The 115343-nt window shown below is 58.2% G+C and carries 107 protein-coding genes, 1 tRNA gene and 6 pseudogenes (1 of these 114 running past the window's edge); 55 read left to right on the forward strand and 59 right to left on the reverse strand.

Annotated elements, in window-relative coordinates:
• The first annotated feature begins 193 nt into the window (after positions 1-193).
• From CLU90_RS27850 to CLU90_RS27920, 14 genes and pseudogenes are all read left to right on the forward strand, one after another.
• On the forward strand, positions 194-1180 hold the full coding sequence (locus CLU90_RS27850; protein ID WP_100429588.1) for an FAD-binding oxidoreductase: 987 nt from the start codon (positions 194-196) through the stop codon (positions 1178-1180).
• A gap of 20 nt (positions 1181-1200) precedes the next feature.
• Positions 1201-2271 (forward strand): gentisate 1,2-dioxygenase, encoded by a 1071-nt coding sequence (gene gtdA, locus CLU90_RS27855; RefSeq protein ID WP_100429712.1) that lies wholly within the window; start codon positions 1201-1203, stop codon positions 2269-2271.
• Between the two features lie 18 nt (positions 2272-2289).
• On the forward strand, positions 2290-2988 hold the full coding sequence (locus CLU90_RS27860; RefSeq protein ID WP_100429589.1) for a fumarylacetoacetate hydrolase family protein: 699 nt from the start codon (positions 2290-2292) through the stop codon (positions 2986-2988).
• 28 nt (positions 2989-3016) lie between these two features.
• Positions 3017-4282, forward strand: coding sequence for an aromatic ring-hydroxylating dioxygenase subunit alpha (locus CLU90_RS27865; RefSeq protein ID WP_100429590.1), 1266 nt, complete (start codon positions 3017-3019; stop codon positions 4280-4282).
• A gap of 3 nt (positions 4283-4285) precedes the next feature.
• The gene (locus tag CLU90_RS27870; RefSeq protein ID WP_100429591.1) at positions 4286-4768 is read left to right on the forward strand and encodes an aromatic-ring-hydroxylating dioxygenase subunit beta; all 483 of its coding nucleotides are present in this window, start codon (positions 4286-4288) and stop codon (positions 4766-4768) included.
• A gap of 8 nt (positions 4769-4776) precedes the next feature.
• Positions 4777-5091: a non-heme iron oxygenase ferredoxin subunit gene (locus tag CLU90_RS27875; RefSeq protein WP_100429592.1), complete on the forward strand. Its 315-nt coding sequence runs from the start codon at positions 4777-4779 to the stop codon at positions 5089-5091.
• A 119-nt stretch (positions 5092-5210) separates the two neighbouring features.
• Positions 5211-6587 carry an MFS transporter gene (locus CLU90_RS27880; RefSeq protein ID WP_100429593.1) on the forward strand — a complete coding sequence of 459 codons (1377 nt, stop codon included), beginning with the start codon at positions 5211-5213 and terminating at the stop codon, positions 6585-6587.
• Positions 6588-6593: 6 nt separating this feature from the next.
• Complete coding sequence (gene maiA / locus CLU90_RS27885) at positions 6594-7232, forward strand: maleylacetoacetate isomerase (protein WP_100429594.1); 639 nt, start codon at positions 6594-6596, stop codon at positions 7230-7232.
• A 122-nt stretch (positions 7233-7354) separates the two neighbouring features.
• Positions 7355-8359 carry an AraC family transcriptional regulator gene (locus CLU90_RS27890; RefSeq protein WP_100429595.1) on the forward strand — a complete coding sequence of 335 codons (1005 nt, stop codon included), beginning with the start codon at positions 7355-7357 and terminating at the stop codon, positions 8357-8359.
• Between the two features lie 147 nt (positions 8360-8506).
• A pseudogene (locus tag CLU90_RS30170) lies at positions 8507-9318 on the forward strand (transposase); the annotation flags it as partial.
• Positions 9319-9431: 113 nt separating this feature from the next.
• The gene (gene tnpA / locus CLU90_RS30235; protein ID WP_442906730.1) at positions 9432-9797 is read left to right on the forward strand and encodes an IS66-like element accessory protein TnpA; all 366 of its coding nucleotides are present in this window, start codon (positions 9432-9434) and stop codon (positions 9795-9797) included.
• A complete protein-coding gene (tnpB, locus tag CLU90_RS27910; RefSeq protein WP_100427164.1) occupies positions 9794-10141 on the forward strand; it encodes an IS66 family insertion sequence element accessory protein TnpB in 348 nt (115 codons plus the stop codon). The genes tnpA (CLU90_RS30235) and tnpB (CLU90_RS27910) overlap by 4 nt, the downstream gene beginning before the upstream one ends.
• Before the next feature lie 29 nt (positions 10142-10170).
• Complete coding sequence (tnpC, locus tag CLU90_RS27915; protein ID WP_100427165.1) at positions 10171-11733, forward strand: IS66 family transposase; 1563 nt, start codon at positions 10171-10173, stop codon at positions 11731-11733.
• A 76-nt stretch (positions 11734-11809) separates the two neighbouring features.
• Positions 11810-12565, forward strand: a pseudogene (locus CLU90_RS27920) (IS3 family transposase); the annotation flags it as partial.
• Positions 12566-12734: 169 nt separating this feature from the next.
• Here CLU90_RS27920 and CLU90_RS27925 read toward each other — a convergent pair.
• The 34 genes from CLU90_RS27925 to CLU90_RS28090 all read right to left on the reverse strand — a co-directional run bounded on the left by CLU90_RS27925 (position 12735) and on the right by CLU90_RS28090 (position 48778).
• Entirely contained in the window at positions 12735-13118 is a 384-nt protein-coding gene (locus tag CLU90_RS27925) for an NAD(P)H-binding protein (RefSeq protein WP_100429599.1), read from the reverse strand.
• 146 nt (positions 13119-13264) lie between these two features.
• Positions 13265-13903, reverse strand: coding sequence for a 3-isopropylmalate dehydratase small subunit (gene leuD, locus CLU90_RS27930; protein WP_100429600.1), 639 nt, complete (start codon positions 13901-13903; stop codon positions 13265-13267).
• 10 nt (positions 13904-13913) lie between these two features.
• Entirely contained in the window at positions 13914-15317 is a 1404-nt protein-coding gene (gene leuC, locus CLU90_RS27935; protein WP_100429601.1) for a 3-isopropylmalate dehydratase large subunit, read from the reverse strand.
• The gene (locus CLU90_RS27940) at positions 15314-16330 is read right to left on the reverse strand and encodes a hydroxymethylglutaryl-CoA lyase (RefSeq protein ID WP_100429602.1); all 1017 of its coding nucleotides are present in this window, start codon (positions 16328-16330) and stop codon (positions 15314-15316) included. The genes leuC and CLU90_RS27940 overlap by 4 nt, the downstream gene beginning before the upstream one ends.
• A 10-nt stretch (positions 16331-16340) precedes the next feature.
• The gene (locus tag CLU90_RS27945; RefSeq protein WP_100429603.1) at positions 16341-17552 is read right to left on the reverse strand and encodes a CaiB/BaiF CoA transferase family protein; all 1212 of its coding nucleotides are present in this window, start codon (positions 17550-17552) and stop codon (positions 16341-16343) included.
• A gap of 334 nt (positions 17553-17886) precedes the next feature.
• Entirely contained in the window at positions 17887-20409 is a 2523-nt protein-coding gene (locus tag CLU90_RS27950; RefSeq protein ID WP_100429604.1) for an efflux RND transporter permease subunit, read from the reverse strand.
• Positions 20410-20412: 3 nt separating this feature from the next.
• The gene (locus CLU90_RS27955; protein WP_100429605.1) at positions 20413-21387 is read right to left on the reverse strand and encodes a WD40/YVTN/BNR-like repeat-containing protein; all 975 of its coding nucleotides are present in this window, start codon (positions 21385-21387) and stop codon (positions 20413-20415) included.
• Positions 21388-21548: 161 nt separating this feature from the next.
• Complete coding sequence (locus CLU90_RS27960) at positions 21549-22841, reverse strand: DUF1329 domain-containing protein (protein ID WP_100429606.1); 1293 nt, start codon at positions 22839-22841, stop codon at positions 21549-21551.
• Positions 22842-22857: 16 nt separating this feature from the next.
• Positions 22858-24750 carry a DUF1302 family protein gene (locus tag CLU90_RS27965; RefSeq protein WP_100429607.1) on the reverse strand — a complete coding sequence of 631 codons (1893 nt, stop codon included), beginning with the start codon at positions 24748-24750 and terminating at the stop codon, positions 22858-22860.
• A 546-nt stretch (positions 24751-25296) separates the two neighbouring features.
• Positions 25297-26334: a gentisate 1,2-dioxygenase gene (gtdA, locus tag CLU90_RS27970; RefSeq protein ID WP_100429713.1), complete on the reverse strand. Its 1038-nt coding sequence runs from the start codon at positions 26332-26334 to the stop codon at positions 25297-25299.
• Positions 26335-26371: 37 nt separating this feature from the next.
• Positions 26372-27229, reverse strand: a complete 858-nt coding sequence (locus tag CLU90_RS27975; protein WP_100429608.1) for a fumarylacetoacetate hydrolase family protein — start codon at positions 27227-27229, stop codon at positions 26372-26374.
• Positions 27230-27269: 40 nt separating this feature from the next.
• A complete protein-coding gene (locus CLU90_RS27980) occupies positions 27270-27590 on the reverse strand; it encodes a 2Fe-2S iron-sulfur cluster-binding protein (protein ID WP_100429609.1) in 321 nt (106 codons plus the stop codon).
• 11 nt (positions 27591-27601) lie between these two features.
• The gene (locus tag CLU90_RS27985; protein ID WP_100429610.1) at positions 27602-28840 is read right to left on the reverse strand and encodes an NAD(P)/FAD-dependent oxidoreductase; all 1239 of its coding nucleotides are present in this window, start codon (positions 28838-28840) and stop codon (positions 27602-27604) included.
• 12 nt (positions 28841-28852) lie between these two features.
• A complete protein-coding gene (locus CLU90_RS27990) occupies positions 28853-30082 on the reverse strand; it encodes a cytochrome P450 (protein ID WP_100429611.1) in 1230 nt (409 codons plus the stop codon).
• A gap of 90 nt (positions 30083-30172) precedes the next feature.
• A complete protein-coding gene (gene gstA / locus CLU90_RS27995; protein ID WP_100429612.1) occupies positions 30173-30781 on the reverse strand; it encodes a glutathione transferase GstA in 609 nt (202 codons plus the stop codon).
• A gap of 42 nt (positions 30782-30823) precedes the next feature.
• Complete coding sequence (locus CLU90_RS28000; protein WP_100429613.1) at positions 30824-31165, reverse strand: non-heme iron oxygenase ferredoxin subunit; 342 nt, start codon at positions 31163-31165, stop codon at positions 30824-30826.
• A 79-nt stretch (positions 31166-31244) separates the two neighbouring features.
• On the reverse strand, positions 31245-32069 hold the full coding sequence (hcaB, locus tag CLU90_RS28005; protein ID WP_100429614.1) for a 3-(cis-5,6-dihydroxycyclohexa-1,3-dien-1-yl)propanoate dehydrogenase: 825 nt from the start codon (positions 32067-32069) through the stop codon (positions 31245-31247).
• A 69-nt stretch (positions 32070-32138) separates the two neighbouring features.
• A complete protein-coding gene (locus CLU90_RS28010; RefSeq protein ID WP_100429615.1) occupies positions 32139-32483 on the reverse strand; it encodes a non-heme iron oxygenase ferredoxin subunit in 345 nt (114 codons plus the stop codon).
• A 9-nt stretch (positions 32484-32492) separates the two neighbouring features.
• Positions 32493-32969, reverse strand: coding sequence for an aromatic-ring-hydroxylating dioxygenase subunit beta (locus tag CLU90_RS28015; RefSeq protein WP_100429616.1), 477 nt, complete (start codon positions 32967-32969; stop codon positions 32493-32495).
• Positions 32969-34231 (reverse strand): aromatic ring-hydroxylating dioxygenase subunit alpha, encoded by a 1263-nt coding sequence (locus CLU90_RS28020; RefSeq protein ID WP_100429617.1) that lies wholly within the window; start codon positions 34229-34231, stop codon positions 32969-32971. The genes CLU90_RS28015 and CLU90_RS28020 overlap by 1 nt, the downstream gene beginning before the upstream one ends.
• Positions 34232-34270: 39 nt before the next feature.
• Entirely contained in the window at positions 34271-34969 is a 699-nt protein-coding gene (locus CLU90_RS28025; RefSeq protein ID WP_100429618.1) for a fumarylacetoacetate hydrolase family protein, read from the reverse strand.
• Positions 34970-35076: 107 nt separating this feature from the next.
• Entirely contained in the window at positions 35077-36063 is a 987-nt protein-coding gene (locus CLU90_RS28030) for a 2Fe-2S iron-sulfur cluster-binding protein (RefSeq protein ID WP_100429619.1), read from the reverse strand.
• Between the two features lie 90 nt (positions 36064-36153).
• On the reverse strand, positions 36154-37140 hold the full coding sequence (locus CLU90_RS28035) for a LysR family transcriptional regulator (protein ID WP_100429620.1): 987 nt from the start codon (positions 37138-37140) through the stop codon (positions 36154-36156).
• A gap of 15 nt (positions 37141-37155) precedes the next feature.
• Positions 37156-37833 (reverse strand): maleylacetoacetate isomerase, encoded by a 678-nt coding sequence (gene maiA, locus CLU90_RS28040; protein ID WP_100429621.1) that lies wholly within the window; start codon positions 37831-37833, stop codon positions 37156-37158.
• 127 nt (positions 37834-37960) lie between these two features.
• Positions 37961-38482 (reverse strand): aromatic-ring-hydroxylating dioxygenase subunit beta, encoded by a 522-nt coding sequence (locus CLU90_RS28045; RefSeq protein WP_100429622.1) that lies wholly within the window; start codon positions 38480-38482, stop codon positions 37961-37963.
• A complete protein-coding gene (locus CLU90_RS28050; RefSeq protein ID WP_100429623.1) occupies positions 38479-39828 on the reverse strand; it encodes an aromatic ring-hydroxylating oxygenase subunit alpha in 1350 nt (449 codons plus the stop codon). The genes CLU90_RS28045 and CLU90_RS28050 overlap by 4 nt, the downstream gene beginning before the upstream one ends.
• Position 39829: 1 nt before the next feature.
• Positions 39830-40447, reverse strand: a complete 618-nt coding sequence (locus tag CLU90_RS28055) for a 2-hydroxychromene-2-carboxylate isomerase (RefSeq protein WP_232731418.1) — start codon at positions 40445-40447, stop codon at positions 39830-39832.
• Between the two features lie 11 nt (positions 40448-40458).
• Entirely contained in the window at positions 40459-41289 is an 831-nt protein-coding gene (locus CLU90_RS28060; RefSeq protein ID WP_100429625.1) for a protocatechuate 3,4-dioxygenase, read from the reverse strand.
• Between the two features lie 76 nt (positions 41290-41365).
• A complete protein-coding gene (locus tag CLU90_RS28065; RefSeq protein WP_100429626.1) occupies positions 41366-41632 on the reverse strand; it encodes a hypothetical protein in 267 nt (88 codons plus the stop codon).
• Between the two features lie 65 nt (positions 41633-41697).
• Positions 41698-42699, reverse strand: a complete 1002-nt coding sequence (locus CLU90_RS28070) for a dihydrodipicolinate synthase family protein (RefSeq protein ID WP_198511363.1) — start codon at positions 42697-42699, stop codon at positions 41698-41700.
• Positions 42700-42790: 91 nt separating this feature from the next.
• A complete protein-coding gene (locus CLU90_RS28075) occupies positions 42791-44251 on the reverse strand; it encodes an aldehyde dehydrogenase (RefSeq protein WP_100429628.1) in 1461 nt (486 codons plus the stop codon).
• A 504-nt stretch (positions 44252-44755) separates the two neighbouring features.
• A complete protein-coding gene (locus CLU90_RS28080; protein WP_157808914.1) occupies positions 44756-45121 on the reverse strand; it encodes a response regulator transcription factor in 366 nt (121 codons plus the stop codon).
• Between the two features lie 88 nt (positions 45122-45209).
• Positions 45210-45851 carry a response regulator transcription factor gene (locus CLU90_RS28085; RefSeq protein WP_100429630.1) on the reverse strand — a complete coding sequence of 214 codons (642 nt, stop codon included), beginning with the start codon at positions 45849-45851 and terminating at the stop codon, positions 45210-45212.
• Complete coding sequence (locus CLU90_RS28090) at positions 45848-48778, reverse strand: ATP-binding protein (protein WP_100429631.1); 2931 nt, start codon at positions 48776-48778, stop codon at positions 45848-45850. Before CLU90_RS28090 ends, CLU90_RS28085 begins: the two co-directional genes overlap by 4 nt.
• 1476 nt (positions 48779-50254) lie before the next feature.
• On the opposite strand from CLU90_RS28090, the gene CLU90_RS28100 reads away from it, so the two are divergent.
• Positions 50255-51423 (forward strand): IS3 family transposase gene (locus CLU90_RS28100; RefSeq protein ID WP_100429255.1). Its coding sequence is split into 2 segments (ribosomal slippage): positions 50255-50519 and positions 50519-51423, totalling 1170 coding nucleotides; the frame shifts between segments, so codons are not numbered across the junction.
• Between the two features lie 153 nt (positions 51424-51576).
• Here the strand turns inward: CLU90_RS28100 and CLU90_RS29540 are convergent.
• Positions 51577-51674: transfer RNA gene (locus CLU90_RS29540), tRNA-Ser, on the reverse strand.
• Between the two features lie 473 nt (positions 51675-52147).
• Between CLU90_RS29540 and istA the strand changes: the two genes are divergently transcribed.
• From istA to CLU90_RS28115, 3 genes are all read left to right on the forward strand, one after another.
• Positions 52148-53665, forward strand: a complete 1518-nt coding sequence (istA, locus tag CLU90_RS28105) for an IS21 family transposase (RefSeq protein ID WP_100429632.1) — start codon at positions 52148-52150, stop codon at positions 53663-53665.
• Positions 53658-54473 (forward strand): IS21-like element helper ATPase IstB, encoded by an 816-nt coding sequence (gene istB, locus CLU90_RS28110; protein WP_100429633.1) that lies wholly within the window; start codon positions 53658-53660, stop codon positions 54471-54473. Before istA ends, istB begins: the two co-directional genes overlap by 8 nt.
• Positions 54474-54795: 322 nt before the next feature.
• Complete coding sequence (locus CLU90_RS28115; protein WP_232731419.1) at positions 54796-55464, forward strand: low temperature requirement protein A; 669 nt, start codon at positions 54796-54798, stop codon at positions 55462-55464.
• Positions 55465-55593: 129 nt separating this feature from the next.
• Here the strand turns inward: CLU90_RS28115 and tnpC (CLU90_RS28120) are convergent, their stop codons facing one another.
• Genes tnpC (CLU90_RS28120) through tnpA (CLU90_RS28130) form a run of 3 tightly spaced genes read right to left on the reverse strand, consistent with a single transcriptional unit; the run spans position 55594 to position 57940 of the window.
• A complete protein-coding gene (gene tnpC / locus CLU90_RS28120) occupies positions 55594-57180 on the reverse strand; it encodes an IS66 family transposase (RefSeq protein ID WP_100427868.1) in 1587 nt (528 codons plus the stop codon).
• Positions 57181-57209: 29 nt separating this feature from the next.
• Entirely contained in the window at positions 57210-57557 is a 348-nt protein-coding gene (gene tnpB / locus CLU90_RS28125) for an IS66 family insertion sequence element accessory protein TnpB (RefSeq protein WP_100427869.1), read from the reverse strand.
• Positions 57554-57940, reverse strand: coding sequence for an IS66-like element accessory protein TnpA (gene tnpA, locus CLU90_RS28130; protein ID WP_100427870.1), 387 nt, complete (start codon positions 57938-57940; stop codon positions 57554-57556). The genes tnpB (CLU90_RS28125) and tnpA (CLU90_RS28130) overlap by 4 nt, the downstream gene beginning before the upstream one ends.
• 45 nt (positions 57941-57985) lie before the next feature.
• Between tnpA (CLU90_RS28130) and CLU90_RS28135 the strand changes: the two genes are divergently transcribed.
• Positions 57986-58720 carry an IS6 family transposase gene (locus CLU90_RS28135; RefSeq protein ID WP_100429634.1) on the forward strand — a complete coding sequence of 245 codons (735 nt, stop codon included), beginning with the start codon at positions 57986-57988 and terminating at the stop codon, positions 58718-58720.
• A 305-nt stretch (positions 58721-59025) separates the two neighbouring features.
• Here CLU90_RS28135 and CLU90_RS28140 read toward each other — a convergent pair whose 3' ends face one another.
• Positions 59026-60300 (reverse strand): integrase domain-containing protein, encoded by a 1275-nt coding sequence (locus CLU90_RS28140; protein ID WP_083287467.1) that lies wholly within the window; start codon positions 60298-60300, stop codon positions 59026-59028.
• A gap of 1100 nt (positions 60301-61400) precedes the next feature.
• Here CLU90_RS28140 and CLU90_RS28145 point away from each other — a divergent pair.
• Positions 61401-62231, forward strand: a pseudogene (locus tag CLU90_RS28145) (IS4 family transposase); the annotation flags it as partial.
• A 75-nt stretch (positions 62232-62306) separates the two neighbouring features.
• Here the strand turns inward: CLU90_RS28145 and CLU90_RS28150 are convergent.
• The gene (locus CLU90_RS28150) at positions 62307-62594 is read right to left on the reverse strand and encodes a hypothetical protein (protein WP_070224723.1); all 288 of its coding nucleotides are present in this window, start codon (positions 62592-62594) and stop codon (positions 62307-62309) included.
• Between CLU90_RS28150 and CLU90_RS29775 the strand changes: the two are divergent.
• Positions 62506-62694: pseudogene (locus CLU90_RS29775) on the forward strand (IS6 family transposase); the annotation flags it as partial. The gene CLU90_RS28150 and the pseudogene CLU90_RS29775 overlap by 89 nt on opposite strands.
• A gap of 449 nt (positions 62695-63143) precedes the next feature.
• Here CLU90_RS29775 and CLU90_RS28155 read toward each other — a convergent pair.
• Entirely contained in the window at positions 63144-63716 is a 573-nt protein-coding gene (locus CLU90_RS28155; RefSeq protein ID WP_131690080.1) for a S49 family peptidase, read from the reverse strand.
• A 700-nt stretch (positions 63717-64416) separates the two neighbouring features.
• Here CLU90_RS28155 and CLU90_RS28160 point away from each other — a divergent pair.
• On the forward strand, positions 64417-64848 hold the full coding sequence (locus tag CLU90_RS28160) for a hypothetical protein (protein WP_070300259.1): 432 nt from the start codon (positions 64417-64419) through the stop codon (positions 64846-64848).
• A 734-nt stretch (positions 64849-65582) separates the two neighbouring features.
• Positions 65583-66578, forward strand: a complete 996-nt coding sequence (locus CLU90_RS28165) for a tyrosine-type recombinase/integrase (protein WP_100429635.1) — start codon at positions 65583-65585, stop codon at positions 66576-66578.
• A gap of 170 nt (positions 66579-66748) precedes the next feature.
• On the opposite strand, the gene CLU90_RS28170 is transcribed toward CLU90_RS28165, so the two are convergent.
• Positions 66749-68065, reverse strand: coding sequence for a replication initiation protein (locus tag CLU90_RS28170; protein ID WP_100429636.1), 1317 nt, complete (start codon positions 68063-68065; stop codon positions 66749-66751).
• 290 nt (positions 68066-68355) lie between these two features.
• On the opposite strand from CLU90_RS28170, the gene CLU90_RS29545 reads away from it, so the two are divergent.
• From CLU90_RS29545 to CLU90_RS28180, 3 genes are all read left to right on the forward strand, one after another.
• Positions 68356-68607, forward strand: coding sequence for a hypothetical protein (locus CLU90_RS29545; RefSeq protein WP_131689677.1), 252 nt, complete (start codon positions 68356-68358; stop codon positions 68605-68607).
• 784 nt (positions 68608-69391) lie between these two features.
• On the forward strand, positions 69392-70471 hold the full coding sequence (locus CLU90_RS28175; RefSeq protein WP_070289355.1) for a ParA family protein: 1080 nt from the start codon (positions 69392-69394) through the stop codon (positions 70469-70471).
• The gene (locus CLU90_RS28180; RefSeq protein WP_131689676.1) at positions 70468-71532 is read left to right on the forward strand and encodes a ParB/RepB/Spo0J family partition protein; all 1065 of its coding nucleotides are present in this window, start codon (positions 70468-70470) and stop codon (positions 71530-71532) included. The genes CLU90_RS28175 and CLU90_RS28180 overlap by 4 nt, the downstream gene beginning before the upstream one ends.
• A 601-nt stretch (positions 71533-72133) precedes the next feature.
• Here CLU90_RS28180 and CLU90_RS28185 read toward each other — a convergent pair.
• Positions 72134-72385 carry a helix-turn-helix domain-containing protein gene (locus tag CLU90_RS28185; RefSeq protein WP_332870878.1) on the reverse strand — a complete coding sequence of 84 codons (252 nt, stop codon included), beginning with the start codon at positions 72383-72385 and terminating at the stop codon, positions 72134-72136.
• Positions 72386-73262: 877 nt separating this feature from the next.
• On the opposite strand from CLU90_RS28185, the pseudogene CLU90_RS28195 reads away from it, so the two are divergent.
• The 6 genes and pseudogenes from CLU90_RS28195 (at position 73263) to CLU90_RS28220 (ending at position 76607) form a co-directional block, all read left to right on the forward strand.
• Positions 73263-73953: pseudogene (locus tag CLU90_RS28195) on the forward strand (IS6 family transposase).
• Between the two features lie 50 nt (positions 73954-74003).
• Positions 74004-74309, forward strand: a pseudogene (locus CLU90_RS28200) (error-prone DNA polymerase); the annotation flags it as partial.
• Positions 74310-74364: 55 nt separating this feature from the next.
• Positions 74365-74715 carry a hypothetical protein gene (locus CLU90_RS28205; RefSeq protein WP_070224733.1) on the forward strand — a complete coding sequence of 117 codons (351 nt, stop codon included), beginning with the start codon at positions 74365-74367 and terminating at the stop codon, positions 74713-74715.
• Positions 74716-74727: 12 nt separating this feature from the next.
• Positions 74728-75144 (forward strand): hypothetical protein, encoded by a 417-nt coding sequence (locus CLU90_RS28210; protein WP_070224734.1) that lies wholly within the window; start codon positions 74728-74730, stop codon positions 75142-75144.
• Positions 75141-75710: a plasmid fertility inhibition factor family protein gene (locus CLU90_RS28215; RefSeq protein WP_100429640.1), complete on the forward strand. Its 570-nt coding sequence runs from the start codon at positions 75141-75143 to the stop codon at positions 75708-75710. The genes CLU90_RS28210 and CLU90_RS28215 overlap by 4 nt, the downstream gene beginning before the upstream one ends.
• Before the next feature lie 345 nt (positions 75711-76055).
• Positions 76056-76607: a hypothetical protein gene (locus CLU90_RS28220; RefSeq protein ID WP_100429641.1), complete on the forward strand. Its 552-nt coding sequence runs from the start codon at positions 76056-76058 to the stop codon at positions 76605-76607.
• A 370-nt stretch (positions 76608-76977) separates the two neighbouring features.
• Here CLU90_RS28220 and CLU90_RS29550 read toward each other — a convergent pair whose 3' ends face one another.
• Positions 76978-77406: a hypothetical protein gene (locus CLU90_RS29550; RefSeq protein ID WP_157808915.1), complete on the reverse strand. Its 429-nt coding sequence runs from the start codon at positions 77404-77406 to the stop codon at positions 76978-76980.
• Between the two features lie 17 nt (positions 77407-77423).
• Positions 77424-78592, reverse strand: a protein-coding gene (locus CLU90_RS28230) for an IS3 family transposase (RefSeq protein ID WP_100429255.1) whose coding sequence is annotated in 2 segments (ribosomal slippage) — positions 77424-78328 and positions 78328-78592 — 1170 coding nt in all. Because the reading frame shifts where the segments join, the coding sequence is not laid out codon by codon here.
• Positions 78593-79060: 468 nt separating this feature from the next.
• On the opposite strand from CLU90_RS28230, the gene CLU90_RS28235 reads away from it, so the two are divergent.
• The 6 genes from CLU90_RS28235 (at position 79061) to CLU90_RS28260 (ending at position 84611) form a co-directional block, all read left to right on the forward strand.
• Positions 79061-79951: a hypothetical protein gene (locus CLU90_RS28235; protein ID WP_157808916.1), complete on the forward strand. Its 891-nt coding sequence runs from the start codon at positions 79061-79063 to the stop codon at positions 79949-79951.
• Entirely contained in the window at positions 79948-81195 is a 1248-nt protein-coding gene (locus tag CLU90_RS28240) for a tyrosine-type recombinase/integrase (RefSeq protein WP_076572387.1), read from the forward strand. The genes CLU90_RS28235 and CLU90_RS28240 overlap by 4 nt, the downstream gene beginning before the upstream one ends.
• 119 nt (positions 81196-81314) lie before the next feature.
• The gene (locus CLU90_RS28245) at positions 81315-81584 is read left to right on the forward strand and encodes a type II toxin-antitoxin system RelE/ParE family toxin (protein WP_070223560.1); all 270 of its coding nucleotides are present in this window, start codon (positions 81315-81317) and stop codon (positions 81582-81584) included.
• Between the two features lie 49 nt (positions 81585-81633).
• Positions 81634-81936, forward strand: coding sequence for a HigA family addiction module antitoxin (locus CLU90_RS28250; RefSeq protein WP_070223558.1), 303 nt, complete (start codon positions 81634-81636; stop codon positions 81934-81936).
• Positions 81937-82281: 345 nt separating this feature from the next.
• Positions 82282-82911: a hypothetical protein gene (locus tag CLU90_RS28255; protein WP_076572389.1), complete on the forward strand. Its 630-nt coding sequence runs from the start codon at positions 82282-82284 to the stop codon at positions 82909-82911.
• Entirely contained in the window at positions 82908-84611 is a 1704-nt protein-coding gene (locus tag CLU90_RS28260; protein WP_083708559.1) for a Mu transposase C-terminal domain-containing protein, read from the forward strand. The genes CLU90_RS28255 and CLU90_RS28260 overlap by 4 nt, the downstream gene beginning before the upstream one ends.
• On the opposite strand, the gene CLU90_RS28265 is transcribed toward CLU90_RS28260, so the two are convergent.
• Positions 84578-85270 carry an IS6 family transposase gene (locus CLU90_RS28265; RefSeq protein WP_198511364.1) on the reverse strand — a complete coding sequence of 231 codons (693 nt, stop codon included), beginning with the start codon at positions 85268-85270 and terminating at the stop codon, positions 84578-84580. The genes CLU90_RS28260 and CLU90_RS28265 overlap by 34 nt on opposite strands.
• A 112-nt stretch (positions 85271-85382) precedes the next feature.
• On the opposite strand from CLU90_RS28265, the gene CLU90_RS29555 reads away from it, so the two are divergent.
• Complete coding sequence (locus tag CLU90_RS29555; RefSeq protein WP_157808917.1) at positions 85383-85520, forward strand: hypothetical protein; 138 nt, start codon at positions 85383-85385, stop codon at positions 85518-85520.
• Positions 85521-86203: 683 nt separating this feature from the next.
• Here the strand turns inward: CLU90_RS29555 and CLU90_RS28270 are convergent.
• A complete protein-coding gene (locus CLU90_RS28270) occupies positions 86204-87208 on the reverse strand; it encodes a GlxA family transcriptional regulator (protein ID WP_076573246.1) in 1005 nt (334 codons plus the stop codon).
• A gap of 143 nt (positions 87209-87351) precedes the next feature.
• On the opposite strand from CLU90_RS28270, the gene CLU90_RS28275 reads away from it, so the two are divergent.
• From CLU90_RS28275 to CLU90_RS28290, 4 genes are all read left to right on the forward strand, one after another.
• Positions 87352-88458, forward strand: coding sequence for an S-(hydroxymethyl)glutathione dehydrogenase/class III alcohol dehydrogenase (locus CLU90_RS28275; protein ID WP_076573245.1), 1107 nt, complete (start codon positions 87352-87354; stop codon positions 88456-88458).
• A gap of 9 nt (positions 88459-88467) precedes the next feature.
• A complete protein-coding gene (gene fghA, locus CLU90_RS28280) occupies positions 88468-89325 on the forward strand; it encodes an S-formylglutathione hydrolase (protein WP_076573244.1) in 858 nt (285 codons plus the stop codon).
• Positions 89322-89897, forward strand: a complete 576-nt coding sequence (gene gfa, locus CLU90_RS28285; RefSeq protein WP_076573243.1) for an S-(hydroxymethyl)glutathione synthase — start codon at positions 89322-89324, stop codon at positions 89895-89897. Before fghA ends, gfa begins: the two co-directional genes overlap by 4 nt.
• Before the next feature lie 68 nt (positions 89898-89965).
• Entirely contained in the window at positions 89966-90745 is a 780-nt protein-coding gene (locus tag CLU90_RS28290; RefSeq protein ID WP_076573242.1) for a ZIP family metal transporter, read from the forward strand.
• A gap of 135 nt (positions 90746-90880) precedes the next feature.
• Here CLU90_RS28290 and CLU90_RS29560 read toward each other — a convergent pair whose 3' ends face one another.
• Positions 90881-91651: a hypothetical protein gene (locus CLU90_RS29560; RefSeq protein WP_139335868.1), complete on the reverse strand. Its 771-nt coding sequence runs from the start codon at positions 91649-91651 to the stop codon at positions 90881-90883.
• 253 nt (positions 91652-91904) lie between these two features.
• Here CLU90_RS29560 and CLU90_RS28295 point away from each other — a divergent pair, with 253 nt between their 5' ends.
• Complete coding sequence (locus CLU90_RS28295) at positions 91905-92597, forward strand: IS6 family transposase (RefSeq protein WP_198511364.1); 693 nt, start codon at positions 91905-91907, stop codon at positions 92595-92597.
• A 105-nt stretch (positions 92598-92702) separates the two neighbouring features.
• Here CLU90_RS28295 and CLU90_RS29780 read toward each other — a convergent pair whose 3' ends face one another.
• The gene (locus CLU90_RS29780; RefSeq protein WP_162995655.1) at positions 92703-92834 is read right to left on the reverse strand and encodes a transposase; all 132 of its coding nucleotides are present in this window, start codon (positions 92832-92834) and stop codon (positions 92703-92705) included.
• A gap of 218 nt (positions 92835-93052) precedes the next feature.
• Here CLU90_RS29780 and CLU90_RS28300 point away from each other — a divergent pair, with 218 nt between their 5' ends.
• The 4 genes from CLU90_RS28300 (at position 93053) to CLU90_RS30245 (ending at position 94688) form a co-directional block, all read left to right on the forward strand.
• Positions 93053-93400 carry a CzcE family metal-binding protein gene (locus CLU90_RS28300; RefSeq protein WP_071650240.1) on the forward strand — a complete coding sequence of 116 codons (348 nt, stop codon included), beginning with the start codon at positions 93053-93055 and terminating at the stop codon, positions 93398-93400.
• A 405-nt stretch (positions 93401-93805) separates the two neighbouring features.
• Positions 93806-94024 carry a sulfatase-like hydrolase/transferase gene (locus tag CLU90_RS30240; protein WP_374694340.1) on the forward strand — a complete coding sequence of 73 codons (219 nt, stop codon included), beginning with the start codon at positions 93806-93808 and terminating at the stop codon, positions 94022-94024.
• Positions 94014-94319 carry a hypothetical protein gene (locus tag CLU90_RS28305; RefSeq protein WP_100429645.1) on the forward strand — a complete coding sequence of 102 codons (306 nt, stop codon included), beginning with the start codon at positions 94014-94016 and terminating at the stop codon, positions 94317-94319. Before CLU90_RS30240 ends, CLU90_RS28305 begins: the two co-directional genes overlap by 11 nt.
• Before the next feature lie 18 nt (positions 94320-94337).
• Complete coding sequence (locus tag CLU90_RS30245; protein ID WP_374694341.1) at positions 94338-94688, forward strand: phosphatase PAP2 family protein; 351 nt, start codon at positions 94338-94340, stop codon at positions 94686-94688.
• Between the two features lie 73 nt (positions 94689-94761).
• On the opposite strand, the gene CLU90_RS28315 is transcribed toward CLU90_RS30245, so the two are convergent.
• The 8 genes from CLU90_RS28315 to CLU90_RS28350 all read right to left on the reverse strand — a co-directional run bounded on the left by CLU90_RS28315 (position 94762) and on the right by CLU90_RS28350 (position 107577).
• The gene (locus CLU90_RS28315; protein WP_100429647.1) at positions 94762-96864 is read right to left on the reverse strand and encodes a heavy metal translocating P-type ATPase; all 2103 of its coding nucleotides are present in this window, start codon (positions 96862-96864) and stop codon (positions 94762-94764) included.
• A gap of 227 nt (positions 96865-97091) precedes the next feature.
• Entirely contained in the window at positions 97092-97676 is a 585-nt protein-coding gene (locus CLU90_RS28320; RefSeq protein WP_100429648.1) for an SIS domain-containing protein, read from the reverse strand.
• Positions 97677-97804: 128 nt separating this feature from the next.
• Positions 97805-98233, reverse strand: a complete 429-nt coding sequence (locus tag CLU90_RS28325; RefSeq protein WP_100429649.1) for an MgtC/SapB family protein — start codon at positions 98231-98233, stop codon at positions 97805-97807.
• Between the two features lie 408 nt (positions 98234-98641).
• Positions 98642-99304: a winged helix-turn-helix domain-containing protein gene (locus CLU90_RS28330; RefSeq protein WP_100429714.1), complete on the reverse strand. Its 663-nt coding sequence runs from the start codon at positions 99302-99304 to the stop codon at positions 98642-98644.
• 508 nt (positions 99305-99812) lie between these two features.
• Positions 99813-102998, reverse strand: a complete 3186-nt coding sequence (locus tag CLU90_RS28335; RefSeq protein WP_100429650.1) for a CusA/CzcA family heavy metal efflux RND transporter — start codon at positions 102996-102998, stop codon at positions 99813-99815.
• Between the two features lie 14 nt (positions 102999-103012).
• Positions 103013-104533: an efflux RND transporter periplasmic adaptor subunit gene (locus CLU90_RS28340; protein WP_100429651.1), complete on the reverse strand. Its 1521-nt coding sequence runs from the start codon at positions 104531-104533 to the stop codon at positions 103013-103015.
• The gene (locus tag CLU90_RS28345) at positions 104530-105855 is read right to left on the reverse strand and encodes a TolC family protein (RefSeq protein ID WP_100429652.1); all 1326 of its coding nucleotides are present in this window, start codon (positions 105853-105855) and stop codon (positions 104530-104532) included. The genes CLU90_RS28340 and CLU90_RS28345 overlap by 4 nt, the downstream gene beginning before the upstream one ends.
• A 553-nt stretch (positions 105856-106408) precedes the next feature.
• Positions 106409-107577 (reverse strand): IS3 family transposase gene (locus tag CLU90_RS28350; RefSeq protein WP_100429255.1). Its coding sequence is split into 2 segments (ribosomal slippage): positions 106409-107313 and positions 107313-107577, totalling 1170 coding nucleotides; the frame shifts between segments, so codons are not numbered across the junction.
• A 520-nt stretch (positions 107578-108097) separates the two neighbouring features.
• Between CLU90_RS28350 and CLU90_RS28355 the strand changes: the two genes are divergently transcribed.
• Together CLU90_RS28355 and CLU90_RS28360 are read left to right on the forward strand one after the other, a co-directional pair.
• Complete coding sequence (locus tag CLU90_RS28355) at positions 108098-108769, forward strand: heavy metal response regulator transcription factor (protein ID WP_070223724.1); 672 nt, start codon at positions 108098-108100, stop codon at positions 108767-108769.
• Positions 108766-109605 carry a HAMP domain-containing protein gene (locus CLU90_RS28360; protein WP_100429653.1) on the forward strand — a complete coding sequence of 280 codons (840 nt, stop codon included), beginning with the start codon at positions 108766-108768 and terminating at the stop codon, positions 109603-109605. Before CLU90_RS28355 ends, CLU90_RS28360 begins: the two co-directional genes overlap by 4 nt.
• Positions 109606-109635: 30 nt before the next feature.
• Here CLU90_RS28360 and CLU90_RS28365 read toward each other — a convergent pair.
• A protein-coding gene (locus CLU90_RS28365) for an IS3 family transposase (RefSeq protein ID WP_100429255.1) occupies positions 109636-110804 on the reverse strand; the annotation gives its coding sequence in 2 pieces (ribosomal slippage) (positions 109636-110540 and positions 110540-110804; 1170 coding nt in all).
• A 132-nt stretch (positions 110805-110936) separates the two neighbouring features.
• Here CLU90_RS28365 and CLU90_RS28370 point away from each other — a divergent pair.
• A complete protein-coding gene (locus tag CLU90_RS28370; protein ID WP_232731420.1) occupies positions 110937-111488 on the forward strand; it encodes an ATP-binding protein in 552 nt (183 codons plus the stop codon).
• Between the two features lie 418 nt (positions 111489-111906).
• Here CLU90_RS28370 and CLU90_RS28375 read toward each other — a convergent pair whose 3' ends face one another.
• The gene (locus CLU90_RS28375; RefSeq protein ID WP_100429715.1) at positions 111907-112176 is read right to left on the reverse strand and encodes a metal-sensing transcriptional repressor; all 270 of its coding nucleotides are present in this window, start codon (positions 112174-112176) and stop codon (positions 111907-111909) included.
• A gap of 69 nt (positions 112177-112245) precedes the next feature.
• On the opposite strand from CLU90_RS28375, the gene CLU90_RS28380 reads away from it, so the two are divergent.
• The 4 genes from CLU90_RS28380 to CLU90_RS28395 form a co-directional block, all read left to right on the forward strand.
• Positions 112246-112641 carry a hypothetical protein gene (locus CLU90_RS28380; RefSeq protein WP_100429655.1) on the forward strand — a complete coding sequence of 132 codons (396 nt, stop codon included), beginning with the start codon at positions 112246-112248 and terminating at the stop codon, positions 112639-112641.
• Between the two features lie 104 nt (positions 112642-112745).
• The gene (locus CLU90_RS28385; protein ID WP_100429656.1) at positions 112746-114008 is read left to right on the forward strand and encodes a TolC family protein; all 1263 of its coding nucleotides are present in this window, start codon (positions 112746-112748) and stop codon (positions 114006-114008) included.
• Entirely contained in the window at positions 114005-115177 is a 1173-nt protein-coding gene (locus CLU90_RS28390) for an efflux RND transporter periplasmic adaptor subunit (RefSeq protein WP_100429657.1), read from the forward strand. The genes CLU90_RS28385 and CLU90_RS28390 overlap by 4 nt, the downstream gene beginning before the upstream one ends.
• Positions 115177-115343 carry the 5' portion of a CusA/CzcA family heavy metal efflux RND transporter gene (locus tag CLU90_RS28395; protein ID WP_100429658.1) on the forward strand. It continues 3094 nt past the right edge of the window, so the window shows 167 of its 3261 coding nt (coding positions 1-167); it begins with the start codon at positions 115177-115179; its stop codon lies beyond the right edge, outside the window. The genes CLU90_RS28390 and CLU90_RS28395 overlap by 1 nt, the downstream gene beginning before the upstream one ends.

Below are 115343 nucleotides of genomic sequence, written 5' to 3' on the forward strand. Positions count from 1 at the left end.
TCTGCCACGAGCGCAACACGCCGCTCCTTGTACAGCTGCTGGAAAACAACCAGCAGGTTCAGATCGATGTCTCTGAGATTCAGCATCTACATTCACGAAATCTATATTGTCGATTCACGGGATTTAGTATTTTTATTTTAGTCGAAAACCTATACTTTCATCCAGCGACGCATAACAGATATTCGGAGACAGTATGAAGCTGCACATCCAACCGCTCGACAAGGTGGTGAACGCTACCGCAGGCGCCAACCTGTTGGCGACCCTGCGCGAACACAACGTTCCGATCTCCTATAGCTGCACCGCGGGCCGCTGCGGCACCTGCCGTTGCAAGGTCGTCGCAGGCAGCGTCACCGATGAAATTAGCCTCGGCAACGCGATCACCGCGGAAGGCGGTCAAACCATCCTTGCCTGCACCAGCGTCCTGACCGGCGACTGCACCATCGAAATTCCCGAGCCGGACGAAGTAATCAACCATCCGGCCCGCATCCTCAAGACCACCGTCACCGCGGTCGAGCAGGTCACCCACGACATTCGCCGCCTGCGCCTCCGTTCGGCCAAGCCGCTCGAATTCTCGCCCGGCCAGTACGCGACCCTGCAGTTCACCCCGAACCACATCCGCCCCTACTCGATGGCCGGCCTGCCGGGCGACGATGAACTGGAATTCCACGTCCGCGTCGTCAAGGACGGCCTGGTCAGCGGCTACGTCGACCGCGAGCTCAAGGTGGGCGACACGGTGCGCGTCAGCGGTCCGCTCGGCACTTCCTACCTGCGCACCCGCCACGAAGGCCCGATGCTGTGCGTGGCCGGGGGCACCGGCCTGGCCCCGGTGCTATCGATCGTGCGCGGTGCGCTGGAGTCGGGGATGCAGAACGACATCCACTTGTACTTCGGCGTGCGCAGCCAGCGCGACATCTACTGCACCCGCGAGCTGGAACGGCTGGCCGAGCGCCATCGCAACCTGAATGTGCACATCGTCGTTACCGAAGGCGATGGCGGCGAGTCCATGCGCAGCGGGATCGTCACCGAGGCGGTGGCGCAGGACTGGAGCTCGCTCGCCGACTGGCGCGCCTACCTGTGCGGAGCGCCGCCGATGGTCGACGCCGCATCCGTGGTAGCCCGCGACCGGGGCATTTCGGCCGAACACATCTACGCCGACGCGTTCTACGCGAAAGCGGCTTGACCAAGGAGAAGGAAATGGAGATGCAAGGAAGTCAAACGCTTTCCGCGCAGGACAGCGCCCAAAACGCCGTGAAGGAACAGCGCGCCGAGTTCTACCGCCGTATCAGCGGCAACCACCTGACCCCGCTGTGGGAAGTGCTCGGCGCCCTGGTGCCGAAGTCGCCCAAGTCCCCGGTGGTGCCTGCGCTGTGGTGTTACGCCGACGTGCGCGAACAGGTGATGGAAGCCGGCCGCCTGATCACGGCGGAAGAGGCCGAGCGCCGCGTGCTGATCCTGGAAAACCCGGCCATGCGCGGCAATTCGTCGATCACGCAGTCCCTTTATGCCGGCCTGCAGCTGATCCTGCCCGGCGAAGTGGCGCCCGCCCATCGCCACAGCCAGTCGGCGCTGCGCCTGGTGCTGGACGGCGAGGGCGCCTACACCGCCGTCGACGGCGAACGCACCACCATGCGCCGCGGCGACTTCATCATCACCCCGTCCTGGACCTGGCACGACCACGGCAACCTGGGCACCGAACCGGTGGTCTGGCTCGACGGCCTCGACATTCCGACCCTGCGCTTCTTCGACGCCGGCTTCGCGGAGCACGGCAGCGCCGCCTCGCAGCAGACCGCACGTCCCGAGGGCGATTCGCTGGCCCGCTATGGCCACAACCTGGTGCCGGTGGACCTGAAGCAGGCGCCGTCCGACCCGACCAAGGTCTTCGTCTACCCGTTTGCGGAAACCAAGGAGGCGCTCGAGGGCATCGCCCGCACTGAGGCCGATCCCCACTTCGGCCACAAGCTGCGCTACGTGAATCCGGCCACCGGCGCGTCGCCGATGCCGACCATCGGCGCCTTCGCCCAGCTGCTGCCGGAAGGTTTCGCCAGCAAGGCGTACCGCAGCACCGACGCCACTGTCTATGTCTGCCTGGAAGGGGAGGGCAGCGCCCAGGTTGGCGGAGAAACCTACACCTTTGGTCCGAACGACATCTTCGTGGTGCCGTCCTGGCACGAGCTGCGCCTGCAGGCCAAGGCGAAGACGATCCTGTTCAGCTTCTCGGATCGCCCGATGCAACAGGCGCTCGGCCTGTGGCGCGAAGAAAAAATGCAGTAATCCCACCTGGAGAACAACATGAAATACGCAGTAGAACCCGCACCGGTGTACACCCTGCCAGTGGCAGGCAGTGAGGAGCAGTTCCCCGTCAACCGCATCTTCTGTGTCGGCCGCAACTACGCTGCCCACGCGCGCGAAATGGGCAAGGACCCGGACCGCGATCCGCCGTTCTTCTTCATGAAGCCGGCCAACGCGATCGTTGTCGCAGGCAGCGATGAGGTGACGATCCCGTATCCGCCGAAGACCGCCAACTTCCACCACGAGATCGAACTGGTGGTCGCGATCGGCAAGGGCGGCACCAACATCCCGGTGGAGCAGGCGCTGGAATACGTATACGGCTACGCGGTGGGCCTTGACATGACCCGGCGCGACATCCAGCTCGAGGCGCGCGACAAGGGCCGTCCCTGGGAGTTCGGCAAGTCCTTTGCCAAGTCGGCGCCGATCGGCCCGATCCACCGCGCCCTTGATGTCGGCCACGTGAGCGAAGGCGAGATCGCGGTGGCCGTCAATGGCGAAGACCGCCAGCGTTCCGATGTGTCCAAGCTGATCTGGTCGGTGGCCGAGTCGATCGCCTGCCTCTCCGAGTACGAGACCCTGGAGCCGGGCGACATCATCATGACCGGCACCCCGGAAGGCGTGAACGCGGTCAAGCCGGGCGACCTGATGGTCGGTTCGGTTGCCGGTCTCGGCGAGATCCGTGTGCGGGTCGCCGGGTAACAGGCTCCACTCAATCAAGGAGACAGACATGGGAGACACCCCCGTCGTATTCCCCATCCGTCCGGTGTGGGAATCCAAGGAAAGCACCAGCCGGATTCCGTTTTCGGTGTATACCGACGACCAGGTCTACAAGCGCGAACTGGAGCGCCTGTTCTACCATGGCCACTGGTGCTACGTCGGCCTCGAGGCCGAAATACCGAACGCGGGCGACTTCAAGCGCACAGTGGTCGGCGAGCGCTCGGTCATCATGGTGCGCGGCAATGAGGGCGAGATCAACGTGGTCGAGAACGTGTGCGCCCACCGCGGCATGCAGTTCTGCCGCGAGCGCCACGGCAACCGCAAGGAATTCGTGTGCCCCTACCACCAGTGGAACTACAAACTGAACGGCGACTTGCAGGGCGTGCCCTTCCGCCGCGGCGTCAAGCAGGACGGCAAGGTCAACGGCGGGATGCCGAAGGAATTCGACACCAAGGAGCACGGACTCACCAAGCTGAAGGTCGCGGTGCGCGGCGGCGTCGTGTTCGCGTCCTTCGACCATGAAGTCGAATCGCTCGAGGACTACCTCGGCCCGGACATGCTCGGCTACTTCGACCGCCTGTTCAACGGCCGCAAGCTGAAGATCCTGGGCTACAACCGCCAGCGCATTCCGGGCAACTGGAAGCTGATGCAGGAAAACATCAAGGATCCGTACCACCCGGGCCTGCTGCACACCTGGTTCGTCACCTACGGCCTCTGGCGCGCGGACAACAAGTCCGAACTGAAGATGGATGCCCACCACCGTCATGCGGCGATGATCTCGACCCGCAGCCAGCAGGCGGCAACCAGCGAAGTCACGGCCGGCGTCACCAGCTTCAAGTCCTCGATGGAAGTGCAGGACAAGCGCCTGCTCGACATCGTGCCGGAAGACTGGTGGGGCGGCCCGACCGCAGTGATGATGACCGTGTTCCCGAGCGTGATCTTCCAGCAGCAGGTCAACAGCGTGTCGACCCGCCACATCCAGCCGGATGGCAAGGGCTCCTTTGATTTCGTCTGGACCCACTTCGGCTTCGAGGACGACACCGAGGAAATGACGCAGCGCCGCCTGGTGCAGGCAAACCTGTTTGGCCCGGCCGGTTTCGTGTCGGCGGACGACGGCGAGGTGATCGAGCTGTCGCAGATGGGTTTCGAGCAAAAACCCTTCCACCGTACCTTGGCGGAACTGGGCGGCCACGGCGTCGAGAACACCGACCACATGGTGACCGAAACCCTGATCCGCGGGATGTACAGCTACTGGCGCAAGGTGATGGAGGACTGATCGATGAACACCAATGACGACATCCAGGCCTACCTGGCGCTGGCCCAGCTGAACGCCGATTACGCATCCGCGATCGACACCGCGGACTGGGACCGCTGGATCGATTTTTTCGTCGAGGACTGCGAGTACAAAGTGCAGCCCCGTGAGAACTACGAGCGCGGCTTTCCGCTGGCGACGCTGGCGCTGCTCAGCCGCGGCATGCTGAAGGACCGCGCCTACGGCATCAAGGAAACGCTGTTCCACGACCCCTACTACCAGCGCCACGTGGTCGGCCTGCCGCGCATCCTGCGGCGCGACGGCGATGTGATCGAGGCTGAGACCAACTACGCCGTGTTCCGCACCAAGCTGAGCCAGGAAACGACGGTGTTCAACGTCGGCCGCTACCTGGACCGCGTGCGAATCACGCCGGAAGGCATGAAGTTCGAATCGCGGCTGTGCATCTACGACACCGAAATGATTCCGAATTCACTGATTTACCCGATTTGAGGCAAGACATGGAAAACAACTGGCTGGACGTCGGCGCACTCGAGGACGTACCTGAAGAGGACGTGATCGGCGTTGCGGCGGCAGGCAAGGACCTGGCGCTGTACAGCGTCGAAGGGCAGGTCTACGCGACCGACAATATCTGCACCCACGGCCATGCGCGCCTGTGCGACGGCTTCCTGGACGGCTTCGAGATCGAATGCCCGCTCCACCAGGGCAAGTTCGACATCCGCGACGGCCGCCCGATGTGCGAACCGGTCACCGAAGCGGTGCGCAGCTACCCGGTGAAGATCGAGAGCGGGAGGGTGTTCGTCGACGTCGGCTGAGGCCTTCGTTGCGATAGCAGGGCCCGGCGGCCCTGCGGGTCTGCCGGGCCCAGTTTGATCCGGCATGCGCAAGGCAGCGCAAGACTGCATCCGCCCACCTTCATCATCAGGAGACAACCATGTCCAGTACCGTCAAGGTCGACGTGCAGCAACTGATCGATTCCGGCCGCTTTTCGCGTCACCAGTTTCTGATCGCATTTCTTTGTTTCGTCATCATCGCAATCGACGGGTTCGATACGGCGATCATTGGGTTTATCGCGCCCTCGCTGCGCACCGAGTGGCAGCTGCTGCCGCAACAACTCGCGCCGCTGATGGCGGCCGGGCTCGTCGGCCTGGCCGTCGGCTCGTTCATCGCCGGACCGCTCGGCGACCGCATCGGCAGGAAGGCCATCCTGGTCCTGTCAGTGTTCTTCTTCGGCGTCTGGAGCCTGGCCTCGGCCTATACCGACTCGCTGTTCATGCTCACCTTCTTCCGCTTCCTCACCGGCCTCGGCCTCGGAGGTGCGATGCCGAATGCTATCACGCTCACTTCCGAATACTCGCCCCAGCGCATCAAGTCGAAGGTCGTCACCATCATGTTCTGCGGCTTTACCCTCGGCTCCGGCCTGGGTGGGGTGCTGGCGGCCCACATGATCCCCGAATACGGCTGGCGCAGCGTGCTGCTGCTGGGCGGCTACGTGCCGATCGCCTGCGCCGTGCTGCTGCTGTTCGTGCTGCCGGAATCGGTGCGCTTCCTGGTGCTGCGCAAGCCCGACAGCCCGCAGATTGCCGCCATCCTGCGCCGCATCTCTCCGCAGGCGAAGCTCGACGGCGCGCACTTCGTGCTGCCGGAGGCGCCGCCCGCGGCCGGCCGCTCCCCGGTGGCGCAGCTGTTCGCCAAGCCGCTCGGATTCGGCACCCTGGCACTGTGGGGCGCCTTCTTCATGAGCCTCCTGATCGTCTACCTGCTGACGAACTGGCTGCCGATCCTGTTCAAGGACGCCGGCTTCCCGCTGGCCAAGGCGGCGCTGGTGGCCGCCATGTACCAGGTCGGCGGCACGATCGGCGCCATTGCCCTGGGCTGGGCAATGGACAAGTTCAATCCCTATCGCGTGCTCGGCACGTCCTACCTGGTCGCCGTCGCCTTCATCGCGCTGATCAGCTTCCAGTACACCGACCTGCTGGTCCTGAACCTGGCGGTCGCGGGCGTGGGCTTTTGCGTCAGCGGCTCGCAGGTGGGCGCCAACGCGCTGGCTGCAGCCTTCTACCCCACCAGCAACCGGGTGACCGGCGTGAGCTGGGCGCTGGGGATCGGCCGCTGCGGCGCCATCCTCGGTTCGCTGCTGGGCGGCGCGCTGCTCGGCGCCGGGCTGGGCTTCTCGACCATCATCCTGCTGCTGGCGCTGCCCGCGCTGCTGGCATCGATCGCGATCTTCGCCATGTCGGCCCGCTACAGCGGGTCCGGCGGCAGCCGCGCAACGATCGCGCCGACTACCCGACTTTCCGCCACTGACTGAAACGACATGAAACTCTACAGCTTCTTCAACAGCTCCACCTCGTACCGCGTGCGCATCGCATTGGCGCTCAAGGGCCTGCCGTACGACTACGCCGGCGTCAACCTGCGCGGCGGCGAGCAGGGCCAGGACGCTTACCGCGCACTGAGCCCGGCCGGCATCGTGCCGGTGCTGGTCGACGGCGACACCAGCATGACCCAGTCCCTCGCCATCATCGACTACCTCGACCGCCAGTATCCCGAGCCGCGCCTGATCCCGGACGACTCGCTGCTGCGCGCCCGGGTGCTGGAAATTGCTCAGACCATCGCCTGCGAAATCCACCCGATCAACAACATCCGGGTGCTGAAGTACCTGAGCGGCAAGCTCGGCGTGACCGAAGAGGCCAAGAACGACTGGTACAAGCATTGGGTCGACGAGGGCCTGGCTGCGGTCGAGCAGCTGCTGGCCCAGCTGCCGGCAGGGCCTTACTGCGCCGGCGACCAGCCGACCTTGGCCGACTGCTGCCTGGTACCCCAGGTGGCGAATGCGATGCGGATGGGCTGCGACCTCACGCGCTTCACCCGCATCCTTGCGATTTATGAGCACTGCGTCGCGCAACCGGCCTTCATCCTGGCCGCCCCGGCCAACCAGCCGGACTACATCGGCTGATTTGCCCTCAGGCCGGCTGTTCAAGCCGGCCCAGGTGGTGGTAGGCTGAGCGCTGGCGTGTTGGTCCGATTGCGCAATGGCGTGCCCGCGAGCGGGTACGGATACCTTGTGGAGGCAACATCATGTTCTGCGAGACTGAAGCTGGCCTGTTGTTGTCCGACCGTTTCATCCGGATCGCGACCCCGGACCTGGTTCAGGCCACGCCGGCCATCGAGCGGCTGCAAGGCCCGTTCATCGCCCGGCCGAAGGGCGCCGGCGCCCTGCGCGAACCGGTACGGGTTCGCGCTGCGGACTGCGGCCGGGTGGCAGTATCGACTTTCCACTTCGGGACGAACATCGAGATCGAGCCGAGGGGGCTCGAAGGCGCGATCCTGGTGACGACAGCCGTGCAGGGAAGGGCCGGCATGGCGGCCGGCGGTCGCACCCTTGGGGCGTCGTCCGGGGTATCCTTCATTTCCCAGGAAGAGGACCGGCCCACTTTCCTCTATGAGCCCGACACCGAGGTGCTGAAGCTGCGCTTCGAGCGCCGCCGCGTCGAGGAGATGTGCGTACGCATGTATGACAACCTCCCCGATGCGCCCCTGCATTTCGACGGTCTCATGGCGCAGCCTGCGGCCGTGCAGCGCTGGAGCGCCTTGCTGCGCTTCGTCGTGTCCTCGCTCAACGCGCCCAACGCTGGGCAGCCGTGCAGGCTCGAGACCGCGAGCATGGAGGAGCTCCTAATGCTCACCCTGCTCGGGATCCAGCCGCACAACTACCAGGGCGGCGCGAGCCGGGTCAGGTCCGTCACGCCGCGCCAGTTCAGGCTGGCCGTGGACTATATCAACGAACACCTGGATGCCGACATTACGCTGGCGGGTATCGCCGAGGTGGCCGGATGCAGCATCCGGTCGCTGGGGCGCGCTTTCCAGCAGTCCTGCGGCACCAGCCCGATGCAGTACGTGCAGAAGCTGCGCCTGCAGCGGATCAGGGCGGAACTGGTGCGCCCGGCCTCCGGCGACAGGACCATCGCCGACATCGCCTTTCACTGGGGTTACCGCCATCTCGGCGAGTTCAATCGCAAGTACCGCGAGTGTTTCGGGGAAACGCCTTCCGAGACCCGTCAGCGGAACCTCGCGCACTTCTGATTTTCGGCGGCACGCCCGCTGGGCTCCGGACGAATTGAAACTGATGTGGGAGCACATTATCTGGTCTCAACATCCCCCGGTGTCAGAATAGTTGTCGCGTCACCTGAATGGAGTGGGCCATACCGGGGGCGGGCAAAGAGAGATTGTGTGGGACAGTATTCAGCAGAACGAAAAGAAGCGCTGTTGCGGCAGATGATGCCGCCGCAGAACCGGTTGGTGTCCGAACTGGCCCGGGAGAGCGGGATCACCGAGCAGACGCTTTATACTTGGCGCCGTCAACTTCGTAGTCAAGGAACGCCGGTGCCAGGTAGTGGAAAAAGTGCAGAAGAATGGAGCTCGGAGGACAAGTTCGCGGTGGTGCTGGAAACGGCAGCGCTGAACGAAAGCGAACTGTCTGAGTATTGCCGCCGCAAGGGGCTCTTTGCGCAGCAGATCGCTACGTGGCGGGCTGCGTGCATGTCGGCCAACGCAAGCGTGGCACAGCAGGCTCGAAGCCAACAGGCGCAGTCGAAGGAAGACAAGAAACGCATCCGCCAGTTGGAGAAGGACCTGCAGCGCAAAGAGAAGGCGCTGGCCGAGGCTGCAGCGCTGCTGATTCTGCGAAAAAAAGCCCAGGCGATCTGGGGGGACAAAGAGGAAGACTGATCAGCGTCCCAGATCGCCTGTTGTGTGTTGAGTTGATCCGGGAAGCAGAGGCAGCTGGCAGCCGGCTGGCACCCGCATGCAGTGAGCTTGGTATCACCCTGCGAACTTTCCAGCGTTGGGTTCGCAACGGCGACGATGCCATCGGCGCCGACAATCGCCCAACCACTGCGAGGCCGGAACCAAGGAACAAGCTGAGTGACGAAGAGCGTACCGAGATCCTGGCAGTGGCAAACAGCGAGGAATTCGGCAGCATGCCGCCGAGCCAGATCGTGCCGACGTTGGCTGATCGAGGTGTGTACATGGCCTCGGAATCGAGGTAAGCGTCTTCCCAGCGCCGTCTGGACTGCGTGACCAACGTCATCCATGATCGAATTTCGGCACAATTTTGTGCCCACAATTTTCGATTATGGACACAAATTTTCAACCGATCATTTCCACGAATTCACGCGGCCATTACCGCCAGCACCCTTTGGAGTTCAAGCGAGCCCTGGTGGCGCTGTCGCTGGAGCCTGGCGCTTCGGTCGCGCGCATCGCGCGTGAGCACGGCGTCAATGCCAACCAAGTCTTCAGCTGGCGCCGGCTGTATCAACAAGGACGCCTTGGCGTACCTGCATTGTTGCGAGAAGATGGCCTTTTGCCGGTGGTGCTGGCGCCAACGGCGCCTGCGCCGAGCAACACCAGCTCCCATGCCAACGGCACTATCGTGCTTGAAATGGGCGAGGTCCGCGTGCGGATTGAAGGCGAGCCCAATGCGGCCACGCTGGCGCAAGTGTTGGATCGGGTGCTACGATGATCGGTCTGCCTGCTGGCACCAAGGTATGGCTGGCTGCCGGCACTACGGACATGCGCTCCGGCTTTAATGGCCTTGCTGCAAAAGTGCAGTCGGCGCTGGAGGAAGATCCGTTCAGTGGTCATGTGTTTGTGTTCCGTGGCCGGCGCGGCGACCTCATCAAATTACTTTGGTGGACTGGTGATGGCCTGTGCCTGTTGGCCAAGCGCCTTGAGCGTGGTCGCTTCATCTGGCCGCAGGCGACTAGTGGCTCGGTAGCGCTGTCGCAGGCGCAGTTGTCGATGCTACTGGAGGGTATCGATTGGCGGCGGCCAGAACGCACTTGGAAGCCAACGTCGGCCTTGTAAACGTAAGGCACCTCGCGTAAACTTGGCGCATGCTCAGCCCAGCCGACCTCCCCAACGATATCGATGCCTTGAAGGCGTTGCTGTTGGCCAGTGAGCGCATGCTGCAAGAGCGCGATGCGCAGTTGGCGGGACTGGCGGAACAACTCAACACACGCGCCGTCGAGATCGAACACCTCAAGCTGCAGATTGCCAAATTGCGGCGCATGCAGTTCGGCCGCAAGTCGGAAAAGCTGGACCACCAGATCGAGCAGCTGGAGCTACAACTGGAAGACCTGCAGGCCGACGAGGCCGAGGCTGCGCGTGAGATGCCGGCCGCCGATCAGGCGCCGCGCAAGAAGTCAGTGCGTCAGCCTTTGCCCGAACACTTGCCACGTGACGAGAAAGTGTATGCGCCCACAGCCGCAGACTGCCCGGCCTGTGGTGGCGGCCTGCGGCCGCTGGGCGAGGACGTCGCTGAGCAACTGGAATTCGTACCGGCCAGCTTCCGTGTGATCCGCCATGTGCGTCCCAAGCTGGCATGCGCCTGCTGCGATGCCATCGTCCAGTCGCCAGCACCAAGCCGGCCCATTGAGCGCGGTATCGCCGGTCCTGGCTTGCTCGCGCACATTCTGGTGGCGAAGTTCGCCGATCATCTGCCGCTGTACCGGCAGTCCGTGATCTATGCTCGCGAAGGCGTTGATCTTGATCGCGCCTTGCTGGCCAGCTGGGTCGGTGCAGCCAGCGCGTTGCTGCGTCCGTTGGTTGACGCCATTCGACGCCATGTGCTGGCGGCATCGAAACTGCATGCTGATGACACCCCGATTCCGGTGCTGGCACCGGGTAATGGCAAGACCAAAACCGCGCGCCTGTGGACCTATGTGCGTGATGACCGGCCAGCTGGCGACACGACGCCAGCAGCCGTCTGGTTTGCCTACACGCCCGACCGTAAAGGCATCCATCCACAAACGCACCTGGCCAAGTTTGAAGGCGTACTGCAAGCCGATGCCTATGCCGGCTTCAACGCCTTGTTCGACGACGGCACGGTCCGCGAAGCGGCCTGCTGGGCGCACGCCCGTCGTAAGTTCTACGATCTGCATGCGGCGCGACCGACCGCGCTGACTACCGAAGCGCTACGCCGCATTGCCGAACTGTACGTGATCGAAGCGGAGATCCGAGGCCAGCCACCAGAGGAACGAAGGCAGGTTCGGCAAGCACGTGCGCGATCTTTGCTCGATGAGCTGGAACGCTGGCTGCGCACCACACTCGACACGTTGTCACGCAAATCCGACACTGCCGCTGCAATCCTGTACGCGCTCAAGCTGTGGCCGGCGCTGCTGCGTTACTGCGACGATGGCGCCATCGAGATTGATAACTCGGCGGCCGAACGCGCCTTGCGTGGCGTCGCCATTGGGCGTCGCAACTACCTGTTTGCTGGTGCCGACAGCGGCGGCGAACGCGCTGCCGCAATCTACTCGCTGATCGGCACGGCCAAGCTGAACGGTGTCGACCCCGAAGCCTGGTTGCGTCACGTGCTGACGCATATCGCCGATCATCCCGTCAACCGGGTTGATGATTTCTTGCCTTGGAACTGCAACCTACCGGCAGCCCTTTGAGATGACGCCGCTTCCCAGCGGTGTGATGCCATCATCGATTAAATTGCTGCGCCATTCAATACGTCGCTGACCAGACGCTTACGAATCGAGCTTCTACCGGGTCTTGAAGGCTGCGTCGCAGCAGCATTACCGCGGAAAGGCAAAGAAGCCTTCTGGGCGGGTGGTCACGAGCCATTGCGCTACGGGGCCGAACCAGGTTTGGAGTTGGGACATCACGTGGCTGCCGGCTGCGATCAAGGGAAAGTACTACTACTGGTACATGGTACTCGACATCTACAGCCGGAAAATTGTCGGTCACGAAGTGCATGTGGCCGAATCGGCGGAGTCGGCGTCAAGGCTGATGCGCCGCGCCAGCCTGGCCGAAGGCTTAGCAGGCCGTCCGCTGGTGCTCCACTCGGATAATGGCAGCGCAATGAAGGGCGCCACCATGCTGGCCACGTTGGAGCAATTGGGTGTCGCGCCGTCGTTTAGCCGGCCGCGCGTAAGCAATGACAATGCGTTCGCGGAGTCGCTGTTCAGGACGTGCAAGTACCGACCAGACTACCCGAACAAGCCGTTCGAGAACCTAGAGGACGCGCAGGCGTGGACACAGAAATTTGTGCGCTGGTATAACCAGGATCACAAGCACAGCGGCCTGAAATTCGTGACGCCGGCACAGCGGCATGGCGGCCAAGCTGATGCGATTCTGAGCCACCGTGAACAGGTGTACCAAAAGGCCAGAAGCCGCAATCCGCAGCGCTGGTCGCGGAATGTCAGAAACTGGAGCCTGGACGATCAGGTCTGGTTGAATCCGGAACGGATTCGGCCAGAAGAATTAAAGCAAGTTGCGTAAGGTGACGCGACAACTACGTTGACAAACACCGGAGTGGGGCTTCTACGAGCATCGCCTGAAACTCTACCGTGAAACTGTGCGGCGCGCTCGCCGCACAGTACGCCATCGATGGGGTTTCGTAAGTCCAGCGGCTAAAATCCCTCATAGGACCCGAGACATCGGCGCCGGATCAGCCATTCCAATCGAGGTCGCCCGCTTCGTGAAATACATCCACCGCGTCCTGATGCGCCAGCGATACGGGTTTGAGAATGTCAGAAAAGCCCGGCGTATCGGCCAGTTGCACGCCGGGCGCCACTTCAAGGATGCCGGAGCCGCCGACGACAACGATACGCCTGATGCCGGCACCACGCGCCGCCGCCACCAAGGCGCGGGCCGCATCGGCCACGGTCGCTGTCGCGTTGATCGAGCCGCGGTAGGCACTCGCCAGCACCTCGTGGCCCTGAACGGCGGAAAGCAGCGCCTGACGGGGCGCCTGACGGTCGAAAATGTCGGCTGTTACACTCCGGTTCGGCGTTGCCGTACCCGGCGCGACGGCGGGCGGATGGCGCGAGATCGCGGTGACATGTGGCCACGGCTGAGCGCATCATGCATAATCCGGCTGCCGATCCTGCCAGTTGCTCCAAGCGACGCAATTTTCATGATGTTATTCCCTTCCGGAATGGGGGTTGCCATTGACGTCATCAAGGCGCGTGCGTTGGGTCATGGGAATAACCAGGGCTCTTGGCTGCGCCGCCGCGCCTCGTAGGCGTGAATCGTGTCCGCCTGAGCCAGCGTGATCTCGATTTCATCGAAACCGTTCAGCAAGCAATGCTTGGCGAACGGGTCGATATCGAAGCGATGGGCTGGTCCGGCGGGGGTGGTGACGGTTTGCGCAGCCAGATCGATGGTGAGACGGTAGCCTGGGTTTTTCTCGACATCAATAAACAGCTGGTCGACCGTGGCCCCATCGAGCACGATCGGCAACAAGCCATTTTTTTGGCAGTTGCTAAAAAAGATGTCGGCGAAGCTAGGCGCGATCAGGGCCCTGAAACCGTAGTCCTCCAGCGCCCATGGCGCGTGTTCGCGGCTCGAGCCGCAGCCAAAGTTCTCACGGGCCAACAAAATCTCGGCCCCTTGAAAACGTGTTCGGTTCAGCGCGAAGCTTTGATTGCGCGGCCGGTTTGCGCAATCCTGGCCCGGTTCGCCATGGTCCAGATAGCGCCATTCATCGAACAGGTTGGGGCCGAAGCCGGAACGCTTGATCGATTTCAGGAATTGCTTTGGGATCAGCGCATCGGTGTCGACATTGGCCCGGTCGATCGGCGCCACCAGTCCGTTCAGTGTAGTGAAGGCAAGCATGGGTTCTCCGTTACAGTTCGGTGCTATCGACAAAATGACCGGCCAGCGCCGCCGCCGCCGCCATCGCCGGGCTGACCAGATGGGTGCGTCCACCGGCCCCTTGGCGTCCTTCGAAGTTGCGGTTGGAGGTCGATGCGCAACGTTCGCCTGGTCCGAGCCGGTCGTCATTCATGCCCAGGCACATCGAACAGCCTGGCTCACGCCACTCGAACCCTGCCGCGCTGAAAATACGGTCCAGGCCCTCCGCCTCAGCCTGCGCCTTCACCAAACCGGAGCCGGGTACCACCAGCGCTTGCCGGATCGAGGCGGCAATCCGGCGCCCTTTGACCACCGCTGCCGCCGCACGCAGGTCTTCGATGCGGGCATTGGTGCATGAACCGATAAAGATCTTGTCCAGCCGGATCGCGTCGATCCTGGTTCCAGCCGCGAGCCCCATGTAGGCCAGCGCCCGTTCGATCCCGATCCGTTTGGCGGCGTTCGTCTCCAGACTTGGATCCGGCAAGGAATCGTCGATCGACACGACCATCTCCGGCGACGTGCCCCAACTGACCATTGGCCGCAATGTTGCGGCGTCGATTTCCACCACTTTATCGAACACGGCCCCGACGTCGCTGGACAGCGTGCGCCAATAATCGACGGCCTGGTCCCATTGCTCACCGTGCGGGGCGAAAGGCCGCCCCTTCAGGTAGCCGATGGTTTTTTCGTCGACCGCGACCATGCCAACCCTTGCACCCGCCTCGATCGCCATATTGCACAAAGTCATGCGCCCTTCCATCGACAGCGAGCCGATGGTGGTGCCGGCGAACTCGATTGCGTAACCGTTGCCACCCGCCGTGCCGATCCGGCCGATGATGGCTAATATCAAATCCTTGGCCGTGACGCCGGCGGGCAGGTCGCCCTCCACTTTCACCAGCATCGGCCTCATCTTTTTTATGGACAGGCACTGAGTCGCAAGGACGTGTTCGACTTCGGATGTGCCCACGCCGAAAGCGAGCGCGGCGAAAGCCCCATGGGTACTGGTGTGCGAGTCCCCCGCCACGACGGTCATGCCGGGCAAGGTCGCACCCTGCTCGGGTCCAATGACGTGGATGATTCCTTGACGCTGGTCGGACAGGCCGAATTGCGTGATGTTAAATTCGCGGCAATTGAGATCGAGCTGGTCAACCTGGATCCGCGACAGCGGATCCGCTATCCCCTGCGCTCGCGACGTGGTCGGCACATTATGGTCGGCTGTAGCCAGCACAGTTTCGCGCCGCCATACCTGACGCCCCAAATGTCGCAGCCCTTCAAACGCCTGTGGACTCGTCACTTCATAGACGAGGTGGCGATCGATGTAGAGCAAGGATGGCCCGTCGGGATTTTCCTTGACGACGTGGCGTCGCCACAACTTTTCAAATAAGGTTGTTGCGCTCATGGCGTGCTTCCGTGATAAGTGCTGGCCGGATCGAGCGCGACCGCCGCGCCCTGGCCCGCCAGCCTTTGTTGGTCCTTGCCGGAGCCGAGACCTCCGGGTTTCGGATAGAGACGGCTCGACAGTCCTGCCTTCATCACTTGGCCGGGTACTTCATGTCCGACGATGGCCGGCAACTGGCGGGCGATATCGAGCATGTCGTTCAGCCTGACGCCGGTGTCGTAGCCCATTGCCTCGAACATGTGAACCATGTCTTCGGTACAGACGTTGCCGCTGGCGCCAGGAGCGAAGGGACAGCCGCCCAGGCCACCCAGCGACGCATCGAAACGATCGATTCCACCATCCAGTGCCGCCAGCGCATTGGCCAGGCCCATCGAGCGGGTATTGTGAAAATGGGCGGTGAAGACGACCTGCGGCCAACGGGTCCGTACCGCGTCGCAAAGATGCGCCACCTGGGCCGGATTGGCGACGCCAGTGGTGTCGCACAGCGTCAGGCGCCCCACCCCCATGGCGACACATCGATCGACCAGCTCGAATACGCGCGACGCCGGCACTGCGCCGTCGAACGGACAGCCAAACGCCGTCGACAACGAGACGTTGATCGCCACCTTGCCCGCCACCAGCGCGACGATCTGCGCGAACTGCAGCAGCGACGCTTCGCACGTCATGCGCAGGTTGGCCATGTTATGGGTCTGGCTCGCGGACATGACCAGGTTGACCTCGTCGACACCGCAAGCCAAAGCACGCTCGCAGCCACGCAAGTTCGGCACCAAAGCGGTGTACTCGACCCCCGCCACTCGCTCGATCTGGCGCATCACCGTTTCGGCGTCAGCCAACGCGGGGATGGCTATTGGCGAGGTAAACGACGTCACCTCGATTTTTGCCAGGCCAGTCCGGCTGAGCGCATTGATGAGCTCCACCTTGCGCGCGGTCGAAATGAAGATTGGCTCGATCTGGAAGCCGTCGCGCACCGACACTTCCTGGATATACAAACGCTTGCCGTTGGCTGCTCGCATTGGGTCCACCTTAAATAATGCCGAACGAACGCATCCGCTTCAACTCATCGGCGCCGATACCGACCGAGGCCAGGACCTCGTCGGTATGCTCACCAAGCTTTGGACCAACCCAGTTGGTTCGCCCAGGGGTTTCGCTGAGCTTGGGCACGATGCCCGGGAGATCGATTGGCTGGCCGTCCGGCAACTCAAAACGCTCGATCATGTTGCGCGCCTTGTAATGCGGATCCTTGCTGATATCCTCGGCCGTATAGACGCGACCGTTCGGCACTGCCGCCTTGTCGAGCACCACCAGCACGTGTTCCAGATCATGCTGCATAGTCCACGCCGCGATCGCGGCGTCCAGCTTGTCATTTTGGCGTACCCGGCCGTCGTTATGTTCCAGATCCGGATCGTCGCCCAAATCATCGCGCCCAATCGCCCGCATCAAGCGCTTGAAGATGGCATCGCCATTGCCGGCGATAATCACATACTGGCCGTCGGCACATGGATAGGTATTCGAGGGCGAAATGCCCGGAAGGCTGGAGCCGCTGCGCTCTCGCACATTGCCCTGCACGCTATATTCGGGAATCAGGCTCTCCATCACTGCAAACACAGCCTCATAAAGGGCGACATCGATGAACTGACCCTTGCCGCCGTTGACCTTCAGGTGGTGCATCGCCATCAAGGCCCCGAGCGCGCCGTACAGCGACGCCAGCGTGTCACCCAGGCTGACCCCGACCCGCACTGGCGGGCGATCCTGGAAACCGGTTACGTAACGCAAGCCGCCCATGCTCTCCGCGATCGCCGCGAAGCCAGGCCGCTCGCGGTTCGGTCCGGTCTGGCCATATCCGGATATCCGCACCATGATCAGCGCGGGGTTGATCGCAGAGAGCTCGTTCCAGCCCAGGCCCCATTTTTCAAGTGTGCCGGGCCTGAAATTCTCGATCACAATATCGGCTTCAGCCACCAAGCGCCGCACAATCGCGCGCGCCTCCTCGAATTTCAGGTCCAGTGTCACAGACTTCTTGTTCCTGCTTTGGGTGTACCACCAAAGCGACGTGCCGTTATGTAGTTTGCGCCATTTGCGCAAGGGATCGCCTTCCTTCGGCGGCTCGATCTTGATCACGTCGGCGCCAAATTGCGCCAGCAGGCCACTTGCATACGGACCAGCAATCAAGGCCCCCATCTCCAGTACCTTGACGCCTTGTAATGGCGCCGACTTGATATCCGCGTTTTGTTCCATCCCGCCCCCCGCTGTTACCATAAAAAGCCGCAGCCCTTCAGAGAGCGCACGCACGGCGTACTTGGTTGCACAGTAGACGGCGGCAGTGGCATCGCCCCTAACCGCCGCTCATTTGGTGGCGCCCCTCAAGCGACAACCACTTTTGCTCATTGGGCTAGCTGATTCTGTGCTGCTCTCCCCCTCGCTGCCGCTATGTTTCGTCCGACGACCTTTGTCTGCTTTTTTGGGACAGCTGCACGACCACGGATCTAGATCGAACAACCGCCTCCGGCAGCAACGACGAAGTGCTTTAGCATGCGTATGTATACACAGTCGAAAAAAAAGTACAGTAGGCTCACTTTTGGTCCAATACGTGTACAGCTGCCCGATCAGTCGATTGCGCAATAAACAGATCCTGTCCAGGTCCCGCGCAGTGAATACGCGGCAGGCATTGGATGTTTGCCGCTTGATCCGAGGACTTCACCGGACCATCTTCCTCCAATGCTCCATGCTGACCATAGTGGGTTAGAACGATGAAATGCGGCTTGAATACGACACACCAGGCGGGAACGATCAGTACAGCTGCGATCGCGTTGACGATCAGCATAAAAGCCAGCAGAACGGCTGCATCGGACTGGAACCGTAAGTCAGACATGAAAACCCATAAAACCACACCCGCCGTCAAGGTCACCACGGTAAAGCTAACTGCATAGCCTGTGGTCGCTACCGCCGTGACGACCGCTTTCCTGACATCGTGCAAACGTGCCATCTCCTCCCTGATTCGATCCATGAAATAGACGGCATAATCAATTCCAACGCCAACGCCTACCGCAATCACGGGCACCGTGTTAACGCTCATGCCGATTCCTGATTTCGCCATGTATGCATACGTCAATAGCGTAGAAAACAGCATGGGCACAACCATTAGAAATCCGGCATGTAGAGAGTCGTAATAGATCGCTACCAGTACGAATGCCAATAGGATGACGCCGGGAATGATTACCCAGTGATCGGTATGCAGCGATTGATTCGTTGCCGCGGTGACCCCCACGATTCCCCCGCCGAGTTCGATATGCAGCCCGGGCACCTCCGCCTCAATCTTTCTGATCCCCTCTTTCGCCACCGCCACCACCCGGTCGATCGTCACCGCCTGAAGATCCTTGTAATAAAAGACCAGATTGGCTCGATCCTCGTCACCGTTGACGAACTCCCTGAGTGCGCCAGGAATTGGACTTGATGTCATGTAGGTAAACATGAGGCCGCCCGTCTCGTCGGCCGTGACGGGTAGCTGCATCCAGCGCGGATCCTCGTTATGGGTGAGTTTATTGACGAAACGAACAATTCCAGGGATCGCCTTGGTGCCGCCGCACGCAGGATCGCTCAGCATGTGCGCCTGGAAACGTTCGATCGCAGCTATCACCTCAGGGCGACGAATGCCCCCTTTTTCGTCGGTGCGGACGAGTACCTGCAATTCCTCCGCTCCGGGGAAGAGATTGTTGATCGCCTTGGTGGATTGGTTGTAATCATGCGTACGATGTAGCAATGGCGACCCAGGTTCAGATTCACCAAACTGGAGGTTAGGCAATAAGGTGCCCGCACCGATGACCGCGATCAGGCTGAGAGACAGAATGATCCGCGCACCACGCTCGGTGCCCCCGGTTCGATTCATGGCCGCGCCGAGGAAGTTTCTAATTCCGTGGTTTCCATTAATGGTGACCTTCGGCTGGGGCAGCACGGTAAGCGCCAGTGGCACCATGAAATGCACGGTGAAAATAACTGCAAAGCCCCAGAAGCCAGCGGACAGACCCAGTTTGTGATTGAACGGTGCCGCGCCCAACATAAGCACTGCAATACCGATTGCATCAACGATGATTGCAAGGGAGCCTGGCCTGAACAGTGCGTCAAGTGCATTTCGGGCGGACTGCTTCCCGTTCCTTGTGATTGACAGCTCCTCGTAATAGCGCGCTACCAATTGCACGCCATGGGACGCAGCGCGCGCCGCAATCAGGAATGGGATGGGTAGTGACAGCGGCTCCAGATTAATTCCCATCAGCGACATGAACCCAAGACCCCAGATCGAGGACAGCGCAATGCCCAACAATGGCAGAGCAATGCCATACAGGCGCCGAAAATATACAATCAGCAGAAGACTGAACAGCCCCAGTGTGTAAAAAAGGATGCGCACCATCTGGTCGGTATAGGTGTACACCCAGCCAGTCAATACCGGGTTCCCGGTGACGTAGACCTTGTGGCCGGATGCAGCCACCTTGTTTCTGACCTCCATCACGGCGGCGAAGGTCTTGGCGTAATCAATATCGTTTTCGTTGAGTTGTGCCTTGATGATTGCCGCTTTCAGGTCAGGCGACACCAGCAAGCCATACACATTCGGATTGGCGAGCACATCGTTTTTCAGTTGCTCCAGCTCGGCCGCGTCGCGCACGGGTTTCAACGAATCGTAGTACGGCTTGGAGATGAACCCGCCCTGCTCATCCAGCGAAAGCTTGCGCACCGTCCGGTGCGCAAGACTGGACACCAGGTCGTGGTTTACACCGGGCACGTTGTCAATGCCCTGGGTCGCTTGATTGATCAGGTGCAGCGTTTTGTCATTGAATACCGTACCTTGTTCCACTTCGATCGCCATCACGATCATGTTCGCGCCACCGAAATCTTCTTTTAGTTTGTTATAGACCTTGATGTAGGGATGACTCTGCGGCATCAAGTCCGAAAAATCCGTGTAGACGCGCAGCTTGGGCAGCGCCGAGCCGAACAGTATGGTCACGATCAGGACCAGCGACAACACGATCTTGGGGTTATCAAAAATCCATTCTTCCGCGCGATGCAGCGACTGCGTAATGGAGCGCTTTAATTTGGTAACCATGCCTTACCTCTTAAAATTGGAATGAGTGGTGTCGATCACGCGCACTAGGCCAGCCGGGCCGCCGATGGCCAGGCCCGCGCCGTTGGCCAGCGAGGCGGCGGCACTGAGCGGCACCGGAATTGGGTCGGGATACGCTACCTGCTGCCAGGTATCGCCACTGAGCCGCGCGACTACGCCGCCGGCGCCCACCCCATGCGGCACGCCGTCGTGCAGGAACAGCTGATAAAGCGCCAGGCGCGGCGTGGCGTTTGCCTGCCTGGTCCAAGTCTTGCCGCCGTCCGTCGTGTGCAGGATCTGGCCAGCAATCCCGCTGGCCCAACCTTCCATGCGGCTCGCAAAGAGCGTGGAATAGGGATAGAAATCGTCGGGCATCTTGCCCCGCTGCTCCCAGTGGGCGCCGCCGTCGCTGGTGACCGCGACCAGGCCGAATTCTCCGGTGGCGATACCGAAGCTCGCGTCCACAAACTGTATCGATGTGAGCTGCGCATCTTTGTTCAGGTCGGTGACCTGCCATGACGCGCCCCTGTCGGCGCTCATCGCGATGGTCGCCCGGGTACCGGCAATCCACCACCGTCCTTGCTGGTCGCAAGTCAGGGTCAACGCTGTGGTGGGTTTGGCGAACTTACTCCTATTCCACTTGTTGGCTGCCGGGCCGGATGACCACACGCTCTGGTAGAAATCAATGCCGAAGAAGCTTCCGTCCGGACACACAGCCAGGCCGATCATGGAGGCCTGCCCCAGCGCGTGACGTTGCCAGCTCTTGCCGCTGTCATTCGATACCAGCACCGCACCGCTTTGGGTGCCGGCCACGATGGTGCCTGCAGCGGACACCATCGACTGGATGATGTCGTAGCGTTGAATCGGCTTTGCACGCTCGGCCAGGATGGTTGAAGGATCGGGCGCAGAGGTACAGCCGGTAGCCAAAACCGCTGTCACCAAAGCCAACGCCCGTCCCCTAGCAGCAAATGCGAAAGACATCTTGTTTCCTCTTTTTGAAAATATTGCGACGACTTCGTCGAACTGATGAGGGAGCACCTCGGGACGGGTTAGCCCACCCAGGTTTGCCGATGCAATCAAGAGTGGGTTGCGCAGTCCTCTTTGCGCGGTCCGGCGATCGCGCCGCCGGATCCTATTTGCTGTTAGTTGCGAATTGCATCAAGCGAGTACACGTTGAGGGGCGTTTCACCAACGACGGTGCGCTGCCCCAAGGTGGTACACTGGTTCGACTGGACATCGATCGCTCCCGCCGCGTCCCAGACCCACACTCCGTACTTCTTGTTCTGCGCGACTTGGCCATCAGGATGTCCCACCCCCTGCATGTACAGTTTCCACAGCTCGCCTTTGCGGTCGTATGTCACGTTTACCGAGGCGAAATAGGACTCCGCATCGAGGTACATGATCCGCTTGCTGATCGGATGGTCGCCCTTGACCGGCGTCATTTCGACCATATACACCTTGCGCAGGGACCAAGGCGCGTTGACGTAGCACTCACCCTTGCCATGGTGCGCGGTGAACTTCCAGTCGGGCTGCTTTTCGGCCTCGGTCAGCTTGGCATCGTTGTGGTTGTAGAACGGCATCAGGACATTTTTGGTGCCGAGGTATTTCCATTTCATGTCGGTTATACGCGCGTTATAACCGTGGAACTCTTCGATCATCAAGTTGGACCCGAGGAAGGGATCGGTTGCCGCACCGGTGGAGAGGCGACGTGCCCGGCGCTGAAAGCCGAGATAAAGCTGGCCATCGTCGTACTTGGCGTTGTCATTGAAACGCTTGAACAGCAGCGCCGTATCCTTCAGATCCTGCGGCGCCGTTACACGCATCAGCAAATATTGAAAGTTGTCACCGACATTGGGCTTTACATCCTGTGGTTCGATCAGCGTACGGCCATTCAAATTCTTCAGGTAGGTATCAATCAGCACCGTTCGGTTGACCTTGCCGGAGGTCGCATCTTTATATTTCCAGACAAAAGGAAGAACTGCCGCATCGTCCGGGATTTCGAGGTTATAGCGATGGTTCCAGGCCATCTTTTCGCCCATGTTCGGGTCCGACGCACTAGGCTCGCCGGGAAACGGACGTCCTGCCACATACCCGCCGATTGCGCCGGAGCCCGCCTTCAGGGTCACCTTGCTCGAATACTTGGCAGTGGCGGCGATATACGCTTTCGGATAAGGCGCGCTGATTTGCTTGCCAACTGTGATTTCGACGTCGCCGCTCTTGACCCGCTGGTACACCTCGGGAATCAAGGCGTCCTTGAACTGATCGGCATTTTGCTTGTTGATGACGGTGCCGGCGGTCAGCCCGGGAAAACTGGGAAAGCCATCCTTGTACGGGCGGAACGAATTCTCGATCTCCGCCTCTGTCGCGGCCTGACCCGAAACGTGCAGTACCGAACCCATGGCAAATACAAGCAATGATCTGATGAATAGTTTCATGGTATATATCCTGTCTTTAGAGTTTATAGGTCAAGCTGACGAAGACTTCGTCCTCTTTTACCGCGGTGCCCATAATGCCGGCCTTGAATCGGCCCAGCGGCTCAATTCCCTGCAAGCCCAGCGAGCCGGTTGCCGGAGCACAGGAGCGGCAGTCGTCAAAGTCGTAACGTTTCTGGTCGGAGCTGGTCTTGATATTCGCCCCGGCCTTGAATCGCAGACGATCTGTGGCGAGCCACTCGATCGAAGGAAGAAACGCTGTTGCCCGCGCATTGAAATCGTGCGCAACTATCAGAGTGGCATTCAGCGTGTCCTGCATATATTGCGACCGCAGCGCGATCGTGCCGGTGTAGCTATTCTTCGCATCGACCACACCAGTGGTTCCCAACAGGCCCTGTGTGCGCTCGTGGTCGAAAATATGCTGGTAAAACAGCTGAGCCGATACGGTGACCGTGCGCTGGGGATTCAGGAATGGAATGCTGGTCGGGCGATCCAGGCCGATCACTGAACGGAATACCTGGTTGCGCGAGAACAGCCCGGGCTTGTTGGTGTTGATGAATTCTTCGCCGTTTGTCACCGCCCCCTCCAGCCTCACCGTGGTGTTCAAGGACTCGAGCGAGAAGTCGGCCGAACCGCCGAACAGGTTGACACGCGGGTAGACAACATCGAATGCAACCGTATATGGCCTGATTGCGTGCAGGCTCGGTGCTTGCGAGCGGTAGGTCAGCGCATTCAGCGAGAAAGCGATGCCGCCGTCCCGGCTGACACCGTCAAATTTGATGCCAAGCTGCGTGTTGTTCAGCTTCCATTGCGGCAAGTTTACGTTGCGAAACCCCAGCACGCCGGACGGCACGTCAACCGCAAAGGCCCCAGGAGTTCCCGGCGGTGCGCCGAGCGCCGTGGCGGGCAGGATATTGGCGACCGTGCCGCCGTTATCCCACAGGTTGGCCATGCCCCGGAAGAAGCAGCTTGCATCCAGCGGGCTGTTCGGAGTCCCGCACTGGCCAAAATTATGCGGGCGGAATTTATCGAAGTTCCACACCACTTGCAGGTTGCGCTCGGACAGGGAGGTGCCGGCCCCCATCCGGTAATTGCCCTGCACCATCCACATCGGAATGCGGATGTCCTCGAATTCGTCATAGATCGAATTGCGCGAGTAGTCGACCGGGTTGATCACATCCAGTACCCGGAACAGGTCGGTTCGCCCCCACACCACTTGCTGCTTGCCGACGCGCAGGAAAAACTGCTTGCCGTCCCCCATGTCGAACGTTTTATCCGCATACAGCTCGCGGATGAAATCGAGGCGGTCGTTAAATTCGGGCGATTCGAGATTCGAGCGCGTCTGATCGCCATAGCCGCCAAAATCCCGGCACCCGCGCGCATCGGTGTCGCAGGGACGGACCGGCACGCCGAACGCGAATCCGCCTTGCTGATTGCCCTTATTCCAGCGATCACCCAGGGCCCGTAATCCCGCATTGGGATTATTGGCCGCGTTGAATGCGGGCCCCGGCCCTGGCCCCAGCGGCGCGGCTGGATTGCCTGTCGGGGCGACAGGAATGCCCCCGCTCATTGGAACGAAAGCATTCGACGAAATAAAGGGGGGCAAGCTGCCCGCCAGTACCGGTCCGCCGCTATTGCCAAGCTGAATCGGGCCGCCGGCCTTGTTCCCATATTTCGTATCGTTCAAACGGTAGACGCCATCGAACGTGCCGCGGAAGATACCCCGAAAATTCCAGCCATCGCCTAGCGATTTCCTGGCGTCTGCCTTCAGCGTGTTGCGGAATTTGCTGAGCCCTACGTTGTCTCCGGTGGCATCCTCGCCACGGAAGTGCGTTGCATTTTCGTAGTAGAGATCCACTTGCCATGGCGAGGTCACGTCCGCCACCGGCTCCGCGGATGCGTAACCCAGCATGCCAGTCGCAACTATCGACAGCGCGGCCCGCAATGCCATGGACCTGCGCGCGACGGCGATATTCCAAACTCGATACCTCATCATTGCTCCTCCTCCATTAGAAATCATCTTTTGAACTTATTTTTTTCCGCCACCAGCGCTACCGCTTACCCGTCGTGCCCCCTTAAGAAACCTTGGGTCCTGGTTGGGACCAGCCGGCGGGTGACGGCTTATGGATGCTTTTCAGGTACACCAATTATCGGGAGCTAACTACAATAGATAAAGAGACTATGATGAATTGGCGCAATCACTGAAATGAATAGAGATAAGCGGAGAACGCCAAAACGCGCGCCATGGCCGCCGCGCCAGCAGCAAACGAAGGCGCGGCTGCGCCGTGAATTTGACGATGGCGCGAACAGCCACGCCGCCCAGTGCAGCCGCGCGCATTCGCCGGCGCCGGATTGATGCGCCTGGTGATGAGTTTCGGGCGCAATGGCGCTACGCCCGGATCGGGCGTGCGTCACGCGAGCTTGTCGTGCAAGGTGCGGATTGCCTGCGCAAGCCGACTCAGAATGCTTCGCGCCACAGGTCGAGCACCTGTTGCACCGGGCGATCGGAGTAGCTGAACAGCACTGCCTGCTCGTCCGCTTCCAGCTGGTAGGGCATCCATGACGGGCAGACGAAAACATCCTTGGGACCGAACTCGAACGATTCGCCGTCGATGACACAACGCCCCGTGCCCTCGACGACCGCGTAGACGGTCGAGTCGGTCGATCGGTAGGGAATCCCCTTGAAGCCGCGCGGCAGCAATTGCATGAAGGTGCCGATCGTCGGTATCGCCCAGTCGCCGGTAACAGGATTCGTGTATTGCAGTTTGTAGCCCCAGCACGCATGCTGCGAGCCATGCGTCTTCATCGTCTCGAGCGCCGCACGCGTGCGCTCATATGGATACCAGAACAACGGCGAGGTGCGCGAGCGCGGCCGGTACTCAACCGGCTTCATGGTGTTGCCGAATCGGGCCAGATTGTCGCCTGCACTGTGGTTGATCGACTGGCGTTCGTGCTCCCCCTTTTCCATGAACTGCGCATCGAGAAGTTCGACGAGGGGCAAGTCCAGGCCATCGAGCCACACCATCGGTTGGTCAGACGGGTTGCCATGATCGTGGAACGACCACGAGGGGGTGATCACGAAGTCGCCGACATTCATCGTGACCTTCTCGCCATCCACCGCCGTGTAGGCGCCCTGGCCGTGCAGGATGAAGCGCAGCGCCGATTGCGAATGGCGATGCGCGGGCGCCACTTCACCGGGAAGGATCAGCTGCAATCCGGCGTACATGCTGTGCGTGATGCGCGAGCGGCCGCGCAGTCCCGGATTCTCCAGCACCAGTACGCGCCGCTCGGCCTCCCTAGCGGTGATGAGCTCACCGGCCTCCTGCAGCCAGGGCCATACCGTGCTCCAGTTCCACAGGTAGGGACGGCAAGGCGTATTCGGCGTGGCGGTGACCAGCGCGTGCAGCACCTCCCACAACGGCGTGCAATTGGCATGATCGATCTTGTCATAGAACGTTTTGCGTTCGCGTGTTGCATCGGCTTGCGGCATCGGCATCATCCGGCCTCCTTCATGTTTTCGGTGAGTTGGAACTTCATTCGGATCGCACCGCCACTTCCATGCGGCCGACACCTTGCAGTTCGACGACGATGCGATCACCCGGCAGCACCGGGCCGACGCCCTCCGGCGTGCCAGTGAAGATCACGTCGCCGGGGTGCAGCGTGTAGAAGGAGGAGGCAAACTCGATCAGCTCGGGAATTCCGATAATCAGGTCGCGCGTGTTCGCCCTTTGCCTCGCCTCATCATTGACGGTCAGCCAAAAATCCAGGTTGGCGGAGTCTGCAATCTCGTCGGCGGTGACCAGCCAGGGACCGAGCACCGAGTAGGTATCGATCGACTTGCGCAGGCTGCGCTCCTCCGGGCCGCGTACCGTCATGTCGAGGCCGATGCAATAGCCGGCGATGTAGTCCGACGCTTCCGCGCGCCCGATGTTCCGGCCCGATTTGCCGATCACCACAACCACTTCAGCCTCATGGTCGTTGCGCCGGTCAGGATGCTGCAAGGCGATGCCCTCGGCGGGACCGACCAGCGAACTGTTCGCCTTGAGGAACAGGCCGATTCGCTGGATCTCCGCGACCTGGCTGTCATGATGGATCTGCGGTTGCGCCCTCGCCTCGTCCAAGTGCTTTTTGTAATTGACCGGAGCGGCAATGATCTTGCCCGGATTGGCGATCGGACTGAGCAGCCTGATGTCGGCCAGAGGCCGGGTCCGGCAGTGCGGCGCAACGGCTTCGATTCGTGCTCGAAGCTGCGGCAGGTTGGCGATCAGAGGATCGTAATTCGGCAGCGGATAGCCATGGCGAGGCAGGCAATCGAGGGCCGCCGAAACATCGCGAACGACTGTCCCTTCCACGATGCCGAGCCGATTGTCGTCAAAGCGGCAAATTTTCATAACGCAGACTCCTGGTTGAACTGGTTTTTTATTGGCGTTGTCAGTACTGCGAGGCCGGCACATGCAGGGCCAGGCCTTCCAGGCTGGAATCGACCGTCAGGCGGCAGCTCAGGCGGCTGATCGCCTGGACTGCCACCGCGAATTCGAGCATCTTCTGCTCGGTCTCGGTTTTTGCGGGCAAGCGGTCAACCCACGCCGGATCGACGTACACATGGCAAGTCGCGCATGCGCACGCGCCGCCACAGTCGGCGTCGATGCCCGGTACATTGTTCGCTACCGCCACTTCCATCAGCGACATGCCAAGCGGCGCGTCGATGACCATCGTGGTGCCGTCCGCGATCATAAATTTGATATGTGCCATTGATTTCCCTTTTAATTGGTCGCCCCGGCCTGCAGCGGTACCGCGAAATCAGCCAGTTGCCCGGCCGTTACTTCGGCTCCGTGCCGGATCAGCGTGCGTCCCACCATGAAATCCTGTGGCGCGTCGAGCGCCTCCACCGCGACGACGCGCCGATTGCGTAGATACCAGACCGACTGGCTGACCGATCCAACGGCGCGGTCCGGCACGATGCGCAGCACGGCTTGGTCATGGTCTTGCGCCAGGCCCGCCACCTGAATCCGGTGCTGGTACTGGTCGGACCAGAACCAGGGCACCCCAACCGGCGGCGGCGGCTTTCCGGCGATCGCGGCGGCGGCGCATTTCGCCTGGTCGATGGCGTTCTGCACCGACTCGAATCGCAGGCCGGCGCCGTACAGCGGATGCGCCTGCTCGGTGCAGTCTCCAATCGCGAAGATGTCCGGATCGCTGGTGCGGCAATGCGCATCCACGCGGATCGCGCGGCCGCATTCGATCCCCGCAAGCGTCGCCAGGTCGATATTTGGCTCGGCGCCGATGCCGATCACCAATGCATCGCCGGTGAAGGACGCAGCCCCGTTCGCGGCATGGATGACGAGCGCGCCGGAACGGTCGGCCTCGATACGGTCGATCGAAGTATCCAGATGCAACCGAACGCCGCGCTGCGCATGGACTGCCTCGATGACATTTGAGGTCGCCGCGCCGACCGAACGCTGCATGACACGCGGTGCCGCTTCGAAGACGGCGACCTCGATGCCGAGCTGGTTGGCCGACGCCGCCACTTCCATCCCGACATAGCCGGCGCCCATGATCGCCAGTCGCCGTGCGCTGGCGAGCACCGCGGAAAGTGTGGCGGCATCCTCGAGCGTACGCAAATAATGGAGCCGCCCCGGCGCATGCGGCAGGCGCGCATAACGCCTGGCACGCGCACCGGTGGCGAGTACCAGCTGCCCATACTCGATCGAGGTGCCATCGTCCAGATGCAGCAGATGCTGTTGCCGCTCGATTGCGACCACGCGCGACCCTAGCCGGACGTCGCAGCGTATCGTTTCGTAGAAACCCGGCGGGCGCAGCTGGATCGCGTCGCAAGTCGCTGTTCGCTGGAGAAAGCCCTTGCTGAGCGGCGGCCGCTGATACGGCAAATACATCTCTTCGCCGACCAAGGTCACCGCGCCGGAGTAGCCCAGCTGCCGCAATGAGGCGGCGGCCTGGCAAGCGGCCTGCCCCGCACCGACGATCACGATACCTGTACCCATCGTCGTGCTCCCCTAACCCAGCTTCACCAGCATCTTCTGGATACCCCGGAAGCGCGCGTTGCGGTTGAATATGGGTTGTCCGACCAACTCGAGCCTTGGGAACCGCCGCGCCAGCCGCGGCAACGCGATACTGGCCTCGAGCCTGGCCAGCGGCCTGCCGAGACAGACGTGGATCCCCGCGCCGAAGGCCAGGTGCGGGTTGGGCCGGCGCGTCAAGTCGAAGCGGTCCGGTTCGGCGAAAGCGCGCTCATCGCGGTTGGCCGACGCCTGGGCGATAATAATCTCAGTATTGGGTGCTATGGTTCCACCCGGGATGGTGATTTCACGCGTCGTGCGCCGGCCCTGGAGTTGCAGAGGAGTCGAATAGCGCAGGCACTCCTCGATGCCCGTACCGATCACCGCGGGGTGCTTGCCGAGCGTATCGTATTGCTCACGGTTGTGCAGCAGCACCAACGTCGAGAGCCCCAGCAGGTTGGTGGTGGTCTCATGCCCGCCGTTCAGCACCACGATGCACATGTGGAGCATCTCGTCTTCGGTAATCGTCTCGCCCCGCTGTTCGGATGCAACGAGTGCGCTGATGATGTTGCTGGGCGTTTCCTCGATCGGCCGCGCGCGCCATTGATTCACGAACGCCAGCAGATATTCCTTGAAGCTCGCGGTGGCCGCGTGGCCTGCGCGGATTGCCTCCGGCGTCACCGCAGGATTAAGCGGGAGCAGCACCTGTGCGCCAAGGTCGCGGATGCGGGGCCCGTCCGAGCGGGGCACGCCGAACACGTCGCAAATCACCTGGACCGGAATGCGCGACGCAAAGTCCGAAATGAAGTCGAACTCGCGCCTGCCCTCGAGTTCATCGAGCAGGCGATCGACGATGTCTTCGACCGTGCTGCGCAGGCGCTCGATCGACGACTGGTTGAAAAACGGATTGACGATGTCGCGCAGCCGATCGTGATCGGGCGGATCGCGAAACAACATGGTCGTGGTGTGATGCTCGAGCAGCGGACCTTCGCCGAACTTCTGGCGATACATGTCTTCACGGTTGACCACCCCCGACAGGTCGCGCCATACCGCCTTGACGTCCTCGTAGCGGGTCACCAGCACCGAGCCGTCCGCGTTGCGGTGCAGCGGGTCGTTATCGCGCAGCGCCCTGAAGAACGGATAGGGATCGTCATAGTACGCGTCGGGCAGATTGAACAGGTCGAACGGCGCGTCCGGCAGGACGCTCGCGCTGCTTGCAGATTTCATGTAACGATCCCATCTCGGTTGATTCATCATTTCCGCTCCGGCTCCCTGGCCGGGGCGGCAAGCGGCGTACCGGCCGACCTGATCGAGCGATCAGCCGGCCGGACCCTCCGCCCTCAGCGTTGCCTGCACTGCGGCCCGGTCCGCCACGCGTGCGAGATAGCCGGTGAGCACCGGCCAAGGAGTCAGGTCGACCGCGACCCACTGGCCCCAGCCCAGCACAGTGAACAGGTAAGCATCGGCAACGCTGAAGGCGTCGCCCATCAGGTAGCGTTTGCCGTCCAGCCGCGTGGACACATGCTCGAAGCGGCGGGCCAACACGTCCTTCACGCCGGCTTTCCATTCCTCAGGCGCCTTCGGGTTGAACAGCACGCCGAAACTCTTGTGCAGTTCGGTGGAAATAAAGTTCAGCCACTCCTGCAGCCGGTAGCGCTCCATCGATCCGGCAGCCGGCGCCAGCTGCTTCTCGGGCACGCAGTCGGCGAGGTACTGGACCAGCGCCGCCACTTCGGTGAGCACCTGGCCGTCGGCCAGCTTGAGCGCCGGCACGTAACCTTTCGGATTGATCGCCGTAAAATCGAGGCCAGCCTCGGTCTTCCTGGTAGCCAGATCCACCTTCTCTTTTTCGAACGAGAATCCCCCTTCGTTGAGGACGATGTGGGCAGCCAGGGAGCAGGCGCCGGGTACGTAATAGAGTTTCATGTCTTCCTTTCGGGTCAATCAAGAATTCAAGCCGTGGGCGGCTTATGCCGTCTTTTTGGGACAACTGGCATCCGCGGGCGCCCGGACGAACACGGCGCCGTCCTGGACGACGACCTCATAGGTCTGCAGCGCAATCTCACATGGAAACGACAGCGCCTTTCCGGTACAGACGTTGAAGGTGCCGCCGTGCAGCGGACACTCGACGATGTCGTTTTCAAAGTACCCGTCGGTCAACAGCGCGGTGTTGTGCGTGCACACGTTGCTGGTGATGTAGATGCGGCCATCGACGTTGAATGCCGCCAGCGGGGGGAAACCCTGAATCTCCAACGCCGTCATGTCGCCTGCGACGTCGCCGGTGGCGCACACCTTGATCAGTTCATTCATAAAACCACCATTTCTCCAAGTGAAAGCCGATGCGCACCGGCCGATATCATCGGCCTGCCGCACGACGTGGACAGCCCGCTTATGCCGGCTGCAGTTCGTCGCCGCCATTGACCTTCATGATGCCGCGCACACCGAGACCGCCATCCGTATTGATGACGACGCCGGTAATGGTGGCGGCGTTTTCACGCGAGGCCAGCAGTACGAATGGGCCACAGTAATCGCGAGGCTCGGGCGACACGCGCAGCGGCGTAATGTCGCGCAGGATCGCGTCGAGGTGGTCGATCTGGTCGAGTTGCTGGTGCGCGGTACCCGTGGCTGCCAGGCCGCTCAGCTGGGTCACCATGCCGCCCGGCGCCACACCATTGACCCGCACGTTGGGGGCAAGCTCGTGGGCGAGCTGGCGGATCACGCCGACCAGGGCGTGTTTCGACGCGGTGTAGATCGGTCCGCCGCCGCCTGGGTAGAAGCCGGCGTTCGACACGGTGAAAATCATGCTGCCGCGCGATTTGAGCAATTCGGGCAATGCCGCTTTTGCGCCGAGCAGGCCGGCCTTCACGTTGATCGCGAACAGTTCGTCGAAGGCGGGGCCGAGCTGTTCCGCATCGAGCTGCGCCAGCCCGGCAAAAAAATCGAAGATGCCGGCATTCGCCACAAACGTGTCGAGCTTGCCGAAGCACTCTACCGTTGCCCTGACGGCCATTTCGTTATCGCGGTAGGAAGTCACGTCGCCGGCCACAGCGCACACCTTGTCGCCGAAGTCCTTTTTCAGCTGCGCCACCTTGGCCTCGTCGCGCTCAAGAATGCCGACTGCCGCGCCTTCGTCGAGAAAGCGCTGGACCAGGGCGCGGCCCAGGCCCGAACCACCACCAGTCACCAACACCACATCACCTTGTAACCAACCCATTATTTTCTCCCTGTTTTTGATAAAAATCACCCGCACAATCACTCGCGACCGGACACCTTGCGCGCCGGCTCAGTCCTCCGGCACGGCCGCTGCGGCGCGACAGCCTGTGTCGACCAGCACGCGGCCATCCACGATATGCACCGCATACGTGCGGATGTCGTCGACCAGCGGTGCGCACTTCGCCTTGCCGGTGCGCACGTCGAACTTTCCTTGATGCAATGGACACTCGATCTCATGGCCATCAAGAAATCCGTCACACAGCCGCGCGTGGCCATGCGTACAGATATTGTCGGTGGCGAACAGATCGCCACCGACGCGATACAGGGCCAGGCTCCTGCCGCCGGCTTCAATGCCGATCACATCGTCTTCGGGGACAGCATCGAGCGCCGCCACGTCGGTCCATCGTTGATTCATGGCAGGGCCTCAGATCGGGTAAATCAGCGAGTTGGGAATCATCTCGCTGTCGTAGATGCAGCAGCGCGATGCGAATTTCATGCCGTTCGGAGTGCGGCAAATCGTATCGATATAGCGTCCCACGTTGAACACCGTGGAGTCTCCGTTGAGCTTGGTACGGAACACGGCATAATTGGCTTCCGAGGTAACGCGGTCGCCCTCCTGCGTCAACACCAGCGGCATGCCGACGACGTGGCGCTGGTAGTACGGATCGTGGAACAAGGTTTCGCGAATGCCATACGCACGGTCTTTCAACATGCGGCGGCTGATGAATGACATGGTGGCTAACGGGAACCCACGCTCATGGTTTTCGCGCGGCTGGACCTTGTACTCGCACTCTTCGGTGAAAAAATCCACCCACCGGTCCCAATCGCCGGCATCGACGGCAGCCGAGTAGTCGGCATACAGGCGCAGCAAATCCAGATAGGTTTGGAAATCGGTCGTCATCACAGCTCCATTACCTTGCGCCAGTAGTTGTACATGCCACGAATGAGCGTCTCCGTCACCATATGGTCGGCGTTGCCGCATTCATGGCCACCCAGCTCGGCCACGGTGCGGTGAAACGGCTTCTGCTCGAATCCTTGCTGTGAAAATTCAATGACCTCGCCATCGTCGGCGGAGACGAAGCCGGCCGGCCCGAACAGGTTCGCCTGGATCAGGCGGCGCTCGGTCATTTCCGGCGTGTCGTCCTCGAACCCGAAATGGGTCCACACGAAGTCGAACGAGCCGGATCCGTTCGGCTGGATGTGCCGCGTCGACACGCTGTTGACCTGCTGCTGGAATACGACGCTCGGGAAGATCGTCATCATGACGGCGGTCGGCTCGCCCCACCATGGCTCGTGCACGATATCGAGCAAGCGCTTGTCGTTGATCTGCATGCTTTCTTTGAAGCTCGTCACGCCTGCTGTGACTTCGCTTTTCGCGCCGCCGGTGCCCCTGGTCGAAATCATCGCGGCATGACGGTACTGGCTATCCATCTTCAGTTCCGACTTATTGTCCGCACGCCACAGGCCGTACGTGACGAACCATGTATGCAATAGACCCGGATGGTAGGGATCCTTGATATTCTCCTGCATCAGTTTCCAGTTGCCCGGAATGCGCTGTCGGTTGTAACCGAGTATCGTCAGCTTGCGGCCGCTGAACAGGCGGTCGAAGTAGCCAAGAATGTCAGCGCCCAGATACTGCTCGAGGCTTTCGACGCCGTGGTCGAACGAAGCGAACACGACGCCGCCGCGCGTGGCCACCTTCAGCGTATTCAGGCCGTGTTCCTCGGTTTTGAATTCCGGCGGCATGCCGCCGTTGACCTTGCCATCGCGCTTCACCCCACGGCGGAACGGAACGCCCTGCAGCTCGCCATTCAGGCGGTAGGTCCATTGATGGTAAGGACAGACCAGTTCCTTCTTGTTGCCGCTGCGCTCGCGGCAGAATTGCATGCCCCGATGGGCGCATACATTCTCGACCACGTTAATGGCGCCATCCTGGTCGCGTGTCATGATGACGGACCGCTCGCCGACGACTGTTCTCTTGAAGTCGCCGGCATTCGGGATTTCCGCTTCCAGGCCGACATAGCACCAGTGGCCGTGATAGAAAAACCGTTCGAGTTCGCGCTTGTACAGCGCTTCATCGGTATAGGCCCAGAATGGAACGCGGCTGGAACCTTCTGCCTCCCACACCGGGTCCTTGGGAAATACCACCGGAATGTCACCCATATTTGTCTCCTTGCGTTTTCTGGCTGGCTCGGTGCGATGTCAGGCAGCGACGCTGACTGCAATCTCGCCCAGTCCATCGACTGCGCCGCGCATTACATCGCCGCGATTCACGCGGTTCACGCCCTCCGGGGTTCCGGTCATGATGATGTCGCCGGGCTCCAGCATTTCGTACTGCGACAGACAGGCAATACACTCAGGCACCGACCAGATCATCATTTCAATGTCCGACGACTGCCTGCCTTCACCGTTCACGGTCAGCGAAATCGCGGCGGACTTCGGATGTCCGACCTGTTCCGCACGATGCACCGGACCGATCGGCGCGGAATGCGAAAATGACTTGCCGAATTCCCACGGGCGGCCTTTGTCGCGGGCGTCGAGCTGGAGGTCGCGGCGCGTCATATCCAGGCCGACCGCGTAGCCGTAGACATGCTCCAACGCCTGCCCGACCGGAATGTCCGCCCCGCCCTTGCCGATCGCCACCACCAATTCGATCTCAAAATGAAAATTGGCGGTCATCGGCGGATACGGAATGGTCACCAGTGACGCGCCGGCTTGCACCGTGGCGCAGGCCGGCTTCATGAAGAAGAACGGTGGGTCGCGATCCGGATCCTTGCCCATCTCGCGCGCATGCGCGGCGTAGTTACGGCCAACACAGAAAATCCGATTGACCGGGAAACACTCACTGAGCCCGGCAATGGCCAGCGTGTACATTGGAGCGGGTGTAACTGCATACTTCATTTCAAGTCCTAGCGTGGAGAGTCATTCGATGTTTCAATGCGCTGGCCATCCTGGCGCCGCCCATCGTGTCTGGTGTTGGAACTGCCTGCTGCGTACATTTGCACGGTTCAAGTGCCGCTCGCGTAAAAAGCGTCGGCGTGTATATGTTCGGGCAACACGCCCTTTTCCTGGACCAGCAGCGTCGCGGCCTCGACCATCGGCGGGGCACCGCACAGGTAGGCGCGCCAGCCAGCCAGGCTGTTCCAGTCGGCTGCCAGCGCGTCGGTCACCAGCCCGCTGCGCCTGCGTGCATCGTCATTCCCCATGGCGACCACGATGTGGACGTGCAGATTGGGGAAGTCCGCCGTCAGGGCGTCAAGCCACTGTGTGCCGTACAAGTCTTTCGGCGAACGCACCCCAAAGTACAGATGAATAGGGTTGGTCATCCCCGCGGTCAACGCGCCTCGCAGGATCGACAGGACGGGCGCCAGGCCGGAGCCGCCGGCGACACACAGCATCGGCCCCTGGTGCTTCCTGCGCAGGTAGGCGGCGCCCATCGGCCCACTGGCCCGGACCGCGTCGCCTACCTTGAGGGTGTCGGCGATGTAGCTGCTGACCCGTCCGCCAGCCACCAGGCGGATCTGGAACTCCAGCTCCGCGTCGTCGCTCAAGCCAGCCATCGAGTACGGACGCACATGCTGCGGCGTGAATTGCAGCTGGACATACTGACCTGGCGAGAAATCCAGCGGCTTGGACGGGCGCAGGCGCAGGCGCTTGATGTCGTGCGTCAGGTCCTCGATCGAGGCGACCGTCGCTTTCACGATCCGCGCCGGATGCACGACCACTTCGTCCGACTCCGCGATCTCGATGGTGCAGGCCTCGATCAACACGCTCTGGCAGGCCAAGACATGGCGGTCGCCATTCAGGTTCGGCACCTTGTATTCCTGCCCCAGTTCCATCACCTGGCCCGCCACGATTTTGCAACGGCAGGTTCCGCAACGGCCCGCGATACAGCTGTACGAGATAGGGATCGCGTGCTCCCTGAGCACCTCAAGCAGGTTGGATCCTGGGTGCACGTCGATCAGGCGGTTCTGCGGCTTTACAAACAGGTTCATCACAATAGGCTCTAAAATTTAGGGTAATTAATCTTAGTCCGCCGACCAATATTAAAAAATAGAATGTCGTGAATTCAGTGAATCACTCACCTAAATAGTGGCAACAAGCTCGGCTGCGGAATGGCGAAAACGCTCGGGCATGGCCGGTGCGACCGAGCTGGCGCCATCCTCGCTGAAATCCGAAAACGTCTTGTAAATGACGCCGCGCATCCACTGATTGCCCGGCTCTTTGTGAAACCTCGCGTGCCAGAACAGATTGATGGCGATTTCGGGGAACGGCACCGGATGGGCGGAATAACTGAGCCCGAACGGCTCCAGGCTTTGACGGGCGAAGCGTTCGGGTACCGTGGACACCAGGTCGGTGTCCTGCAGGATGTGGCCGACCGAGACGAAATGCGGCACGCTGAGCACCACGCGCCGTTGGCCGCAGTGGCGTTCCAGCACCTCGTCCACATTCAAGTGGCCGGTATCGGCCGACACCACCATCAGGTGGTCCGCGCCGGCAAATTCTTCCAGCGTCACGCCCGGCTTATCGAGTACATGCCCCTTGCGGAACAGGCAGACATAGCGTTGTTTGAACAGGCGGCGCTGGAAATATCCGGCTTTCAGTTGGGGCAACAGGCCGATCGCCAGATCGATATTGCCAGCGTCCATTTCCTCCGCCAATTTGATCGCGCCATTGCGCACGGTGCTGATCGTCACCCCCGGTGCTTCGCGCGCCAGCGTGGCCATCAGCGTCGGCAGAAAATAGATTTCGCCGATGTCGGTCATCCCGATCGTGAACTTGCGCGTGCTGGCAGTCGGGTCGAAGGTCTGGCGCTGGTTGAGAGTGGTCAGGATCGTCGACAGCACGTAAGCGATCGGCTCGGCCAGCTGCTCGGCAAACGGCGTTGGCTGCATGCCGCGCGAAGTCCGCAAGAAAAGGTCGTCGCCCATCAGTCGCCTGAATCGCTTCAAGGCGTTGCTGACCGCCGGTTGTGTGACGCCAAGCTTGGCCGCCGCGCCCGAAACGCTGCGCTCGAGCAGCAGCTGGTTGAAGACAACCAATAGATTCAGGTCGATGTCGTTCAGGTTCATGGGTGGCCAAGCTCCTTACGCGCCAGGTTCCGCATCCGGCTGACGCGAAGGATGGGCAAGTTGAAAGGCGCTGAGCGACTGGCACGCCTGGTCGATCGCCATCAGCGTCGGATAGGCGGACAGGTCAACGTTAAATCGCTGCGCGTTGTATAGTTGCGGCACCAGGCAGCAGTCGGCTAAGGTCGGAGCATCCTGGAAACAAAACCGGCCTCGCTGCGCTGTGCGCGCGAGGCTGCTCTCCACGGCAGACAGGCCCAGGCCGATCCAGTGCTGTATCCACACCATCTTGCTTTGTTCGGACAGCCCCAACTCACCGGTCAGGAACTTGAGGACCTTCAGGTTGTTCAGCGGGTGGATATCACAGGCCACGGTCAGCGCCAGCTGGCGGACCAGGGCCCGGTCTTCCGCCGTCCCCGGCAACAACGGAAAGTGGGGAAAACGCTCGTCCAGGTACTCGATGATCGCGAGCGACTGGCTCACCGTCGCGTCGCCTTGCTGCAATACCGGCACAAGGCATTGCGGATTCAGGGCCTGAAACGCGTGCTTGAACTGTTCGCCGCCATCCCGGTTGAGATGAACCGCAACATATTCGTAGTCGAGTCGCTTCAGGTTCAACGCGATACGCACCCGATACGACGCGGTACTGCGGAAATAGTTGTACAGCACACGTTCGGCAGGATTCGTTCTAGCCACGGGACGCTCCAATGCATTGAAGGGTTACGAAGATGGGAAGCGCCGGCCGAACGTGCTGCGCGAATTGCCGCGGGCCGTGCGCCGTGCACAGACGCCCGCGGAGCCGTGCGCCGCCGCACTGCCTCACTTACAGCATGAAGTTATGGTTTTTGCCGCGAACAAAGCGTTCATCGATATCGCACAAGCGGTGCAACAGCCGCAGCTGGCCATCCGCGCCGCGCCGCCAGGTATCGGTACGGCCGTAGCTGTACGTCATTTCGTCATATACGCGTCGGTTGCGCACGACATAGCAATTTGCCTGGACAATATAGGTATCGTCCTGCTCGCCGTGGAAGACCTCGATATTATTGAGGAAGTGGCGCACCCGCTCACGCGGATCGGCGGTCCATTGCATCCCGGTTTCCACTTGCCGGACGCGCGCGTCCAGGTCGTGATAGCGGTCGTTCATGCTGTAGACGCCGTCTGGCCCGTGGTAGCGGTCCTTGCGGAAGCGCAGCTGCATGTTGATCGCCTGGTACAGCACATTCTTGTCCAGCAGCGTCTCCAGCCATTCCCGAAATCGCTCTTCCCGCACCAGGCGGGCTTCGCGAAACAGCGCCTGCTGGACTTCGTGATAGAGCTCTCGCGAAACCGGTTTCTCCGTGTTCATTTCTGCCCCCCTGCTTTCGCACCGAGAATCTCATCCTTCCAAGTCTCGTCATTGGCGCGCAACTCATCCCAGTTATTGGCCGACAAGAATTCCTGATACGCGCGATAGAAGCCCCGATAGGAAGTCTCGCCAACCGCGGAATGCGAAATAATGCCGGGATGGTCCGGATCCTCGATCTCGGTCCCCATGCCCATCTGGCTGTTCAGCGTGCCCTTCCGGATTTGCGTGCCGCGATTCAGATGGGTCATCGATTCCATGTTGTCGCTGTCGTCCGCTTCGAACATGCCGGCGGTGCCGAACGAGCGGATCATGCCACTCGTGACCAGGCGCTTCAGGTCCTCCGGCATGTTTTTCTCGACGATGCCCCAGGTGAATACCTCGATCTGGTGCGGGCCGCGCGGCGCCCACACCTTGAACGTGTTGGTGCCCCACAAATAGGAGTTGTTTGGAAAGATCGTCGAATTGAAATGCGAACCGTAATACTTGGCGCGCAGCGCCCCGAGCTTCTCGGCGACCTTCGGCCGGTTTTCCGCATACCAGGCGCGGCAGGCCGCGCCCGCTTCTTCGCCGATGATGCCGGGGCCGGCATTGAACAGGATGCCGAGACCATGGCCATGGCGGGTGGTAATCTGCAAGCCCGCGCCTTCCGGCGGCAGCACCTTGTTGCCGGCAAGGACAGACAGTTCGCCGCCGAGGGCGGCGAGCGATGCGGCGTGCGTCCAGCCGACGTGGTAGGCGTCGCCGACGAAGTTTTCGCTCGGCGTTTTCCAGTTGCAGTTCAACAGGCTGCGGGCCGGCGGTCCGATCAATTCCGCCCCGCCGGTCGCTTCCATCCAGATATCCATGTACCACCGCATGTCGCCCAGGTAGTCGTACAGGCTCGGCGCACTGGCATCGAAGCAGCCGTAAATGAAGCCGTGATAGCTCTCGACGCGGATCTCGCGCAAGCCGAGCTTGTGCTTTTCCAGGCAGCCTTTGTAGAGCTCCTGCTCGAACGGCACCGCCTTCAGCGCGCCATCCATGCCGTAAGCCCAGCCGTGATAGCTGCAGGTAAAGCCCCGCGCATTGCCCGCCTCCGCATTGCATAGCCGCGCGCCGCGGTGCATGCAGTGATTGAGGAAGGCTTTGACCGAACCGTCGGGTTGGCGCACGATCAGCACTTCATCCTCGCCCATGTAGCCGGTGACGAAATCACCGAGTTTCGGGATCAGGCTGTCGTGCGTGAGGAATAGCCAGCATCGGCCGAAGATGCGTTCGAGCTCGAGTTGATAAAGCTCGTCATCGTAAAAAATCTTCTTCGCTTGCGTGCCATTTTTTACATCTACCAATAATTTAATATCCAACATGTTATTTCGCTCCCCCAGTTGCAGCTTTTGCTGTCGATTCCAAGTACTCCACTAGAAAATTCAGACGGTCGTTACCCCACCACATTTGCTCGCCGACCATCATCGTCGGCACTCCGAATACGCCTTTTGATTGAGCCTCCCGGTTGTTGTCTTCGTACCGCTGCCGCGCATCGGTACCGTTTGTAGATGCCAGAAATTCATCGGCCGGCCAGCCGAGCTCTGACGCAACCTCGCGCAGCAGGCCCTCGTCCGACATGTCGCCGCCCAGGCCCCACACCCTGTGCCACGCGGCGCTGACGTAGTTCGCCGCCTGCCCCTGGTCAACGGCATAGAACAGCCCCTTGTTGATCCGGTCCGAGTCGAACGACGGCGGAAAGGCGATCGGCACGCCGTACGCTGCGGCCCAGCGGTTCATATCGGTCGCCAGGTAGCGCAGCTTGGGCGGGATCTCCCGATTGGACGGGCCGGTATTTCCCGCCGCCAGCTTGGCTTGCCGCAGATCGATTGGTTTGTACTGAACGACATAGCCAAACCGCTCCGCGATCGCGGTCAGCCGATGATGCGCGAGGTAGGCGAACGGGCTCATGAAATCGAAATAGAAGACCAGTGTGTTGTCCACGGGCACTCGGCTCAGGCCGCTCGCTTCAACTCGGCGAAGCCAATGCCGGTAATCCATTCGGGCACCGCTTCATAGGCAATCAGGCTGGCCTTGACCTCGCCCATCACGCCCATGGCGCAGATCCAGTTCTTGATTTCCAGGGCGCCGTTGCCGCCTTGCTCGAGAATATATTCATCCGACAGTGCGATCAGTCCTTCGACATCGCCCTTTTCAGCCATCCCGAGCACATGGCGATCGAACGCTTCGTTGACCCGTCCCATCTCGGCTGAACCGACCCAATGGCTGATCCCCCCGGTGCCCAGCACGACGACCCGTTCGTCCTTGTCCCAGGATTCCACCGCACGGCGGATGCTTTGTCCGATGACATGCGAGCGCCGGCTTTCAATCACCGGAAACACACCGGCGTTTTGGTAAATCGGGATGGTGCGCACGGCCGGGTTTTGGCGCGATACGAAATGGTGCGGCACGGCGGCCGCGTGGTCCACCGTGAGCGATTTGGCGAATGCCCAGTCGATGCCGTCGGCGAAGCCCGTTTTCAGGATGTGTTCCGCAAGCGCCGTATTATTGGCCATCGGTGCGCGCGGAATATTCAGCCAGTCCTCCAGCGGCCCGTCGACGTCGCCGATCGCGATCAGGCAGCGCGGGATGCAATGCGGGCCAAACATGGCGTAATGATCATCGCCGATACTGATGACGGTGTCCGCATTCAGCTCGCGAATGCGGCGCCCAATCGTGTCAAATGCCGACTCGATGATCTGGCGCTTCTGTTCCGGGGCCGCCTGCGGCGCGCCGGCAATCAGCGGGTCGTGCGGCATCAGAAAACCACCAACTATTGTTGCCATGCTCTGTCTCCTTCGATTGCGGGCTTGGTTAATTTTTGCCCGGCGTTAGTGTCGTCAATCCGTGTGGCTTGCGCCCCTAGGCGCGGTCGGCGGAATGCATGCTCTGCATGTAGTCGCCCATGCTGCCCGGGCCGCGCACCGCCAGGAACGCCATCATCAGCAACAATGTGTTGGCGTCGCGCCGCGCCAATTCGCCGACGGCGAGTGAGCTCACTGCCGCCTCTTCATCGGGTTCCAGCCGGAACTGTGCAAGGTAATTTCCTGGAGTCTGGCGAAATTTTTCCGCATCGGCGGGGTTGGTGCCGATCTGCCACAGCGCCTTTTCGATTGCATTGATACTCATGTTGAGCGTCTCCTGTTATGTAGTCGTGCTGATCGGCGGCGGCGTTGCTGCGCCGCGCCGGGCTGCTATCTGGCGGCCTCTGCGCTGTACTGCTGATGCAGTTCAGCCCAGCGCGTGCCGGACAGGCGCGCGCCCTCGAGATACGCTTCCGGCACCAGGTGGTAGGGCGGCCGGCATGGGCCGGCATACATCCAGCCGGCGGCGTTCATGCGCGCTTTTTCCAGGCCGATGTTGTAGGTGGAAAAATCCTTGAAAGAACCGTTTGGAAACAGCGTGGCGTAGGTGCGGCTGATCGCCTCCGACACCATCCTGGCCTGCGTCCAGTCAGCGGATTTTTTCGCTTTGGCGATCTCGTCGCGCAGGCGCAGCACCGGCGCCGGCCCGCAGACGGCGCCGCTGGTCCAGAACGCCGTGCAGAAATCAGGGTCGATCCGCGCGGCGGCGTAATAGTCGGCGTCGAACGGAAGGAAACGAATCTTGCGTTTGCTGAGATTAAGGTCGGGCACCAGCGAGCCGATCCCGAGATATTTGGCGGTAATCACCTGCGGTATCTCGCAAACCTGCGCCCAGAATTGACGCGGAAAATCGAACTTGAAGGTCTCGCTGTTGGCGTACACGCAAATTGCCATCTCCGGACATGCCTCGGCCACGCTGCGAAAGAACTGCACGGCGGTGGGGACGTCCGCAATCTGCCACATCGGCAATCCCAGCATGGTGCCGTCGCAGCCGATGTCGTACGCCGCGCGCGTCTGGCGGATCGTTTCGCGCGTATTCAAACTGGTGGTGCCGCAGAAGTACGGTACACGCCCACGCACGGTTTCGACGACGGTCGCCATGAACTGGCGCTTCTCGTCCCAGGTCAGGCTGGCGCCCTCGCCGAAGGTACCGAGACTGACGATGGCATCAACGCCCGACTCGATAAGTTTCTCGACCACTCGCGCCGTCTCGTCCAGGTCGACGGTTTCTTCCATGCGCCAGTCGGACGCGCCCGGCCGCGCCGGGGTCGGCATGATCGCCCATGCCCCACGCACGTCGTCGACCGTTAGCAAGCTTGATTTACGACCCATCCGTGTTCTCCTCGATGTTGATTGTGTGTTGCCGCGGCTTGCGGGAGGCGCGTCGTTGCCGACATGCCGCGCCCGCGCCGCGGCAGATTGTTTAGAAGGGATATTGCTGCTGGTGCGGCTCGATGGTGATCCAGCGCAGCTCGGTGAATTCTTCTATGACGGCGCGGCCGCCGTCGAACCGCCCATACCCGCTCGCTTTCATGCCGCCATACGGCGCCTGGGCCTCGTTTTGCACCGTCGACCCGTTGAGATGGCAGGAGCCCGTTTCAAGACGCAACGCGATCTGCAGTGCGCGGTGCACATCGCGGCCGAACACCGCGCCCGACAGGCCATATTCGGTGTCGTTGGCAATGCGCAGCGCGTCTTCGGCGTCCTTCGCGCGGACGATGGCGACCAGCGGGCCAAACGTTTCCTCGTCGTAAATGCGCATCGTCGAGGTGACATGGTCGACAATGGTGGCCGGCATGATCGCGCCATGCGCGTCGCCGCCCGCAACCACCCGCGCGCCCTGGCTGACTGCGTCGGCGACCATCGCATTGAGCCGCTCGCCGGACTCCGGCACAATCATCGGGCCCACCACGCACGATCCGCCGCCCTCCTTTGCCGGATCGCCCATGGTCAGCTTGCGGGCCGCCGCGGCGAACTTCTCCACGAACTCGTCGGCAACCTTTTCGTCGACCACGATGCGCCCGGTGGTCATGCAGATCTGCCCCTGGTACAGGAAGCAGCCGAACACCGCGGCCTTGACTGCTTCGTCGATGTCGGCGTCGTCAAGGACGATCAGCGGCGACTTGCCGCCCAGCTCGAGCAGGCAACGTTTGAGATGCTTCGCGGCTTTCTGGGCGACGATGCGCCCCACCCTTGTCGACCCGGTGAAGTTGATGCGGCGCACCGCCTTGTGGGCAATCAGGGCGTCCACGATCTCGGGGGCGTCGTGCGGCGCGTTTGTCAGCGCGTTCAGGACGCCGGCCGGCAGGCCCGCCTCGCGCAGCGCATCGACCAGCAGCATGTGGGTCTTCGGACTGACCTCCGACGCGCGGAACACCACGGTGTTGCCACAGGCAATCGGATAGGCGATGGCGCGGGCGGCCAGGACCACCGGTCCGTTCCACGGCACCATGCTGAGGATCACGCCGACCGGTTGCCGCACTGTCATCGACAGCGTGCCCGGCTTGTCGGTCGGGATCGTCTCGCCCTGAATCTGCGTGGTCAGGCCGGCCGCTTCCCGGAACAGCCCTGCCGCCAGCATCACGTTAAACCCCGCCCACAATTCCGGCGCGCCGATCTCTGCGGCCATGACCCGGATGAACTCCGGCGTCTTCGCTTCCAGCAGGTCGGCTGCCTTGAGCAGCACGCGGCGGCGTTCCGTCGGCCCGGTGGCGGACCAGCTTTGGAACGCTTTCGCTGCAGAATCCGCGGCCCGGACGGCATCGGCCACCGTTGCCGCAGCCGCCCGCGTTACCACCTCTCCCGTCGTCGAACTACGGCGCTCGAAAGTAGCGCCTCCGGCGGCCGACACCTCCTGGTTGTCGATTATCAGTTGCGTAACCATCTTCACTTGATCTCCATTATATTTTACGACGGGCAATGACGGCGGTCGCGCCACTCGACTGACAACCGTTCCCACGTTCCAGATGTGACATTCGGATTATGCTGAGCCTGGCAAAATTAAAAAATAGAAGGTGGTGAATTCATCCAATCACCCAAATCAATACTGCAGGGCCGCCTGGTGACCTGCACTGGCTGCACGACGTCGAGCTGTGCCGTCGCTTGGGGCAGTTCCACTCACCTGTTTTCTGTGACACGTTTCAAGCCTAAGACAGTGCTGGTTTCGCCGCAATTGGACAATGGTTTAGCGGCTCGCTCCTTTTCGACAAGGGCGCAGGCGCAGTGAGCTCGGGATGTGAAGGTGCCGGAACCGGCTTGCGTGGGGCGCGCGGCGGCATGCGATTGCCCGGGGCCGCATGCTGCTGGGTGGTAGCGGATTGGCGTCAGGCGGGTCTGACGCGCCGCGCGGATGGGATGCCGGAAGGGGGTGAAACCGGCGCAGGCCTGGCTACGTGCGCGTTCCGAAGGCAGATCGAACTGCACTCAGCAGGTCTTCGCCGCAGAAGGGCTTCTGCAAATAAGCCACCGCGTTCGCCCGCAACGCTTGCGCCATCTGGCCGTCGCGGTCTTCATTTGCCGTCATGAAGACGATGGGGAGCTGGCAGCCGCTCCACGCCAGATGCCGCTGCAATTCCAGACCGCTCATGCCCGGAAGCGTGACATCGAGAACCAGGCAGCCGAATTGATCCCGCCGTGCGGAGCGTAACCAGTCCTCGGCCGAACCGAAGCTGCGCGCGTCGAATCCAGCCGATTTCAGCAAACTTTCTGTCGCTTCGCGCAGCGCCGCCTCGTCGTCGACAATGGCAACGAGCATCTGGACTCCCACAGTTCGCATGGCGTTCCTTGTACGGATCTCTAACGGAAAGCAGTGTAGGCAATTGGACGCCCGCAAGCTATTACACCTAGGTATAAGGGCCGTTGTCCCCGCGCTCAGCCAGGCGCAGCTGTTCGGCCATCCGCACCAGTGCGGGAAGCGAGCTGGCCTTCATTTTCTGCATGATGTGGTGGCGATGAACCTTGACCGTGACCTCCGTGATGCCAAGCTCGGCGGCAACGAGCTTGTTGAGCATGCCCCTGACGATCAGCACGATCACCTGGCGTTCACGCACTGTCAGCGTGTCGTACCTGTTCTGCAGCTCGGCCAGCTCCGCGCGCCCTTGCCTGGCCGCCTGGTCACGCTCGAGCGCCTGCCAAATGGCGTCCAACAAATCCTGTTGACGAAAAGGCTTCGGCAGGAATTCAGCCGCACCTGCCTTCATGGCGCGAACCGTCATCGGGATATCGCCGTGGCCGCTGATGAAAATGATCGGCATCCGTTCCCCCGCGATGGCGAGGTCGCGCTGCAGGTCCAATCCGCTCCGGCCGGGCAGGCGCACGTCGAGCACTAGGCAGGCAGCGGCGTCCGGCCGCTGGTGTCGCAGGAAGTCCTGCGCGGAAGCGAACGTCTCGACCCGCAACCCGATCGACCGGATCAGGCTATCGAGCGCTTCGCGCACCGACTGGTCGTCATCGACGACGAACACAATGGGATCGGTCGGCTTCACGATCCGTCCGCTGTCTCGGTCGGCAAAGTGAACTGAAAAGTCTCGCCAGGACCGTCGTTGGACGTCGCCCAAAGGCGCCCGCCGTGCGCTTCGACGATCGAACGGCTGATCGCCAGCCCCATCCCCATGCCTTCGGCCTTGGTCGTATAGAAGGCGTCGAAAATGCGGTCCCGATGCTGCGCGGCGAGGCCGGGGCCCGAATCGCGCACCGCCACCAGTACCGCATCCGGCCCGTGGCTGCTGGCCACCACCTCCAGCTCCCGCGGCCGCTCCGTGACCGAACTCATCGACTCGATCGCATTCATCATCAGGTTCAGAATGACCTGCTGCAACTGGACCCGATCCGCCATCACAGCAGGCAGGTCGGCAGCCGCGCCGCCACACAGTGCCACGCCTTGGCTGCGCGCTTCACCCTGCACCAGGCTGGTCACTTCATGAATGACCTCACCGATGTGAACCTCGGTCTTGCACGGCTCCTCCCTTTTCAGGAAGGCGCGAATCCGCGAGAGGACCTCGCTTGCCCGGTTGGCGTCGCGGATGATACGTTCCACCGCGGCGCGCGCTTCGTCGACGTTGTCTAGCTGTGGCGCGAGCCAGCGCAGGCATGCATGCCCGTTGGTGACGACCGCGGCAAGCGGCTGGTTGACTTCGTGCGCGATGGACGCCGCGAGTTCCCCCATGGTCGTGACGCGGCTCACGCGCGCAAGCTCGGCCTGCGCTTGCGCCAACGCCTCCTGCGCCCGTTTGCGCTCGGTGATGTCGTCGACAATTCCCACCAGCATCGGGGCCATGCTGCCGCTTCCCGGAATAAGCGATACGCTGGTGTTGGTCAACACGAAGGTGCCATCGCGTCGCTGGTAGCGAATCTGCCGGTGGTATTCGGGTAGCGTATCGTCGAGCAGCCGGCTGATCCCGGCCCTGTTTTCCTCACGGTCATCCTGGTGGATAAGCTCCATCATTGCGAGTTTGCGTAACTCCTCTTCCGGGTACCAGAGCATGCTCTGAAAGGCGGGGTTCGCCGCCAGGATCCGTCCGCTCAAGTCCGTCAGCGCGATGCCGGCCGCCGAATTCTCATAGACTGCCCGCCAGCGCTGCTCGGACTCCTGCTGTGCTTCGAGGCTGCGTTGCATCGCCCGCCGGTTGGCGATCAGCTGCTGCGTCATTTGCAGCAGGTCGACGTTCTGCGTCGCCAGTTCCTGCTGCAGCGCGTCGCGCGCGCGCTTCATCACCACCAGGTTGCGCACGCGGGCGCGCAACTCGTGCGCCGAGAACGGCTTGGTGACATAGTCTTGCGCCGATTCGGCCAGAAGCTTTTGCTGGAGCGCCTGGTCCGCGTTCGCCGACAGCACCAGCACCGGCACATGCGCCAACGCCGGCAGCGCGCGCATCTCGCTGACCAGCCGGTCGCCGCCGAGCTTGGGCATCATCAGGTCCGTCACGACCAGATCCGGCGGCTCGGCGATTGCTTTCGCCAGCGCCTCGGCGCCGTCGGCGGCAGGCGCGACGCGATACTCGCTGGCCAGCACTTCCATGATGAAGCGCCGCATTTCGGGGTTATCCTCCGCCACCAGAACCAGCGGCCGATCCGGCACCCCGCCGTCCTCGGCGGCGTCGACCGCGATCGGCCGCAACTTCTCGACCGCATCGACGACCGCTGAACCCGCGCCGGCCGCGCACGTCGCTTCGGCAGTTTCGACGCAGGCGCCCGCTGGCGCGCGCAGCGGCAGCGTGACTTGGAACAGTACACCGCCGCCAGGCGGATCCGAGATTTCGATCGTTCCACCATGCAAGTCGACGTACTCTTTCACAATGGCCAGCCCGAGCCCGGTGCCGCCAAAGTCGCGGGTGGTCCCCCCTTGCGCCTGGCGGAAGCGGTCGAATATCTCGTCGCGCATCGCGGGTTGAACCCCCGGCCCGCTGTCCTGAACACTGAGCAGCAGGTGTTCGGTCCCGCTGAACTCGAGCGCGCATCTGATCCGGCCGCCGGGGGGCGTGAATTTGAAAGCGTTGGAGAGCAGGTTCAGGAGAATGCGGCCGAATTTCTCGGCGTCGATGTCCGCTTCCAGGGTGTCAGGCGTCTCAATCGCGTACGAAAGCGAACGTTGCGGCGCCAAAGCATCGAAGTGCGCGGCGACCACGCGCACTTCGCGCGCCAGGTCGACCCGCGCGTAATCGACGTGCATCTTGCCCGCATCGAGCTTCGCAAGGTCGAGCAGATCGTTGACGCGCCGAAGCAGCGATGCCGCATTACGCTGGATGACCCCGAGGTCGCGCCGCTGCGGCTCCCTCAGATTGTCGCCGCAGGCGAGAATCGATTCGACCGGACCGAGGATCAACGCCAGCGGCGTGCGCAGCTCGTGGCTGACGTTGGCGAAAAAATCATTCTTGACCTCATCGAGCTGCCGGATCTTGTCGAGCAGCCGCTGCAATTCCTCGTTCTTGCGCTCGATCTCGCGCTCGACGCGTTTCTTCTCCGTGATGTTGCGGCCTTCGGGCAGCAAAAACACGATCTTGCCGTTCTGGTCTTTGATCGGCAATAGCGAGAAGTCGACGGTGATGGTCTCCTCGCCGGCAGCCTGGCCGAACACTTCGACGTCGCGGCGCACGAACTCCCCCTCGCGCGCTCTTCGGATGAAGTCGCGCTGATAGTCCTGGCTCTCTTTCGAAGCGGCCCACCAGCGCGCTTCCCAGAATGGTTTTCCCTGAATGTCTTCGAGGCGGATACCCGTGCCCTCAAGGGCTGCGCGATTGATTTCGAGCGTCAACCCGTCCGGGTCCAGCAGGCCGACGAACTGATACATCTCATCGAGCACGATGCGCGCCAGCTTTTCGCGGTGAGTCTGGAGATCGTCAGTGGCATGGAGGGTGACATCGCGGACGCGAAGCACCGGTGAGTCGGCAAACAGCTGGCGGTTGATGGTGGGCATGCGTCCCCTGCTTGTAAAAACGTCTCGAAATGTAGCGCTCAGCCCGTTGAGCAGCCCCCTTTTGAATTCATGGGATAATATTTATGGAGCCAATGTTGGCTCGTTAATCGCTAAATGTCAACGGACGGCAAAAAGGCTCCCGAAACGTCAAATAAGGCGCTGGCTTACCTGGGTTCTAGGCGACGGGGACGCCGTCGTTACGGTGGTGCGGAGCACCCTCGGCAATCGTGCATGCGCGATACAGCGAGCAACGGCCGTTGCCGGGCGAAGGCTTTTTTACGACGCCGTCCCAGTGTCCTTTGGCCAGTACGTCACCTCGTCTTGTAGCCCATGGACTGCTGCCACGGCTACTCAAGCTCGGCTTAAGTACGGCCAGCAGGATTGGAGTCCCTCTGCCGTGAGGGTGGCACCGCTGTCCGGCGAACTCGAATGCAAGTCGAGTGCGAAACGATCGGCTCATCAAAATTTATGCCGCACCCCCAAGGTAGCAGCCTTTTGATTTTGTCCCGCAACCACGGTGCCAAAAGCCAGTCAATCCACCGGACTTAAGCTCTGAGCCCGGCTGTCCGCTGCCTGACACTTCGACCAGCTTCGTCCGACTGCCTTTGTTTCTGGGCTGCCTGACGCGACGAGGTGCAAATAAATCTTGACACATAGCCCAGTCCGTGCGGCCGCCGCCCTGCCCGCGAAGTTCCCGCTTCGCGGGCAGGGCGGCGGCCAATGACGATCTTTTTCCCCGATCGTCGTTGCCCCTGTCCGCCAGGGTGCCGATGCGGCGCTGTTAAGGACGATCTTCCAGAGTCTGCGCGCATGATCGGGCTGCCGGCGGGCACACGCATCTGGATCGCTGCGGGCTTCACGGACATGCGCTGCGGGTTCAATGGCCTGGCGGCCAAGAGCGTCCGGTGCACAATATTTTGAATGGATGCTAACTGCAATTTCAGCGAGGTGACATTATCGCTATAATGTCGAGGTATCTGTTAGTGCACCCCATTCGCACGTGCCTTACCTGCTGGGCGTGGCGTGCCGCGCGTCGTCGCGACCTCGAACTTTCATCGCTGCGGTGCCAAGCGAGTTGTGCGGAACTGTTCTCGTGCTTCGCCGACATCCGCACGTTTGACCTGCCGGTCAACAATTCCTCACCTTACGGTCAAGCAGTTCTGGCACGCTCGACACCACAACGATGCATGCCACCGCTGGCCCCGCGGCCTGGCCGCGCGCAACTGGGCACCGGTTCGGCCATGGCAAGCGAGCACGAAGCGGATTAGCGGCTGTAACGGAACGCGTCGATTCCCGAGGGTTGACGGAGACGAATGGCGCGCCGTCCGCACGGCCGGCTGTATGAGTGGCTTGATGCAACGCAAGTCAACGCATGGTATCGTGCAGCCTGATGGTGATGAAACGCTTGCGGTAGGTTGAGGTACCCTGACTTTTTCGGACACTCTAGTTTGGTAAACTTCACCAACTGGAGAACTTATGACACGCTCAACAACATACACACCGGAGCTTCGGGAAGAAGCGGTAAAACTGGTCCTGACACAAGGCCTGACGCTGGAAGACGCCGCGTTGCGTCTCACCATTCCCAAGGGCACGCTAGCGAACTGGGTCAGTGCGGCAAGGCGCGGCACGTCGCCCAAAGTAGCCCCTGGTAGCCGCTCCGTGCCGGAGCTTGAGGCTGAGGTAACCAAGCTGCGCAAAGAGCTTGCCGAGGCACGCATGGAGCGCGATATCGTAAAAAAAGCGGCAGCGTACTTTGCGCGGGAGTCGCTGCCAAGTACGCGGTCATGAAGACCTTGCGACTCGAATTTCCTGTCACCATCATGTGCCGCGTCTTTAGCGTCTCGCGCAGCGGTTTCTACGCTTGGGCGAACGGCAAACCGTCGCAGCGGGCGCAGGACGACGCACGCCTGAAGGTCGCCATCGAGGCCGTGCACGCGCAGAGCCGGCAGACTTATGGCCCGTTGCGCATGCAGCCGGAACTGACGGCGCAAGGCTTTCCGGCCGGCCGTGATCGTATCGTCCGTCTGCGTCGCGAGCTCGCCCTGCGCTGCAAGCAAAAGCGCAAGTTCAAGGCCACCACGAACTCGAATCATGACCTGCCGGTGGCCGACAACCTGCTCAATCAGACTTTCGCGCCGACCCGGCCGAACGAAGCCTGGGTGACCGACATCACCTATGTGGCGACCGGCGAGGGCTGGCTTTACCTGGCCGGTATCAAGGACGTGTTCACCTGCGAGCTGGTGGGCTACGCGATGGACGAGCGCATGACGCAAACGCTGACGGCAACAGCACTGTGGAAGGCCGTGCGCAACAAACGCCCCGCGCCGGGCTTGATTCACCACTCCGACCGTGGCAGTCAGTATTGCGCCCACGACTATCAGAAACTGGTGACGCAGTTCGGCATGAAGCCGTCCATGTCGCGCCGAGGAAACTGCTATGACAACGCGCCCATGGAAAGCTTCTGGGGCAGCCTGAAAAACGAGCTGGTGCACCATCAACGTTACGCGACCCGGGCCGACGCGAAAGCCGCAATACAGGAATATATCGAAAGCTTTTACAACCGCCAGCGACGCCATTCGCGCCTTGGCAATGTTCCGCCCGCGTTGTTCGCTGAAAAATTCAGCAAACAGCCGCGGGTGGCTTGAAACAAGAGTGTCCGCTATTGACAGTACACCTCAGGTCTTCAGCCTGACTTGTCTGCCGCCCTACTGGCGCATCAAATACAAAAAAGCAAATCTCCTTAATGGAGATTTGCTTTTTTGATTAGCTCAATTCATGATAACTTGAGCATGATAATCTGGAGGCGAGGACGGGAATCGAACCCGTCTAAACGGCTTTGCAGGCCGTATTGCAGAGTTAAGAATCAAGCACTTGCACGAAAACCTCCCAATCCGCCTCCCAAACCATGGGAGAGCGTGCTCAAGGTTGACAAGATTACCAATGCCTCCTGGCCCCGTACGTTTCAAGAAATGCGTTTCGGCTCTTGCGGAGGGGGTGTCAGCAGAATCTCCCTATGAAAAATAGTCCTTGATGTTGTCCATATCGTCTATCAGTATCCTTCCAACTCGATGAGACGTCCGCTGCGCGTGTACATACATTTGGCAATCGCCATACTCGTCCAGTGCCACCGGGCGCACCCTCCGGGCCGAGCAAGCGGGTGCGCTTGTTGCCGGTTACAGTGGATAAGCTGCTAGTATTTGTGCAACTGGCACCCGACGATGACACCGCGCGAAGCGGCTCGTGACGGTCCCCATGTTGGCGCCGACCGAAAACTGACCCACCTATAGCTGTTGTGCCGACCCAAAATTGACCCAGGTGTTCTACTGCTCCTGCCTACTTATTAGGCGGGAGATATACAAGGTGATCACCATGGAAATGTTAGGCAAAGTTCGACGTATGCATCTGCGCGACAAGCTGTCGCTGCACGAAATTTCAAAACGCACGGGACTGTCCCGCAATACGCTGCGCAAGTGGCTCCGGCAGCCGGAAGAGGCTGTGGTTTCCCCTCCGAGCTACCGGCGCGGCGCGGTATCGACCAAGCTCGAGCCGTTTCACATCAGGCTCGAATTGGCCCTCAAGGCCGACGCGCTGCGCATCAAGCAGAACCGGCGCACCAGCAAGGCTTTATTCCTTCACATCAAAGCCGAGGGCTACACCGGCAGCTATAGCCGCGTCACCGATTTCACCCGTGACTGGCGTGGCCGTGAAGGCAACGCGCCGCGCGCTTTCGTGCCGCTCAGCTTCGAGCAGGGCGAGGCCTTCCAGTTCGACTGGAGCGAAGAAGGCCTGGTGATCGGCGGCATCTACCGTCGCATGCAGGTGTCGCACATGAAGCTGTGCGCCAGCCGCGCGTTCTGGCTGGTGGCCTATCCGAGCCAGGGTCATGAGATGCTGTTCGACGCCCACTCCCGTTCCTTCGCGGCGCTCGGTGGTGTGCCGCGCCGGGGTATCTACGACAACATGAAGACGGCGGTCGACAAGGTGAACAAGGGCAAGGGGCGGATCGTCAATGCCCGCTTCGCCGTCATGTGCGCCCATTATTTGTTCGACGTTGACTTCTGCAACGTCGCCTCGGGTTGGGAAAAAGGCCTGGTCGAGAAAAACGTGCAAGACAGCCGGCGCCGCATCTGGATCGAGGCGCAGACCTTGCGTTTCGCTTCCTTCGTCGAACTCAACGTCTGGCTGGCCGGGCGCTGCCGCGCGCTGTGGGACGAGGTGCGGCACCCCGAGCACCCGGCGTTGAGCGTGGCCGAGATGCTGGAACAGGAGCAGTCGCAGATGATGCCGATGCCCACGCCGTTCGACGGCTACGTGGAGAAGCCGTCGCGGGTGTCGTCCACCTGCCTGGTGACGGTGAGCCGCAACCGCTACTCGGTGCCGTGCGAGTTCGCCGGGCAGATGGTCAGCGCGCGGCTGTATCCGGGCAAAGTGTGCGTCGTCGCCGGCGACGCCATCGTGGCCAGCCATGAGCGCGTGGCCGAGCGCGGCCAGGTGCTTTACGACTGGCAGCACTACGTCCCGCTGGTGCAGCGCAAGCCGGGGGCGCTGCGCAACGGCGCGCCGTTCGCCGACTTGCCGGCGCCATTGCTGCGGCTCAAACAGGGCCTGCTGCGCCATGCCGGTGGCGACAAGGTGATGGCGCAAGTGCTGGCCGCCGTGCCCACGGCGGGGCTGGCGGCGGTACTGGTGGCGGTGGAACTGGTGGTGGAGTCGGGGGTGCTGAGCGCCGAGCACGTCGAAAATGTGCTGGCGCGGCTCAATGCCGGCCCGGTGCCGGCGACGGTCGAGACCAGTTTGCAATTGAAGGACGCGCCGGTCGCCAACACCGGCCGCTACGACAGCCTGCGCGCCACCGGCGGCGATCTGGTAGAGATCGATCATGCGTGATATCGCCGCCGAACTGAAGGAGTTGCGTCTGCACGGCATGGTCAGCGCCTGGGACGAATTGAAGGAACAAGACGAAAGCGCGGTGGCGGCGTCGACATGGCTGATCGAACACTTGCTGCAGGCCGAGCATATCGACCGAGCCATGCGTTCGGTCAGTCACCAGATGTTTGCCGCCAAGTTTCCCTTGCATCGCGATCTGGCCGGGTTCGACTTCGCATCAAGCAAGGTCAATCAGCCGCTGGTGCGCCAGCTTGCCACGTTGACGTTTACCGACACGGCGCAAAACGTCGTGCTGATCGGCGGCCCGGGTACCGGCAAGACCCATCTGGCCACCGCGATGGCCGTGTCGGGCATCGCGACCAAGGGCAAACGGGTGCGCTTTTACTCCACGGTCGACCTGGTCAATGTGCTCGAGCGCGAGAAGCGCGACGGCAAGGCGGGCCGACTGGCGCTGTCGTTACTGCGCATGGACCTGGTGGTGCTGGATGAACTCGGGTATTTGCCGTTCAGCCAGGCCGGCGGCGCCTTGCTATTTCACTTGCTGTCGAAATTGTACGAGCACACCAGCGTCATCATCACCACCAACTTGAGCTTCGCCGAATGGTCGAACGTGTTCGGCGACGCCAAGATGACCACGGCGTTGCTGGACCGGCTGACCCACCATTGCCACATCGTGGAGACCGGTAACGAGTCGTACCGCTTCCAGCACAGCAGCATGGCGGCGAAGGGAAGGATCAAGGCGCGGGAACAGAAGCGCAAAGCGGACAAGGCAGACCCGAACGCCGCTGGGGAGGATGAAAGTGAGTAAAAACGAATAATGAACTAAATCGTTTATATCGTTAAATAAAGCGCGAAAGCGGAAGTGGAATTCGTTCCGGGCTTCGCCCTCCACGAATTCACTTCCATATTTGGTACACTTATCCACAGCTACCACTCAAAAAAGCAGCACCCCGCCCTGGGTCAAATTTGGATCGGCGCGGTGGGTCAATTTTAGGTCGGCGCCAACAGTCCCCAAGCCAAATGCCTTCTTAAGACGCAACAGCCACTGGCGATGTTGCGTAAGCACACTTGTCAGGCGAAATGCACAATACAAATATTTCGAACCCAATCGCCGTGCCACCTGGCTCGAGTTGTTCTTCGACCTGATTTTTGTGGTAGCGATCGGTGACGTAACGCATATCCTGAACCACACGCACGAGGGTCATCTTGCCCCACTGCAGTTCTGGCAATACGTCCTCGCCTTCATCCCCTTGTGGTGGATATGGGTCAGCCACACGATGTATGCCAACCGGTTCGACGCGGATGACCGGAAGCATCGGCTGGCAACCCTGTTCATCATGTTCCTGGTGATTATCATCTCAGGCTTGATCGACCAACGATTCCTGGCCAGCTTCGATGCCATCATTGTTTGCTACGCTTGTTCGAAATACATCATCGCCATAATGTATTTCGTGTCGAAACATCGGCACAAGGAGAGCGCGCAACTCACAACGGCAGTTGGGTGGGTGTCCCTCGCCGGCGCCACCATCAGCCTCGCTTCAATTCTGTTCCCGCCGCCGCAGCGATACGTCGTGCTCTACCTTGGAATACTTTTCGATCTGGTTGCCTTCGTCTTTTTTTTGCCGCGTCGTCTCCAAGGCATCCCCGTGCATACCGAACACCTGATTGAGCGTGTGGGCCTGCTCACGCTCATCTTACTGGGCGAGTCCGTTATCAGCCTGTCGACGGGGCTGGCCAATATCAGCTGGACTATGGAGGGTTCTGTCGCATTAGCATACCGTCGATGGCCGATCAGGTAAGCTACGGCGCCCGAACCTTGGATGAATCGCCATGCTCAACTTCAAAGTAAGCGTAAAGCCTGCGCCGTCTTGAGCCTGGCGTTGATTTGCTAGATGATGGCATCACACCGCTGGGAAGCGGCGTGTTGTTTAAGCCGAAGGGAGCTGCGCGGCGCAGTTCCAAGGCAGGAAGTCGTCGACCTGATTGACCGGATGATCGGCGATGTTGGTCAGCACATGGCGCAGCCAGGCCTCGGGGTCAACACCGTTGAGCTTGGCCGTGCCGATCAGCGAGTAGATCGCGGCAGCACGCTCGCCGCCGCTGTCGGCACCTGCGAACAGGTAATTGCGGCGGCCGATGGCGACACCGCGCAACGCCCGCTCGGCGGCCGAGTTGTCGATCTCAATGATGCCGTCGTCGCAGTAACGCAGTAACGCCGGCCATAGGTTCAGCGCGTACTGGATTGCCGCCGCCGTGTCCGACTTGCGCGACAGCTTTTCAAGCGTGGCGCGTAGCCAGCCATTAAGCTCGTCGAGCAATGGTCGTGATCGTTGCTGGCGCGCCAGTTGTCGTTCGTGCGGCGGCTTGCCGCGTATCTCGGCTTCGATCACATACAGTTCGGCGATGCGTCGTAGAGCCTCGGTCGTGATGGCAGATGACCTGGCCGCGTGCAGGTCGTAGAATTTTCGCCGTGCGTGCGCCCAGCATGCCGCCTCCTGGATGGTGCCGTCGACGTACAGCGCATTGAAGCCGGCATAGGCGTCAGCCTGCAGCACGCCGCTGAAGCTGGCCAGGTGGGTTTGCGGATGGATACCCTTGCGGTCCGGCGTGTAGGCGAACCAGACCGCTGCTGGCGTGGTGTCGCCCGACGCGCTATCGTCACGCACGTAGGTCCACAGCCGCGCTGTTTTCGTCTTGCCATTGCCGGGCGCCAGGACCGGAATCGGGGTGTCGTCGGCGTGCAGCTTGGCGCCAGCGAGCACATGGCGCCGGATCGCCTCGACCAGCGGGCGCAGCAGCGCGCTGGCCGCCCCGACCCAGTTCGCCAGCAGCGCACGTTCCAGTTCGACGCCTTCGCGGGCATAGATCACCGACTGCCGGTATAGCGGCAGATGGTCAGCGAACTTGGCCACCAGGATATGGGCCAGCAGCCCCGGTCCGGCAATGCCGCGCGCGATCGGCCGGCTTGGCGCCGGTGCCTGCACGATGGTGTCGCAGCACTTGCACGCCAGCTTCGGACGTACATGACGGATCACGCGGAAGCTGGCCGGCACGAACTCCAGTTGCTCGGCGACGTCCTCACCCAACTTGCGCAGCCCGCCACCGCAGGCCGGGCAAGCCTCGGCCTGCGGTTGATACACGCGCTCGTCGCGCGCCAGGTGCTCCGGCAGCGGTTTGCGCGCCGACTTGGTGCGCGGTGCCTTGTCTGCCGGCGGCCGCTCACGCTCGGCCTCACCCTCGGTCGCTTGCAGGTCTTCCAGTTGTAGTTCCAGCTGTTCGATCTGGTGGTCCAGCTTCTCGGATTTGCGACCGAACTGCATGCGACGCAGCTTGGCAATCATCAGCTTCAGATGCTCGATCTCGACCTCGGTCGTCGTCAGTTGCGCGCGCAGTCCTGACACCAGCTCGTCGTGCGCGGCGATGACGGTGTCGCGCTCACGCAGCGTCTGCTCGGCCGCCAGCAGCAATGCCTTGAGGGCATCGATGTCGTTGGGCAGATCGGCTGAATTGAGCATGGGCCAAGTTTACGCGAGGGCGCCGACGTTTACAAGCCCGACGATGGTTGCCAGGTGCGTACTGGCTGGCGCCAGTCGATGCCTTCGAGCAGCATCGACAGTTGGGCCTGCGTCAGCGTGACCGTGCCGCTGCTGGCCTGCGGCCAGATGAAACGGCCCCGCTCAAGCCGCTTGGCCAGCAGGCACAGGCCGTCGCCAGTCCACCACAGCAGTTTGATGATGTCGCCGCGCCGGCCACGAAATACAAACACATGGCCGTTGAATGGATCGGCCTGCAGCGTCGTCTCTATCTTGGCCGCCAGGCCGTTGAAGCCGCAGCGCATGTCGGTGATGCCAGCGACGATCCAGATCCGGGTGTGGGCCGGCAGGCCGATCATGGCAGCAGCCGCTGCAACACCAGGTGCAGCACGGCAGTGTCAACGGCGCCTTCCAGCCGCAGCCGCGCTTTGCCAACGGTCAGTTCGATGATGCCGCCGCACGCTGGTGCCTGCTCGGCCACGGGCTGTGCCATGACCGACGCCACCACCGTCACCGGCAGCAGTGTGCAGACATTATTGCCAGATTCCTGCTGGCCTTCTCCGAACAGTTTACGCCAAGCGAATACCTGATTGGCGTTGAGGTTGTGCTGGCGGGCGATGCGCGAAACGGATGCGTCAGGCAGCAGCGACTGGGCGACGACGGCCCGCTTGAATTCATCGGAGTGGCGCCGGTAGCTGCCACGTTTTGAGGGTCTTGCGACTGGTTGAATTATTGTGTCCATAATCGAGTTTGTGGACACAATCGATTTGTGTCTCAACCTCAAATCATGCTGGCAGGAGTAGTCAAGGTAAAGACGGCGCTGGCTTTACGCTTACACTTCAAAGGGATGCGCTTTCCGATCGATGTGATCCTGGTCTGCATTCGCTGGTACGTAGCATACCCGCTGAGCTACCGGCACCTGGAAGAAATGATGGAAGAGCGCGGCGTATCGGTCGACCATTCGTCGATCAATCGGTGGGCGATTCGTTTCCTGCCTCTCGTCGAGAAGATGGCCCGGAAACACAAGCGCCCGGTCGGTGGCAGCTGGCGAATGGATGAGACGTATATCAAGGTCAAGGGCGTCTGGAAATACCTGTACCGCGCCGTCGACAAGCAGGGCAAAACCGTCGACTTCCTGCTCACGGCCAAACGCGATATGGTCTCAGCGAAGCGCTTCTTCGACAAGGCGATGGGAGCGCACGGCGATCCGGACAAAGTCGCGATGGACAAGAGCGGGGCCAACAAGGCGGCGATCGATGCGATCAACGCCAGCCGTGACGTGCCGATCGTGGTGCGCCAAGTCAAGTACCTCAACAACATCGTCGAACAGGACCATCGCGCCATCAAGCGGGTAACCAGTCCGATGCTCAACTTCAAATCGTTCCGCGCCGCCCACTGCGTGCTCGCCGGCGTTGAGCTCATGCACATGATCCGCAAGGGCCAGTTCGCAATCAACGGAACCGATGCGATGTCGTTCGCCGACCAATTTTATGCGCTGGCAGCACAGGTCCGTCCAGTTTGAGGCACCCCAGTTCCTTTCCTGGAAAATTCCGTCTTCGGATCAACAACGCGACACAACCCGACCACTTCTTACCTGTCAAAGAATGAACACCAAAATACTACTGCGCGGCATCATTTCCTAGCAGGCATCGGTGATCGCGACACGAGCGGCAGAATTTGGCGATTATGGCTTACCGCACGGCAAAACGAAGATTGACATTAAATTAATCTGTTGGCAAGTTCCTCTTTAACATGGTGTTCAGTTTAATAATGGGCCTCAGCCATGCGCGCTAAACCAAATCGGGGTAAAGATTGGCGCGATTGGCTCTACCGACCAGCATTTTTTTGATCCATGCCGGGGAGTGAACCATGCGAAGTGCGAGACGAAAAGTGATTCGACGCTGCTTCCAGGGCCGCTATGTTTTGCGGACCAAGTGACAACCAATCTGTGCCATGTCGACTGCTGTGAAATTCCCACAAAAAATGCGCCACTCGCGGATCGACGTATGCCTTTACAGCCATCAGTTCTGCCGTCAGTACCGAGCAGTCCTTCAATCGCGAGCTTGGAATGTCTGGCGAAAGCTCTTCTTTAGGAATAGCTTGTACGGCCGCGGCGATAGCGTTTTTAGTCCTATCTACTGGATCAGGTCCCACATCACGACCGAATGATCCGTAATAGGCAGATGTAATGCTCTTCCGGGAGTGCCCAAGCTGTTCGCTTGCTTGTTCACGTCTTAAATCGAGATCCTCTTTCGACATTTGGCCGGGCCCGCCGCCTAAAGTGGGCGGAATAACCGATGCAATTAAGGCGGCATTCTCTGCAAACTGAGCGCGCAGGCCGTGACCTGTTACTTTCGTCATTGCCTTCGTTATCCCAATCTTTGCCAGCATCCGATGCCATTTTCCGAGGCTGAATTTGATATCTGCTACGCTCCCATCGTGCTTTGTGGTCCATCCGAGATGCTCTGATTTCTTCACCATCGATTTAACCTGATCCAGCACTATCCTCTGCTCCGTTGTATCTATGTAGATATCTCGAGGCCGCCCGCCTTTCGTTTTGTATGCGGCGAAACGATCGCCACGATCAACTTTCCAAGGGTGGCACTCGATGACCTCATGGCGACGAAGGCCAAAAGCGACTGCAACGCGAAGCATTGCTCCGAACCGGCGATCAAGCGCGTCGGCCTCTCTAATTTTTTCTCTAACGTCGATACCATTTTCTGCCCAACTCTTGCTTGTAATGGCAGCGGTTTTGACGCGCAACTTCGCTCTAGGAACATCAGGAAGGTAATGATGGACGTTTTTGACCATCTCACCTTTACCGATCCACCGGGCGAAAATTCGCAGGTACGAAAGGTTGGATTGAATTGTCTTTGGGGTAAGTCCCGATTGATACCAAAACTCGCAAAGCGCCTTGACGTGTTTGTCACCCAAATTCTCCGGATTTTGGAGGCGGAAATTCAAATTCACGAGGTGACGGAAGCTCGCGCGCAAAGAGTCGCCTATGGCAGTCTTCGTTCGTTCGCTGGCTACTTTCCCGTTGACGCGGGTGCCCGCTTTCAATTGCAAAATTGCGTTGAGTTGCGAGATCAAAGATTTCATGTCAGTCCTTTTCTATAGGTTCGCCAGGCCGCATCCGTATGCATTCGAGTGAACGCACACGGATGCGGCATGACGGATGCCGTTGGTAAAAAAATCATCAAACTGCCGGGGAAAGGGACCCAAACGTAAGCACACTAATTTCACACTGCCACCCCTTTTGGCTTGAGGCAATATGTCGACTCCTTTCGGAAGGCGATCGCCGAACATGATGCTGTTAGGCCTGGAACCCTCACGTGGTTTCTCACGCAGCGCGTCCTGCCCTCATGGGCAAGTCTTTGGTGGCGCTGTCACCAAATGGTCTTTCTCACGTCACGTGGACGTCGCGGAGGCAGCACTGGCGCCGGCGCAGGGCCAGCGATTCATGCGTCTGGGAGCTTCCAGATATCCGCCCTTCTGTGTCTCTAAAAATTTCGATGGCCCGGACCGGGGTCGACGGCGTAGCTGCAACTGAGCTGCTTGTGGCGTTCCGGCAGCCGGCCCTGTTTTTCTCGCATAGCAGCGCGAAAAATCAGGTTCAGTGGGAAATCAGTGTTCCTAAGCGACGTCTAACCCTGATGTAGCTTGGGTTTCGCTGTCACTCAGTGTTCGTCACAAGTTTGCGCTCGAAGGAAAAAAACGGCCAAAGATGGCCTTGGGCTAACTGCATTACGAACTATTTAAGGTTGATGTACCAAGGTATTAGGCTCTGCCTGGAAGATTGCCGCTCAAGCGGCGGTAGAAATTGGTGCTTTTCGATTCCGAAGGAACTGAAAAGATGTCTAGTGAAACAATGCCGCATGGCGACGGATAGATATTAGCAGTTTGGACTGCTGCAGATCAAACGAAAACAGATAAAAAACGCATCATATTTGGAATCTCAGTTCATGAGTGCAAAGTATCTTACCGCCAGCGCAGCAAAGTGCAGCGAAGTGCGACTTAGTGCAGCAAAGTGCAACGTAGTGCAGCAAAGTGCGGCATTTTTTAAGGATGGATGTAATCAAGAATATAGGAGATTAAGCGTGACTTGACTGTTAGCTCACCTCTTTATACATAACTCTTGAGCGCCCCTATTTCAGGTAGCGTGCATATCGTTGGCGCCGACCTAGAATTGCCCCACCGTCATGGCGGCGCATTCGCCGGACACGCGACTGGTGTATGTGGCCGACCGCGAAGCCGATTTGGTGCCGTTGATGCTGCAGGAGCAAGACCTGGGCACGCCGGTTGACTGGCTGGTGCTTGCGTAGCACAACCGCTGCCTGCCAAAGTTGGAAAAGCTCTGGCAGCACACCAGCGCCGCAGCGCCTCTCGGCGAGATCGTCTTTGACATGCCGGCGCGGCACTGCGTCAAGGCGCGCAAGGTGCGTCAGCAATTATGGGCGCGCAAGGTGGAACTGCCAGCGGGCCAGGGCAAAACCGTCAGCGCCACCTGCCTCATCGCCCGGGAAATCTATGCGCCGGACCGTGCCAAGCCGATCGAATGGCGCTCGCTCAATAACTGCGACGCTGACACGCTGGCGCAAGCGCAGGAAATGATTGACTGGTATTGGGCGCGCTGGGAGATCGAGATTCTGTTCAACGTGCTGAAAAACGTCTGCAAGGTCGAGGAGCTTCAGCTTGGCTGCATCGCACGCATCGAGCGCGCCCTGGCGCTGTTCATGATGGTGGCGTGGTGCATCGCATACCTGGAGCGCACGGGCCGGACCTGCCCAGACTTCGACGCCACGTTGTACTTCGATCAGGACGAAATTGAAGCGGCCTATCTGCTGCGTGAAAAACCGGCACCGCCAAAGGCAACAGTCGATCAGGTGCTGAGCCAAATCGTGTGCTTCGGAGGCTTCCTGGCGCGCAAACGCCACTGGGACCCCTACGCGGAAATCATCTGGCTTGGATTGAAGGGTCTACAGGTGGCCGTCAAAAATATGCGCACCGTGCGCAGGTTTGGGCAAGGATAGACTTGTGTATAACATGGTGCCTAGAATGGGCCGTCTGTAAGCATAGAGACGAGGTCTCGATATCTTGTCAGTACATCAGTGTTTCACTGAAGAGCGGGTGAAGTCTTTTTTGATGAATTTGAAAACAGAAACAAACGGCTCAAAGAACAAGCGTGTGTCTGCGACTGCAATTTTTTTGATGTGCTGGATAAGTGCGATCATGTTCATGCTCCTTAATGTCCTTTTGTGTTGCTGTAAATGTACCTGCAGATGCGGGTAGTTGTCAACAAAGGGCAATCGCGCCATCAAACGGGCGACCAGACCGATGCTCAACTTCAAATAGTTCCGCGCCGCCCACTGCGTGCTCGCAGGCGTCGAGCTCATGCACATGATTCGCAAGGGGCAGTTCGCAATCAGCGGAGCCGATGCGATGTCGTTCGCCGACCAATTTTACGCGCTGGCGGGCAAGGTCCGTCCGCAATGACCTGGACAATGCCCTTCAAGGGAAATTCCGCCGTTTAATCAACAACGCGACACAATCACTTCCAATTCGTCGTCTGGCCTGCCTCCTGGTTTAAGCCGTGACGGAAATGTCGGGAGATATGCAGGCGCGTGAGCCTTTTGTCGACGAACATACCTATGGAAATTCATGATCGGCAATTTACCAATCAATGCCTTACGTCGGTGATGAGGGTTGCCATTTCGAACGCATTGCGCTTGCTATAGTTGCGGGCATTTCTGCCGTGGTAACGATATTATTTCTCTATCTAAGTTGGTAACGCTGTCGCGCAATGTATTCGTCAAATACCGCCGCTATCGAGGAAGAAAAGACGCTACTCATCTGTGCAAATCCCTTTGGGTACTCACCGAAGTCGAACGCTTCCAGGTTATGTTGTGCGGCCACGAAGTCGTCGACCGTGCCGATCTCGTCAATTAGCCCAATTCTCTCGCCTCCACACCGCTCCAGATCTCACCACTGCCGTAATTCACGCCGAGCTGGAGAACCCGCGCGCGGCCGTGTTCAAGTTTGAGCAAAAAGGTATGGCCAACATGGTCGACCAGATACTGAGCCTTGATTTGCGCATCCTTGCTCAGTGGCGTGAACGGATTCAGGAACGCCTTGAGGTGACCGGACGCGAATATCTCCTGCGAGATTTCAATCCTGTCCAGCGGGCGCGACAACTGCCATGGTGCGATGATCGCTCCAATCGAACCGACCAAGCTGTACTTGCCAGCGATGATTTTGTCAGCTCGCAGGGCGATCATATAGGTTGCCGATGCGCCGACGTTACTGATCACCGCAACTACCGGCTTAGGATTTTTTTTCTTGAAGGTCGCGACGGCGTTACCGATTCGTTCAGCCTCCATCGGCGCACCGCCAGGACTGTCGATCGCCAATACTACCTGGATGATACGATCTGATTCAAAAGCGCGCTCGATCAAGGGGAAAAAGCTTGTCGGCCGATACCTTCGACGTTGATAATATTTCGCTATCAATGTGGACAATGCCGATCAATGAACTAAACGCACCCAGTCTGGAGCCTGATACCTGCAGCAGAAAATAAAGTCCAAACAGCAGCGGCATTAACACCAGCACTGACCGGAATGCCATGTTGAGCCTGCGCGCGAATTTTCGATCGCGCTCCAAAACCAAGCGCTAATATTTGAAGCCAATGCGCTGTTCTCGCATCTCAGCCACCAAGAGGAGGACGAGATTGGCTGATTCCAGAATCGGCTCGTTTTTGCTGTCGTCGTTTACCATGACATATTTCCCGCGAGCGATAGGTAGAGATAGCTAGCGCCAGTTCCCGCCCCAACCCGATGCAACCGTTGCTGCACTGCGGTGTCACCTAGCCCGTACAGCTGCCCGACTTCCTAGTAAGCTTGTCCCGCCATCACGTACTTGAGCATGGCAATTGATTCGGCAATATACATAGGGTTCATACGCAGCTCCATGCAATCTGGATTGCCTTATCATGTCTTGGCCACAGTGGCATGGCGCACGAAAAGCATACGGTTTTCGCGGTGTTATTTACTTTACGGAAAAATCGGCGAGTATTCCCTGGTAATTGGTCGGTTCGGCCACAATGCACATGCTCACCCGTTTGTGAACGGCATTGGGAGCCCCGCACCATTGTGCATGTACATACGGTATAGGCGGATAGTAAAATATCAGCATTGCGGCATGGTGCCGACGGAGAAGTCAATGCTGAACGTGACGAACGCCACTCGGATTGCGGAGCTTGAGAGGGCGCTCGAAAATGTCGTGGAGTATTTGAAAAAATTACCCATTCATCCCATGCATAATGCAGCGATCAACGCTGCTGAGCACAAGCTACGGCCACCGTACGCAGGCAGCCTGCTAGAAACCGTCAACCCCGTGTTCAGCACGCAGTGTTATGCCCCCAATGGCATGTTGACGCTCGCTGCCCTGGTGACGCCGCATAGCGTCGTGATTACAACCGCCAAGGTTGCGGTACCGAGGTTGCGTGAAGCACACCTCTTCCGGCTGAACCAGAAACTGGAATCGGGTGTGGTGCTGCCGGCATTGACTCCAGCAGGCCAAGCCGATTGTCCGGAAATCCAGGCATTATTGGCGCTTCATGGCGACCCAGACCCGAGCAGCGGAGCCACATAATTGTTGTCCATGCCTCCATGCCCTGCCGCCCTCCACAAGGCACCTGTGCTACCTTCCCACTGCCTACACACTTGCCAGCTGGCACACTGACTATTCTCCCTATCTCGCAACCTAATTGTTGACCCATGCCAGCTCTTTGGCTGACAGAAAATAGGCGCGATGTCGTGTATGTCTGAATGGTGAAAGTGGCGCGCTTCCTGTGGCGTCGCAACAGGAAGCCTGATTCATTAGTTCCGTTATGGCGTAGCTGGACTTTACTGGCACAAATTCATCGTTTCGGCCATGCTGAGGTGGGCTAGCGGCAACCGAATCATCTCGCAGACTACCTTCTTGCAGCTGTGGCACATGTCTGTCCAAGGTGTCAGTCATGTCATTACGCCCACGTCATTGGCCACCGCGTTGCACCTGCTGGTCAAGGCGGCATATCGGTAGATCGCATCCCATGAAGCGACTGAAACAATAAATTTCTATTATCTGTGCAACCAAAATGCAATTAACCAACATGTAAATATAAAACAACAGTACATTGCCAAGCCACTGACTACGGTGACTCTGACGTCCTCACTAAGCGCGATAAACTAAAAAAATCGCCACAACATCAGTCAAACAAAAAGCGTCTACAGAGCAAAACCTCGATGATTGCCGTAAAGCGACCAGTCACGGTTAAAGCAATCTACCTATGTTGGTTAATTGCATTTTAGGATAAACTGACAGCCTGTTTACTCGCCTGATTGATGATGACATCACGCAAGCTCTGGGACGCCAGTCCGCTCACCTGTTTCAAGGCATTTGTCAAAACGGCAGATTTTGTGGAGATCACCAAACAAGCCGTGCTCAAGGAGCGACCGCCCATTTCCGACAAATCTGCGCTGGTCTATATTTCGATGTTTCGTACCTTCGATCGTTGGATGAGCAAGCATCACAAGATATTCTCGGTGCTTGGCCAAGACGATTTATTGCAATTTCTAGGTGCGGATGACGATGCTGATAAGACGTCCTCCCAAAGGCTCAACAGCAAAATTTCTTATCGCTATCTGCGCCTGCTGGAACGATGCTTCGACTATTTGCAAGTGGTGCCTAACCCTGCGCAACATGCCATTTTCCAGACATTTCAGGAGGGAAAATTAGCAAAAGATGCTACCACCGTCGCGCTGCAGGAGCATCAAATAGCCGCCTTCCTCGATGCGCTGCCCTCGGCCCCGATTTCCCGCCGACCGGGATCGGCCAACTGGAAGCGACGCCGCGACCGCGCGATGCAGATCACCATGCTGCTCGGCGGACTGCGCGTGGCGGAGGCGGTCGGCCTGCTGCTGACAGAAGTCAGCGAACAGACTCGCTTTGACGACGGCCTCGAACTGGACCTGACGCCGGCAGAGAAGCATGACACCAGTTACGCCCACACCACCATATTGCCAGCTACTGCTGCGGCCGAGCTGCTCACTTGGCTAGCCGAGCGTGCGTGCTTGCGAATCCCAGGTCCATATGCCTTTCCTGCCGATTTGCAAGGCGCCATGCTCAACAAGTCCACGGTATACCGACAAGTGAAGGCCACTTTTCAACGGGCCGGCATCGACGATGTTCCGCGAACCGGCGGCCGGACCTTGCGCAACACCTTTGCAGTGCACGAGCTGCGCAATGGCATGACCGTGCCGGAATTGACCGAATCACTTGGGCTGGCACTCGAGCGCTCTACCCAGCCTTATCTGGATATTACCAAGCAGGTAAAGTGACGACCAGGTTTCTCTGAGCCAGACCAGGCTGGCAAGCAGCACCATGGCTTACCCTATTCATTTCCGTTTTGTCGTATAACGTGCCCTAGTCAGCAAGGCAAAACTGGGAAAGACAGCCGGGCTGGCGCCAAGGGAGTGCTGCGGTTGACGGTCGGACTGCCATGCCAGTTCTATTTGAGCGAAATCGCACCGGTTTGCAGCGCGAACTGGAACAGGTCTTGAGGCGTTGGCTCCCCCCAATGTTTTTTTGCCAGCCAGGCAAACAGCGGCACCATATAGCGCGAGGTGCGCTTCTCATTGTCCTGCGGGACCTGCGTCACTTTGCTGTCCTGGGCAGCGTTATACTCCGCGATCACCGCTTCCCGATCCACCTCGAGCATCTCGCTGAGCATCGCTTCGGCTTCAGCATTGCGCGTTTGTGTAAATTTCGTCTGGATGTCACGCATGGCCTCCATATCTTGCGTTCCCCCTGCAGGCGCTTTTTCAACCACATCCGGCGCAAAATTGCCCTCCAGTGCGCGTTTCAGGTACGCGCTCGGACTCTTGATGGCAGGCTGGCTTTTATCGCTCACGCGTGCCATCGTGAATTTCCAGTGCGCATTGATGACCGCAGTCGGATAGGTGGCCAGGATTTTCTTGCGGTCGCGTGCCGACAAGCCCAGGTCCTCGAGACGCTTTTCCCACTCCCCTTTGTCGTCCACATCGGGAATGGCGCGAAATATCTGCTTTTCTTCCACGATAAACTGGAGATACTTCACGCTGCGACTGCCATCGCGGTTTTCAATCAGCTCGATGGTTAGATCGGACTTTTCATTGATCTCCTTGATGGCCGGCTTGAGCTTGTCCCGCTTGAAAATCTTGTATTCGTTAAGGATGGAGGTTTCGCTCACCTCGCCGTAAATGCACCAGCGCCAGTCCGTCCAGGTCATTTCATTGGTACGCTTGGACGGATTGGTGCGGAAGCGGTTGACCCATTCGTACAGCGCGGCAGCTGGATCCAGACGGAATGTGCGCTGGATGCGCAGGTCGAGGCGAGCATAAATTTTGGAGTCGAATAACATCGGCTTGATCTGCGCCGCATAGGAGTAAAACACCTTGTCACGATCGAATGCGACAAATGGCAGCAGGACGCACGAGGCCCACATCGGATCGCCGTCCTTGCGCAAGAAATCCCACTGCACCGTCAGCTTCTGCATCTGGGTGAGGGCTTCTTTCAAATGCTTCCGGTTGGGCGAACTGTAGCCAATAATGCGCATCAGCTCCTCGCGCGAGATCGAGTAAGTTTCGGTTTCCAGTCCAGGATTCCTGGCATGCTCCTCTAGCGCATGCTTGAGCATGGCATTGAAAGCCAGGCGCTGCGTCTTGCTCTGGATCCCCCCCGTAATGGCCATGTGAATGGCTTGCACGGGCTTTTTCAGAATCTCTGGTTGTTGATCGAATAGCAGCGCGAGCGCCATTTGCGAACCGGGGGTTTCTTCTGGGGTCATATCTTCTGGAGGTGAGAATTTGGCGGTTATTGTTCACCTTATCAACGGCGGCGTCAATCGCTTTCCCTCAAGCATCAGCGAAGACCTCTGTGCGCCGACCTGGCCAATGCCTGCGCGAAGCGAAAATGATGCCGCTGCAATCGGATTCGCGCGGTTACCACTGAGCCCCTGCAGCTGCTGCCTGGCGCCTGTCGCTCTGTCCCAGGCACAGCATGCTGCCGGCACCGCGCCGATTCTCCGACTGGCCTCCAGCCGCACTGGCGAGAGGTGAGCTTTTCGGTTGATTACGCGTGAAAATCAGCACAACGCGCGGTACGCCAACCGGCTTGCCAGGCGTCTCTAGGGAAAACCTGACGAAAATGTTGCCCGCGCACCTACGAAATCCATCTTGGCTATCAGAAAAGCTCACCTTTACGCGTCTGTCAGCCAAGATGCCTATTAAAAAAGCTCACCTTGTTGCATTTGTCGCCCGTCCAGCCTATCAGAAACGCTCACCTTTCGCCTTTATCGCCAATTACCTATCAAAAAAGCGCACCTTTTGACTTGCTCCATCGACAATGGAGCATTTTTGCTATCAAAAATTCGCACCTTTCATCCCATAATCATTTATTTTCTGTGGCCGCATCATTCTGCAAGTGAAAAAATAAAAGAAAAAGCTCACCTTTTCATAATCCTACGCCTCAAACTATCAAGAAAGCTCACCTTTCGGTAAAAAAGGCCGCTTTGACTATCAAAATACCTCACCTTTTTTGACGTTGACTGAATTACCCTATCAAAAACCCTCACCTTTTATCTCTGCAGCATGGTGGCATGCTGCATGGCCTTCTGCTCTTGTGAACTCGCTCAGGAGATCATCTAACGCGAACCAGCGATTCTATTGCATTACCGATCACTTTCTTGGCCGTATCTGGGGTACGCACACGCCATTGCTGAAAAAATGGGCATAAAAACAGAGATATCCACAGCTACTATCAAAAAAACGCACCTCCAAACATATCCACATCCGTTGGCTATCAAAAAAGCTCACCTGTAAACATACCCACATCCCTGCCCTATCAAAATAACTCACCTGTAAACATATCCACAACCCTAAACCGCCTGAAAAGAAGCGCCACGCTCACGCTGTGCCGGTTAAAGGTTAATTAAAGGTTTTTAAAGCTTTTTGGAATTTAATGAACTTCCAGGCTCACTCCGTGCCAAGCCACCTTCCCATGTTTTGATGGATAACGCTTCGCTGCTAGGTTTTTTCCATTAAAGTCGAAAAATCCTTGCAACGGTAATGATAATTTGCAAAAATAGCGTCAGTGAATTTATAAGGGGAATCTCTTGACCCGTAAGCCTTTCAAAGTACAAGCCGTTGCGACCCTGTTGGGTATCAGCGTCGATGCCGTGCGTCGCGACTCCGATGATGCTGGTCTGCAGATTGAACGCCAGCCGGGAGAAGGACCCAAGACGCGGCTGTTCAGTATCGAAAACATTTACGATCTGGCCGCCTATCGCGCAAAGAAATATGGCGTGACAGCGAAGGCTAAACGCATCGTGACCGTCTATGCGCCAAAGGGTGGTGTTGGAAAGACAACGCAAACGTCTAATCTGGCCGCCATATTTGCGTTGATGGGACTCAAGGTTTTGGTTGCTGACCTCGACTTCCAGGCCAATCTGACTATTTCCTATGGATATGATCCCGAGCTGACCCATGAAGAAGCGATAGAGTCGGGGTTGCCTCTGTCGACCTGCGTTGATTATCACCTGGGCCATTTGCTACCGCAGTGGCAGACCAACGGTCAGCCACCAGAGCTCAAGGACGTGCTGAAGAAACCTTTTGGCGAAAATGGTCCGCACCTGATTCCGTCCGAAGTGACGCTGGACCGGCTCGAGGCCTTGTTTACGGTTGATGCCATCATGAGCAAGAAGCCGGAACTGGCGATCGCGCGCTTCCTGGCAGAAAACCGCTCCGGCAAGAATAAGCAGATCGATTTGTCGCAGTATGATGTAATCATGTTCGACGCCCCTCCCGCCAAGAACCAGACCACACGCGGAGCCCTGTTGGCAAGTGACTATGTGATCGCACCGGTGTCGATGGAAAAGTACAGCACCAAATCAGTGTCATACCTTGCAGGCGTCCTGAGTGAAATGCAGCAGGAACATAACCGCTATCCTGAATTGACGATATTGGGTAACTTTTTTGACATGACGCGCGTGCGTGTCGCTGCACAGGTCATAGCGTTGACGAAGCAATATCCGGATGCCTGGCTCGACAAGCAAATCAGTTCCAGCGAAGAGTTTAAAAAGGTACTAAGCGATGATGAAGGCATGCCGCTGGCGTTGGCCAGACCAAGCAGCACAGCAGCGCGTGAGTTGCGCGAAGTGGCGAAAGCATTGATTGAGAAGATGGGAATACTGTGAAAAACAAACAAACCGAATCGCAGTTTGCCGCCACCCTGGCCGCTCGCCTGGGCGCTTCGGCGCCTGCTGTGGCAACACCAGCCATGCACATGAACGCGGTACCGCACGGACCGTCAAAGTCTCTGGAGGACATGCTCAAGGACTCGGATACGCCTGCTGCGGCGACAAATAATGGATCACCTATCCCGCCTGCGCAAACGACGACATCGGATATGGCTGGCGAGGCTGAACACAGCATGATCGTTAAAATCGCAGTGCAGGATCTGGTTGATTCGCCTTGGCAGCCACGTCGCCGCTATGACGAGACAGCGATTCAAGCATTAGGAGAAACACTGAAGGCACGCGGCCAGGATGAACCGATCCGCGTGCGAAAATTAGCCAGTGGCAAGTACCAGCTGATCGCTGGCCACCGACGTACGCGTGCCGCACGACTAATCGGCTGGGCAGAACTTGATGCCAACGTCATGGCGCTGGATGATCGTGAAGCTCACCAGGCAACGTTGTTGAGTAACGAGACCAATGAAGGATTAAGCGATTTCGAACGCGCTCTTTCTTATCGTGAACTGATGTCGGAAGGATTTGCGGAGACGCAGAAGGACGTTGCGCGTCTGACTGGGTGTTCGCAGGGACGTGTCTCCCAGTGCTTGGGCATGTTGAAACTGCCACCGGTCGTCCTTGATCTGCTGGAAAAGTACCCTGCACTACTGAGCTACCGTCACGCCAAAGTGGCTCAGGAGATGCTCGACAAATACCCTGATGCTTTATCCAAGATCACGACCACGCTGGACACGTTGATTGACAAACCGGATCTGGAACCGAACGAACTGAAAGTGTTAATCAGTAAGGCGCTCGAATCCAAACGTCCGCGGAAGGCAGCAGTCGAGCCCCGTACCATCGGTGACAAAAATGGTCGCTCAGCCTTTAAAGTGCGTGTTCACGCACAACAAATCGTGATCAATATCGAAGAAGGCGTCGATGTCGAAATGGCCGGCAAGCGCACGTTAGCAGCGCTACGGCAGTTTGCGGAGTCGCTGGAACTGCCCGCAGAAAAAAAAGCTTAATAATCAAAGGCTTAGATTTTATTTATTTTGGCGCATATAGGTTTTTTCCTTTAAAATCAAATACTTAGCTAATTTTATTAGCTGCTAATATTCGATAAGCGTCCAGCTTTTCTGCGTTTTACTAGCGAACGGCATAGCCGTTGCAAGTATGGAAGATATACTTGCAGCGGCCTTGTCCACTTCTCGCCCTGTTCACTTGTTCAAGTATCACGCTGTATAACTTAACGTTCCCCAATTATCGTTCAGCATTTGATGGGCAAATCATACTGTACATTGCTCGTAATAAGCACGAAGGGCGAGGTTAACAAAGGGATTTCCGACCACCTTATCGCTTAGCATTGCTGCAGTTAGATGATGGCATGTTCAATCGAATTCAATTTGGAGACTTCTGACTACAGTGCTAGTCTGTGACTTCGTGTAGCCCCTACCACACTGTTCATCCAACTTGTGAAGGGATAAACAGCGCTGTCCGCTCATCGACCAGATCCTAGACTGTTCGTTTGCTCGCAGAATTGACCCACTCTGTTTAACTTGCCTTCCGTTACCTGGCAAACGCTGCCACGCGGTCGTATAACCCTGCATAGCCCAGCTCTTTCAGGTCCTAATGGATCTGCTTCAAATTGCGCCGCTGCTTACGCGGTTTAGTCGTCTCGGCCTTGAGCCACCTAGATAGCTGTACTGAGTATTTGTCTAATCCGCTAACTGACCGCCGCTCCGAGTAGGAGGGCTCAGTGGTTTCCGATCGCAGGTAGCGTCGGACGGTATTGCGCGAAATATCCAATCGCCTAGCGATTTCTCGTATTGAGATCTTGTCACGAAGGTGCCAGAGTTGAATGATGCCGAGTAGACCCATGTCGGTCACTCCGATCTCCTGCCGATAAGACAGGTGGAATTGTGCTACTAACCTCGGTCAGATTCCGTTGTAAATTCGTGAGGAAAATGGGTCAATTTTCAATGCAACTTAACAAACATTACTTAGGTGGGCGCTACTGAATAGACCGCAAAGCCACTTATCGCTTGGAAATCAATCAACGCGGGAGGATGCTATCTTCTGCAAATGCTAGATTGATTGGAGTAGCATTATTTGACAATCATATTGCAATGAGTGTATCGATTGCTGTAGATGAGTGTACCGAACAAGAGTGTAACGTTCGCAAGAGAATCAGGGATGCAGCGTTGCAAGTTCTTTATCGTAACGAAAATTACCTGAAGTATAAAATACGTTAAAAATCAATGGCTTAGCATATCGCAATATTTTTAAATATAGATTTAAGTCAATGAAATCAATGACATACAGAATTTTATTAGCTGCTAATATTCAGCGAGCAGGAGGGCTGATATTTTTGAAACTGGAAATGGCCTGTTTGCTTATGTTGCCGTCAGTAGTGTTTCAAACTGCACATAGATGATGAGACAGCGAATAGGTTCGATACGGCCTGTCCAGCATTCATAGGCGCCCGCATATCGCCGATAAAAATGTTGGCCTTCGCCGAAAAAGTCTGCCAGACGATGTCCAGATTCGCGGCCCGTTGTATCTGGCTTGCGAGCGCATCGATCAAGGCGCCAGCAACACGCCCGTCCACGTTTATAAAGCAGCCTATGCAATAGTTCCTGCTAAAGGGCTTCGAGGTGGATTGGTGCGATGCTCAAGATATTGGGTTCTATTGCATTAGCGAAGGTCGACGAGCCTATCAGGTAAGTTACGACGCCCGAACCTTGGACGAATCGACATGCTCAACTTCAAAGGAATGCGCTTTCCGATCGACGTGATCTTTGTTTGCATACGCTGGTATGTAGCTTATCCGCTGAGCTACCGACACTTGGAAGAGATGATGCAAGAGCGCGGCGTGTCGGTCGACCATTCGTCAATCAATCGGTGGGCGATTCGTTTCCTGCCCCTAGTCGAGAACATGGCCCGTAAACACAAGCGCCCAGTCGGCCGCAGCTGGCGCATGGATGAGACCTACATCAAGGTCAAAGGCGTCTGGAAATACCTGTACCGCTCCGTCGATAAGTAGGGAAAGACCGTCGACTTCCTGCTCACGGCCAAGCGCGACATGGCCGCAGCAAAGCGCTTCTTCGACAAGGCAATGGGAGCGAACGGCGATCCGGACAAGGTCGCGATGGACAAGAGCGGCGCCAACAAGGCGGCCATCGATGCGATCAACGCTGGCCGCGACGTGCCGATCGTGGTGCGCCAGGTCAAATACCTGAACAACATCGTCGAGCAGGATCATCGCGCCATCAAACGGGTTGCCAGGCCGATGCTCAACTTCAAATCGTTCCACTCCGCCAGCTGGTCTCGCCGGCATCGAACTGATACATATGATCCGCAAGGGCCAGTTCGCCATCGACGGCGTCGATGCGATGTCGTTCGCCGACCAATTTTCTGTGCTGGCAGGAATGGTGCGCCCAGTTTGATGTGCAATGTGCCGTGCCGGAAAAATTTCGCCCTTTAATCAGCAACGCGACAGAACCGCAGCGAGCGCTTCGAGCTGAGTGATGTGCCGCCAGAAGATCCCGGCACGTACGAAATGATCTGCCAAGCCGACACGGTTGGCGTCTTTCAAATCGAGTCACGTGCGAAGCTGTCAATGCTGCCGCGTATGCTGTCACACACCTTTTACGACCTGGTCATTGAGGTCGCCATCATTCGGCCTGGTCCGATCCAAGGCGGCATGATCCATCCCTTCGTACGGCGCCGGCAAGGTCTCGATCCGGTCTCATACCCTAGTGCGGAAATTTGTGCCGCTGCGATGGACACTTCCACCTCGCCAGACCAACGGTTTGTTTGAGTGCATAATTCTCTTTTTATTCTGCTAGGAGCAGGCAATGCGTGAGATGTCGGTTTTAGTCGGTCTAGGCCTGGACGCGGACCAGCTTCAGCAGGTCCTGCACGAGAACGGCGGGAGGTTCTTATATGAGGTCGCGCACGCGCTACTGGACGACCACGCCGACGACCGCGCGGAAATCTACGAGGTCAAGGTGGATAGCGTGGCGATCAACGAGGACTGCCCCACTCAGGTAGACATCGACTTTGAAACCTCTTGGAGCATCTACCGGGGCTGCGAGGAGAGGAACACTGCGGGGAGCGAGTATCAGCATGAGCGGGCGACCTACGAGGCGGACGGCCGCCTGGTGTTCCTCGCGCCGCTGGCGCGCAAACACGTCGATCCTTGCTGAAAAGATAAGACGATGAACGTTTCCAGTATGTCCCGTCTCGGCATGCTTATCCTGGCCGCGGTCGCCATGCAGCTCGCATGGGCTCAGGCAGCGCCGGATGCTGCGATCTACACCCTATACCGGAATAGCGTGACCAATGCGGCCCTGCGCCTGCACGTCGCCACCTTCGATGCTCTGGACGGGGCGGCGTATAACCGCCAGAACTGTGCTCAGGCCCAGCAACTGTTCGCCGCTCAGCAAGGCGTCAATGTGGCATTCTGGTGCGAGCCCGGTCGGTTCCGTGCCATAGCCGCCAGCGATCACGCGCCAGCCCTCGGCAAGCAGTTCATCAACGGTAAGCCGGCCGAACGGAACTGCAGCCCGTCCTCCTCGAAACTGGCGCGCGGGGACAAGCGGCCTGCCAGTGCCGGCGATAGTTGTTCGCCATGACGGCGCTGCGCACCTTCGCCGGTGTTCACGCTATTCACCACTACCAGGGCGCACTGTTCACCGTGCACACCGACAGCGACATGGTCTATATGTCCGAGGAGGATCCTGGATCTGACGGCGAAGCATGGGCGGTCGTAGAGGTCGACGCCGAGCGGTTCCTGCAGCTATGGCGCCAGCCGGGAAGCAGCCATCCAGAGGTGGCGCACCAAAGCCCCGAGACCTGGCCGCTGGACCGCAAGTTCCATTGGCCGGACAAGCATTTTACGGAGGGCCGTGTCAACCCGGTGCCGCTGGCCACCGTCAGCTGTGAGCTTCGACGCTTGGAAACGCCGGTGTGGCGTCGCCGGTTGCTGTGGCAAGTGCTAGAGCGCGTCGACGTGACCGAGCACCCGGTCCTCTCGTTCACCGACGGGGTCACCCGCACCATCTGGCTGCTGACTCACGGCGTGCAGGCCATGCCGGTCAAATGCCCGATGGCCGACGCGGTACGGTTGCAGGCGCTGGCCGGCGTGGACGGCGGCCAGCCGGTCGCCGTCGGTATATTGTTCAAGCAAAAAATGGATTGACACCGTGGGTTCGATCAGCGAAAGGGAAGTGGGGGTGCCTGGCACCTGCGGCAGGCCGCAGCACCAGGCGGGAGACGCCGGCATGCCGTGCAGTTACCTGGTGTTGACATAGCACGGGTGGCCAGCGGCAGAGGAGGGCGCCCGTCGCAACGGGCGGACGGTGCGAGCACCGGGTCGGGGTCCACCATAGCGACTGGAATCGACAGCCGCTGCAGTAGCTGCAGGCCTTGACCCATGTCCGGGTTTGACGGCGAGAACACGGCGCCGGCCGTGGCCATGCTGATGGCGTGCGCTGTGCTGGACGTCGACCGGCTGGCCGACCAAGATCCTGGCCGCTGAGCGGTCGTGGCCAGCGCCTTGCCGGCGCTGCCTGGTGATCGCCTGATCGAGCGGCGGGCGATCGCTCTGGTGCAACTGCCAGCGCTGCTGCGCCAGCTGCTGAAGCTGGCCTGCGCGCGCGCCTATCGGCCGCACTTCGGCGCAGAGCCACGCTCGTGGCGTACGCTGCGCTACACGTCGTCCAGCTGGCTCACCTCGATATCGACCGCCGGCGCGTCGGTGGCCAGCGCCGTGCGGGCGCCGCCTGGTGACCGCCCGATCGAGCGGCGGGCGATCGCCCTGGCGCAACTGCCAGCGCTGCTGCGCCAGCTGCTGCAGTTGGCCGGCACGCGCTTGGCGGCGGCGGCTCGGCACCGTCGGTGGCCATGCTGGTGGCCAGCCGCGCTGCACGTCGAGCAGCTGGCCAGCCTCGATATCGGCCGCTGCGCGTTGACGGCAGGCGCCGTGCCCGTGTGCTCGGGCGCTGCGACTTCGGCGCACGCTCTCCGAGTGATGCTCCCGGCAAAAGCCAGTCGCGCTTTTAGTTGGAGAATCGCTTTTTTAAACGGAATTGACTGAAAAACCAAAACTTCCCGCCTGTGGACCTATGTGTCGCACGACCGGACACCGGTGATCCGACATCTGATGAAGACGGGACGTGACCGCCCAAAATGTTGGACCCGTGCTAGTGCGTGGAGGGCCGGACCAAATTTAGTCACAATCTGGTGTGGACGAACAATAAAGTTTGACACAAGCCCTCCTATGAGGCGACCAATTTCATCACGCTGCGCATGCTAATAAAGTTTGACACAAACGCCAGTCGAAGTTTCTCAAGCCTTCGGCTTGCAACAATAAAGTTTGACACAACCTGCGGGTTTCCTTGGGCATACGCGGCCGGCAGCTATCGCCCCAAAGCAGCCGTTCGCGTTGTTTGCGTGAGTCACTGCTCTCAAAATTCAACCTGACGCACAGGTATCCCGTGAAGTAGCGCCTCGGTACATACATGCTCGGCAAGTAGATCATCTTCGATGATCAATGCTACGCCGGTTAACTCATTCATCGGTAGAAATTCTGGCGCGTCGACGATACTCTCGACGAGGTTCAAATCCTCGCGGCGACACGCTGCAGCAACTAGGCGGGCTTCTTTCGGCTCAAATCGCCCTAGAAGCAGCGATTCCTGCCCACGCAACTGGGTCACCACTTCATGCACTGGCAGGGCAGTATAGGGCGCAACAGTCCGCCTTACAGCCATTAGCTCACGTGTCGATGGACCGGTGGTAGGAAAAGCCAGCGAAAGATCGACATAGTTACCGCAGAACCGCTTCAAAACCCACCCTGGCTGAGATCCATCCCATAGATATTTGAGGTGTACTGTCAATAGCGGACACTCTTGTTTCAAGCCACCCGCGGCTGTTTGCTGAATTTTTCAGCGAACAACGCGGGCGGAACATTGCCAAGGCGCGAATGGCGTCGCTGGCGGTTGTAAAAGCTTTCGATATATTCCTGTATTGCGGCTTTCGCGTCGGCCCGGGTCGCGTAACGTTGATGGTGCACCAGCTCGTTTTTCAGGCTGCCCCAGAAGCTTTCCATGGGCGCGTTGTCATAGCAGTTTCCTCGGCGCGACATGGACGGCTTCATGCCGAACTGCGTCACCAGTTTCTGATAGTCGTGGGCGCAATACTGACTGCCACGGTCGGAGTGGTGAATCAAGCCCGGCGCGGGGCGTTTGTTGCGCACGGCCTTCCACAGTGCTGTTGCCGTCAGCGTTTGCGTCATGCGCTCGTCCATCGCGTAGCCCACCAGCTCGCAGGTGAACACGTCCTTGATACCGGCCAGGTAAAGCCAGCCCTCGCCGGTCGCCACATAGGTGATGTCGGTCACCCAGGCTTCGTTCGGCCGGGTCGGCGCGAAAGTCTGATTGAGCAGGTTGTCGGCCACCGGCAGGTCATGATTCGAGTTCGTGGTGGCCTTGAACTTGCGCTTTTGCTTGCAGCGCAGGGCGAGCTCGCGACGCAGACGGACGATACGATCACGGCCGGCCGGAAAGCCTTGCGCCGTCAGTTCCGGCTGCATGCGCAACGGGCCATAAGTCTGCCGGCTCTGCGCGTGCACGGCCTCGATGGCGACCTTCAGGCGTGCGTCGTCCTGCGCCCGCTGCGACGGTTTGCCGTTCGCCCAAGCGTAGAAACCGCTGCGCGAGACGCTAAAGACGCGGCACATGATGGTGACAGGAAATTCGAGTCGCAAGGTCTTCATGACCGCGTACTTGGCAGCGACTCCCGCGCAAAGTACGCTGCCGCTTTTTTTACGATATCGCGCTCCATGCGTGCCTCGGCAAGCTCTTTGCGCAGCTTGGTTACCTCAGCCTCAAGCTCCGGCACGGAGCGGCTACCAGGGGCTACTTTGGGCGACGTGCCGCGCCTTGCCGCACTGACCCAGTTCGCTAGCGTGCCCTTGGGAATGGTGAGACGCAACGCGGCGTCTTCCAGCGTCAGGCCTTGTGTCAGGACCAGTTTTACCGCTTCTTCCCGAAGCTCCGGTGTGTATGTTGTTGAGCGTGTCATAAGTTCTCCAGTTGGTGAAGTTTACCAAACTAGAGTGTCCGAAAAAGTCAGGGTACCTCAATTTGTACTCATCGATCCGTTCAGGATTGCTCATAATCATCGGTCCAAAGTATGTATACTGACTGGCCGCTTGTGGCCGAAAGCGGAAGATCCTAGGAGCATGGCCACCTTGGCCTCTTGTGTCAAACATTATTGTTTTGTGTCGAACTTTATTGTTTTGTGTCCGACTTTATTGTTCGTACACATCTGGAAGCAGATTTAGTCATCGGGACGCCAGAATTTCCAGCGAATCCGTTCCTGAAATCTATCATACTTAATATGGGCTAAGTATTATAGGGTAAATGACAGGTACGTTTATGGATGAAGAATACCGGTTTAAATACCGCTGTTTGGCCAGTCGTGCTATGCTCTTTTTCATCCACGCCGTCGTGATGTCCGCGCCGGCAGACCCGAACGATTGCGCGCACCATGCACCCACCACCAGACCCGCTGTTCCAACCGCCGCCAGCGTTGGCATCGCTGCCGCGCAACGCCGGCCGGCCGCGTTTTGCGCTCACCGACGATCAGGCGCGCAGCCTGGTGATGCAACTGGGCGCTATGCGTACCCGTCACGCCAACAACCCGCGCCAGCATCGTCCGTTCGTACACGATTTTCTACGGGCAGTGCACCACGCGACCGGGCGCATTTACAGCGCCGGCACCTATCGCAAGCTGCTGCAGGCGTACGCGCCCGAGCGCACGCCGTCGACGACCACGCTCGAGACCGAAAAAAACTTGCTGGAGCATGACCTCAAAAGCCGCGCGGTGTCGGTGGGCATCGCTGCGGCAACGCCACTGCCGGCAGCTGAGGCAGCGCCATCAGTCCACGCACCGGCGCCGGCGCGGGAAACGGGACTCGAACTCCAGCAGATCATTGGCTTGCTGCACCACCTGGCAGCGCGACTCGATCAACAGGATCGTGCGATTGCCGGCCAGGATCGTTCGGCCGGCATGCAAGCCCACAACGACTATCTGCGCGAGCGTCTCGCCGTCACCGAAGAGGATTTAATTAAAACCCGGGCGCAGGCCGCCCGGATGGCGCTCGAGGCGCAAGCTGCCGCCACCCAGGCAGAGGAGCGCGCGCGCGAGCTGGCCGTGCTGTACCAGAACGTCAAGGACCAGGCGGCGGCGCTGGGCGCGATGGCGGAAGAACTGCATGGCAGCCGGCAGTTTGCCATGCAGGCCATCGATGGCGTTCGCGGAGAAACGCGCGCGGCCAAAGAGCGCTGCGCGCAGCTGGAGCAACAACTCAAAGACAAGGAGCAGCAAGTGGACATGTACCGGCAAATGGCGTTCAGCAAAGGAGGTCCAGCGCGATGACCGGACTGACCCCCTATTCCCACGGCGCCGGCCAAATGACGGTTGCCGCCCCCCAGCCGGTGCACAGCCTGGGGCCGGTCGCCGACGACTGGGAAGCGATCAATGTGTGGCTGGCCGCGGTGGCCGACAACAGCAGAAGCGGTTCCAATGAAACGCTCAAAACCTACCGCTACCATCTGGCCAAGCTGCGCTGGTATTGCGAGCGCGAACTGGGACGTCCGCCGTCGACCTGGACCCTGCAAGATGTCAAAACCTTCCGCAACTACCTGGCACAGCTGCCTGCTTCGTCCTTGCGTACTATCAATATCGCACCTGGTGCGCCAGACTACTCACCGTTCCAGAAGCAGCCCGGCGTCAGCACCCAGTCCGACATCATGCGCTTTACCAAGGCCATGTTCAGCGCCCTGCATCGCACCGGCTATCTGCGCCTCGATCCGATGGCGCTCGTCCAAGCGCCGAAGCAGCGCCGCTTGGACAAAAAACGCGCCGTGGGGGATGATTTGTTTGACCTGGTGCTGCAGGTGATGGCGGAGGCGCCGCGGCCGACCCAGAAAGACCATCAGATTTACCTGCGCGACTGCTTCATCTTCATTTGCCTGCGCGAGTCGGGACTGAGGGCGTCGGAACTCATCGGGGCGAAAATGGATGCCGTCGGGTTGCTGTACAACCCCAACAGCGGCAACACCTACTGGGCCATGACGGTCAAGGCAGAGACGGCCAAGGGCGGCAAACAGCGCACGGTACCGGTGAGCGTGGCGTTCCTGGAAGCTTTTATTGCCTACCGGCGCGCGTTCGGACTGGACCCGATGCCTGGGCCGGACCCCCAGCAGTATGGGCTTGTGCTGTCAGTGCGCACCAAAAAAAGGGAGATCGGGAGCCGGATCAAGAGCGCGTCGGACCGGCGGCTGTTTGGTGAATGGCGCGACGTGGGGAGCCGGCAAGGACTGCACGGCATCATCAAAGGTCGGATACGTGATGCAGTCCTTCTGCTGGAGCAAGCCGGTGATGGCGCAAGCGCAGCGCATTTGGCTCGGGTATCGGCACACTGGCTGCGGCATACCTTCGCGATGACCTCGCTCTTGTCGGGTCAGGATCTGCGTAGCGTGGCCACGTCGCTGGGCCATGCCAGCGTCGACACGACGATGGGCTATACGGAGCAGGACGCGATCGATCTGATCGAGAGTTGGGAACGAGAAACGCCAGGCCGCGTGGCCCGCGCGGGCCCGGCGGATAGCATCAAGTGAACAGGAGATAAATTTTTTGGCAGGCTTCACTCCAGATGCTTCAGCCGTCCAACTAAATGTAACGAGGAAAATTCTCGCGTTTTGTTGACTGTTAACCGGATAACGGATAATATGAAAGTATGCCAATTCAATCCTTCGCTTGTCCCGACACGCAAGCCCTGTTCACCACAGGCAGGAGTCGCCGATTCGTCAACATTAAGAACGTAGCCGAGCGCAAGCTGGCCCAGCTCGACGCGGCTCCCTCGGTGAATTTCATGAAGGCGCCGCCGGGTAACGACCTGAAAGAGTACGACGGCGCTTGGCATGTGCGGATTAACGACCAGTGGCGTCTGACCTTCAAGTGGGGTGATAGCGGCCCTTATGAAGTGCTGATCGAAGACCCACACTGAGCGGGGCCTAGCCCCGCATAGAAAAACCTGAACAGCCACGGAGGGCATTATGTTCAAAAATGGTATGCGTCCTATCCACCCCGGCGAAATTTTGGTCGAGGACTACATTAAGCCCATGGGCGTCAGCGTGCGCGCTGTGTCTCTGGCCCTGCACGTTCCGTACTCTCGTCTCAGCGAGATCACCAAAGGTGAGCGCGGCGTCTCCGCTGATACGGCACTTCGCTTGGAGCGCTATTTTGGCAGTGAGGCTCAAGGATGGTTGAATCTCCAAAGTGCGTATGACCTGCGTATGGCCGAGATATCCGCTGGCAAAGCCATCGCCAAAGCGATCAAGCCGCTTGCATTGGCATAGCTCAAGGATCGCCCAGCAGCCCTCACGAGGGTCGGCCCGGATTCTTGTAAAAATCCCCAAAATTTGACCTAAGTTTTTGTTTTTAAAGAATTTTAATTCTGATTTTTGTTGCGATATCTCTTCATTTTGACTGGCGGCCGGCTGTCCAGACCAGTCTCTAGCTCTTCTCTTAGCGTCAATCGAAGTAATTGTGCATACACCCCAGCGCCCGTAAGTCCCTGAATTTACGCCAATCCCGTTTTTGATGGGTACACTTTTACTTCGCATGTGTTCGAAGTAAAGTTGCGACATCCTTGAAATGCGCGGCAAAAGTGCTAAATTGTATAAAAACCAGCGGAGATCCGCATGGCGCCTGGCAATTCACACTCACGCTTCACTCATCCGATCGATAGCGAGCGGCCCAAAGGCGCGTCGCGCTTTGAGTTTTTCGCCCCCAAGCTCAAGCGCCGAGTGACGCTCTTCGACCCGTTCCATGTTCGGCTTTGGGCGCTCCTCGAAAGTAATCCCCGGGTGTTTCGTTATTGCGAGCGCCCAGCGTACTGGCGTCATGACAACAGTCGGCAACTGCTCGATTTTTGGGTGAGGGCTGGGCGACGCGAAATGTGCTGGATCGTTACGCCCACGCCACAACCGGCCCGGGCTGGGGTCCTGAGTCCCGACGACGATATCGGTGTGCGATATGTGCATGTCCAAAATCTTGCCGCCCACAGCATCTGGATCGAGAACTGGATGCGCATCCTGCCCTACCTTGCGTCGAATGAGCGCTTTGTCAGCGAAAGGTTGTTGCTCGATGTCGAGCGGGCGACATCGACCGCGCCAACGCTGGGGCAACTCGAACGCGACTTTCAGCCATATGACACCGTGCTTGTCCGCACCGCGGTATTCCTGTTACTGCACAGAGGGCGCATCAAGGCGAAGTCATTGCGTGATCGGCCGTTGGGGCCGGCGATCGAATTGCTGAAGGAATCGATATGACTGGCCGTCGCAGCGCCGCTGTGACGGATCGCGCCGACCCGACATTGTGGCCGACCGTGGCTTGGCCAACCCTCTCTGGAGATCAACAAAAAATATTTCGCGCCCGTGAAGAAGCGGTTCGGCTGTATTGTCAGCGCGCCTCCCTGCGTGCCATCGAGGCCGCCACCGGCGTGCCGTTCAGCTCCGTGCGCCGGCTCTACGAACGCTGCCTACAGACCCATGCCGACGGACGTCTGCAGGGCTTGCGCGCACTCGTTCCCTACGAACACGTCAAGTCCTACCGGCGCTCGGCAACGAGCGTCCGATCCGGTCCTGCTGGCAAGGCTGGCGCATTCCAGCAATTGCTGGAACGTCACCCTGAGCTGGAAGTCCTGATCGTCCATGAGCTGCAAGCACACCACGTCGTTTTAAGAGACGGGCCAAACGGCCTTGTTGTCAGCGGGCTGAGCGCACTGCATAAGCGCTTTCGCCTGCTTTGTCTTGAGCTGGGCCTGACGCAACGGGACTATCCCCTGGTTCAGCACGAGCAAGGGATCCGCAGCTTGGCCGCGGCGGTCAAGTCCATCGCCACGCGCTCTTTTGAACTGGCAGCGCGCGCCGCGCTCGCGCAAAAACGCTCCGGCGGTGTACGTCCGAACGCCGAAGGCCTGCCATTGGTCGCGACCATCCCGTTCGATGCCGTTGAATTCGACGGACACCGGGTCGACGTGCGGCTGCGCATCGTCTTTGAACGCGTCGCCGGCGTCGAGGAATCGTTCGAAATCGATCGCGTCTGGCTGCTCAGTATCATCGACATTTGCAGTCGGGCGATCTTGGGTTACCACATCGTGCTCGAACCGGAATATAGTCGCTTCGACGTACTCAAGACGGTCGAGCGGGCTCTTGTCCCGTGGCGCCCTCCTGCCCTGACTATTCCCGGCCTGCGCTTTGCCTCTGGCGCCGGCATGCCTTCCGAGCGCTTCCCGGAACTTGGCTATGCGCTCTGGAACTTGTTCCGCTTCGACAATGCGAAAGCCAATCTCGCCGAGGACACCTTGCGCGTACTGACCGATATTGTCGGCTGTGGCGTCCATGCCGGTCCTGCTTACCGCCCCAACGAGCGCCCCCATATTGAACGTTTTTTCGGCATGTTGGCATCAGTCCTTGCGCACCGCTTGCCCGGCACCACGGGCACCGGCCCTGCCGATCCCCGTCGTCACCTTGCGGAACTGACCGGCACAGCGCCGGCCGTGGTCCGGCTCGACGAATTGATGGAACTGACCGCGGTGGCGATCGCCAACTACAACGCCGCTTCGCACACTAGCCTGGGCGGCCGTTCGCCTCTGGAAATGCTGGGCTATTATTTGCGCGAAAAACAGAGTGCGCTGCGCTGGCTGGCCGAGCCCATGCGCCGCAACCTGTGTCTGCTCCAGCACGAACACGAAGGACACGTGCGTGGCAGCATCGTCAAGGGTGTGCGGCCCTATATTCATTTCTTCGGCGCGCGCTACACGAGCCATGCTCTGGCCGGGCGGGCGGACCTGATTGGCAAGCCGGTGCTGCTCTATTTTGACACCGAGGACGTGCGCGCATTGCGCGTATTCGACGCAGCCGGACGTGAGCTATGCGGGTTGTGTCGCGTTGTTGATCCGAAGACGGAATTTTCCAGGAAAGGAACTGGGGTGCCTCAAACTGGACGGACCTGTGCTGCCAGCGCATAAAATTGGTCGGCGAACGACATCGCATCGGTTCCGTTGATTGCGAACTGGCCCTTGCGGATCATGTGCATGAGCTCAACGCCGGCGAGCACGCAGTGGGCGGCGCGGAACGATTTGAAGTTGAGCATCGGACTGGTTACCCGCTTGATGGCGCGATGGTCCTGTTCGACGATGTTGTTGAGGTACTTGACTTGGCGCACCACGATCGGCACGTCACGGCTGGCGTTGATCGCATCGATCGCCGCCTTGTTGGCCCCGCTCTTGTCCATCGCGACTTTGTCCGGATCGCCGTGCGCTCCCATCGCCTTGTCGAAGAAGCGCTTCGCTGAGACCATATCGCGTTTGGCCGTGAGCAGGAAGTCGACGGTTTTGCCCTGCTTGTCGACGGCGCGGTACAGGTATTTCCAGACGCCCTTGACCTTGATATACGTCTCATCCATTCGCCAGCTGCCACCGACCGGGCGCTTGTGTTTCCGGGCCATCTTCTCGACGAGAGGCAGGAAACGAATCGCCCACCGATTGATCGACGAATGGTCGACCGATACGCCGCGCTCTTCCATCATTTCTTCCAGGTGCCGGTAGCTCAGCGGGTATGCTACGTACCAGCGAATGCAGACCAGGATCACATCGATCGGAAAGCGCATCCCTTTGAAGTTGAGCATGGCGATTCATCCAAGGTTCGGGCGCCGTAGCTTACCTGATCGGCCATCGACGGTATGCTAATGCGACAGAACCCTGCGCGCCGACACATTGAAATTGCTCCGGTCAGCGGATATGCAGGCGCTGGACGCTGTCCAGAACTTGGCCGCTGCGGCACCTCCGGCGCAGCGAGATCAAATGGAGAAAATTTTGGGCTTTACACAGCAGCTCGATTTCGCTGCGGCGGCAGAAATCCTGAGCGCTGCCGATTAAACTGCTTCGACTGATCGGAGTAGCGTTTTGCGACGTAAGTGTTCGCTCAGCGCCATCTTGAGTGCTAGAGAGATTGGATCGAGATGGCGCCACACCGCTGGGAAGCGGCGTCATCTCAAACGACTGCTGGCATTTCGGTGATATGCGCCAGCGCGCCCCGCAACCGGGTTTCGTGGCGAGACATCATCCGGGCTCGCGGTTGCCTCAAGCCGTGTGCGCTCGCCGGCCGACGTATTCAAAGTCTCCCGACGTTCCCCAACAGCCAGATAGATTAGCTGCCGCCAATTCTGTACTGTATCCAAACCTGCGTGCGCTGCATAGGTGGCGCGGCTGGACGCTTACTGCTCGCCTCCTAGCTTCCGCGCTCAATCGGTATCCACCATTGCAGACTTGGAGTCGGGATTGCTGGGAAAGTTCACCGGCGCGGCACAGCGCAGCGAACGTGGATCAGCGGTGGCTTGCCACGGCGACGGCAGCCAAGGCCCTCCATAAAACCCACTTTATCAATAGTTCGGCCATCAAACAGAATTGCTGCGATCATTAGCGACATCTTTAGATTGCGTCATGCGAGAAAATGCAACAGCGTGGCGAGCGCCGTACCAAATGACCGATGCCGGGATTAGATCGCTTAACGGAGCCGCAGACCTTGCAATCCTTGCCAGCTGGTTGCGTGCCACGCGCACTCAGCCATCGACCCCGGTCGTAGCAAAGCGCTCCCGATAAAGCTTGGGCGTGATCCCCAGCTTCTTCTGAAACACCCTGCGCATGTGGGCTTCGTCGGTGAACCCCGCGCGCGCCGCCACGGTCTTCAGCGACAATGTCAATTCCGCCAATAAAGTGGTGGCGCCTTCAAAGCGGCAGCGCTCAATAAATTCCTGGGTGCTGACGCCCACTTCCTGCTGGAACACCCGGGTGAAGTGGCGCTCGCTCATCATGGCCTTCTGGGCCAGCTGCGTCACCGACAGCTTTTCCTGCAAGTTTTCGAGGATCCAGTTCTGCAGCTCGCGGATATTGGGCCGCGTGGTGCGCTCGCTGAGCAAGTGGGCGCTGAACTGCGATTGCCCGCCCGGACGTTTAAGAAATACCACCATCTCGGTGGCCACCTCGAGCGCCAGTTCCCGTCCAAAATCTTCTTCCACCAGTGCCAGAGCCAAGTCGATGCCCGCCGTAACGCCGGCTGACGTCCAGACGTGGTCGGCGCGCACGAAGATCGCATCGGCATCCACCTGGACAGCAGGATAGTCGGCTTGCAGTCGCTCCGCCACGCCCCAGTGTGTCGTGGCGCGCCTGCCGTTCAGGGCGCCCGCCGCCGCCAGGAAAAACGCGCCCGAACACAGCGAGGTCAAACGCTTGATGCGGGGTGCCACGGCGGCTACCCAGTCGATGATGGCGGCGCTATCGATCAGTGCTGCCTGGATATGGCGTGCCCCCACGATGATTGCGTTATCGGGCAGGGAAAGTGTACTCAGCGCCTTGGTGGCATCGAGCGACATCAGCGTGTCGGAGCGTACCGGCCCCACGGTGCACGAGGCCACCCGCACGTCATAGCCCGATGCCTTGCCGCGCCGCTGCAGGTGCAGATTCGCATACTCGAACACGGACATTGGCCCGATCGCTTCGACCGCCTTGAACCCCGGGTACACGATGATATCGACAGTAATGGCAGCGCTTGCAGAGGACAACTTCATGGTGTAGTGGGCAATGATGAGCGGAAAATCCGGTCATTATGGCATCAATTCCGGCCATTCTCGGCCCGGTTCCGCCGTTCGGGGATGGTGCGCGGTCAGAATGGCCTGGCGTTATTCACCAATTCTTTTACGGGAGTACATCCATGAAGACCAAAGCAGCAGTAGCCTGGCGCGCCGGCGCACCACTGACCATCGAAGAAGTTGATTTGCAGGGACCACGCGAAGGCGAGGTGCTGATCGAGCTGAAAGCCACCGGCATCTGCCATACCGATTACTACACGTTATCGGGCGCCGATCCGGAAGGCTTGTTCCCGGCCATTCTCGGCCACGAAGGTGCCGGCATCGTGGTCGACGTGGGCCCGGGCGTGAAAACACTGAAAAAAGACGACCACGTGATTCCGCTGTACACACCGGAATGCCGCCAGTGCAAATTCTGCCTGTCGCAAAAAACCAACCTGTGCCAGGCCATCCGCTCGACCCAGGGCCGCGGCTTGATGCCGGACGCGACCAGCCGCTTCTCGCTCGACGGCAAGCCGCTGTTCCACTACATGGGTACCTCGACGTTCTCGAACTACATCGTGGTGCCGGAAATCGCGCTGGCGAAAATCCGCGAAGATGCACCGTTCGATAAGGTGTGTTACATCGGTTGCGGCGTCACCACCGGTGTGGGCGCGGTGCTGTTCTCGGCCAAGGTGGAGGCGGGTGCCAATGTCGTCGTGTTCGGCCTCGGTGGTATCGGCCTGAACGTCATTCAAGCAGCCAAGATGGTCGGCGCCGATAAGATCATCGGTGTCGATATCAACCCGGCCCGCCAGGACATGGCGCGCAAGTTCGGCATGACCCATTTCATCAATCCTAACGAAGTGGAAAACGTGGTCGATGCCATCGTCCAGCTGACCGACGGCGGCGCCGACTACAGCTTCGAGTGCGTCGGCAACACCACCCTGATGCGCCAGGCACTCGAGTGCACCCACAAGGGCTGGGGTAAGTCGTTCATCATCGGCGTGGCCGCAGCAGGCCAGGAAATCTCCACCCGGCCGTTCCAGCTGGTGACGGGCCGCGAGTGGCGCGGTTCCGCCTTTGGCGGCGCCCGTGGCCGCACCGACGTGCCGAAGATCGTCGACTGGTACATGGAAGGCAAACTCAATATCGACGACCTGATCACGCACCGCCTGCCACTCGAACGCATCAACGAGGGCTTCGACCTGATGAAATCGGGCGAATCGATCCGCTCGGTCGTTCTCTACTAAGGCGCTGCCATGCTTGAACTGATCAGCGAACACGCTTGCTTCGGCGGCGTCCAGCGTTACTACCGGCACCAGTCCTCCGCCATTGGCCTGCCGATGCGGTTTGGCGTCTTCCTGCCAGCGCAGGCAGCCGATGGCAACGTGCCCGCATTGTTCTGCCTGGCGGGGCTGACCTGCAACGAGGAAACCTTCGCCACCAAGGCCGGCGCGCAGCGGCAGGCTGCCGCGCTGGGGCTGATGTTGATTACCCCCGACACCAGCCCGCGCGGCGCGAACGTGCCGGGTGAGAGCGACGCCTGGGATCTCGGTGTCGGCGCCGGCTTTTACGTCGACGCCACCGAGGCGCCCTGGCGTACCCATTACCGCATGTACAGCTATCTGCTGGAACTGCATGCACTGGTGCTGTCCGAGTTGCCGGCCGACGCCGACCGGGTCGGCATCATAGGCCACTCGATGGGCGGCCATGGCGCGCTGGTCCTGGCGCTACGCAACCCGGCGCTGTTCAAGTCGGTGTCCGCAATGGCGCCGATTAGCGCGCCTACGCAGGCACCCTGGGGCGATAAGGCGTTCTCGGCCTACCTGGGGCCGCGCTCGCCCGCCTGGGATGCGTATGACGCCAGCGTGCTGATGGCCGCGCGGCGCCAGCCTTTCCCGCACGGGATCTTGATCGATCAGGGCCTGGCTGACAAATTCCTGCCCGACCAGCTGTTCCCCGAAGCATTCGAAGCCGCTTGCGCGGCGGCCGGCCAGCCACTGACCTTGCGGCGCCATGCCGGCTATGACCACGGCTACTACTTCATCGCCACGGTGATCGACGATCACCTGAAGTTTCACCACGAAGCATTGATTTCACAAGGAGTAACACCATGAGTACCGAGTACACGATCCATCCGGCCATCGGCCAACAACGTCCACCCGCCGCAGCCGATTTCACCGGCGGCAAGCTGCTGTGCAAATGCAGCAGCGACCAGGTCGAAGTCACCATCGCCAGCCAGACTGCGCACAACCACGCATGCGGCTGCACCAAGTGCTGGAAGCCGGAAGGCGCGCTGTTCGCGCAGATCGCCGTGGTGGCGCGCGACAAGGTCAGTGTCACTGCCCATGCTGAAAAGCTGAGCGTTGTTGACGCCAGTGCGACCATCCGTCGCCACGCGTGCAATGTTTGCGGCGTCCACATGGTTGGCCGTATCGAGAACGAAGCGCATGCCTTCTTCGGCCTCGATTTCGTTCACACCGAACTGTCGTCGGAAAGCGGTTGGTCGCCGGTGGAATTTGCCGCTTTCGTCTCGTCGATCATCGAGTCGGGCACCAACCCGGCCGACATGGCCGGCGTGCGCGCTGCGCTGGCCAAGCTGGGCCTGCCTTACTACGATTGCCTGTCGCCGGCCTTAATGGATGCGCTGGCGACCCACGCCGCCAAGGCCAGCGGCGTGCTGCAATAAGCGTTTTGCCATAGGCGGTGAAATTTGCGCTGAACGTGGCGCTCACTTGATTTGAAAAGAAGTATCAAATGGATGCTACGCTCCGCGCAATTTTACTGACCACCACGCTGTCCGGGGTGGTCAGCATTTCCGCCGCCGCTTTTTTATCATTCGGGCTGCTGGCCCGGATGGCTGAACGCATGGTGAGTCTGTCGGTCGGCATTATGCTGTCCACCTCGCTGTTACACGCGATGCCGGAGGCAATCGAATCCAAGGTTGCGCCGGTCAGCCTGTTTGCCACACTGCTTGGCGGCCTCCTGACTTTTTTCATGCTCGAAAAAATGGCGATCGTCCACGGCGGCACGCCGGCCGATGCGTCCCATCCGGCGCAATCGGTGGGGCACGGCCATCACCACGGCAGCCATGGGACAACGCGCAGCGCCTGGATGGTGCTTGTTGGCGATGGCCTGCACAATTTCACCGACGGCATCATGATTGCTGCTGCCTTCCTGGCCGATCCCGCGCTTGGCATCCTGACCGGGATGGCCATCGTGGCCCACGAAATTCCGCAGGAAGTGGGCGACTTCGTGGTGTTGCTCAATTCAGGATATAGCCGGGCGCGCGCCTACCTGTTCAACCTGCTGTGCAGCCTGATGGCCCTGGTGGGAGGCGTGCTTGGTTACTACATGCTCGACAAGGCCGGCAACCTGGTGCCTTATGTGCTGACCTTCGCTTCGGCGGGTTTTCTCTACGTCGCCATCAGCCACCTGATGCCGCAACTGCAGCGCAAGGATACCTGGCGCGACAGCTTGCCGCAGCTCGGGCTGATCGCCATCGGTATCCTGGTGGTACTGCTCATTCTGGACTGAATATCAGTAAGGTCGCGCACCTCATTTGAGGTACAACTGCATCGCGCGCAGGTCTGGCCAATCAAGAGAAAAATTCCGGCTAGCTCAACTTTAGCTTACCATGGAAAAGTCTAGTCACGAGGATATCGCGTTCAGCTATGACTCTCTTCGCTTATTGATCAGGCTATCGAGCGCTTGCACATCATATGCCTTTATCAGCGTACCGCGAAGGTTAAAAATCGGATCAATCAAAAGTTGCAATCCTAGTTGCAAACACTTAACCATTAATGCATCGAAATCCGCATCGCTGTGCAAAATGGCTACAGAATATTCTGGTAACTGCAAACCGGCCTCACGCCAATTCTCAAGTAATGCGGCCAAATCTAACGGCTGACTTACCAGAAATACCGTATTTCTTATGACGATTGGCTCGCCGTTTTTTCTATCAAGAAGGGCCGCCAGCGGAGCGTAATAGCTTTGTGGGCTCGAGTACGTTGTGTCGATAGCTGGGGAAAACGCAGTGGATTTTGCCTGCTTACACCTCAAAAGACGCTGTCCTGATTTAAGGCTTGGCATCATAGTCGAGTATTTGCCGAACACCGAATGATTCGGGGATACGCAATACGGATCACGCTCTTTCCAACCTTTGTCAAAAGCCTTGTTCATGATGGTTACGAGATCTTCCACCTCATCAGCGCCAAGACGCTGAACTTTGCCTCGGTCAGTGACATAATGTGAACTTCCGTCATCAAGGATATACTGAACACAGTACTGGCCGCGAAGTGCTTTTAAAGCGCCGGGCTTCCATCCCACAATGACCATTGGTTCGGGTGGTGTGACCGAAAATAAAATTCCAGCTCCATCTTTGTTAGCTAAGATCCAAGCCTGATAGTCGAAGTCCTGCAAAACGGAATATTGCGCAAACAATTCCGCCTGTAATTCGCCGAGAACCGGCGGGGCTCACCAACATGAGCGCCGCATTGAATGCACCGGGGTCAGGCTGCCAACAATTCACTGGCACAGTAAGGCTGACGGACGTGCGCGTTGATACTGAACAGGTGCCGGTGGCGATCCGGCTTAATGGTGCGAATGGCCATACATGGCACGGGTTCTGTCGCATTAGCATACCGTCGATGGCCGATCAGGTAAGCTACGGCGCCCGAACCTTGGATGAATCGCCATGCTCAACTTCAAAGGGATGCGCTTTCCGATCGATGTGATCCTGGTCTGCATTCGCTGGTACGTAGCATACCCGCTGAGCTACCGGCACCTGGAAGAAATGATGGAAGAGCGCGGCGTATCGGTCGACCATTCGTCGATCAATCGGTGGGCGATTCGTTTCCTGCCTCTCGTCGAGAAGATGGCCCGGAAACACAAGCGCCCGGTCGGTGGCAGCTGGCGAATGGATGAGACGTATATCAAGGTCAAGGGCGTCTGGAAATACCTGTACCGCGCCGTCGACAAGCAGGGCAAAACCGTCGACTTCCTGCTCACGGCCAAACGCGATATGGTCTCAGCGAAGCGCTTCTTCGACAAGGCGATGGGAGCGCACGGCGATCCGGACAAAGTCGCGATGGACAAGAGCGGGGCCAACAAGGCGGCGATCGATGCGATCAACGCCAGCCGTGACGTGCCGATCGTGGTGCGCCAAGTCAAGTACCTCAACAACATCGTCGAACAGGACCATCGCGCCATCAAGCGGGTAACCAGTCCGATGCTCAACTTCAAATCGTTCCGCGCCGCCCACTGCGTGCTCGCCGGCGTTGAGCTCATGCACATGATCCGCAAGGGCCAGTTCGCAATCAACGGAACCGATGCGATGTCGTTCGCCGACCAATTTTATGCGCTGGCAGCACAGGTCCGTCCAGTTTGAGGCACCCCAGTTCCTTTCCTGGAAAATTCCGTCTTCGGATCAACAACGCGACACAACCGCGGCTGCCGGGGGCCACTTTGGGCGACGTGCCGCGCCTTGCCGCACTCACCCAGTTGCCAGCGTGCCCTTTGGAATGGTCAGGCGCAACGCAGCATCTTCCAGCGTCAGGCCTTGTGTCAGGACCAGTTTTACCGCTTCTTCCCGAAGCTCCGGTGTGTAGGTTTGTGAGCGTGTCATAAGTTCTCCAGTTGGTGAAGTTTACCAAACTAGAGTGTCCGAAAAAGTCAGGGTACCTCATTACTCGACGCGGAGAGAGCGGTAAAGATTGGGTAGCTGACGCTTACTGTTGTAATGCAAATGTAATGATTCGGCCATTCCGGTGTGCGATCACTTCTATAAAATGAACTCACCGAATTCGAAGATTCTTTCACCACAACCATGAGGCAGGAGATCAAATGAACTTAATCAAAACCAAAATCATCACCGCGTTTGTGATTGCATCCCTCAGCCCGCTAATTGCCACTGCTCAGTCTCAGAGTAAAGTCATGGCTAAAACCAACCTTGGCAGCACGGTCCAAACCCAAGCAGTAACACGTAGCGTCACAATTTTGCCATCTACAAAATATGTAAATGTCAGGCAGGGAGATGTCGTTACATTCACCTCTGATGGAAAACAGTTTACCTGGCTATTCGATACTCTTCGCCCTACAGATGATTTTGACCTATCCTCCATTGCCCCAGCCGAAATGAAAACGCATGGTGTTCGCGTATATGTGGGATCAAATCCTCTTTATGCCAACTAGCTGATAACTGTTTAACCGGCACATGTCATTTCCTTGCACGTGGCATGTAGCCCGACAGTGTAGCTTGTTACTCGCGTAGCTAAAGCCTGCCAAACAGCCTGCCAAACCGCTACGCGAACCGTAGTTTGCAGCATACATCTACGTGCCAGACTTATACATTACTTGCTATTCCAGAAGCAATGGCTTTGCACAGCCAATTCATTTTTTCTGCAATATCCAGAAATTTGTGCCCCTCCTATCTAAAATTCGAGATAAGAATATACGATGTATACTTCGCGGATATTTTTCTATGCGATGCTGAGAAAAGGTTGATCGAATACAGGCATCCGCCATCGAATTAACTATTATCCACTGATTCATTCTCTTACATATCATTTAAGTTGTTTTTTTGGAACGCCTTTTGTTATATCCCCCATAGAACAGCGCCACGTACCGATGCTTATATGGATGTCAGATCGCTTTCAAGACAGACTGCGACTCAAACGTTCTTGTCTGGACGCGCGACGCGCCTTGCCTTACTCGCACGATAATGTATTCCATTCGATACTGGGATTGCTCGGCGTAAGCACCTCAGTTTACAAGCCAGAGCTTGATATCTTAAACGGATGCACCAATGCAGAGTAAGGCATACTCCAAGGCATTGCTCCTCTTAGCTGTTAGCGCCGGCTTGCTATTATGGATGGGGCAGGCCGCTAATATCGACATGTGGCTAGCAGGACTGAGCTTTGACGCCCAACAGCAGGTTTTTCCGTTGCGAAATCCATGGGTGACCGAACGCCTGTTACACAAATATCTTAAAAATTCACTGATTTTACTGGCTATTGGCTTTGCTATTCTAACCATGATCGGCTGGAAGTATCCGGGAAAGTTTTGGAAACCCAAATTCGACCGCCGCATCCGACTAGTCATTCTATCGTAGATACTGGTTCCTGCGACTATCAGTCTATTGAAGAGGCGTAGCCGGTCGCACTGCCCTTGGGATATTGATCAATTTGGCGGCACCGTGCCTTATTACCGTCTTCTGGAATTTATGCCGGATTTCGTTATAGCCGGAAATTGTTTTCCTGCCGGACACGCTTCAGGCGGCTTATGGCTGATTTCGTTATGTGTTTTTTGGCTACCGGCCGAGCCAAAAAAGGCTATTCTTGCGGGCGTAGCAGGTCTTGCGGTGGGGTTAACCATGGGTATATCACAGCAATTACGCGGGGCCCATTTTCTGAGCCATACGTTATGGTCGATCTGGTTCGCCGCGGCGCTAATCCTTGCTCTTTATTTTGGCTCTGCATAGAGCCAACGAGGGAGGATTTAAGAAAATAAATTTCGGCGCGCTACCGTTCAGCTCTGGAGCGCGCCCTTTCTTTTTACGCGATGGTTTTTGCAGATTTAACATCACCATAAACCAGCAAACGTAATGCATTGATGACAACCAGCAACGTCGATCCTTCATGGAATATGACCGCGGTCCCAATGTTCAAACCCATTATGGTGGCTGGTATCAATACCGCGACGACGCCCAAACTGACCCACAAGTTTTGCTTGATGATACGACTGGTGCTCCTGGACAGTCCTACGGCGAAGGGTAATTGTGCAAGGTCGTCTGCCATCAGTGCAACATCTGCCGTTTCTAGCGCAACGTCCGAACCCGCAGCGCCCATGGCGATTCCCACTGTTGCATTTGCCATAGCTGGTGCATCGTTGACGCCATCGCCAACCATGGCGACTTTGCCGTGCTTATCACGAAGTTCCTTGATCGCTTCGACCTTTTGCTCTGGCATCAGGTCGCCACGCGCCTCAGTTAAGCCTACGCTTTTGGCAACCGCATTGGCAACTTGCTGATTATCGCCTGAAATCATGATCAGGCGATCGATACCCAAACCACGCAGCGCCGCCATGACCTCTCCTGCCACAGGACGAGGCGTATCCATGACGCCCAGTACTCCCAGAAAGCGTTTCCCTTTAAGAACAATCATGGTCGTACGCCCAGCTTCCACTAGTTTCAGATCAGCGTTGAGCACGTCTACCGGCAGGACATTGCCGGCTGTTTCCGAAAAAAAGACCGGCTTGGCAATGTACACGAGTTCTTCACCAACCAGCGCCTGTACTCCGCGACCCGTAATGCTCTTGATATCGGACGCCTGCACTGGTATCACGGAGTTCCCTAGTCGTTCCTTTGCACCGACCACCACGGCAGACGCCAGCGGATGGTCACTATGCTCCTCGATTGCCATAGCTACTGATAACAGTTCCTGTTCGCTCGCCCCGTTAGCCGCAACAGCATCAGTCAGCTTAGGCTTGCCTTCAGTGAGAGTGCCGGTTTTATCAAAAGCAATTGAAGTAAGCGTGCCGAGATTTTCCAGCGGCGCTCCTCCTTTTACCAGCACACCACCCCGCGCCGCCCTTGCAACACCGCTCAATACAGCACTTGGTACGGAGATGGCCAACGCACATGGGCTTGCGGCAACCAGGACAGCCATGGCGCGGTAAAAGCTGTCCGAGAAAGGTTCATCCACCACAACTCCGGCAAACAGCAGAATGGTTACTAGAACAAGAACCGCCGGCACGAAAATACGCTCAAACTTTTCGGTAAAATTCTGCGTCGGTGAGCGCTGCGTTTCTGCATCGGCAACCATCTTGACTACGCGCGCCATCGTCGACTGATCCGCACGCCGGGCCACCATGACCTCGATGACGCCACTACCATTGATGGTGCCTGCGAACACGCGGTTTACAGCTGCGACCTTGTCGAAAGCCTTCACCGCCTCTGCAGGATTAGAAGCGGGTTGCTTGTCGACGGGAACGCTTTCGCCGGTTACTGGCGCCTGGTTCACACTGCTGGTACCCAGGGTCACCACACCGTCAGCAGGAAGGCGTTCGTTCGGTCGGACAATCACGATATCGCCGAGCTGCAGTTGTGACACTGGAAGCTCAATCATGGTCCCATTCCTGCGTACGTTGGCCGTTTCGGGAGCAAGCTTGGCCAATGCCTCGATCGCACGACGGGCACGCCCCATTGCATAATGCTCCAGCGAATGCCCAAGGCTAAACAAAAACAGTAATAGAGCCCCTTCCGCCCATTTTCCCAATGCCGCAGCACCCACGGCAGCGACCAGCATCAGAGTGTCAATTTCGAAACGACGCGCACGGATATTCTCGATCGCTTCCTTGGCGGTAAAAAATCCGCCGAAAAAATACGCTGCAACAAATGATGCAGTAGGCAACCAGCTTGGGCCGAACGAGAATTTTTCGATCCCCCATCCTGCCAGCAGCAAGACGCCAGATAAACCGGCAAAAATGAGTTCCGCATTTTCACCCAAAGCACCACCATGCGCATGGTCGTGGCCAGCATGTTCATCCTTAGGGCGGTGATCAGATGCCACCTGCCCAGGATGGTCGTGGGCTTGCGCAGCCTTGTCAGGCTGTTTATCTTCCGGTCCGCCTTCAACGGGATGTTTAGTTGCATTCATGGATTAATTCTTTCATGTCAAAGGAATAATGGAGCTTGCGCTGTGGAACGTCGGTCGTACTTAACATTTTCCGATACCGCATCTTTCGCGCAGCTATTGGAACAGTGTCTTTAAGAACCATCCCTAACGATGGGAAGTAAAAAAACAGTACAAACCAAAGACAAGTTTTATCTCATCAGGTAAAAATTCTCTGCATTCCAGTGAGACCGGATTTTCACATAAATGTACTAGTAGTTTTCAGGAAAGCGCGAACGCTCTACCAATTCGATCAGTATGTGAATAATTTTAATATGCATCTCTTGCACGCGGTCTGCATATTGGCCAGCTGGTGCACAAATACAAACATCGCATAGTGGCTCAAATTCCGAACCCGCCTTGCCTGTCAATCCAATTACCTTCATTCCGAGATTGCGCGCGCTGGTAACAGCCATAATGATCGACGGACTTTTCCCGCTCGTACTAATGGCTAACAACACATCGCCTTTACGACCATGCGCTTCCAGATAGCGAGAAAATACCTGGTCATATCCGAAATCGTTTGCAACACACGACATATGGCTTGGGTCACTGATCGCTGTTGCTGGCAGACCAGATCGATCATTACGGAAACGCCCAGTAAACTCTTCTGCAAAATGCATCGCGTCGCACATGGACCCTCCGTTACCACATGTGAATATCCTTCCTTCACCATTAAAGGCAGCCAGCAAGACATTTGCTGCACGCTCTACCCGCTGCAGCCCAGCTTCGTCGGCTAGAAATGTATCGAGGGCCTGCTTAGCATCGGTCAAACTTGCTTTGATGTGTTCCAACATAGTTTACTCCGAAATATATTTTAAAATATCTTCCTATTGATAATAATTTTAAATTTCATTAATTTTAACAAATAATTATACATAAAACTTCAAAAGAAATATTCGTAATGATGGGCATTCATGATCATTCATGTATTTAATTTTCTGAGACGTAGTGTCAAAAAAGTTACAAAACTCAATACCACGGCGATATCGTACAAAGCAAATCCCACTGCAGCGCCAATTGCGCCAGTCACCCACACTGTCGATGCCGTGGTATTTCCGCGCATCTCGCTGCTACTCTTGAAGATAGTACCGGTACCAATAAATCCAATCCCCACGATCAAACCGTATAGAACCTGCGCTAACTGTGGTGAATTTTCACCGAACGCACCGATTCCAATTAAAATAAAACCGCAGCTGGCCATTGCAACTATAGGAAATGTCCGCAAACCTGCGCCACCATTTGTTGCTGACTCTCTGTCCCAGCCAATTGGCAATGCCAAAGCATAGGCGATCAACATATCAATAATGTGAGAAGCGACTTCAATCCAGCTCATTGCTTGAAAGCGAAGCATCAAAATATAACCTTCCTCTAATTTATTAAAATTTGGGAATTCACAATGGTTTTAATGGCGTCGCCGTTTTCGCTTGCGTGGATGTCGAATCGGTAGAAGAATTTCTTTCTTTACCAACTTTCTTCTACGACTCGACAGCCGCATCCATAACACGAATCCCATGAGCAGCAAGAATGTCAGAACGGATGTACCCAAAACTGTCCAAGTGACGTCCAGATGAAAATCAGGCATCTCTGTCAGATTGCGGGCTCCCACGCTTTCAAGTGGTTTGTTTTCTACTATCGGAGAATTTTTAATCGCATCATTCATTTCAAATCTCAATTAATATGTGAGATGTATATTAAAATTAATATGGCTTTTTAATTTTTATATTTTGTATTTAGAACGCAGTCAACGCCAAATGAATTTTCAGCACGGATTAGCCATTAAATATCCTTGGCCATAGGCGGTAGTAATAATGCCCGCACCCAGTTTGCGTCGGACCTGACAAATATGCACGGCTAGCGTATTGCTTTCAATCGTAGCCGCTCCGTCATACATCATTGCTTCCAGATGCTCATGTCCAACAACATGTCCCTTTCCCTGCATAAGGGTCAGCAGGATCCGGTATTCGTGATCGCTAAGCCGGACTGGCTTACCAGCACGCGTTACACTACGCTTTACGACGTCAATTTCAATATCGCCCCAAGTTATTAAAGGCACCATACGGCCCTCACTTCTTCGGGTTACTGCGCGTACACGCGCCCACAGCTCATCAAATTCAAATGGTTTCAGCAAATAATCGTCTGCACCAGCATCAATCCAGGTTATACGCTCACTCACCTTACAGGATTCGGCTGTTATGAGTACTGGTGTCACATCATATTGTGCACGCATATTTCGAAGGAGGTTCAACCCGAATTTCGAAGATAGATCATTATCGATTAGGACAATAGAGTAACTCGTCTCAAGCAAGGCCAATCTTGCTGCGATAAGGTCTTTTACATGATTGATATTCCAGCCATTTTTCAAGGCGCTATCAAATACCTTGTCGGCAAATGAGATATCACTTCCCAGCAATAATATACGCATGACTCCCCCCATCTTTACCAAAAAATTATTTTATTTGATTGTGAAATATTTTATTTCTATAAAATATTTGTGATTAACCAATTTAAATCCGGCAACCAATAGGACACAGAATCAAAAAAAACAAAAATCAACAATAAAACGAGTGCCAATATCAACAATTTTTCACCGATATATTTTATAAATTCTCTTTCATTTTCCATTGGTACACCAACTCTTTCCCTATACATCATATCAATGCATAATTAAATCGTAATATTTTTTGAAAAAATTCAATTACTGACAACCTTCTGATCGCGCGAACCAAGAAGAAATTCTAAAAATGTTAATTAAAAATTTTCATTTTTAATAAAATAAATAATAATTACATTAAGTATTATCGAAATCATACTTTTCTACTGTGCCTATGGCGGTGTTGTGATTTCTGACCACGTCTATGTCGCTCTTTTTCCGCCCAAGCGATGCCATGCTTGGGCGGTTTGTTATCAGTTGTCGTTAATCAATATGAGGATCAAGCAGGAAGTTGATCTTTTTCCTGGGCAGTACCGGATTCAGCATCCTCATCCTTGCCATGTGCTAAGCGATAAAGCAGCGGAAGGACCAGTAGCGTTAGCAGCGTCGATGAAATAATTCCCCCGATAACGACTGTCGCAAGTGGCTGTTGTACTTCCGCACCTGTGCCGGTCGCAATCGCCATCGGAATAAATCCCAGCGATGCCACTAATGCAGTCATCAAGACTGGTCGCAAACGAGTCAGCGCACCCGTCGTGATTGCCTGATCTAAGGACATGCCCTCATCGCGAAGTGTCCGGATAAAGGAGATCATCACTAAACCGTTCAGCACGGCCACACCAGACAAGGCGATAAAACCGACTGCAGCGGAAATCGAGAGCGGAATATCGCGCAGCCAAAGCGCCAGAATGCCGCCTGTCAGCGCAAACGGAATGCCTGTGAACACAATCAAGCCGTCCTTGGCGTTATTGAACATCACGAATAGCAAGGTAAACACGAGGAATAATGCGAGTGGCACGACCAGTTGCAGTCGCTGGGTTGCTGACTGCAGTTGTTCAAAAGTCCCGCCCCAGATCATCCAGTAACCAGGTGGTATTTTGACTTCCTTCTGAATCAGTTTTTCCGCTTCGGGAACGAAGGTACCAATATCGCGCCCACGCACATTCGCGCTCACCACGATGCGTCGCTTGCCATCCTCCCGGCTGATCTGATTAGGACCTGGTGCAAAATCGAGGGTGGCTACTTCGGAGAGAGGTATGAAACTAACTTCCCCGGCCGCACCGTTCGTTCCCGAAGAACGTGCCAAAGGAATAGGCAGGCGCTTGAGTGCCTCCAAGTCAGTTCTCAGATCTTCCGGAAGCCGCACGATGATGTCGAAACGGCGGTCACCCTCAAACACGGTGCCGGCATTTCTTCCGCCTGTAGCAATCGCCAACGCTTCTTGAACCGCGCCGACATTGAGGCCATAGCGAGCAGTCTTCTCCCGATCGATATTGACAGTGAGCATTGGCAGGCCTGAAGTCTGTTCGGTCTTGACCTCCGCCGCGCCGGGGATGCGAGAAAGTACACCAGCGATCTGCGCCGCTGTCGCATTCAGAACGTCCATATCGTCGCCAAATATCTTGACGGCGACATCGCTACGCACCCCAGAAATGAGTTCATTGAAGCGCAACTGAATGGGCTGTGAGAACTCATAACTGTTGCCGGCGTAAGTGGCTGCCTCCGCTTGTACGGCCGCTAGTACTTGCGCGCGGGTTTTTTTCGGACTCGGCCAGTCTTTTTCAGGCTTAAGCATCACATAGCCGTCTGAAATATTCGGCGGCATCGGGTCAGAAGCAATTTCCGCAGTACCTGTACGCGCGAAGACCCGCTCAATTTCCGGAAACTTGGCCTTCAGACCAGCTTCGAGCTGTTTCTGCATTTCGATCGACTGGGTCAGGCTAGTCCCGGGGATGCGCAACGACTGAATCGCAAAATCGCCTTCGTTCAGATTGGGAATGAACTCGCTCCCCATCCGACTTGCGACAGCACCCGACAGTACGATAAGCACGACTGCAGAGGTTACCACGATAGCTTTATTGAGCAACGCCTTGGCCAGCAAAGGCGTGTATAAGCGCTTGGCGAACTCCATTACGCGATTTTCTTTTTCAGCAACATTCTTGCCGATAAACAGTGCGATAGCGGCCGGGATGAAAGTGAGCGACAGAATCATCGCGCCGACAAGTGCCGCGACAACGGTAAATGCCATTGGATGGAACATTTTTCCTTCCACACCGGTCAGGGCGAAGATAGGAATATAGACGATCATGATGATGAGCTGACCGAACAACAATGGGCGACGTGCCTCTTTTGCCGCAGCAAATACCTCATGAAAACGTTCCGCGCGAGTCAATGTGCGTTGATGATGCGCTTGCGCATGAGCCAGACGGCGTACGCAGTTTTCTACAATGACAACGGCTCCGTCGACGATGATGCCGAAGTCAAGGGCGCCGAGACTCATCAGGTTCGCGCTGACCTTATAAGTTACCATCCCCGTGAACGTAAACAGCATGGCCAGCGGAATGACCATCGCGGTGATCAGAGCAGCTCGTATGTTACCAAGGAATAGGAACAGTACGACGATGACCAGTACCGCGCCTTCCATCAGATTTTTCTTAACGGTATTGATTGCCTTGTCAACCAGCACGGTCCTGTCATAAACAGTGACGGCTTTGACACCAGCGGGCAAAGTGCGGTTAATCTCCGCCATTTTTTTGTCTACCGCTTGCGAGACGATCCGACTGTTTTGTCCAATCAGCATGAAGACAGTACCCAACACAACCTCGCGGCCGTTATCGGTCGCCGCACCGGTACGCAGTTCACGCCCGAGTTCGACTTCGGCCACATCACGAATGCGAATCGGTACCCCTTGAACGGTATTGAGAATAATATTTCTCATATCCTCCAGCGACTTTACCTGGCCAGGAGCGCGGATCAGAAACTGTTCACCACGTTTTTCAATATAACCGGCACCGACATTGTTGTTGTTCGCGTCCAGCGCAGTGACGATGTCCTGAAACGTCAGGCCATACGATGACAGCTTTGTCGGGTTCGGTGTAACGTGATATTCCTTTGCAAAGCCACCTATGGAGTTGATTTCCGTAACCCCAGTCACGTTGCGCAATTGCGGCTTGATGATCCAGTCCTGGATTTCACGCAGATCCGTCGGCGTGTAAGGCTGGCCATCGGCCTTCTTTGCGTTCGGCTCACTCTCAACTGTCCAGAGATAAATTTCGCCCAAACCCGTTGAAATTGGACCGAGTACCGGAGAAACGCCTTCAGGCAGGCGTTCTTTCGCTTCCTGCAATCGTTGGTTGACCAGTTGCCTGGCGAAGTAAATATCCGTTCCATCTTTAAAGATGACGGTAATCTGCGACAAGCCATAACGCGACAATGAGCGCGTCTGCTCCAGACTTGGCAAGCCGGCCATCACTGTTTCGATCGGAAAAGTAACACGTTGTTCAACTTCCAGCGGCGAATATCCTGGTGCTGAGGTATTAATCTGAACCTGGACATTGGTAATATCGGGTACGGCATCAATTGGCAGCTTTTGGTAGCTGAAGATACCAATACCCATCATGGCAATAACACCGAGTATCACCAACCATCGATGCTCGATGGAAAAGCGGATTATGCGTTCAAACATTTGATTTCTCCGGCTTAATGTGCATGTTCGGCGCTGTCTTTGCCCTGCTCCGCCTTGAGGACGAAGCTACCTTTTGCCGCATACGTAGTACCAGCAGCAAGACCCTTTACGATCTCGGTGTATTTCCCATCGCTGCGGCCGGTCTCCACTGGCTGAGCGAAAAAGCCGCCATCGATGCGGATATACACGGCTGGACTACCTTCGACCGTCTGGATTGCATCGCTGGCCACCGCAACAGGTACTTCGCGCTCATCGGAGGTCATGTCGACATTGACGAACAGGCCCGGGCGCCAGGCCAGTTTCGGGTTGGCCAGGGTGACTCGGGCTTTAGCCGTGCGTGTCTGTTCTCCAAGCAGCGAACCGACATAGGAAACGACACCAGATGCCTCGGAATCCATCGTGGTTGCCTTGACGAGTGCTTTCGTACCAACGCGCACAGTGCCGAGATCCTTGGCGGGAACGATGATTTCTGCCCATACCGTTGACAGATCCGCAATCGTGAATACGTTCACATCGGCGGCCACAGATTCGCCTAAAGTAATGTGCTTTTCGATGATTGCACCATCGAATGGCGCACGCAGTTCAAAGCGGTTCAATGCACCGGAACTAGCACCAGAGGCACCAATGGCGGCGATTTTTTGAGAAGCGTTCTGAGCAGCTATTTCCGCTTCGCGCAGCCCCTGCTGGGCTTGCAAATAATCCTGCTCTGCGGAAATTTTGTCTTCCCACAATTTTTTCTCACGGTCGTAGGTCAATTTCGCCATCGCCAGGCGCTTTTGCGCACCAAGCGATTCGCTGCGCATTTCAGACAAAACGGTGCTGGCGATGATTGCTAGAACTTGTCCTTTCTTTACCTGCTGACCAAGGTCGACGGCCACACTTTCAACTACACCTTGCAAACGGGGCACGATGTGTGCAGTACGGTCTTCGTTGAAGCGCACTTCGCCAGCTAGTTGAAAGGCACTATTAATACTCGCCGTACCGGATTTTGCTACCATCACCCCAGCAGTCTTGATTTGAGCATCAGTCAACTCAATTTTGCCTTCCTCGCTTTGCAACTTGATCGGGATCGTGACGCCGCCCTTACGGACAGTAATGAGAGCATCAAAAATATGCGGTTCGGCAATGCTCTCTTTGGCCAGCAAACTATCTTTGTCGACTGCGAATTCAAAGTTCATCACCTGGCCGTCAGCGCGTTTGATTTGCTCGGTCGCAGTGGCGGTAGTCGGCGCGACGGGTTTGCCATTTTCGTAGAGCCATAAGCGATGGCGAGCTTCTCCCTTCTCTTCTGCAAGGATGACTTCAACGGTAGTCGCCCCTTGGACAAACAATTTTCCGCCATGGCTGCCTTTGCCGGCGCCTCCTCCAACGCCTTTCTCTTTTTCATCTGCCTTGGCGGTAGTTTCAGTGTCCGTCCCTTCCGGGGCGCCGCCGGATTTACCAGTAAATAAAATGGCGGCCAACAGCACAGCGCCGATTGCTACGATCGCCATCATCGCGCGCAGCGATTTCTTTTCAATGTTCGGTGTTTTCATTTTGTTTCCTGATATGAGATCGCAGGTGCAATCAAAGTGCCATTCGATTCAACGCGTCCGATAATGCGATCGATGTCGGCGGCGGAGCGATGTGATTCAGCGAGCGCGCGTACATATTGAGTTTTTGCCTGGAAAAGTGTGCGCTGTGCATCAAGGACATCCAGGAAGCTAAATTTTCCGAGTTCAAACCCTTTTGAAGCTGCCTCATATGCACTCAGCGCTCCTGGCAGAATGTCGGTCCGCAAAATTGTCAATTCGGACTGCGCAACACTGAGGCGTGCAGTTGCCTCAGCAACTTCCGCTGACAATCTGTTCTCTACTGCCTTCAGCTCATCTCTGGCTTTGTCTGCTCGGCGCAAGGCTGCGAGGACGTTGCCTTGATTACGATCGAAAAGTGGCAACGGAATCGATAGCCCCAAGATGGTGCGACGCGGCCCGACTTGACCAAGTTGTTCGTCACGCTGGGTTCCAACGATGAGATTTACATCAGGAATCCTGCGGCTGCGTTCTACCTTAGTCAACGCCTCTTGGCGATCAACTTCCAGACGTGCCCGGAGAGTCTGTGGGGCTGTCGGAAGGCGATTATTCAATTCATTAGAGGTAGGGACAGCCTGTGCTGGCATTTCAAGTGCGACAACGGAATCAAACTGGGGTGTCTGGCTTCCCCAAGTTGCAGCGAGACGCCGTTTGGACAGCGTCAGATCATTGGCAGCCTGATTGAGTTCAATCTTGCTGCTTGCTTCCGCCACACGAGCCCGGGTTTGCTCTACCGGAGACACCTTGCCTGCCATCACACGCCGCGCCGCTGCATCGCTGACGCGCTGCGCAAGTTGCTGTGATGCAAGCGCAAGTTGATAGCCCTCTTGAGCCGCTACGACGTCGAAAAAAGCAGTCACGACGTCAGCGCGCAACGAGGTACGGTACCCGGCCAGATCGGCAGAGGCAATATCTCCTCCGAGGCTCGCTGCCGCCATGCGGGCAGCACGTTTGCCACCCAGCTCCAACGGTTGACTGAATTGTATAGTTCGTGTCCTCTGTTCTTTTTTAAGACCCTCCGAAACAAAGGAAAGCTCAGGGTTAGGTCGGGTACCCGCCTGGATCAATTCGCCAGCGGCGATATCAATATCACGCATGGCTGTCCGGAGCCCAGGGTTGCCCTCAAAGGCGAGTTTGATTGCTTCTGCCAATGTCAATGCAGAAGCGCCTTTATGAGCAGCCGCTGGGGCTGCCGTTGCAACTGACGGTACTTCCGTCTGTGCAGCCGCTTGCAGCGGAAATGCGAGTACGATCGCAAGCACAAGCGGCAAAAATGATGGTCGCATAGAATTCTCCAAAAAATAAAATGGGAAGAATCCGGCGACGACACGCTCACCTGTAGTGGTGATCTACAAATACGAAGATGTATATGAGTCTATGTCGCCGGACTAGGCGGCAACATGCCACTGAGGGCGCTCAGGTAAGTCAGGATAGGGAGGGGGTAGTGCTCGAACTAATAACGGCGAGGAATGAATTGCCGTCAACGGCTCCTCGAAATTGGAAGCCCAAGTGATCATGCCTACCAAGCCATGCGAGCACGATGGGCAGTCAAGATGAACAGCCGATTTCTTTGAACTGGAAGAGGAAGAACCACAACAAGTATCTTTGGATGTTTTGTGTTCGTGCTGGTGATGCCCAAAATGCAAACTTGCTTTACCGGTCTCATGCAAGCAATATGCGCTCGCAATTCCCCAACTCATCTGGAGAGCGAAAGCGACAGCAAGAATATAGAGGAAGCGTTTGAGCATGACTGATTATAACTGGATATTACTTGGGATGTGATACATGCTAAACGCCAGATCAGCATGAGGTGTACTGTCAATAGCGGACACTCTTGTTTCAAGCCACCCGCGGCTGTTTGCTGAATTTTTCAGCGAACAACGCGGGCGGAACATTGCCAAGGCGCGAATGGCGTCGCTGGCGGTTGTAAAAGCTTTCGATATATTCCTGTATTGCGGCTTTCGCGTCGGCCCGGGTCGCGTAACGTTGATGGTGCACCAGCTCGTTTTTCAGGCTGCCCCAGAAGCTTTCCATGGGCGCGTTGTCATAGCAGTTTCCTCGGCGCGACATGGACGGCTTCATGCCGAACTGCGTCACCAGTTTCTGATAGTCGTGGGCGCAATACTGACTGCCACGGTCGGAGTGGTGAATCAAGCCCGGCGCGGGGCGTTTGTTGCGCACGGCCTTCCACAGTGCTGTTGCCGTCAGCGTTTGCGTCATGCGCTCGTCCATCGCGTAGCCCACCAGCTCGCAGGTGAACACGTCCTTGATACCGGCCAGGTAAAGCCAGCCCTCGCCGGTCGCCACATAGGTGATGTCGGTCACCCAGGCTTCGTTCGGCCGGGTCGGCGCGAAAGTCTGATTGAGCAGGTTGTCGGCCACCGGCAGGTCATGATTCGAGTTCGTGGTGGCCTTGAACTTGCGCTTTTGCTTGCAGCGCAGGGCGAGCTCGCGACGCAGACGGACGATACGATCACGGCCGGCCGGAAAGCCTTGCGCCGTCAGTTCCGGCTGCATGCGCAACGGGCCATAAGTCTGCCGGCTCTGCGCGTGCACGGCCTCGATGGCGACCTTCAGGCGTGCGTCGTCCTGCGCCCGCTGCGACGGTTTGCCGTTCGCCCAAGCGTAGAAACCGCTGCGCGAGACGCTAAAGACGCGGCACATGATGGTGACAGGAAATTCGAGTCGCAAGGTCTTCATGACCGCGTACTTGGCAGCGACTCCCGCGCAAAGTACGCTGCCGCTTTTTTTACGATATCGCGCTCCATGCGTGCCTCGGCAAGCTCTTTGCGCAGCTTGGTTACCTCAGCCTCAAGCTCCGGCACGGAGCGGCTACCAGGGGCTACTTTGGGCGACGTGCCGCGCCTTGCCGCACTGACCCAGTTCGCTAGCGTGCCCTTGGGAATGGTGAGACGCAACGCGGCGTCTTCCAGCGTCAGGCCTTGTGTCAGGACCAGTTTTACCGCTTCTTCCCGAAGCTCCGGTGTGTATGTTGTTGAGCGTGTCATAAGTTCTCCAGTTGGTGAAGTTTACCAAACTAGAGTGTCCGAAAAAGTCAGGGTACCTCAGCAAGCTGTTGCTACATAACTAAACCATTTAATTTGCCTTTAAGATAATATTTATTGGGTGAGGAGGCACGTTCTAACAACAGCTTTATCGATTCTTCCTGACTCGCATCCATGTCAGCAACCAAAAGCCTGAACACTGTCTTTTTCCTTGTTTTCATAGGCCCGCCGTGCAAATATCGTACATTCGAATGCATCATTTTCCATAATGCAGGATTTTCTCTACCAACCCGAACGGCCGAAGGGACATCGTCGAGGAAGGCTTGCAAGTGCCAGCAAGGCCATCAATACTTATCTGATTTTTGGCTCTAATAGGTTCGAAAACACGTTGATTCTGACAAAAATGTAATGTTGGCGTCAGACGGTTGTCACTTGGTCGAAGTAGACTCAACGCAAAAACGCTGACCAGAAGTCCCATATGCTGTCAGATGTCAATAATTAGCTTGCTCAGTGGAACAACAACATGCGTCTATTAGTGGTGGAAGATGAACAAAAGGCAGGCGAATATATTCGCAAGGGTCTCACCGAGTCAGGTTTTATAGTCGATCTCGCCACCACCGGCCCAGACGGGCTTCATGCTGCGACCGTGTCACAGTATGATCTGATCGTCCTTGACGTCATGCTTCCTGGCCTTGATGGCTGGCAGGTGATATCGGAGTTGCGCAAAACCATTGATACGCCGGTACTTTTTCTGACTGCGCGGGATGGCTTGGATGACCGCGTTAAGGGACTTGAACTCGGCGCGGATGACTACCTGGTAAAACCATTTGCTTTTGTAGAGCTTCTTGTGCGCATCCGCACACTGCTTCGGCGAGGTCCAACTAGGGAACCAGATCTCTTACACGTCGCCGATCTGGAGCTAGACGCTCCCAAGCGGCGAGTCATTCGGGCTGGGATCCGCATCGATTTGACTGCAAAGGAGTTTGCCCTCTTGCATTTGCTGCTGAAGCGCGTCGGTCAAGTTTTGTCGCGGCCACTGATTGCCTCTCAAGTCTGGGACATGAATTTCGACAGTGATACCAATGTTGTCGATGTTGCGATACGTCGCCTGCGGGCGAAAATTGATGATCCGTTTGAAGTTAAGCTTATCCATACAATCCGCAGTATGGGTTATGTTTTGGAAGACCGGCGGTGAGGGTCAGCAACTGGTCTCTCACCGCGCAGTTGGGAGCACTCTTTGCCTTTATTTCAGTGTTTGTGTTTTCCGTGCTTGGCATTTACCTTTATCAGGCGCTGGCAAGCCAACTCCAGGAACGGGACGATACCAACCTCGTGGAGTGCATTCTATTCATCAGACACGTTTTAGAGGAAACGGCTGATGTCGACTCGATCCGCCTGCATCCTCATCGTTTTTTGGAGGCAGTTAACATTCACGGAGAGTTTTCGTTGCTGATACAAGCTAAGAATAGGGAGATCTTGGTGCGTAATAATGTCCAGTACTCGTTCACGGATGCCGCCGCACCGATACCTGCAGCTGTGATACCTGAACCATCGCATGTTCGCAATGCCGTACAGCGCAACGAGCAAAATTTGCGAGTCATCCGTGCACTGGGTTCTGTTGGCGCCACCGGTACGGAAGTCACCATCACGCTTGCCCGCAGTAGCAATGGCCTTGCTGCGGTCTTAGCTACTTATAGATTGAAAGTTGTTATTGCAGGACTCATCGGCGCAGTGCTGACAGCGCTACTGGGCTTTATTGTCGTTCGTTGTGGCTTGGGGAAAGTGAAGTTATTTGCAGGTCAAGCACAACAGATTACGGCGCATAACCTTGAAATACGATTGGATGCACAATCGGCACCTGCTGAGCTAAGGGTTCTGGCCGATTCGTTTAACGAGGTGCTTAACCGCCTGCAAAGCAGTCTCAATAATCTGTCCGAATTTGCTGGCGACCTTGCTCATGATTTACGCACGCCGCTGAACAACCTGATGGTTCAGACCGAAGTCGTGTTATCTCAACCTAGAGAAACCTGAGGTGTACTGTCAATAGCGGACACTCTTGTTTCAAGCCACCCGCGGCTGTTTGCTGAATTTTTCAGCGAACAACGCGGGCGGAACATTGCCAAGGCGCGAATGGCGTCGCTGGCGGTTGTAAAAGCTTTCGATATATTCCTGTATTGCGGCTTTCGCGTCGGCCCGGGTCGCGTAACGTTGATGGTGCACCAGCTCGTTTTTCAGGCTGCCCCAGAAGCTTTCCATGGGCGCGTTGTCATAGCAGTTTCCTCGGCGCGACATGGACGGCTTCATGCCGAACTGCGTCACCAGTTTCTGATAGTCGTGGGCGCAATACTGACTGCCACGGTCGGAGTGGTGAATCAAGCCCGGCGCGGGGCGTTTGTTGCGCACGGCCTTCCACAGTGCTGTTGCCGTCAGCGTTTGCGTCATGCGCTCGTCCATCGCGTAGCCCACCAGCTCGCAGGTGAACACGTCCTTGATACCGGCCAGGTAAAGCCAGCCCTCGCCGGTCGCCACATAGGTGATGTCGGTCACCCAGGCTTCGTTCGGCCGGGTCGGCGCGAAAGTCTGATTGAGCAGGTTGTCGGCCACCGGCAGGTCATGATTCGAGTTCGTGGTGGCCTTGAACTTGCGCTTTTGCTTGCAGCGCAGGGCGAGCTCGCGACGCAGACGGACGATACGATCACGGCCGGCCGGAAAGCCTTGCGCCGTCAGTTCCGGCTGCATGCGCAACGGGCCATAAGTCTGCCGGCTCTGCGCGTGCACGGCCTCGATGGCGACCTTCAGGCGTGCGTCGTCCTGCGCCCGCTGCGACGGTTTGCCGTTCGCCCAAGCGTAGAAACCGCTGCGCGAGACGCTAAAGACGCGGCACATGATGGTGACAGGAAATTCGAGTCGCAAGGTCTTCATGACCGCGTACTTGGCAGCGACTCCCGCGCAAAGTACGCTGCCGCTTTTTTTACGATATCGCGCTCCATGCGTGCCTCGGCAAGCTCTTTGCGCAGCTTGGTTACCTCAGCCTCAAGCTCCGGCACGGAGCGGCTACCAGGGGCTACTTTGGGCGACGTGCCGCGCCTTGCCGCACTGACCCAGTTCGCTAGCGTGCCCTTGGGAATGGTGAGACGCAACGCGGCGTCTTCCAGCGTCAGGCCTTGTGTCAGGACCAGTTTTACCGCTTCTTCCCGAAGCTCCGGTGTGTATGTTGTTGAGCGTGTCATAAGTTCTCCAGTTGGTGAAGTTTACCAAACTAGAGTGTCCGAAAAAGTCAGGGTACCTCAACCGAGGAATATCAAAACCTGCTTTCATCTAACTATGAAGAATTTGGGCGGCTAGCGAGAATGGTGGAAAGCATGTTGTTCTTGGCTCGTGCAGATCACGATCAGGTTGCACTATCGACGGAACAACTGGACGCTCACGGCGAGCTCACGCGCATTACCGAGTACTTCGAAGGCCCCGCCTCCGAGGCTGGGGTTCTCCTTTTGCTGATTGCCACCGGCACGGTGCATGCCGACGCACACCTGCTGCGCCGCGCAGTAAGCAATCTGGTCTCCAACGCTATTCGTTACACGACAAGAGGCAACACCATCGTGTTGCGTACGGTGGCTGATCAAGATGGTGTGCACCTATCGGTTTCCAACACTGGCCCAAGTATTGTCGCGGAAGATTTGCCGCGCCTGTTCGACCGTTTTTACCGATCGGACAAATCAAGATCGATCATTTCTGCATCAGCCGGATTAGGACTGGCCATCGTCAAGTCGATCATGTCCTTGCATCACGGAAGTGCTCAAGTTCAGAGCGAACAGGATGGTGTAACGACATTTACTTTATTTTTTCCAAGTGCCTCAGCGTCTGTACCTAGCGGCAATTGTCGGCAGCGACAAACGGGCAAGACTTTCTCCTGAGTGGCAGGCTACGTCGGAATAGAAACTTCAACGAGATATTAAAAAGTTTAATGGGATATTAGGTCGTTTTAATAAAAACTTGTATAAACAGCTGAGTGTTTCCGTGACAGTGGCAGCGTGGCGTGATTTGTAACATCGGTTCATTTTTTTGATTAACAAAGAAAAAAGTGCCAAACACTCGCTCGTTGACTTTTCAACCCCCTCGATCACCTTGCTGATGTTGCAAAAGCGTAAAAAGTTGCCGAGGTCCGTCTTTGTGGCCAATGCTGGCTTGGCGGCGCTGGAAATGTCGCATAGTTGATCGAATGAAGCGGAAACCAGGCCGTTTCGCTTCCACAAAGCTTGCTACCGTGAAGGCAGTGCCATGCACTTTCCTTCTAACGTGCAGGATTGCCAAAATTGTCAAAAAATCTACTATCTATAAGTACTTGGCGATAGCTCTGAATTCCGCAGCAACATTTCGGTCATGCCCTTGTGTATCGGCACTGGTAACGGTCAGGCATTCACTGATATGGTCGTGTATGAGTGCTTTTTTGGCCGAACCGATGGCACTTTCGACTGCCTGCAACTGTTGCGCGATTTCTACACAAGGGCGATCCTCCTCCAGCATGGCGACAATGCTGCTAAGGTGGCCGCCGGCACGCTTGAGGCGCTTTATGATCGCTGAATGCGAATTATGAATTGACATGGTATCCTCCCTAGGGGATATAATACTACACATACTTTGTTTGTTGCCTACCGACGATATCCTTCGCACATGAAGAAAGCGCTACTCATCTTGATGATGTTTTTGCTTCCCTTGCAATCGCTGATTGCTGCGGAACGCAACTTCGCTCACGTCATGGAAGGCTACAACACATACGGGATCGGCTTCGTCGCCAAGCACATGACGGAGCATTCCTCCGAAATTCTCCATCACCACGATCTCGACGACGCTGGTGACGACGACGGCGACGTCCATCTCGACGATTCTCAAAAATCATCCCGTCACCTGTCCGACTTCGAGCACGGAAACAGCATGAACTTGCTGTTCCCTCCGCCATTTCAGCTGCCGCTGGTTCTCGATATTCGTATCGCCCCTGAAGCATTTCTCGACACTTTTTCCGATCGAGCCACATTACCGCTGTTACGTCCTCCTCGTTCGCCCGTCTAACACGCGGGCTGCCCTCCTTCACATTCCTGTAAAGCGCATGAACGCCTGACGTTCATGCTGCGGCCCGCTGCACTGCACTCTTTTTAACAAGCAGGGGCTTAACTATGTACAGGTTATCCGTGAGTCCGTGCGCACTTGCGCGCGGCAAACTGACAGGCATCGTCCTGTCTCTATTCGTGGGCGCTGCCCAAGCGGCCGACGCGCCATCGCTGGCTGCACTATTGCAACAATCTGAAACGCAGGCACCGGCGCTGCTGGAGCAGGCCGCCACGGTGCGCGCTGCCGGCGCCGATGCGCGCCAGGCACGCGCCTGGGCTAACCCTTCGCTGGGTTACACCGGCGAAAATCTTGGCGCACCCAAGATGGACGGCGTCAGCCAGCGCCAAGACACTTATACCTTAACGCAGGTATTCGAGATCGGAGGCAAGCGCAGCGCCCGTATCGAAGCGGAGCAACGCAAGGCCGATGCGGTGGGCGCGCGCGAACGTCAGATTCGCATTGCTTTCGCCAATGAATTGGCAGTCGCCTACGCCACGGCAGAGGCCATGCAATTGCGAAAACAAGTGGCCGATGCCGAACTGGCTCGCGCCAACGATGACTTTCGCGCGACAACGGCGCTGGTGCAAGCCGGCCGTGAAGCCCAGCTGCGCTTGGCACAAGCGCGCGCCAGCGTATCTGCCGCCGAAGCAGCGGTTCAGTCGGCCGTGGCTGACGCTACTGATGCGCTGGAGCGATTATCTGCGGTAGCTGGCGCCGATCAGCCATACACCGGCATCAGCCATCCGTTTCTCGACCACGCAATAGCACCCCGTAGCGATCAACGCTGGACGACCGACGCGTCGCCAGCGCTGGCCAGCGCGCGTGCAGAAAGCGACGCATTAACGGCGCAAGTGAGGATGGAGCAAAAACGCTGGGTTCCCGATGTGGGTGTTAGCGCAGGCATGCGGAAGTTTGGCTGGAGTAACGAGCGTGCCGCCATCATTGGCGTCAACATCAACATCCCCTTGTTTGATCGCAATCAGCATGGCGTGACAGCCGCGCGTGAGCGGGCCAGCGCCGCCGAACAGCGTGTGGAAGCGGCGCGGTTGGAAGCACAGGCAACGCACCGCGCCGCACAAGCCCGGGTGGTGGCTACAGAGCGACGCCTCCAAGCCGCCGAACAGGGCGAAACTGCCGCAGTCGACGCCTATCGATTGGGGCGAGCCGGCTATGACGCTGGCAAGACACCACTGATCGAATTACTGGCTATCCGGCGCGCATTATCCGAAGCACAGGCTCTCTCCATTGAAGCCCGCTTGGCGCGCGTGCGCGCCCTCGCTACCCTTTTCACGGCCGAAGGCCGCATCGCATTTGGAGTTACACCATGACAGAAAAACCACGTCGCGCCATTAACCTGCCGCTCGCCGCAGCCCTGGTGGCAATCGCTGCCGCCGCCGGCTTCGGCGCCGCGCAATGGACCGGGACCAAAAAGGCACCGGTTGTTGCAGCGGTGGCCTCTTCCACACCTGCTGCGGCCGTAGAGCCGGTACAGGAAGTTAATATTCCTGGTGAATACCTCAAAGCTGCCGGCATCGCGGTTGAAGCCGTTGCTGCAGGCGGTCTGCGCTCCGAGATCCTGGCGCCAGGTTCGGTTGCCGCTCAACCTAACAGCGAAGCCGTCATTGTTGCCCGCGCGGCGGGCAACATCGCACGGATCAATCGCCAGTTAGGCGATACCGTGAAGGCCGGCGAAACGCTCGCTACCGTCGAAAGTATGGAAGCAGCAGGCCTTGCTGCGGAGCGCACCGTCGCCAATGCCAAGGCTGAACTCGCTCGCAAGAACCAAGCGCGTGAAGCCTCGCTATTCGAACAGGGTGTCACGCCGCGTGCTGATCTTGAAGCGGCACAGGCGACGCTGGCCGTTGCCGAAAGCGAGGCACAACGCGCCAACGCCGTGGCTCGTGCCGCGAAGGTGGCCGCCGATGGCAGATCGGTAGCCGTCGTCAGCCCGATCGCCGGCAAGGTCACGTTTAACGCCGCCACACTGGGCAGTTTTGTGCAGCCTCAGACCGAATTATTTCGCGTCGCTGGCACAGGTCCGGTACAGATTGAAGCTGCCGTCTCATCCGCCGACATCATCCGCATCTCCAGTGGCGACCAGGCGACCGTGATAGCGTCCAATGGCATGCCAGTCGATGCCACTGTGCGCTCGGTAACATCGACGGTCAACGGTGCTACGCGCTCCGCGACCGTGATACTGACGCCGACTGCCGCCACCGCGGCGCTGGTCGTCGGCGAAGGCGTGCGGGTACGCCTGCACGTCAAGGGTCAAGGCGACGGCTTGGTGGTACCGGAGGAAGCGGTACAAAACCTTGAGGGTCGTGACGTGGTGTTCGTGCGCAGCCAGAAAGGCTTTCGCATCCAACCAGTACTGGTGGGCATACGTAGCGGCGGTGTGGCGCAGATCGTCTCCGGCGTCAAGGCCGGCGACCAGGTCGCCACTCGCAACGCCTTTCTCGTGAAGGCCGACATGATTAAGTCTGGCAAGGAAGAATAATGATTGATTCCATAATTACCAGCTCCGTTCGGTCGCGTTGGCTGGTCCTGTTCATGACCATCATCGTGGCGGTGATCGGTGCGTGGCAGCTCAATTTACTGCCAATTGATGTCACACCGGACATCACCAACAAGCAAGTGCAGATCAATACTGTCGTTCCGACACT

The organism is Janthinobacterium sp. 67 (assembly GCF_002797895.1).
Lineage (GTDB): Bacteria > Pseudomonadota > Gammaproteobacteria > Burkholderiales > Burkholderiaceae_D > Janthinobacterium.

What these genes read in the sequence shown, in the direction of transcription:
- CLU90_RS27850 (WP_100429588.1), top strand. Translation starts at nt 194, where the DNA reads ATGAAGCTGCACATCCAACCGCTCGACAAGGTGGTGAACGCTACCGCA.
- gtdA (WP_100429712.1), top strand. Translation starts at nt 1,201, where the DNA reads ATGCAAGGAAGTCAAACGCTTTCCGCGCAGGACAGCGCCCAAAACGCC.
- CLU90_RS27860 (WP_100429589.1), top strand. Translation starts at nt 2,290, where the DNA reads ATGAAATACGCAGTAGAACCCGCACCGGTGTACACCCTGCCAGTGGCA.
- CLU90_RS27865 (WP_100429590.1), top strand. Translation starts at nt 3,017, where the DNA reads ATGGGAGACACCCCCGTCGTATTCCCCATCCGTCCGGTGTGGGAATCC.
- CLU90_RS27870 (WP_100429591.1), top strand. Translation starts at nt 4,286, where the DNA reads ATGAACACCAATGACGACATCCAGGCCTACCTGGCGCTGGCCCAGCTG.
- CLU90_RS27875 (WP_100429592.1), top strand. Translation starts at nt 4,777, where the DNA reads ATGGAAAACAACTGGCTGGACGTCGGCGCACTCGAGGACGTACCTGAA.
- CLU90_RS27880 (WP_100429593.1), top strand. Translation starts at nt 5,211, where the DNA reads ATGTCCAGTACCGTCAAGGTCGACGTGCAGCAACTGATCGATTCCGGC.
- maiA (WP_100429594.1), top strand. Translation starts at nt 6,594, where the DNA reads ATGAAACTCTACAGCTTCTTCAACAGCTCCACCTCGTACCGCGTGCGC.
- CLU90_RS27890 (WP_100429595.1), top strand. Translation starts at nt 7,355, where the DNA reads ATGTTCTGCGAGACTGAAGCTGGCCTGTTGTTGTCCGACCGTTTCATC.
- tnpB (WP_100427164.1), top strand. Translation starts at nt 9,794, where the DNA reads ATGATCGGTCTGCCTGCTGGCACCAAGGTATGGCTGGCTGCCGGCACT.
- tnpC (WP_100427165.1), top strand. Translation starts at nt 10,171, where the DNA reads ATGCTCAGCCCAGCCGACCTCCCCAACGATATCGATGCCTTGAAGGCG.
- leuD (WP_100429600.1), bottom strand. Translation starts at nt 13,903, where the DNA reads ATGCTTGCCTTCACTACACTGAACGGACTGGTGGCGCCGATCGACCGG.
- leuC (WP_100429601.1), bottom strand. Translation starts at nt 15,317, where the DNA reads ATGAGCGCAACAACCTTATTTGAAAAGTTGTGGCGACGCCACGTCGTC.
- CLU90_RS27940 (WP_100429602.1), bottom strand. Translation starts at nt 16,330, where the DNA reads ATGCGAGCAGCCAACGGCAAGCGTTTGTATATCCAGGAAGTGTCGGTG.
- CLU90_RS27945 (WP_100429603.1), bottom strand. Translation starts at nt 17,552, where the DNA reads ATGGAACAAAACGCGGATATCAAGTCGGCGCCATTACAAGGCGTCAAG.
- CLU90_RS27950 (WP_100429604.1), bottom strand. Translation starts at nt 20,409, where the DNA reads ATGGTTACCAAATTAAAGCGCTCCATTACGCAGTCGCTGCATCGCGCG.
- CLU90_RS27955 (WP_100429605.1), bottom strand. Translation starts at nt 21,387, where the DNA reads ATGTCTTTCGCATTTGCTGCTAGGGGACGGGCGTTGGCTTTGGTGACA.
- CLU90_RS27960 (WP_100429606.1), bottom strand. Translation starts at nt 22,841, where the DNA reads ATGAAACTATTCATCAGATCATTGCTTGTATTTGCCATGGGTTCGGTA.
- CLU90_RS27965 (WP_100429607.1), bottom strand. Translation starts at nt 24,750, where the DNA reads ATGCTGGGTTACGCATCCGCGGAGCCGGTGGCGGACGTGACCTCGCCA.
- gtdA (WP_100429713.1), bottom strand. Translation starts at nt 26,334, where the DNA reads ATGCCGATGCCGCAAGCCGATGCAACACGCGAACGCAAAACGTTCTAT.
- CLU90_RS27975 (WP_100429608.1), bottom strand. Translation starts at nt 27,229, where the DNA reads ATGAAAATTTGCCGCTTTGACGACAATCGGCTCGGCATCGTGGAAGGG.
- CLU90_RS27980 (WP_100429609.1), bottom strand. Translation starts at nt 27,590, where the DNA reads ATGGCACATATCAAATTTATGATCGCGGACGGCACCACGATGGTCATC.
- CLU90_RS27985 (WP_100429610.1), bottom strand. Translation starts at nt 28,840, where the DNA reads ATGGGTACAGGTATCGTGATCGTCGGTGCGGGGCAGGCCGCTTGCCAG.
- CLU90_RS27990 (WP_100429611.1), bottom strand. Translation starts at nt 30,082, where the DNA reads ATGAAATCTGCAAGCAGCGCGAGCGTCCTGCCGGACGCGCCGTTCGAC.
- gstA (WP_100429612.1), bottom strand. Translation starts at nt 30,781, where the DNA reads ATGAAACTCTATTACGTACCCGGCGCCTGCTCCCTGGCTGCCCACATC.
- CLU90_RS28000 (WP_100429613.1), bottom strand. Translation starts at nt 31,165, where the DNA reads ATGAATGAACTGATCAAGGTGTGCGCCACCGGCGACGTCGCAGGCGAC.
- hcaB (WP_100429614.1), bottom strand. Translation starts at nt 32,069, where the DNA reads ATGGGTTGGTTACAAGGTGATGTGGTGTTGGTGACTGGTGGTGGTTCG.
- CLU90_RS28010 (WP_100429615.1), bottom strand. Translation starts at nt 32,483, where the DNA reads ATGAATCAACGATGGACCGACGTGGCGGCGCTCGATGCTGTCCCCGAA.
- CLU90_RS28015 (WP_100429616.1), bottom strand. Translation starts at nt 32,969, where the DNA reads ATGACGACCGATTTCCAAACCTATCTGGATTTGCTGCGCCTGTATGCC.
- CLU90_RS28020 (WP_100429617.1), bottom strand. Translation starts at nt 34,231, where the DNA reads ATGGGTGACATTCCGGTGGTATTTCCCAAGGACCCGGTGTGGGAGGCA.
- CLU90_RS28025 (WP_100429618.1), bottom strand. Translation starts at nt 34,969, where the DNA reads ATGAAGTATGCAGTTACACCCGCTCCAATGTACACGCTGGCCATTGCC.
- CLU90_RS28030 (WP_100429619.1), bottom strand. Translation starts at nt 36,063, where the DNA reads ATGAACCTGTTTGTAAAGCCGCAGAACCGCCTGATCGACGTGCACCCA.
- CLU90_RS28035 (WP_100429620.1), bottom strand. Translation starts at nt 37,140, where the DNA reads ATGAACCTGAACGACATCGACCTGAATCTATTGGTTGTCTTCAACCAG.
- CLU90_RS28045 (WP_100429622.1), bottom strand. Translation starts at nt 38,482, where the DNA reads ATGAACACGGAGAAACCGGTTTCGCGAGAGCTCTATCACGAAGTCCAG.
- CLU90_RS28050 (WP_100429623.1), bottom strand. Translation starts at nt 39,828, where the DNA reads ATGTTGGATATTAAATTATTGGTAGATGTAAAAAATGGCACGCAAGCG.
- CLU90_RS28060 (WP_100429625.1), bottom strand. Translation starts at nt 41,289, where the DNA reads ATGGCAACAATAGTTGGTGGTTTTCTGATGCCGCACGACCCGCTGATT.
- CLU90_RS28065 (WP_100429626.1), bottom strand. Translation starts at nt 41,632, where the DNA reads ATGAGTATCAATGCAATCGAAAAGGCGCTGTGGCAGATCGGCACCAAC.
- CLU90_RS28070 (WP_198511363.1), bottom strand. Translation starts at nt 42,699, where the DNA reads ATGGGTCGTAAATCAAGCTTGCTAACGGTCGACGACGTGCGTGGGGCA.
- CLU90_RS28075 (WP_100429628.1), bottom strand. Translation starts at nt 44,251, where the DNA reads ATGGTTACGCAACTGATAATCGACAACCAGGAGGTGTCGGCCGCCGGA.
- CLU90_RS28080 (WP_157808914.1), bottom strand. Translation starts at nt 45,121, where the DNA reads ATGCTCGTTGCCATTGTCGACGACGAGGCGGCGCTGCGCGAAGCGACA.
- CLU90_RS28090 (WP_100429631.1), bottom strand. Translation starts at nt 48,778, where the DNA reads ATGCCCACCATCAACCGCCAGCTGTTTGCCGACTCACCGGTGCTTCGC.
- istA (WP_100429632.1), top strand. Translation starts at nt 52,148, where the DNA reads ATGGAAATGTTAGGCAAAGTTCGACGTATGCATCTGCGCGACAAGCTG.
- istB (WP_100429633.1), top strand. Translation starts at nt 53,658, where the DNA reads ATGCGTGATATCGCCGCCGAACTGAAGGAGTTGCGTCTGCACGGCATG.
- tnpC (WP_100427868.1), bottom strand. Translation starts at nt 57,180, where the DNA reads ATGCTCAATTCAGCCGATCTGCCCAACGACATCGATGCCCTCAAGGCA.
- tnpB (WP_100427869.1), bottom strand. Translation starts at nt 57,557, where the DNA reads ATGATCGGCCTGCCGGCCCACACCCGGATCTGGATCGTCGCTGGCATC.
- tnpA (WP_100427870.1), bottom strand. Translation starts at nt 57,940, where the DNA reads ATGGACACAATAATTCAACCAGTCGCAAGACCCTCAAAACGTGGCAGC.
- CLU90_RS28135 (WP_100429634.1), top strand. Translation starts at nt 57,986, where the DNA reads ATGCTGGCAGGAGTAGTCAAGGTAAAGACGGCGCTGGCTTTACGCTTA.
- CLU90_RS28140 (WP_083287467.1), bottom strand. Translation starts at nt 60,300, where the DNA reads ATGAAATCTTTGATCTCGCAACTCAACGCAATTTTGCAATTGAAAGCG.
- CLU90_RS28150 (WP_070224723.1), bottom strand. Translation starts at nt 62,594, where the DNA reads ATGAGCTCGACGCCTGCGAGCACGCAGTGGGCGGCGCGGAACTATTTG.
- CLU90_RS28160 (WP_070300259.1), top strand. Translation starts at nt 64,417, where the DNA reads ATGCTGAACGTGACGAACGCCACTCGGATTGCGGAGCTTGAGAGGGCG.
- CLU90_RS28165 (WP_100429635.1), top strand. Translation starts at nt 65,583, where the DNA reads ATGATGACATCACGCAAGCTCTGGGACGCCAGTCCGCTCACCTGTTTC.
- CLU90_RS28170 (WP_100429636.1), bottom strand. Translation starts at nt 68,065, where the DNA reads ATGACCCCAGAAGAAACCCCCGGTTCGCAAATGGCGCTCGCGCTGCTA.
- CLU90_RS28185 (WP_332870878.1), bottom strand. Translation starts at nt 72,385, where the DNA reads ATGGGTCTACTCGGCATCATTCAACTCTGGCACCTTCGTGACAAGATC.
- CLU90_RS28205 (WP_070224733.1), top strand. Translation starts at nt 74,365, where the DNA reads ATGCGTGAGATGTCGGTTTTAGTCGGTCTAGGCCTGGACGCGGACCAG.
- CLU90_RS28210 (WP_070224734.1), top strand. Translation starts at nt 74,728, where the DNA reads ATGAACGTTTCCAGTATGTCCCGTCTCGGCATGCTTATCCTGGCCGCG.
- CLU90_RS28215 (WP_100429640.1), top strand. Translation starts at nt 75,141, where the DNA reads ATGACGGCGCTGCGCACCTTCGCCGGTGTTCACGCTATTCACCACTAC.
- CLU90_RS28235 (WP_157808916.1), top strand. Translation starts at nt 79,061, where the DNA reads ATGCACCCACCACCAGACCCGCTGTTCCAACCGCCGCCAGCGTTGGCA.
- CLU90_RS28240 (WP_076572387.1), top strand. Translation starts at nt 79,948, where the DNA reads ATGACCGGACTGACCCCCTATTCCCACGGCGCCGGCCAAATGACGGTT.
- CLU90_RS28245 (WP_070223560.1), top strand. Translation starts at nt 81,315, where the DNA reads ATGCCAATTCAATCCTTCGCTTGTCCCGACACGCAAGCCCTGTTCACC.
- CLU90_RS28250 (WP_070223558.1), top strand. Translation starts at nt 81,634, where the DNA reads ATGTTCAAAAATGGTATGCGTCCTATCCACCCCGGCGAAATTTTGGTC.
- CLU90_RS28255 (WP_076572389.1), top strand. Translation starts at nt 82,282, where the DNA reads ATGGCGCCTGGCAATTCACACTCACGCTTCACTCATCCGATCGATAGC.
- CLU90_RS28260 (WP_083708559.1), top strand. Translation starts at nt 82,908, where the DNA reads ATGACTGGCCGTCGCAGCGCCGCTGTGACGGATCGCGCCGACCCGACA.
- CLU90_RS28265 (WP_198511364.1), bottom strand. Translation starts at nt 85,270, where the DNA reads ATGCTCAACTTCAAAGGGATGCGCTTTCCGATCGATGTGATCCTGGTC.
- CLU90_RS29555 (WP_157808917.1), top strand. Translation starts at nt 85,383, where the DNA reads ATGCAGGCGCTGGACGCTGTCCAGAACTTGGCCGCTGCGGCACCTCCG.
- CLU90_RS28270 (WP_076573246.1), bottom strand. Translation starts at nt 87,208, where the DNA reads ATGAAGTTGTCCTCTGCAAGCGCTGCCATTACTGTCGATATCATCGTG.
- CLU90_RS28275 (WP_076573245.1), top strand. Translation starts at nt 87,352, where the DNA reads ATGAAGACCAAAGCAGCAGTAGCCTGGCGCGCCGGCGCACCACTGACC.
- fghA (WP_076573244.1), top strand. Translation starts at nt 88,468, where the DNA reads ATGCTTGAACTGATCAGCGAACACGCTTGCTTCGGCGGCGTCCAGCGT.
- gfa (WP_076573243.1), top strand. Translation starts at nt 89,322, where the DNA reads ATGAGTACCGAGTACACGATCCATCCGGCCATCGGCCAACAACGTCCA.
- CLU90_RS28290 (WP_076573242.1), top strand. Translation starts at nt 89,966, where the DNA reads ATGGATGCTACGCTCCGCGCAATTTTACTGACCACCACGCTGTCCGGG.
- CLU90_RS28295 (WP_198511364.1), top strand. Translation starts at nt 91,905, where the DNA reads ATGCTCAACTTCAAAGGGATGCGCTTTCCGATCGATGTGATCCTGGTC.
- CLU90_RS29780 (WP_162995655.1), bottom strand. Translation starts at nt 92,834, where the DNA reads ATGACACGCTCACAAACCTACACACCGGAGCTTCGGGAAGAAGCGGTA.
- CLU90_RS28300 (WP_071650240.1), top strand. Translation starts at nt 93,053, where the DNA reads ATGAACTTAATCAAAACCAAAATCATCACCGCGTTTGTGATTGCATCC.
- CLU90_RS28305 (WP_100429645.1), top strand. Translation starts at nt 94,014, where the DNA reads ATGCAGAGTAAGGCATACTCCAAGGCATTGCTCCTCTTAGCTGTTAGC.
- CLU90_RS28315 (WP_100429647.1), bottom strand. Translation starts at nt 96,864, where the DNA reads ATGAATGCAACTAAACATCCCGTTGAAGGCGGACCGGAAGATAAACAG.
- CLU90_RS28320 (WP_100429648.1), bottom strand. Translation starts at nt 97,676, where the DNA reads ATGTTGGAACACATCAAAGCAAGTTTGACCGATGCTAAGCAGGCCCTC.
- CLU90_RS28325 (WP_100429649.1), bottom strand. Translation starts at nt 98,233, where the DNA reads ATGCTTCGCTTTCAAGCAATGAGCTGGATTGAAGTCGCTTCTCACATT.
- CLU90_RS28330 (WP_100429714.1), bottom strand. Translation starts at nt 99,304, where the DNA reads ATGCGTATATTATTGCTGGGAAGTGATATCTCATTTGCCGACAAGGTA.
- CLU90_RS28335 (WP_100429650.1), bottom strand. Translation starts at nt 102,998, where the DNA reads ATGTTTGAACGCATAATCCGCTTTTCCATCGAGCATCGATGGTTGGTG.
- CLU90_RS28340 (WP_100429651.1), bottom strand. Translation starts at nt 104,533, where the DNA reads ATGAAAACACCGAACATTGAAAAGAAATCGCTGCGCGCGATGATGGCG.
- CLU90_RS28345 (WP_100429652.1), bottom strand. Translation starts at nt 105,855, where the DNA reads ATGCGACCATCATTTTTGCCGCTTGTGCTTGCGATCGTACTCGCATTT.
- CLU90_RS28355 (WP_070223724.1), top strand. Translation starts at nt 108,098, where the DNA reads ATGCGTCTATTAGTGGTGGAAGATGAACAAAAGGCAGGCGAATATATT.
- CLU90_RS28370 (WP_232731420.1), top strand. Translation starts at nt 110,937, where the DNA reads ATGTTGTTCTTGGCTCGTGCAGATCACGATCAGGTTGCACTATCGACG.
- CLU90_RS28375 (WP_100429715.1), bottom strand. Translation starts at nt 112,176, where the DNA reads ATGTCAATTCATAATTCGCATTCAGCGATCATAAAGCGCCTCAAGCGT.
- CLU90_RS28380 (WP_100429655.1), top strand. Translation starts at nt 112,246, where the DNA reads ATGAAGAAAGCGCTACTCATCTTGATGATGTTTTTGCTTCCCTTGCAA.
- CLU90_RS28385 (WP_100429656.1), top strand. Translation starts at nt 112,746, where the DNA reads ATGTACAGGTTATCCGTGAGTCCGTGCGCACTTGCGCGCGGCAAACTG.
- CLU90_RS28390 (WP_100429657.1), top strand. Translation starts at nt 114,005, where the DNA reads ATGACAGAAAAACCACGTCGCGCCATTAACCTGCCGCTCGCCGCAGCC.